Origin of the sequence: Microbacterium mangrovi (genome assembly GCF_000802305.1) — a bacterium.
Classification (GTDB): Bacteria; Actinomycetota; Actinomycetes; order Actinomycetales; family Microbacteriaceae; genus Microbacterium; species Microbacterium mangrovi.
Genome location: NZ_JTDK01000017.1, coordinates 1 through 113,863, shown reverse-complemented (window position 1 = coordinate 113,863; position 113,863 = coordinate 1). Strand labels below are relative to the sequence as shown.

General features: G+C 69.2%; 107 protein-coding genes and 1 tRNA gene (1 of these 108 cut by a window edge). 58 read left to right on the top strand and 50 right to left on the bottom strand.

Annotation, left to right across the window (positions count from 1 at the left end; genetic code table 11):
• The 4 genes in view from LK09_RS17130 to LK09_RS17115 are tightly spaced (at most 38 nt apart) and all read left to right on the top strand, a layout consistent with a single transcriptional unit that may run on beyond the window.
• Positions 1-221, top strand: the 3' portion of a protein-coding gene (locus LK09_RS17130; RefSeq protein ID WP_039402275.1) for an SRPBCC family protein. It extends 199 nt beyond the left edge of the window; only the last 221 of its 420 coding nucleotides appear in the window; the start codon falls outside the window, past its left edge; the stop codon is at positions 219-221.
• Positions 218-670 carry a MarR family winged helix-turn-helix transcriptional regulator gene (locus LK09_RS17125; protein ID WP_039402273.1) on the top strand — a complete coding sequence of 151 codons (453 nt, stop codon included), beginning with the start codon at positions 218-220 and terminating at the stop codon, positions 668-670. Before LK09_RS17130 ends, LK09_RS17125 begins: the two co-directional genes overlap by 4 nt.
• 38 nt (positions 671-708) lie before the next feature.
• On the top strand, positions 709-1,194 hold the full coding sequence (locus tag LK09_RS17120; protein ID WP_039402272.1) for a carboxymuconolactone decarboxylase family protein: 486 nt from the start codon (positions 709-711) through the stop codon (positions 1,192-1,194).
• Positions 1,195-1,231: 37 nt separating this feature from the next.
• On the top strand, positions 1,232-1,660 hold the full coding sequence (locus tag LK09_RS17115; protein ID WP_052226937.1) for a TIGR03618 family F420-dependent PPOX class oxidoreductase: 429 nt from the start codon (positions 1,232-1,234) through the stop codon (positions 1,658-1,660).
• A 59-nt stretch (positions 1,661-1,719) separates the two neighbouring features.
• Here LK09_RS17115 and LK09_RS17110 read toward each other — a convergent pair whose 3' ends face one another.
• A complete protein-coding gene (locus tag LK09_RS17110; RefSeq protein WP_197061094.1) occupies positions 1,720-2,577 on the bottom strand; it encodes an aldo/keto reductase in 858 nt (285 codons plus the stop codon).
• Between the two features lie 126 nt (positions 2,578-2,703).
• Between LK09_RS17110 and LK09_RS17105 the strand changes: the two genes are divergently transcribed.
• The gene (locus LK09_RS17105; RefSeq protein ID WP_082008359.1) at positions 2,704-3,507 is read left to right on the top strand and encodes an SGNH/GDSL hydrolase family protein; all 804 of its coding nucleotides are present in this window, start codon (positions 2,704-2,706) and stop codon (positions 3,505-3,507) included.
• Between the two features lie 142 nt (positions 3,508-3,649).
• Here LK09_RS17105 and LK09_RS17100 read toward each other — a convergent pair whose 3' ends face one another.
• Together LK09_RS17100 and LK09_RS17095 are read right to left on the bottom strand one after the other, a co-directional pair.
• Entirely contained in the window at positions 3,650-4,447 is a 798-nt protein-coding gene (locus LK09_RS17100) for a nucleotidyltransferase domain-containing protein (protein WP_052226936.1), read from the bottom strand.
• A 6-nt stretch (positions 4,448-4,453) separates the two neighbouring features.
• Positions 4,454-4,993 carry a YaeQ family protein gene (locus LK09_RS17095; protein ID WP_039402270.1) on the bottom strand — a complete coding sequence of 180 codons (540 nt, stop codon included), beginning with the start codon at positions 4,991-4,993 and terminating at the stop codon, positions 4,454-4,456.
• 209 nt (positions 4,994-5,202) lie between these two features.
• Here LK09_RS17095 and LK09_RS17090 point away from each other — a divergent pair, with 209 nt between their 5' ends.
• From LK09_RS17090 to LK09_RS17080, 3 genes are all read left to right on the top strand, one after another.
• Positions 5,203-5,724, top strand: a complete 522-nt coding sequence (locus LK09_RS17090; protein WP_039402268.1) for a hypothetical protein — start codon at positions 5,203-5,205, stop codon at positions 5,722-5,724.
• A 13-nt stretch (positions 5,725-5,737) separates the two neighbouring features.
• On the top strand, positions 5,738-6,196 hold the full coding sequence (locus LK09_RS17085) for an HTH domain-containing protein (RefSeq protein WP_039402266.1): 459 nt from the start codon (positions 5,738-5,740) through the stop codon (positions 6,194-6,196).
• Positions 6,197-6,330: 134 nt separating this feature from the next.
• Complete coding sequence (locus LK09_RS17080; RefSeq protein ID WP_039402264.1) at positions 6,331-6,837, top strand: hypothetical protein; 507 nt, start codon at positions 6,331-6,333, stop codon at positions 6,835-6,837.
• Positions 6,838-6,949: 112 nt separating this feature from the next.
• On the opposite strand, the gene LK09_RS17075 is transcribed toward LK09_RS17080, so the two are convergent.
• Entirely contained in the window at positions 6,950-11,725 is a 4,776-nt protein-coding gene (locus tag LK09_RS17075) for an NAD-glutamate dehydrogenase (protein WP_039402376.1), read from the bottom strand.
• 136 nt (positions 11,726-11,861) lie between these two features.
• On the bottom strand, positions 11,862-12,218 hold the full coding sequence (locus LK09_RS17070; RefSeq protein WP_039402373.1) for a TraR/DksA family transcriptional regulator: 357 nt from the start codon (positions 12,216-12,218) through the stop codon (positions 11,862-11,864).
• A gap of 164 nt (positions 12,219-12,382) precedes the next feature.
• Between LK09_RS17070 and LK09_RS17065 the strand changes: the two genes are divergently transcribed.
• The 3 genes from LK09_RS17065 (at position 12,383) to LK09_RS17060 (ending at position 15,326) form a co-directional block, all read left to right on the top strand.
• Positions 12,383-14,716 (top strand): hypothetical protein, encoded by a 2,334-nt coding sequence (locus LK09_RS17065; protein ID WP_039402262.1) that lies wholly within the window; start codon positions 12,383-12,385, stop codon positions 14,714-14,716.
• 186 nt (positions 14,717-14,902) lie between these two features.
• Complete coding sequence (locus LK09_RS21845) at positions 14,903-15,040, top strand: cupin domain-containing protein (RefSeq protein ID WP_197061093.1); 138 nt, start codon at positions 14,903-14,905, stop codon at positions 15,038-15,040.
• A 94-nt stretch (positions 15,041-15,134) separates the two neighbouring features.
• Positions 15,135-15,326, top strand: a complete 192-nt coding sequence (locus LK09_RS17060; protein ID WP_039402260.1) for a hypothetical protein — start codon at positions 15,135-15,137, stop codon at positions 15,324-15,326.
• A 54-nt stretch (positions 15,327-15,380) separates the two neighbouring features.
• Here the strand turns inward: LK09_RS17060 and LK09_RS20940 are convergent, their stop codons facing one another.
• From LK09_RS20940 to LK09_RS17000, 14 genes are all read right to left on the bottom strand, one after another.
• Positions 15,381-15,782 carry a PIN-like domain-containing protein gene (locus tag LK09_RS20940; protein ID WP_156138873.1) on the bottom strand — a complete coding sequence of 134 codons (402 nt, stop codon included), beginning with the start codon at positions 15,780-15,782 and terminating at the stop codon, positions 15,381-15,383.
• Positions 15,783-15,802: 20 nt separating this feature from the next.
• On the bottom strand, positions 15,803-16,483 hold the full coding sequence (locus LK09_RS17050) for a DUF433 domain-containing protein (RefSeq protein ID WP_197061092.1): 681 nt from the start codon (positions 16,481-16,483) through the stop codon (positions 15,803-15,805).
• A gap of 95 nt (positions 16,484-16,578) precedes the next feature.
• Complete coding sequence (locus LK09_RS17045) at positions 16,579-17,637, bottom strand: glycoside hydrolase family 130 protein (RefSeq protein ID WP_039402259.1); 1,059 nt, start codon at positions 17,635-17,637, stop codon at positions 16,579-16,581.
• A complete protein-coding gene (locus tag LK09_RS17040) occupies positions 17,634-18,719 on the bottom strand; it encodes a glycoside hydrolase family 130 protein (RefSeq protein WP_052226933.1) in 1,086 nt (361 codons plus the stop codon). Before LK09_RS17040 ends, LK09_RS17045 begins: the two co-directional genes overlap by 4 nt.
• Entirely contained in the window at positions 18,716-19,615 is a 900-nt protein-coding gene (locus tag LK09_RS17035; protein WP_082008348.1) for a carbohydrate ABC transporter permease, read from the bottom strand. Before LK09_RS17035 ends, LK09_RS17040 begins: the two co-directional genes overlap by 4 nt.
• Positions 19,612-20,526, bottom strand: a complete 915-nt coding sequence (locus LK09_RS17030) for a carbohydrate ABC transporter permease (protein ID WP_039402257.1) — start codon at positions 20,524-20,526, stop codon at positions 19,612-19,614. The genes LK09_RS17035 and LK09_RS17030 overlap by 4 nt, the downstream gene beginning before the upstream one ends.
• 107 nt (positions 20,527-20,633) lie before the next feature.
• Positions 20,634-21,959: an ABC transporter substrate-binding protein gene (locus LK09_RS17025; protein ID WP_039402256.1), complete on the bottom strand. Its 1,326-nt coding sequence runs from the start codon at positions 21,957-21,959 to the stop codon at positions 20,634-20,636.
• 108 nt (positions 21,960-22,067) lie between these two features.
• A complete protein-coding gene (locus tag LK09_RS17020; RefSeq protein ID WP_039402254.1) occupies positions 22,068-23,084 on the bottom strand; it encodes a LacI family DNA-binding transcriptional regulator in 1,017 nt (338 codons plus the stop codon).
• Between the two features lie 344 nt (positions 23,085-23,428).
• Complete coding sequence (locus LK09_RS17015; protein ID WP_039402252.1) at positions 23,429-23,950, bottom strand: hypothetical protein; 522 nt, start codon at positions 23,948-23,950, stop codon at positions 23,429-23,431.
• Between the two features lie 94 nt (positions 23,951-24,044).
• On the bottom strand, positions 24,045-26,426 hold the full coding sequence (locus tag LK09_RS20935; protein WP_052226932.1) for a glycoside hydrolase domain-containing protein: 2,382 nt from the start codon (positions 26,424-26,426) through the stop codon (positions 24,045-24,047).
• 1 nt (position 26,427) lies between these two features.
• The gene (locus LK09_RS21625) at positions 26,428-27,366 is read right to left on the bottom strand and encodes a hypothetical protein (protein ID WP_156138872.1); all 939 of its coding nucleotides are present in this window, start codon (positions 27,364-27,366) and stop codon (positions 26,428-26,430) included.
• A gap of 53 nt (positions 27,367-27,419) precedes the next feature.
• On the bottom strand, positions 27,420-27,707 hold the full coding sequence (locus LK09_RS17005) for a hypothetical protein (RefSeq protein WP_039402251.1): 288 nt from the start codon (positions 27,705-27,707) through the stop codon (positions 27,420-27,422).
• Between the two features lie 139 nt (positions 27,708-27,846).
• Positions 27,847-28,335: a hypothetical protein gene (locus LK09_RS21620; protein ID WP_156138871.1), complete on the bottom strand. Its 489-nt coding sequence runs from the start codon at positions 28,333-28,335 to the stop codon at positions 27,847-27,849.
• A 324-nt stretch (positions 28,336-28,659) separates the two neighbouring features.
• Entirely contained in the window at positions 28,660-28,932 is a 273-nt protein-coding gene (locus LK09_RS17000) for a hypothetical protein (RefSeq protein ID WP_156138870.1), read from the bottom strand.
• A gap of 415 nt (positions 28,933-29,347) precedes the next feature.
• Here LK09_RS17000 and LK09_RS16995 point away from each other — a divergent pair, with 415 nt between their 5' ends.
• Positions 29,348-30,949 (top strand): APC family permease, encoded by a 1,602-nt coding sequence (locus LK09_RS16995; RefSeq protein ID WP_052226931.1) that lies wholly within the window; start codon positions 29,348-29,350, stop codon positions 30,947-30,949.
• A 525-nt stretch (positions 30,950-31,474) separates the two neighbouring features.
• Here LK09_RS16995 and LK09_RS16990 read toward each other — a convergent pair.
• From LK09_RS16990 to LK09_RS16980, 3 genes are read right to left on the bottom strand one after another with little or no spacing between them, the layout of a single operon-like run.
• Positions 31,475-32,230, bottom strand: a complete 756-nt coding sequence (locus tag LK09_RS16990; protein ID WP_039402248.1) for an anti-sigma factor — start codon at positions 32,228-32,230, stop codon at positions 31,475-31,477.
• A complete protein-coding gene (gene sigK / locus LK09_RS16985; protein WP_197061091.1) occupies positions 32,227-32,829 on the bottom strand; it encodes an ECF RNA polymerase sigma factor SigK in 603 nt (200 codons plus the stop codon). Before sigK ends, LK09_RS16990 begins: the two co-directional genes overlap by 4 nt.
• Before the next feature lies 1 nt (position 32,830).
• Positions 32,831-34,552, bottom strand: a complete 1,722-nt coding sequence (locus tag LK09_RS16980; protein ID WP_039402244.1) for a cytochrome c biogenesis protein CcdA — start codon at positions 34,550-34,552, stop codon at positions 32,831-32,833.
• A 186-nt stretch (positions 34,553-34,738) separates the two neighbouring features.
• Between LK09_RS16980 and LK09_RS16975 the strand changes: the two genes are divergently transcribed.
• The gene (locus tag LK09_RS16975; RefSeq protein WP_039402242.1) at positions 34,739-35,389 is read left to right on the top strand and encodes a fasciclin domain-containing protein; all 651 of its coding nucleotides are present in this window, start codon (positions 34,739-34,741) and stop codon (positions 35,387-35,389) included.
• 104 nt (positions 35,390-35,493) lie between these two features.
• On the opposite strand, the gene LK09_RS16970 is transcribed toward LK09_RS16975, so the two are convergent.
• Positions 35,494-35,718: a hypothetical protein gene (locus LK09_RS16970; protein ID WP_039402240.1), complete on the bottom strand. Its 225-nt coding sequence runs from the start codon at positions 35,716-35,718 to the stop codon at positions 35,494-35,496.
• Positions 35,719-35,816: 98 nt separating this feature from the next.
• Complete coding sequence (locus tag LK09_RS16965) at positions 35,817-36,038, bottom strand: hypothetical protein (RefSeq protein WP_156138869.1); 222 nt, start codon at positions 36,036-36,038, stop codon at positions 35,817-35,819.
• 797 nt (positions 36,039-36,835) lie between these two features.
• On the opposite strand from LK09_RS16965, the gene LK09_RS16955 reads away from it, so the two are divergent.
• From LK09_RS16955 to LK09_RS21615, 7 genes are all read left to right on the top strand, one after another.
• The gene (locus LK09_RS16955; protein ID WP_039402233.1) at positions 36,836-37,033 is read left to right on the top strand and encodes a hypothetical protein; all 198 of its coding nucleotides are present in this window, start codon (positions 36,836-36,838) and stop codon (positions 37,031-37,033) included.
• A gap of 89 nt (positions 37,034-37,122) precedes the next feature.
• Entirely contained in the window at positions 37,123-38,025 is a 903-nt protein-coding gene (locus tag LK09_RS16950; protein WP_197061095.1) for a glutaminase, read from the top strand.
• 214 nt (positions 38,026-38,239) lie between these two features.
• Positions 38,240-38,569, top strand: coding sequence for an SdpI family protein (locus LK09_RS16945; RefSeq protein WP_156138868.1), 330 nt, complete (start codon positions 38,240-38,242; stop codon positions 38,567-38,569).
• An 82-nt stretch (positions 38,570-38,651) separates the two neighbouring features.
• The gene (locus LK09_RS21205) at positions 38,652-39,077 is read left to right on the top strand and encodes a DUF1648 domain-containing protein (protein ID WP_197061090.1); all 426 of its coding nucleotides are present in this window, start codon (positions 38,652-38,654) and stop codon (positions 39,075-39,077) included.
• Between the two features lie 58 nt (positions 39,078-39,135).
• On the top strand, positions 39,136-39,789 hold the full coding sequence (locus LK09_RS21840; RefSeq protein ID WP_039402226.1) for a hypothetical protein: 654 nt from the start codon (positions 39,136-39,138) through the stop codon (positions 39,787-39,789).
• Positions 39,789-40,358: an SdpA family antimicrobial peptide system protein gene (locus tag LK09_RS21200; RefSeq protein ID WP_197061089.1), complete on the top strand. Its 570-nt coding sequence runs from the start codon at positions 39,789-39,791 to the stop codon at positions 40,356-40,358. Before LK09_RS21840 ends, LK09_RS21200 begins: the two co-directional genes overlap by 1 nt.
• 5 nt (positions 40,359-40,363) lie before the next feature.
• Positions 40,364-41,302, top strand: coding sequence for a sporulation-delaying protein SdpB family protein (locus LK09_RS21615; RefSeq protein ID WP_156138867.1), 939 nt, complete (start codon positions 40,364-40,366; stop codon positions 41,300-41,302).
• A gap of 61 nt (positions 41,303-41,363) precedes the next feature.
• Here LK09_RS21615 and LK09_RS16925 read toward each other — a convergent pair whose 3' ends face one another.
• Entirely contained in the window at positions 41,364-42,446 is a 1,083-nt protein-coding gene (locus LK09_RS16925) for a DNA glycosylase AlkZ-like family protein (RefSeq protein WP_039402219.1), read from the bottom strand.
• Positions 42,447-42,675: 229 nt separating this feature from the next.
• Between LK09_RS16925 and purL the strand changes: the two genes are divergently transcribed.
• The 6 genes from purL to LK09_RS16900 all read left to right on the top strand — a co-directional run bounded on the left by purL (position 42,676) and on the right by LK09_RS16900 (position 47,887).
• Positions 42,676-44,991: a phosphoribosylformylglycinamidine synthase subunit PurL gene (gene purL / locus LK09_RS16920; RefSeq protein WP_039402216.1), complete on the top strand. Its 2,316-nt coding sequence runs from the start codon at positions 42,676-42,678 to the stop codon at positions 44,989-44,991.
• Between the two features lie 2 nt (positions 44,992-44,993).
• A complete protein-coding gene (locus LK09_RS22155; protein WP_269430944.1) occupies positions 44,994-45,128 on the top strand; it encodes a hypothetical protein in 135 nt (44 codons plus the stop codon).
• 42 nt (positions 45,129-45,170) lie between these two features.
• Positions 45,171-46,094 carry a hypothetical protein gene (locus LK09_RS16915; protein WP_231563121.1) on the top strand — a complete coding sequence of 308 codons (924 nt, stop codon included), beginning with the start codon at positions 45,171-45,173 and terminating at the stop codon, positions 46,092-46,094.
• Positions 46,095-46,260: 166 nt separating this feature from the next.
• Positions 46,261-46,851, top strand: coding sequence for a sulfite oxidase-like oxidoreductase (locus tag LK09_RS16910; protein WP_039402213.1), 591 nt, complete (start codon positions 46,261-46,263; stop codon positions 46,849-46,851).
• Entirely contained in the window at positions 46,848-47,615 is a 768-nt protein-coding gene (locus LK09_RS16905) for a ferredoxin reductase (RefSeq protein ID WP_039402210.1), read from the top strand. Before LK09_RS16910 ends, LK09_RS16905 begins: the two co-directional genes overlap by 4 nt.
• Positions 47,615-47,887 carry a DUF6510 family protein gene (locus LK09_RS16900; RefSeq protein WP_039402207.1) on the top strand — a complete coding sequence of 91 codons (273 nt, stop codon included), beginning with the start codon at positions 47,615-47,617 and terminating at the stop codon, positions 47,885-47,887. Before LK09_RS16905 ends, LK09_RS16900 begins: the two co-directional genes overlap by 1 nt.
• A gap of 224 nt (positions 47,888-48,111) precedes the next feature.
• Here the strand turns inward: LK09_RS16900 and LK09_RS16895 are convergent, their stop codons facing one another.
• Together LK09_RS16895 and LK09_RS16890 are read right to left on the bottom strand one after the other, a co-directional pair.
• Complete coding sequence (locus LK09_RS16895; RefSeq protein WP_039402204.1) at positions 48,112-48,825, bottom strand: flavodoxin family protein; 714 nt, start codon at positions 48,823-48,825, stop codon at positions 48,112-48,114.
• Between the two features lie 111 nt (positions 48,826-48,936).
• Positions 48,937-49,233, bottom strand: coding sequence for a chorismate mutase (locus LK09_RS16890; RefSeq protein ID WP_039402201.1), 297 nt, complete (start codon positions 49,231-49,233; stop codon positions 48,937-48,939).
• Positions 49,234-49,369: 136 nt separating this feature from the next.
• On the opposite strand from LK09_RS16890, the gene LK09_RS16885 reads away from it, so the two are divergent.
• Positions 49,370-50,932, top strand: coding sequence for an HNH endonuclease signature motif containing protein (locus LK09_RS16885; protein ID WP_052226930.1), 1,563 nt, complete (start codon positions 49,370-49,372; stop codon positions 50,930-50,932).
• 241 nt (positions 50,933-51,173) lie between these two features.
• Complete coding sequence (locus LK09_RS16880; protein WP_039402357.1) at positions 51,174-52,367, top strand: AI-2E family transporter; 1,194 nt, start codon at positions 51,174-51,176, stop codon at positions 52,365-52,367.
• A gap of 138 nt (positions 52,368-52,505) precedes the next feature.
• On the opposite strand, the gene LK09_RS16875 is transcribed toward LK09_RS16880, so the two are convergent.
• The 5 genes from LK09_RS16875 to moaC all read right to left on the bottom strand — a co-directional run bounded on the left by LK09_RS16875 (position 52,506) and on the right by moaC (position 65,478).
• On the bottom strand, positions 52,506-53,663 hold the full coding sequence (locus LK09_RS16875; protein ID WP_039402198.1) for a low temperature requirement protein A: 1,158 nt from the start codon (positions 53,661-53,663) through the stop codon (positions 52,506-52,508).
• Positions 53,664-53,964: 301 nt separating this feature from the next.
• A complete protein-coding gene (locus LK09_RS16870) occupies positions 53,965-55,062 on the bottom strand; it encodes a lactonase family protein (RefSeq protein ID WP_039402196.1) in 1,098 nt (365 codons plus the stop codon).
• A 166-nt stretch (positions 55,063-55,228) separates the two neighbouring features.
• Positions 55,229-56,515, bottom strand: a complete 1,287-nt coding sequence (locus tag LK09_RS16865) for an adenylosuccinate synthase (RefSeq protein ID WP_039402194.1) — start codon at positions 56,513-56,515, stop codon at positions 55,229-55,231.
• 125 nt (positions 56,516-56,640) lie between these two features.
• Positions 56,641-64,794, bottom strand: coding sequence for a DUF5979 domain-containing protein (locus tag LK09_RS16860; RefSeq protein WP_197061088.1), 8,154 nt, complete (start codon positions 64,792-64,794; stop codon positions 56,641-56,643).
• A 198-nt stretch (positions 64,795-64,992) separates the two neighbouring features.
• Positions 64,993-65,478, bottom strand: a complete 486-nt coding sequence (moaC, locus tag LK09_RS16855) for a cyclic pyranopterin monophosphate synthase MoaC (RefSeq protein ID WP_039402188.1) — start codon at positions 65,476-65,478, stop codon at positions 64,993-64,995.
• A 35-nt stretch (positions 65,479-65,513) separates the two neighbouring features.
• Between moaC and LK09_RS16850 the strand changes: the two genes are divergently transcribed.
• The 7 genes from LK09_RS16850 to LK09_RS21835 all read left to right on the top strand — a co-directional run bounded on the left by LK09_RS16850 (position 65,514) and on the right by LK09_RS21835 (position 75,291).
• Positions 65,514-65,984 (top strand): MogA/MoaB family molybdenum cofactor biosynthesis protein, encoded by a 471-nt coding sequence (locus LK09_RS16850; protein WP_039402186.1) that lies wholly within the window; start codon positions 65,514-65,516, stop codon positions 65,982-65,984.
• Positions 65,985-66,213: 229 nt separating this feature from the next.
• Positions 66,214-67,638 (top strand): argininosuccinate synthase, encoded by a 1,425-nt coding sequence (argG, locus tag LK09_RS16845; protein WP_039402355.1) that lies wholly within the window; start codon positions 66,214-66,216, stop codon positions 67,636-67,638.
• A 240-nt stretch (positions 67,639-67,878) separates the two neighbouring features.
• On the top strand, positions 67,879-68,532 hold the full coding sequence (locus LK09_RS16840; protein ID WP_039402182.1) for a TetR/AcrR family transcriptional regulator: 654 nt from the start codon (positions 67,879-67,881) through the stop codon (positions 68,530-68,532).
• A complete protein-coding gene (locus LK09_RS20930) occupies positions 68,532-69,482 on the top strand; it encodes a hypothetical protein (RefSeq protein WP_052226929.1) in 951 nt (316 codons plus the stop codon). Before LK09_RS16840 ends, LK09_RS20930 begins: the two co-directional genes overlap by 1 nt.
• The gene (locus tag LK09_RS16830) at positions 69,479-71,446 is read left to right on the top strand and encodes a YhgE/Pip domain-containing protein (RefSeq protein ID WP_039402180.1); all 1,968 of its coding nucleotides are present in this window, start codon (positions 69,479-69,481) and stop codon (positions 71,444-71,446) included. Before LK09_RS20930 ends, LK09_RS16830 begins: the two co-directional genes overlap by 4 nt.
• 81 nt (positions 71,447-71,527) lie before the next feature.
• Positions 71,528-74,152 (top strand): penicillin acylase family protein, encoded by a 2,625-nt coding sequence (locus LK09_RS16825; protein WP_331454274.1) that lies wholly within the window; start codon positions 71,528-71,530, stop codon positions 74,150-74,152.
• 305 nt (positions 74,153-74,457) lie between these two features.
• On the top strand, positions 74,458-75,291 hold the full coding sequence (locus LK09_RS21835; RefSeq protein WP_052226927.1) for an aggregation-promoting factor C-terminal-like domain-containing protein: 834 nt from the start codon (positions 74,458-74,460) through the stop codon (positions 75,289-75,291).
• Positions 75,292-75,462: 171 nt separating this feature from the next.
• Here the strand turns inward: LK09_RS21835 and mnhG are convergent, their stop codons facing one another.
• From mnhG to LK09_RS16790, 6 genes are read right to left on the bottom strand one after another with little or no spacing between them, the layout of a single operon-like run.
• Positions 75,463-75,807 (bottom strand): monovalent cation/H(+) antiporter subunit G, encoded by a 345-nt coding sequence (gene mnhG, locus LK09_RS16815; RefSeq protein WP_039402177.1) that lies wholly within the window; start codon positions 75,805-75,807, stop codon positions 75,463-75,465.
• Positions 75,804-76,130 carry a monovalent cation/H+ antiporter complex subunit F gene (locus LK09_RS16810; protein WP_052226926.1) on the bottom strand — a complete coding sequence of 109 codons (327 nt, stop codon included), beginning with the start codon at positions 76,128-76,130 and terminating at the stop codon, positions 75,804-75,806. The genes mnhG and LK09_RS16810 overlap by 4 nt, the downstream gene beginning before the upstream one ends.
• Positions 76,127-76,702, bottom strand: coding sequence for a Na+/H+ antiporter subunit E (locus LK09_RS16805; protein ID WP_039402175.1), 576 nt, complete (start codon positions 76,700-76,702; stop codon positions 76,127-76,129). Before LK09_RS16805 ends, LK09_RS16810 begins: the two co-directional genes overlap by 4 nt.
• Positions 76,699-78,258: a Na+/H+ antiporter subunit D gene (locus LK09_RS16800; protein ID WP_039402172.1), complete on the bottom strand. Its 1,560-nt coding sequence runs from the start codon at positions 78,256-78,258 to the stop codon at positions 76,699-76,701. Before LK09_RS16800 ends, LK09_RS16805 begins: the two co-directional genes overlap by 4 nt.
• Positions 78,255-78,788 (bottom strand): Na(+)/H(+) antiporter subunit C, encoded by a 534-nt coding sequence (locus LK09_RS16795; RefSeq protein WP_039402169.1) that lies wholly within the window; start codon positions 78,786-78,788, stop codon positions 78,255-78,257. The genes LK09_RS16800 and LK09_RS16795 overlap by 4 nt, the downstream gene beginning before the upstream one ends.
• Entirely contained in the window at positions 78,785-81,811 is a 3,027-nt protein-coding gene (locus LK09_RS16790) for a Na+/H+ antiporter subunit A (RefSeq protein ID WP_082008343.1), read from the bottom strand. Before LK09_RS16790 ends, LK09_RS16795 begins: the two co-directional genes overlap by 4 nt.
• Before the next feature lie 240 nt (positions 81,812-82,051).
• Between LK09_RS16790 and LK09_RS16785 the strand changes: the two genes are divergently transcribed.
• On the top strand, positions 82,052-82,240 hold the full coding sequence (locus LK09_RS16785) for a DUF1918 domain-containing protein (RefSeq protein ID WP_039402166.1): 189 nt from the start codon (positions 82,052-82,054) through the stop codon (positions 82,238-82,240).
• A 23-nt stretch (positions 82,241-82,263) separates the two neighbouring features.
• On the opposite strand, the gene LK09_RS16780 is transcribed toward LK09_RS16785, so the two are convergent.
• The gene (locus LK09_RS16780) at positions 82,264-82,650 is read right to left on the bottom strand and encodes a nitroreductase family deazaflavin-dependent oxidoreductase (protein WP_039402163.1); all 387 of its coding nucleotides are present in this window, start codon (positions 82,648-82,650) and stop codon (positions 82,264-82,266) included.
• A gap of 54 nt (positions 82,651-82,704) precedes the next feature.
• On the opposite strand from LK09_RS16780, the gene LK09_RS16775 reads away from it, so the two are divergent.
• On the top strand, positions 82,705-83,934 hold the full coding sequence (locus tag LK09_RS16775; RefSeq protein WP_039402160.1) for an MFS transporter: 1,230 nt from the start codon (positions 82,705-82,707) through the stop codon (positions 83,932-83,934).
• The gene (gene nucS / locus LK09_RS16770) at positions 83,934-84,629 is read left to right on the top strand and encodes an endonuclease NucS (protein WP_039402157.1); all 696 of its coding nucleotides are present in this window, start codon (positions 83,934-83,936) and stop codon (positions 84,627-84,629) included. Before LK09_RS16775 ends, nucS begins: the two co-directional genes overlap by 1 nt.
• Positions 84,630-84,649: 20 nt before the next feature.
• Here nucS and LK09_RS16765 read toward each other — a convergent pair whose 3' ends face one another.
• Complete coding sequence (locus LK09_RS16765; RefSeq protein ID WP_039402155.1) at positions 84,650-85,078, bottom strand: PPC domain-containing DNA-binding protein; 429 nt, start codon at positions 85,076-85,078, stop codon at positions 84,650-84,652.
• A gap of 68 nt (positions 85,079-85,146) precedes the next feature.
• On the opposite strand from LK09_RS16765, the gene LK09_RS16760 reads away from it, so the two are divergent.
• The 4 genes from LK09_RS16760 to LK09_RS16745 all read left to right on the top strand — a co-directional run bounded on the left by LK09_RS16760 (position 85,147) and on the right by LK09_RS16745 (position 90,060).
• Positions 85,147-85,869, top strand: a complete 723-nt coding sequence (locus LK09_RS16760) for an HAD hydrolase-like protein (RefSeq protein WP_052226925.1) — start codon at positions 85,147-85,149, stop codon at positions 85,867-85,869.
• A gap of 9 nt (positions 85,870-85,878) precedes the next feature.
• The gene (locus LK09_RS16755) at positions 85,879-87,126 is read left to right on the top strand and encodes a coiled-coil domain-containing protein (RefSeq protein WP_039402153.1); all 1,248 of its coding nucleotides are present in this window, start codon (positions 85,879-85,881) and stop codon (positions 87,124-87,126) included.
• A gap of 292 nt (positions 87,127-87,418) precedes the next feature.
• Positions 87,419-89,521, top strand: a complete 2,103-nt coding sequence (locus tag LK09_RS16750) for a bifunctional lysylphosphatidylglycerol flippase/synthetase MprF (RefSeq protein ID WP_231563119.1) — start codon at positions 87,419-87,421, stop codon at positions 89,519-89,521.
• A 53-nt stretch (positions 89,522-89,574) separates the two neighbouring features.
• Complete coding sequence (locus LK09_RS16745; RefSeq protein ID WP_039402149.1) at positions 89,575-90,060, top strand: GNAT family N-acetyltransferase; 486 nt, start codon at positions 89,575-89,577, stop codon at positions 90,058-90,060.
• Here LK09_RS16745 and LK09_RS16740 read toward each other — a convergent pair.
• The 4 genes from LK09_RS16740 to LK09_RS16725 form a co-directional block, all read right to left on the bottom strand.
• Entirely contained in the window at positions 90,035-90,595 is a 561-nt protein-coding gene (locus tag LK09_RS16740; protein ID WP_052226924.1) for a DUF2127 domain-containing protein, read from the bottom strand. The genes LK09_RS16745 and LK09_RS16740 overlap by 26 nt on opposite strands.
• Positions 90,596-90,707: 112 nt before the next feature.
• Positions 90,708-91,541, bottom strand: a complete 834-nt coding sequence (locus LK09_RS16735) for a COG4705 family protein (protein WP_197061087.1) — start codon at positions 91,539-91,541, stop codon at positions 90,708-90,710.
• A gap of 106 nt (positions 91,542-91,647) precedes the next feature.
• Complete coding sequence (locus tag LK09_RS16730; RefSeq protein ID WP_039402146.1) at positions 91,648-92,772, bottom strand: DUF1648 domain-containing protein; 1,125 nt, start codon at positions 92,770-92,772, stop codon at positions 91,648-91,650.
• Positions 92,762-93,238, bottom strand: a complete 477-nt coding sequence (locus LK09_RS16725; protein ID WP_082008339.1) for a GntR family transcriptional regulator — start codon at positions 93,236-93,238, stop codon at positions 92,762-92,764. The genes LK09_RS16730 and LK09_RS16725 overlap by 11 nt, the downstream gene beginning before the upstream one ends.
• A gap of 106 nt (positions 93,239-93,344) precedes the next feature.
• Here LK09_RS16725 and LK09_RS16720 point away from each other — a divergent pair, with 106 nt between their 5' ends.
• A complete protein-coding gene (locus LK09_RS16720) occupies positions 93,345-94,166 on the top strand; it encodes a phosphatase PAP2 family protein (RefSeq protein WP_039402144.1) in 822 nt (273 codons plus the stop codon).
• A 166-nt stretch (positions 94,167-94,332) separates the two neighbouring features.
• On the opposite strand, the gene LK09_RS16715 is transcribed toward LK09_RS16720, so the two are convergent.
• Positions 94,333-94,416: transfer RNA gene (locus LK09_RS16715), tRNA-Leu, on the bottom strand.
• 197 nt (positions 94,417-94,613) lie between these two features.
• Here LK09_RS16715 and LK09_RS21830 point away from each other — a divergent pair.
• From LK09_RS21830 to pknB, 7 genes are all read left to right on the top strand, one after another.
• Complete coding sequence (locus tag LK09_RS21830) at positions 94,614-95,429, top strand: FhaA domain-containing protein (protein WP_197061086.1); 816 nt, start codon at positions 94,614-94,616, stop codon at positions 95,427-95,429.
• The gene (locus LK09_RS16705) at positions 95,426-95,980 is read left to right on the top strand and encodes an FHA domain-containing protein FhaB/FipA (protein ID WP_039402141.1); all 555 of its coding nucleotides are present in this window, start codon (positions 95,426-95,428) and stop codon (positions 95,978-95,980) included. Before LK09_RS21830 ends, LK09_RS16705 begins: the two co-directional genes overlap by 4 nt.
• 13 nt (positions 95,981-95,993) lie before the next feature.
• Complete coding sequence (locus LK09_RS16700) at positions 95,994-97,289, top strand: PP2C family protein-serine/threonine phosphatase (RefSeq protein WP_039402137.1); 1,296 nt, start codon at positions 95,994-95,996, stop codon at positions 97,287-97,289.
• Positions 97,290-97,357: 68 nt separating this feature from the next.
• Complete coding sequence (locus LK09_RS16695; RefSeq protein WP_082008357.1) at positions 97,358-98,680, top strand: FtsW/RodA/SpoVE family cell cycle protein; 1,323 nt, start codon at positions 97,358-97,360, stop codon at positions 98,678-98,680.
• Positions 98,677-100,131: a peptidoglycan D,D-transpeptidase FtsI family protein gene (locus LK09_RS16690; protein ID WP_039402131.1), complete on the top strand. Its 1,455-nt coding sequence runs from the start codon at positions 98,677-98,679 to the stop codon at positions 100,129-100,131. The genes LK09_RS16695 and LK09_RS16690 overlap by 4 nt, the downstream gene beginning before the upstream one ends.
• The gene (locus LK09_RS16685; protein ID WP_039402129.1) at positions 100,128-101,837 is read left to right on the top strand and encodes a serine/threonine-protein kinase; all 1,710 of its coding nucleotides are present in this window, start codon (positions 100,128-100,130) and stop codon (positions 101,835-101,837) included. Before LK09_RS16690 ends, LK09_RS16685 begins: the two co-directional genes overlap by 4 nt.
• 51 nt (positions 101,838-101,888) lie before the next feature.
• Positions 101,889-103,580 (top strand): Stk1 family PASTA domain-containing Ser/Thr kinase, encoded by a 1,692-nt coding sequence (gene pknB, locus LK09_RS16680; protein WP_039402127.1) that lies wholly within the window; start codon positions 101,889-101,891, stop codon positions 103,578-103,580.
• 5 nt (positions 103,581-103,585) lie between these two features.
• Here the strand turns inward: pknB and LK09_RS21825 are convergent, their stop codons facing one another.
• On the bottom strand, positions 103,586-103,741 hold the full coding sequence (locus LK09_RS21825) for a hypothetical protein (protein ID WP_039402124.1): 156 nt from the start codon (positions 103,739-103,741) through the stop codon (positions 103,586-103,588).
• A gap of 2 nt (positions 103,742-103,743) precedes the next feature.
• Complete coding sequence (locus LK09_RS16670; protein ID WP_052226922.1) at positions 103,744-104,448, bottom strand: class E sortase; 705 nt, start codon at positions 104,446-104,448, stop codon at positions 103,744-103,746.
• A gap of 147 nt (positions 104,449-104,595) precedes the next feature.
• On the opposite strand from LK09_RS16670, the gene LK09_RS16665 reads away from it, so the two are divergent.
• Positions 104,596-104,832, top strand: coding sequence for a cell division protein CrgA (locus LK09_RS16665; RefSeq protein ID WP_039402121.1), 237 nt, complete (start codon positions 104,596-104,598; stop codon positions 104,830-104,832).
• Between the two features lie 125 nt (positions 104,833-104,957).
• On the opposite strand, the gene LK09_RS16660 is transcribed toward LK09_RS16665, so the two are convergent.
• Together LK09_RS16660 and LK09_RS16655 are read right to left on the bottom strand one after the other, a co-directional pair.
• Complete coding sequence (locus tag LK09_RS16660) at positions 104,958-105,860, bottom strand: rhomboid family intramembrane serine protease (RefSeq protein WP_039402119.1); 903 nt, start codon at positions 105,858-105,860, stop codon at positions 104,958-104,960.
• A 58-nt stretch (positions 105,861-105,918) separates the two neighbouring features.
• Positions 105,919-106,476, bottom strand: coding sequence for a peptidylprolyl isomerase (locus tag LK09_RS16655; protein ID WP_039402116.1), 558 nt, complete (start codon positions 106,474-106,476; stop codon positions 105,919-105,921).
• Positions 106,477-106,584: 108 nt separating this feature from the next.
• On the opposite strand from LK09_RS16655, the gene LK09_RS16650 reads away from it, so the two are divergent.
• From LK09_RS16650 to LK09_RS16620, 7 genes are all read left to right on the top strand, one after another.
• Entirely contained in the window at positions 106,585-107,091 is a 507-nt protein-coding gene (locus LK09_RS16650; RefSeq protein WP_039402114.1) for a hypothetical protein, read from the top strand.
• Positions 107,084-107,566 carry an aminoacyl-tRNA deacylase gene (locus LK09_RS16645; RefSeq protein WP_052226921.1) on the top strand — a complete coding sequence of 161 codons (483 nt, stop codon included), beginning with the start codon at positions 107,084-107,086 and terminating at the stop codon, positions 107,564-107,566. Before LK09_RS16650 ends, LK09_RS16645 begins: the two co-directional genes overlap by 8 nt.
• Before the next feature lie 96 nt (positions 107,567-107,662).
• Positions 107,663-108,256 (top strand): hypothetical protein, encoded by a 594-nt coding sequence (locus LK09_RS16640; RefSeq protein WP_039402112.1) that lies wholly within the window; start codon positions 107,663-107,665, stop codon positions 108,254-108,256.
• Positions 108,253-108,447: a DUF6186 family protein gene (locus LK09_RS16635; protein WP_039402109.1), complete on the top strand. Its 195-nt coding sequence runs from the start codon at positions 108,253-108,255 to the stop codon at positions 108,445-108,447. Before LK09_RS16640 ends, LK09_RS16635 begins: the two co-directional genes overlap by 4 nt.
• A gap of 61 nt (positions 108,448-108,508) precedes the next feature.
• Positions 108,509-109,717 carry a glycosyltransferase family 4 protein gene (locus tag LK09_RS16630; protein ID WP_052226920.1) on the top strand — a complete coding sequence of 403 codons (1,209 nt, stop codon included), beginning with the start codon at positions 108,509-108,511 and terminating at the stop codon, positions 109,715-109,717.
• Positions 109,718-109,911: 194 nt separating this feature from the next.
• Positions 109,912-112,230, top strand: a complete 2,319-nt coding sequence (gene metE / locus LK09_RS16625) for a 5-methyltetrahydropteroyltriglutamate--homocysteine S-methyltransferase (protein WP_231563117.1) — start codon at positions 109,912-109,914, stop codon at positions 112,228-112,230.
• Positions 112,231-112,343: 113 nt separating this feature from the next.
• Positions 112,344-113,318: an adenosine deaminase gene (locus tag LK09_RS16620; RefSeq protein ID WP_039402104.1), complete on the top strand. Its 975-nt coding sequence runs from the start codon at positions 112,344-112,346 to the stop codon at positions 113,316-113,318.
• On the opposite strand, the gene LK09_RS16615 is transcribed toward LK09_RS16620, so the two are convergent.
• Positions 113,299-113,667 carry a GntR family transcriptional regulator gene (locus tag LK09_RS16615; protein ID WP_039402101.1) on the bottom strand — a complete coding sequence of 123 codons (369 nt, stop codon included), beginning with the start codon at positions 113,665-113,667 and terminating at the stop codon, positions 113,299-113,301. The two genes, LK09_RS16620 and LK09_RS16615, sit on opposite strands and share 20 nt — an antisense overlap.
• Between the last annotated feature and the right edge of the window lie 196 nt (positions 113,668-113,863).

The following is a 113,863-nucleotide window of genomic DNA, read 5'->3' as shown; positions in this document are numbered from 1 at the left end:
ACCCGGTCCGCGTGTACGCCGACCAGACCGTGTTCGGCGACCTGACGCTCACCTTCCGTCACACGCTGGCCGCGCACGACGGGGGCACCCGGGTCACGCACACGCTCGAGATCACCGGCGACGGGTCCGACGAGGTCGGCCCGGAGCTCGGGCCGCAGATCAGCGGCGACTTCCCCGTCGCCATGGCGGAGCTCCTCGCGGCGGCCGAGTCGCGCCCGTGACCCCGGCGCTCGACTCGCAGTTCGGGGAGGCATCCGACAGTCCGGGCCTGGCCCTGTGGCGCGTGACGAACGCGTGGCAGCGCGCCGTGCGCGCCGCGCTCGTGCCGCACGATCTCACCCACGTGCAGTTCGTGCTGCTGGCATCCCTCACCTGGATGGATGCCGCCGACCCGGTCACCCAGCGCGACCTCGCCGCGCACGCCGGCACCGACGTGATGATGACGTCGCAGGTGATCCGGACCCTCGAAGCGAAGGGATTCGTGACGCGGATGCCGCATCCCACCGACGGGCGGGCGGTGGCGCTCGCCCCCACGCCGACCGGGGCGGCGCTCGCGAACCGGGCGAATGCCGATGTCGAAGCCGCCGATCGCGCCTACTTCGCCGCGCTCGACGGTCCGGACCTGGCGACCTTCACCCGGTGCCTGGGAGTTCTCGACCACCGCGCGTGAGCGGCGCGTCGAACGACCGGGCTTGAGAGGATCGCAGAATGATCACACCTCCCACGCCCGGTCCGAACAGCACGCCCCGCCTCGACTTCGACGCGCTGGTGCCCCGGTTCAGTTCGGCGATGAGCCGGTTGGATGCCGTCGCGGGCCTCGGCCTCGAGCCGTCGCTGCGCGAGCTGGTGCGCCTGCACGCATCCACCATCAACGGCTGCGCGTACTGCATCGACATGCACGCGAAGGATGCCCGCGCCGGCGGCGAGACCCAGCAGCGGCTCGACGCCCTGCCGGCCTGGCGGGAGACCGACTGGTTCTCCCCCCGCGAGCAGGCTGCGTTCGCGCTGACCGAGGCGGTCACGGTGCTCACCGACGGGCACGTGCCGGCCGATGTCTTCGACGCCGCCGCCCAGCAGTTCGCACCGGACGAACTCGCCCAGCTGATCTCGCTGCTCGTGACGATCAACGCCTGGAACCGCATCGGCGTCACCACCCGCTGCTGGGAGCCCGGCAGCTACGAGCCGGCGTCCTGAGCCGGGCGACGAGGACGACCGACCACCGGAGGCACCCATGGAGCTGACCGACACGCAGCAGGAGTTCCTGCGGAATCACCACGCGGCCGCCATGATCACCGTCGCCGACGACGGGAGACCGAAGGCGGTGCGGGTGGGGGTCGCGCTCGTCGACGGGCGGCTGCGCAGCAGCGGCACGGCGGGGCGCGTCCGCACGGAGCGACTGCGTCGTGATCCGCGCTGCACGCTGTTCGTGTTCGACAAGGCATATGCGTATCTGAGCATCGAGGCGACGGTGACGATCCTCGACGGTCCGGACGCCCCGCAGCTCAACGTGGACCTGTTCCGCGTGATGCAGGGCCGCCCCACCGGGCCCCTCGCCTGGTACGGCGAGGAGCTCGAGGAGGATGCCTTCCGCGCCCGCATGGTCGACGAGCAGCGCCTCGTCTACGAGTTCATGCCGACGAAGGCATATGGCCCGCACTGACCCGGCATCCCGTGCCGTTCCCTGCATCCGGCGCCCGGCATCCTGGCCGTGCGCCGGCGTCACGGCAAAGGGTGCACCGGCATGAGGGGCATCCCGGCGGCCATCGCCCAGCGTGGCACGCGCATCATGGGCCGGTCGGTGCCGAGGGCGTCGATGCCGGCCATCTCGGCGTCGGTCAGCTCGAAGTCGAACAGCTCGAGGTTCGCCAGGATGTGGGCCGGGTCGGTCGACTTCGGAATCGCGACGAACCCGCGCTGCAGATGCCACCGCAGCACCACCTGCGCCGCCGATTTGCCGTGCGCGGCGGCGGCGGTCGCGATCACCGGCTCGGCGAGGAGCTTCTTCGATCCGTGCGCGAGCGGGTACCAGGCTTCGGCGACGATGTCGTGCCGGGCCAGGTAGGGCAGGAGGTCGGGCTGCTGCCAGTACGGATGCAGCTCCACCTGGTTCACGGCGGGCGCGATCCGGGCGTCCGCCAGCAGCGGGTCGAGATCCGCGACGGTGAAGTTGCTCACCCCGATGGAGCGCACCTTGCCGGCATCCACCGCGTCTTCGAGCGCGCGCCACGCGCCCCGGATGTCGCCGACGGGCTGGTGCAGCAGCAGCAGGTCGATGGTCCCGGTGCCGAGGCGCTCGAGGCATCCGTCGATCGCGCGAGCCGCCTTCTCGTACCGGAACTGCGAGGGCCACAGCTTGGTGGTGACGAAGACGTCGTCGCGGGGGACGCCGGATGCCCGGATGCCCCGGCCGACGGCCCGTTCGTTCCGGTAGAGCACGGCGGTGTCGAGCAGGCGGTATCCGGCTTCGAGTGCGGTGAGGACGCTGGCTTCGCAGACGGCGACGTCGGACACGAGGTAGACCCCGAGCCCGAGTTGCGGCATGGCGCGACCGTTCGAGAGCGGGAGGCTCGGGATCATGCGGGTTCCTTCGGGTAGGACGCTCCCAGCAGTATCCACCCATCCGGCCGGGCCGCGCAGGCCCCGAGCACCGGGCGGGGATCTTCAGGGCCCGTGCTCACGGCTTTCTTGACGTACGCTCTGCTCATGCACGCGCACGGCCGTTTCCGGGCACGGCGGCCGTGGCTCCTGGTCGGGGCCGCTCTGGTCGTCGCGGTGCTGTGCGCCCTGCTGGCGACCCGGCCGTGGGATCCCCTGCAGACCCCGGCGGATGCCTCGGGCGGCAAAGCGGCGGCGCAGGCATCCGGATCCGCCCCGCTGGTGCTGCGCCCGGGCGAGCGCGTGCTCGTCTTCGGCGACTCGTGGGTGTACGGCTCGGCGGCGATCCGGCCGACCCTCGGCTTCGCGTACCTGCTCGCCGACAAGCTCGACGTGCACACCATCGTCGCGGGCGTGCGCGGCAGCGGCTACCTGAAGCCCGGGATCGACGGCCCCGCGTACGGCGCGCGCATCGCGGCGCTCGATCCGTCCCTCGACCCTGAGCTGATCATCGTCGAAGGGTCGATCAACGACCGGCACCGCTACCCGACGGGGTACCGCGCGGCGGTGACGAGTGCGTGGAACGCGCTGGCGGCGAAGTATCCGAAGGCGCAGATCGTGATCCTCGGCCCGGCCCCGCAGGTGCTTCCGGTGGAGCCGGCGACGGCGAAGATCGACACCACCCTGCGCGAACTCGCCGCCGCCCGCAGCTGGCCGTACCTGTCGCCGATCGCGGAGAAGTGGATCACCCCGGCCAACTACCTCGACGTCATCGACACCAGCCGCACGGCGAGCAACCACCCGTCCACGGCCGGTCACGCCTACCTCGCCGACCGCGTCGCCGCCGACCTCCGCAAGCTCGAGCGGGCCCCCGTCGTCGCCGCCGAGGGCTCCCCCTCCCCGACGCCCTGACACCCGGGACCCGCGCCCTGAGCCCCGGACCCGCGCCCTGAGCCCCGGACCCGCGCCCTGAGCCTGTCGAAGGGCAAGACCCCGGGCACATGGGCTTCGACAAGGTCAGCCCGCCCCACCCGCGCACAACCCCGGGGACGCGTCAGCCGCGATCGAGTTCGGCCAGGAACCACTCGTCGGCACGTCTGCACACCTGCTGTTGACGGTCCTGGTCCGGCATCCGCACGTCGAAGACGGCACCCCGCTCGAGTTCCGCCGCGACGAAGTCCTCGAGCACTCCAGGCGGAGTCCCGGCACCGAGCTCGCGCGTCACGGCCTTCGCCGCGATCAGTTCGCTTGCGGCATCCCGGATCTGCGATGTCACGCTCGACTCCGCGAGCAGGGTCGGCAGGTCCATCGGCGGGATGACGGCCTCCGGATGATCGTCCATCCACCGCAGGGCCGCGGCCGGACGCAGCGCGTAGAAGAACCGCTTGAGCGAGCCGGACCCGATATGCAGCTGCCGCCGCCCGACGTGCAGATAGTGCCGGCCGACGGCATCCCGCGGCATGATCTCGTCACCGAGTGCGAGAAGCCGATCGCGGAACCCCTCATCGCCGGAGTAGACGATGGGCGACTGCAGCCACTCGATGGCGGCGACGTTGCCCTTCGCGATCAGACGCACGGCCTTGGCGAGATCCCACCCGTTGACGTCGAAGATGTGGTCGAGCGGTGTCTCGATGACGTCGCGCACCCTCCAGAGCGTCAGGTACGCGGACGGATGCCGCACGTAGATGAAACGGCAGTCGTAGTCGCTGTCCGGAGACGGAAAGCCCCACGCCCGGCTTCCGCTCTCGATCGCCCACGGGATGCGCACGTCGTGCGTGCGCGCGACATCCTGTAGCCGCTCGTCGATGTCCGCGACGATCTGCGGGTCCATCCCCGCCGGGATTGCGCGCATGGCTGCTCAGACGATCGGGTGGTCGTGGATGTCGGACTCGACGCTCGTGCCGTTCAGCTCGAGGTAGACGTGCCGCTCCGTGACCGAGACGGTCAGCGTGTTGCGGCGTTCCAGGCCGGTGGTCGCGGCGTCGATGAACCCGGGATCGAAGCTGTGCACCACGATCGCCTCGGAGTTGTGGATGCGCTTGCCCGACCACTGGGCGATGACCTTCGCGGGATCCCGGTGCGTGTACACGGTCGCGCGGCCGGCGAGCTTGCTGCCGTAGTGCAGGCGGGCGGCATCCGGCGCGCCCACTTCGATCCACGCCGTCACCGCGCCGGTGAGGTCGCGCACCAGCACGGCCGGCTCCTCGGTCGCCGAGATGCCCTCACTGAACTCGATACCCTCCTCGTACTCGAGGAGGTAGGCGAGCAGCCGCGTCATCATGAACGCATCCGTCTCGGACGGATGCCGCGCCAGCCGCAGCGCCAGCGACTCGTAGACACCGCGGTCCACATCGGCCAGTTGGACGTCGAAGGTGTGGATCGTTGCGCCTGCGGCCATAGGCCCCGAGCCTACCTGCCGGGCTCACTCTCCACGGTTTCTTCCGTCGACTACTCAATCTGCTCGTTCGAGTACTCAATTTCCGGCGCGACGAGTCTCGTGAGCGCCCATGCCTGTACCCAGGACTTACCTCTCAGACGAGGTGACGGACGAAGGCGTAGTCACATCGGGCTACGAAGTCCGTCTTCAAACGGGAAGGGAAAGGTCACATGAAGATCAAGACCAGCGCATTGCTCGTGGCGGCGATGCTAGCGGCAGGGATGGTGGCGAGCGGAGGTACAAGTACCGCGTATGCGGCGACGAGCGGGAGCAGTTCGTCGCAGTTTCAGCTCGATATCGGCGGACAGACCGTCGACATCAGTGATGGTGAATCTGTGAACGTCGGGATGGCCGCTCTGGAGACGTCCCACGTGCCTAGGATGTTGATTTCGCCGAACGCGACCTACTCGGGGAACTGCGGATATCTCACCGTCTCGGCGTCAGCAGGTGTGTTTCACTGGAGCATCACAATGACCTGCCCGGCGACAACGTTCTCCGGAAGCTTCTCCATCATTGACACCAACAACGGACAGAGTGGCGGCTTGGTGTCGACGACGAGGTTCTCTGGGTCGGCACCGACGAGCAGGCTCCACGGACACAGGTATCTTGGGACGCTCTCCGGACAAGCGCTCCTCTTGGGAGTCCCCGTGGCAGCAACGATGCCCAACAACACCAGTTACAAGTACCCCTAAGCGAGGAACAACCATGGGTTCGGTCGATGTGATCGGCGAGCTGGCACGTCTCGTCGCGGAGGATGCCGTCTCTGAAGGGGCGCTCGCGGCGATGACGCAGATCGACGCAGCGAAACTCCACTCGACGCTTGCCGAGCGCCGGCCCCCGCCCGGCACGATGGTCGCCGCGGGGCGGGAGGCGTTCGCGCCCGGCGACAGCATGCGGGTGTCGATACTCGCCGGGCTGTTGACGGAGGGGACGACCGTGGGCGACGACGAGCGGCTGACGTCGATCCTCGAGTCGCTGACCGGCGAGATGTGCCTCACCCCCGAGAACATCGCCCGGCTCACCGGCCTCGACCCCGCTGACGTGGAACGCGGCCTCGCCGACCCACGATCGCTGGCGTTGGAGGCCAAGTATGCGCTTGCGCTTCGAACCTCGTTCCTCGTCAATGCGATCAACCTGGTCCGCGCTGTTCCTCGTTCGAGCTGAAAGCGCAGCGCGGACCGCATGAGGCGGAGCATGGGGTCTTCTCGTTCGAGGCCGCCTCACGGGTCGTCCCGCATGGCGGCCCGCGCCATTGAGCCACAGCTGTCGATCTGCGGCAGCACCGTCGCGGATCGAGCATGAGCACCGGCGGCGTCGCGCGCAGCGAACCTCACATCACGATCCTCGGCATCCTCGCCGGGGCAGGAGTAGGTCTCCTCGCCGGCGCTGCCGTGCTCGGGATCGCCACATCAGGCGGGTCGACCGTGCTCGGTGCTGTGAACGCCCTCGGGTACCTCCTCGCCGGGTACCTCGTCCTGTTGCCGACAACTCTCGCCGTCGGCGTCCCCGTCCTGCGACGAACGCGCCGCCACTCGGCGAGTCCCCGGGCGACGCTCCTCGTCGTGGGACTCGCAGGACTGGGACTCGCGGTCGTGGCGAGCGTTGTCGCTGGACTCCTCACGTACGAGATGTGGCCCTGGTTCCTCGCCCTCATCCCGGCGACGATCTGGTGTCTGGCGCCCGCGCTCCTCTTCTCGCAGGTACTCTCGCGGCACCCTCGCGTCGCCGTCTGCCTCGTCGCACTCGTCGGCGTGCTCGCCGGACTCGGCGCGCTGTACTTCGGCATACAGCTGGTCATCCACTGATCCACGGCTGGCCCTCGTTCGAGGAGCGTGCACGAAACGAGGACGGATGCCGCGGCATCCGTCCTCGTTTCGTCAGATCCCCTCGTTCGAACCCGCGAAACGACCGGCCGCCTCAGTGCACCAGCGAGCGCAGCCGGCGCACCGCGACCGACAGGGTCGCGAGCCCGGAGCCGTCCTCCGCGTGGGCGGCGGCGAGCGCCTCCGCCAGCACGCGCCGAGCGGTGGGACCGGCATCCTCGAGCCACGCCTCGATCCGGGTCTCGGGGTCGGCGGGCTCGGTGACCTGGTGGATCGTCGCGGTGAGCTCGATCATCACGGCATACAGGTCGTCGCGCATCGTGGCTCGCGCCATCGACCCCCAGCGGTCGGTCTGCGGCAGCGCGGTCGCCTTGGTCAGCATCTCCTCGAACCGCAGCCGCGCCGACATCGCGTAGTACAGCTCGGCCACCTCGCGCAGCTCCCACCCGCGCACGCGCGAGCACTCGGCGATGTCCAGCAGCGAGAACGCGTCGAGGATGCCGGCGCCGTGGCGGGCGAGCTCGGGCGGGATGCCGGCATCCTGCAGCTCGACCATCCGGCCGGCGAACCGCTGCAGGTCGCTGCCGAGCAGCAGCTCGCCGAGGTCGGCCCAGAGCGAGACGACCGGATGCCGGAAGTCGTCGATCTGCCGCCCGATGTCGAATCCGTCGGGGCGGTGCTGCACGAACCAGCGGGTGGCCCGGTCGAGCAGCCGGCGGAACGTGAGGTACAGGTCGGTCTGCACGGCGGTGGGCACGAGGTTGTCGGTGGCTTCGACGGCCGCGACGAAGCCGCGCAGGTCGAAGATCTCGCGCACGGCCACGTACGAGCGGGCGATCTGCTCGCTGGATGCCCCGGTCTCGTCGGCCGCACGCGAGGCGAACGTGATGCCGCCGCGGTTGACCATCGAGTTCACGATCGCGTTGACGATGATCTCGGTGCGCAGCGGGTGCGCGTTGAGGTCGCCGACGTACGCCTGGCGGATCGGCTCCGGGAAGTACTCGGCGAGGGTGCCGGTGAACCACGGGTCGTCGGCGAGACCGGACGCGTTCAGGTCGGTCTTCAGCGCCAGCTTCGCGTAGGCGAGGAGCACCGCGAACTCGGGCCGGGTCAGGCCGCGGGATTCGCCCTCGCGCACCTGCACCTCGGCGGGTCCGGGCAGGAACTCCAGTTCCCGGTCGAGTTCGTCGCGCTCCTCGAGCCACTCCATGAGCCGCTCGTGCACCGGCAGCATCACGGCGGCGTTCGAACGCGAGTTGCCCAGAAGCACGTTCTGCTCGTAGTTGTCGCGCAGCACCTGCTCGGCCACCTCGTCGGTCATCGACCGGAGCAGTTCGTTGCGGGCTTCCCGGTCGAGGCGCCCGTCGCGTTCGAGGGCTCCGAGCAGGATCTTGATGTTCACCTCGCGGTCGGAGGTGCCGACGCCGGCGGAGTTGTCGATCGCGTCGGTGTTGATGCTGACCCCGGCGAGTGCGGCTTCGATGCGGCCGCGCTGGCTGACGCCGAGGTTGCCGCCTTCGCCGACCACCCGCAGGCGCAGCTGGTTGCCGTTGACGCGGATCGCGTCGTTGCCGCGATCGCCGATCTCGGCATCCGTCTCGTCGCTCGCCTTGATGTAGGTGCCGATGCCGCCGTTCCAGAACAGGTCGACGGGGGCCAGCAGCACCGCGCGCTTCAGTTCGAGCGGGGTGAGCCGGGTCACGGCGGGGTCGAGGCGCAGCGCCTCGGCCATCTCCGGGGTCACCGGGATGGACTTCAGCGACAGCGGGAACACTCCGCCGCCCGCCGAGATGAGCGACCGGTCATAGTCGTCCCACGAGGAGCCGGGCAGCTCGAACAGGCGTTTGCGTTCCGCGAAGGATGCCGCGGCATCCGGATGCGGGTCGACGAACACGTGCCGGTGGTCGAACGCCGCGACGAGGCGGATGTGCTCGCTGCGCAGCATCCCGTTGCCGAACACGTCGCCGGACATGTCTCCGACGCCGACGACGGTGAAGTCCTCGGTCTGGGTGTCCAGGCCGAGCTCGCGGAAGTGCCGCTTGACCGACTCCCACGCGCCGCGCGCGGTGATGCCCATGGCCTTGTGGTCGTAGCCGGCCGAGCCGCCGGACGCGAACGCGTCGGCGAGCCAGAATCCGTACTCCTCGGAGATCGCGTTGGCGATGTCGGAGAACGTGGCCGTGCCCTTGTCGGCGGCGACCACGAGGTACGAGTCGTCGCCGTCGTGGCGGACGACGTTCGGGGGCGGCACGATCTCGGAGCCGTCACGGTTGTCGGTGACATCCAGCAGGCCCCGGATGAAGGTGCGGTACGCGGCCTTGCCGCCCTCGAGCCAGGCGGCGCGGTCGGTGGGGGCGGGCAGTCGCTTGGCGAAGAATCCGCCCTTGGACCCGGTCGGCACGATGACGGCGTTCTTGACCATCTGCGCCTTGACGAGGCCGAGGATCTCGGTGCGGAAGTCCTCCCGGCGGTCGCTCCAGCGCAGCCCGCCGCGGGCGACCTTGCCGAAGCGCAGGTGCACGCCCTCGACCTCCGGCGAGTACACCCAGATCTCGGCCATCGGGTGCGGTTTGGGCAGGCCGGGCACCCGGGAGCAGTCGAGCTTCATCGACACCCACGGCTTCGCTCGGCCGTCGGCATCCGGCTGGTAGAAGTTGGTGCGCCAGGTCGCGTCGATGACGCCGATGAACGAGCGCAGGATGCGGTCGTCGTCGAGGCTGGAGACGGCATCCAGCTTGCGCAGCAGCTCGGCTTCGACGGCCTCCACCTGCGTGGCGCGGTCGCCGCTGACGCCGGGGTCGAAGCGCAGCGCGAACAGGCGCACGAGCTCGCGCGCGAGGTCGGGGTGCGCGACGAGGGCCTGCTCGATGTACTCCACCGAGAACGCCGAGCCGATCTGGCGGAGGTACATCGCGATCGAACGGAGGATGACGATCCGCCTCCAGTCGAGGCCGCCGAGCAGCACCAGCGAGTTGAGGCGGTCGCTTTCGGCGGCGCCGGTCCAGGATGCCGCGAAGGCGTCTTCGAAGTCGGTGCCCCAGGCCGGGTCGTTCCAGCGCTCGACCACCGGCGCGATGAGGCCGAAGTCGGAGATGTACCGGATCTCGCCGCCGGGCAGGGTGATCGTGTACGGGCGCTCCTCGACGACGTCGGTGCCGAGGTCGGTGAGGATCGGCAGCACCTGCGTCAGCGGGTACTCGCGGTGCGAGACGACGGTCAGCACGCGCTTGTCGGGATCGTCGCGCTCGGGCACGTTGAGGTGCACCGCGAACTCGCGCGAATCCAGGCTCTCCAGCAGGGCGATGTCGTCGAGGGCCTCGTCCGGGCGTACCGACTCCTTGTACGCGAGCGGGAACGCCTCGCCGTACTGGGCGAGCAGGCGCGCGGTCTCGTCCTCGCCGTACTCCTGGTGCAGCACGTCGACGAACGCCTCGTCCCAGCCGCGCACCGCCTCCATCAGCTGCGCCTGCAGGGCGGTCTCGTCGACCTCGGGCAGCGCGGTGCCGCGCGGCACGCGCACCACGAAGTGCAGCTGCGCGAGCGGGGCATCCCCGACCCACGTGGCATGGTCGACGTTGTCGGTTGCGAAGACCTTGCGCAGCAGGTTCTCGATCCGCAGGCGAAGCGCCGTGTTGTAGCGGTCCTTGGGCAGGTAGACGAGGGCCGAGACGAAGCGCCCGAACTCGTCGCGCCGCAGGAACGCGCGGGCCCGGCGGCGCTCCCGCAGCCGGCTCACCTCGGTGGCGACCTGGAGCAGGTGGTCGGTGGTGTCCTGGAACAGCTCGTCGCGCGGGTACTGCTCGAGGATCTGCAGCAGGTCCTTGCCGGAGTGCGACATCGGCGTGAATCCGGATGCCTCCAGCACCGCGTGCACCTTCGTCGACGCGATCGGGAGGGTCGTCACCGAGGCGGCGTACGCCCCCGAGGCGAACATGCCGAGGAAGCGCCGTTCGCCGGTGACGTTGCCGTGCTCGTCGAACGTGCGCGCGCCGATGTAGTCGAGGTAGACGTCGCGGTGGACCGTGGCGCGGGAGTTGGCCTTGGTGATGGTGAGCAGGCGCGGCTCGCGGGCGGTGCGCTGCGCCTCGGGGCGCAGGTGCGCGGGCGCGGTGGTGGGCTTGCGCAGGATGCCGAGACCGGTGTGCGGGACGGGCGTCAGGATGTCTTCACCGTCGGCATCCGTCTCCAGCGCGTACTCGCGGTAGCCGAGGAAGGTGAAGTTGTCGTCGGCGAGCCAGCTGAGGAAGTCGATCGTCGGCTGGATCGTCGCCGGGTCGGCCGACGCGGGCGGGGCGGTGCGCAGGTCGGTGACGATGTCGAGGCAGGCGCGGCGCATGGACTGCCAGTCGTCGATCGCGGCGTGCACGTCGCCCAGCACCGACAGCAGGCGCTCCTCGAGTTCGGTGCGGCCCTCCTCCGTGGGGATGCGGTCGACCTCCAGGTGGATCCACGACTCGAGGTCGCCGCCGTGGGCATCCATCTCGAGCAGCTCGCCCTGCTCGTCGCGGCGCACCGCGACGATCGGGTGCACGAGCAGATGCACGCTGAGCCCCTGCCGGGCGATCGCGGCGATCACCGAGTCGACGAGGAACGGGGCGTCGTCGGTGCAGATGTTGACGATGGTGCGGCGGGAACTCCACCCGTGCTCGCTGAGCGTGGGCGTGAACACCGCCACGCGGGTCTGCCCCTTCGTCCGGCGCGCGGCGAGGTCGCGCATCGACCGGGCGGCGCCGACGATGTCGCGGGGCTCGCGTTCGGCGACATCCTCGGGGTCGAGACCCCCGATGATCCGTTCGAGGCCGTCGCGCAGCTCGGGGTCGAGCTCGGCGATCGCTTCGCGAAGTGCAGTGGAACCGGTTGTGTTGCCCATGAACCCCATCGTCCAATCCAGCGGCTGCTCGTGGCGCCGTCAGCGTGTGATTTGAGCATATTCGCCCCGAGATTGAGTAGTGCTCGGAGTTTTCCGGTGAGCGGCAGAACGCACCGATCGGTGATCCCGGATCGGGTCAGCCGCCGGTGGCCTCGGTGCACTCCACGCACATCGCCGCCATGGGCCGCACCTCGAGGCGTCCGGCGGGGATCCGCTTGCCGCACCGGATGCACACGCCGTACGTGCCGTCCGCGACGCGGCCCAGCGCACTCTGGATCTGCACCTGTTCGGCGAGCGCCGACCGCCGGAGCGCGTCGATCCGCTGCCATTCGGCGGAGAGGGTCACACCCTCGGGATCGTGTTCGTCGTCGGCGACACCGTCTGCGCGCTCGGCCCGCATCTCTTCGACGTCGAGGTCGAGATGCGCGAGCGTCTCTTCGAGCGCGGCCGCGCGTTCCTGCAGTCGCCGCACGGGATCCGTTGTCCGGGGCATGACCTGACGATACGCCCGCACACCGAATCCCCGGGTCAAGCTCGGCATCCGATTCATTCCGCGCCGGGCATCCGGTTCGCGGTGGATGCTCTTCCGCGGGTCCGGATGCGGGGGGACAATAGCGACGGACCGACCTTGATTCTGGGGCATCAAAGGGGGTTGGCATGACGATCTCGGCTTTGAGCGGGGAGCAGCTGGCGGGCCTCGATTTCGGGTGGCTTCCGGAACCGTACGAGGAGCCCTGGCAGTCGTTCGAGAGTCCCGCGCAGACCCTGGAGGCGCTCGTCGACGCGGAGATGCGCGGCTCGGATCTCGGCGGGACGGCGGGCGGTGTGCGGGCGGCCGTCCTGCGCGACGCGAATGCCCTCCTGGAGGGCGCCTTCGAACAGCAGCAGCGGTTCCTTCGCCGCCTGGAGCGGCTCAACCAGCAGAACGAGCGCGTCGGCCGGCATCCCGGATTGCGCTGGGTGGGACTCGGGATGCTGCTGTTCGGCATCCTCGGGGGTCTGATCGGGCTCCTCCTCGCGCCGTACCTGCTGGCGCGCAGTCTGAACCTGGCGACCGTGTGGGTCATCGTCATCCCGATCGCCCTGCTCGTCACGCTCGGCGCGCTGGTGCTGGTCGTGTACGGATCCGCGCCGCTGTGGGTGTCGATCCGGATCGTCGTCGGGGTGGCCGAGGTGGTGGCGACCGTCGGGTTCGTCTGGGCGGCGATCCAGCTCACGCCGGGCACGGTGCTCGGCGTCGTCCTCGGCCTCGCGGTGTCCGCGGTCTTCTTCGCGGTCGGGATGGTCGGGAACACGCTGTGGACCCGCTACGGGGTCGACCACGGCTACGAGCTGCAGACCTTCTACGACCAGTGGCGCGCGACTCTTCTGAAGGTGTCCGTCGTGCCGGCGCTGAATGCGGCGATGAATGCCGCCACCGTCACGAATTACTCGCTGAAGCTGCATCTGTCCGGCCCGATCAGTCCGGCCGGATCCCCGGCGGTCATCGACACGAGTGCGGCGAACGACCTGCGCGAGGCGATGGCCTGGCGAACGAGCGGCAGTTTCGCGCTCGCGGGTCCCCGCGGATCCGGAAAGACCACTCTGCTGCACCGCTGGGCGTCCGGCGCATACGCCGGGGGCGATTCGAGCACGAGGGCGGTGCGGCGCGACCTGATCGTCGAGGTCAGCGCGCCGGTCGGGTACGACCAGAAGGAGTTCCTCGTCTACCTGTTCGGGCGCCTGTGCGAGGCCGTCGAGGGATATGCCCGGCGGTATGCGACGGCAGCCATGGTCGATGCGAGCGGTCGGGTCGTGCCGGCGCGACCTTCGCTGCCCGGCATCCGCGATGCGCACCCGCAGGCCCGGGCGGATGTCGACGGCCTGCCGAGTCTCGTGCGGCTCGCCCAGCACGAGCGCGACACGATCCGCTACATCCAGCGCACGACGTCGTCACGGGAGCTCAGCGCCGGCGTCGGATACTCGGGGCTCAGTCTGGGCGGCAAGGCGGGCGAGTCGATCGAGCGCAGCAAGGTCCCGCTGAACTACCCGGAGCTCGTCGACGAGTTCCGGTGGTTCCTCGAACAGGCGGCGAAGGTGGTGACCACCGAGCCGGCCGATCGGCAGCCGTCGCGGCTGCTCGGGCCGTACGCCATCGGTCCGTACACGCCGCCGCGGCCGCCCGAGCCGTCGGCTCCGCGCGGGAGCGTGCTGATCGCGATCGACGAGCTCGACCGCATCAGCGACGGGGAGCTGGCGCAGAAGTTCATCAACGAGCTCAAGGCGGTGTTCGGGGTTCCGAACTGCTACGTGCTGGTGTCGGTCTCGGAGGACGCCCTCGCCGAGTTCGAGCTCGCCGCGATGGGCCTGCGCACCGTCTTCGACAGCGCGTTCGACGAGATCATCCGGGTCGACTACCTCGGCCTCAGCGAGGCGGAGGAGCTGCTCGACCGGCTCGTGGTCGGACTGCCGCGCCCGTTCGTCGCCCTTGCGTACGTGATGTCGGGCGGTCTCGCCCGCCAGCTGGTGCGCATCGCGTACCAGATCGCCGAGATGGGACGCGCCGACACCGGAGCGACGCTCGACGAGACATCCGCCCGGCTCGTGCAGCGTCAGCTGCACCGCACGGTGCGCGCCGCCAGCGATCGCCTGTTCGGCTCGGTGGAGAGCCGGCTCGGCGCGGACCTGTTCCGGCAGCTCGACGAGCTGTCGCCGAAGGATGCCGTCTCGAGCAGCGACCTGCGCATCGCGGAGGGGACGCTGCGCACGCTCGCCACCACGCCGGATGACCCGGCCTTCATCTCGGGCCTGCGCGACGAGCTGGCGGCCATGTGCAACTACCTCGCGACGGTGCTCGAGATCTTCGACAGCACGCTCGGCGAGCGCCGGTTCGAGCGGCGCCTCGGGTCGGGTCCGGGCAGCTACGACACGCTCGCCCGCGCCCGGCGGTACCTCGGCGCGAACCCGCACGCCGCCGACGAGCTGCTGGCGACCTTCCGGCAGGTGCACTGACTCCCCGCCCCTGCCTCCCCGGCGTCCCGCGGCGACGATCCGTCACGATCGCACGGCGCAACCCGCCATTCGTGACGGATCCGTGCGGGCCCGCAGCAGCGATCCGTCACGATCGCACAGCTCAACCCGCAATTCGTGACCGATCCCCGCGGGCCCGCACCGACCACAGCATCTAGGCTCGCGGACATGACCGACGACGTGCGCAATATCGAGACGGCACTCTCCGCGATCACCGAGCACTGGCATCCGCGTCGGCTGACGGGCACGGTGAACACGGGGGATGCCGGCGGCGACATGACCGCGGAACTGCAGGAGCTCGGCTGACCGCTCATCGTCCTTGCACATTTCGCGCATTCGGTCACCCCCCTTCACCGGCATCCGCCCATGAGCGACCCTGGGCTGATCGAAAGGAGCCGAGATGTCCGATTCACGCGAACACGACGCCGACGGCGCACCCGCCGACGAGGAGCTGCAGGAGCCGAGCACCGAGAAGGAGCCGGAGGAGGAGCCCCGCAAGCCGCACCCGGACGAGCCGGAGCCCAGCCACCGGGCGGTCGGGCTCGGCGTCGACTACCACGAACCCGAAGAACCCGAGGCCGACGGCTCCTGACCCGGGTCACACGTGGTCGAGCCGGGCGAGTTCGTTGTGGGCCGACCGAATCGATCAGTCCAGCGACCGGAGTGAGAGCTCGCGTACGCCCGTCGCGGTCATGATGAGCGCCCACGGTCCGCCGCCGAGCTTGACGGCTTGGCGCTGCAGGCGCTCTTCATGCTTGATGAACAGCGCCAGCTGATCCCGCGGCCCGAGGTCACGCTTGCCTCCGAGCCAGACGGCGCGAATGCCTTGTGCGAGGTAGATTTCGAGCTCGGCTGGTCGTGTCCTGATGCGCCTGTCGCGGGTGAGGACGATCAGCCCCTGCAGGGCGACGACGGGCATCCAGTCCAGATCGGGACACCCGAGCGGCACCTCCGGCAGACTTGGGTGCCCAGGGTAGACAACGTCTGTTCGACCGGTTCGCTCGAGAAGCTTGCCGAGTCCCAGGGCATTCTCGTCGGCGAAGTACACTGCCGACTGCCCTGACGGCATCACGCTGCGCGGTCGCTGCCCGCGATGAGTTCGAAGCGGATCGCGGCATCCACCTGGGCGGTCGTGAGGTCGTACAGGTCAGCCAACTCCTCACGGGTGGTTCCTGCTCGGTAGTCCTCGGCCAGGGCATCCGTCCGTACATTGCGGATCGCCGGTTGCCCGAAACTGCGCACGGGGTCCATCACGACTTCCGGCGTCCGCGGGTCGGGCCGCAGGAGCCGGACGACGTCACCCTCGTACTGGACGGCGGCGTTGAATCGCTCGGTGGCTTCTGTGAGCATCAGCTGACCGCTGCGCACGACGACCAACCGCAGATGTCGGTCCAGCCCGACTTCGTCCTGCACGACCCGGACGAGTTCTCGGCCCTCGACCTCGATGAACGGGCGCGCATGGGCGAGCGGGTACCGCCCGAACTCTCCGCGCAATCTGACGATCGCGGGACGAAGACGCTGCAACGGCACTCGCTTGCTGCGGAACTCCGCAAGAAGGCGCGCCTCCACCATCTCACCCCACGTGACGCGGTCGCCGCCGGTCGGCTGCTCACGCAGCACGGGCTCGTAGGTCCTCCCCGCCTTGGTGTACCCCTCGAGCCAGCGACGCGCGGTTCCGGCATACAGCCCGACCAAGCGGTCCACGTCCGAGTAGGAGTAGATCGCGCGGTCGAGCAGGGATTCCACCATGTGTTCCATCATGGCACCGGTCTCCGACACGCCTCGGAGTTATCCACACCCTGTCATTGCCCCCCGGCGACATGCGCGACGGCTCCTGACCGGGGTCACACGTGGTCGAGCCGGGCGACTCCGATCTTCGAGTCCGCCATGCCGTAGAACACGAACCGGGTGCCGTCGATCTCCTCGATCGCGGTCGGGAACACCACGTTGGGCACGATGCCGTCGCGCTCGTCGGTGGTGTCGGCGGTGAGCAGCGGCTCGGCGGTGCGCGCGCAGACCTTCCACGGCTCGCGGCCGTCGAGGATCATCGCACCGGCCGCGTAGTTGACGTTCTGCTGCTGCGCGACGCCGGGCACGAGCTCGCCGACGACGCCGTGGTAGAGCAGCAGCCATCCCTCCTCCACGCGGACCGGCGCGGGTCCGCTGCCGATCTTCGCGGTCTCGAAGGATGCCTCGGGCACCGCGACCACACGGTGCTTGCGCCAGCGGGTCAGAGCCGTGAGGTCTTCGCGCACGGCGGCGACGGGGACGAAGCTCATCCAGATGCTCGGCCGGTCGTCATCCAGCCCCGACGGCTTCGAGGTCTCGCCGGGGCGGATGTCGCGCAGATCCCACATCGGCCGGTGCAGGATCGCGAAGCTCGGCACGCCGTCGGGGTCGTCGACGATCTCGGGAAAGAAGACGCAGTCCTTGTTGGGATACAGCCCCAGGTCGATGCCGCACTCGTCGTCGTACGCGAAGCTCACCGGCCCGAGCCGCCGCCACGTCCGCTCGTCGGGCGACACGGCGAGCGCCGTCCGCGGCCCGAGCGGCCCGTAGGCGACATACGTCATGACGTTCAGGCCGAGTTCGGGCACGGAAGTGACGCGCGGGTCTTCGACGCCCGCGTTCTGCGAGCCGCGTTCCCAGTCGCGGTCGGGCGCCATCACGACGCCGCGCCGGGTGACGCCTACGGGGATGCCGCCGTCGACGGTGATCTCGGCGAGTCCGATGCGCGACACGTTGCCGGAGGCGACGAGCCTCGGCAGCAGGTACAGCCGGCCGTCGGCCGACCGGGCGGTCGCCGGGTTGAGCACCCCCTCGGCTTCGAGTTCGTCACCGGGTGCGGGCGTCATGATCGTGCCGACGCGGGTGAGGCGGTAGGGGAAGGATGTCGTGGTCATCGGGTCTCCGGGGAGGTCGAGGGGGCGGACGGCGCGTCCGAGCGGTAGAGGGAGAGCTCGCGTTCGCCGGGTGGGGCATCCCACCCCTGCGCGAACGTCCAGCGCCCGTCGCGGCGAATCAGTCCGCCCCAGGCGAGGGAGCCTCCGCGGTGGATGTCGAGCTGGGTGAACGGGTCGGTGAGGGCATACCGGGCCTGCGCGGCCGCGAAGGCCCCGGCCTCGTCGCCGTAGAAGAAGTCGAGCACGAGGTTGTCGCCGTCGACGACCGCACAGGCCACTTCGTGCAGCGAGCCGAGGGCGGTCAGGTCGAGGTAGGGCTGCTCGCCGAACTCCCAGTGCTCGAGGTCGTCCGAGCGGCCGACGACGGCCTTGCCGTCGCATCCCTCGGACAAGAACATGACGTACTTGCCGCCGATCCTCACGGCCTCGCCGGTGCCGTCGGTGGGGATCACCGCTCCCTTGGCCCACAGGTGCGACACCTCGTGGGGCACCACGCGACCGCGCTTCTCCCAGTGCACGAGGTCGTCAGAGACGGCGAGGTTGATGTCGCAGCCGACGTCGCCGAGCGGCCATCCGTGTGACGGAAACGCCGCCTGCTCGGCGGTGCCCGGCAGGGGCCAGATGCCGTTGTAGAAGAGGAAGTACCGGCCGTTCGCCGAGTAGACCTTGGGGTCTTCGACGCCGAGCAGCTCGTTGTCGAGCGTCGGATACACGACCGGGTTGTCGCCGTCGCGCCATCCGTCCTCGGGCGTCCACACGGCCGAGCCGATGCGGCTCTCCAGGCTCTCCTTCTTCGGCGAGGCCCGATAGAAGAGGTGCAGGGAGCCGTCCCGCTCGATCATGCTCGGGTTGAAGATGGACGAGCTCGTCCAGCCGATCCCGGTGGGATCCGGCCACTGGCCATCGAGCCGGAACGTCATGTGCGGGTCTTTGCGGAACGGTCCGATCGCCCACGCGGGGCGGTCGGGCCAGTCGGCCGAGAAGTCGTCGACGGACAGGGCATCCGTCGTCGCGTTGGTGAGCTGCAGCGCGCGCTGGTAGCCGTCGCGCAGGGCCTGCGTGGTGAGGGGGTGCATCGTCATCCCTTGACCGCCCCGCCCACGACGCCGGCGACGAGGAAGCGCTGCAGGAAGACGTAGACGACCAGCATCGGCAGGGCGACGATGATCGTCGCGGCCGCGAGCAGGCTCCACTCGCTCGAGTAGGTGCCCTTGAAGGCGAACAGCCCCAGCGTCAGCGGGAACTTCGACTGGTCGGGCAACAGGATCGTGGCGAGGATGATGTCGTTCCAGCATCCGATCGCCTGCAGGATGAACACGGTCGCGAGCACCGGTTTGATGAGCGCGGGCAGGAAGCCGAACAGGTACCGCAGGTAGCCGACTCCGTCGAGCGCGGCGGCCTCGTCGAGTTCGCGTGGCACCGACTTGAGGTACCCGGTGATGAGCAGCGGACCGATGCCGACGCCCGATGCGAGGATCAGGATGTACCCGATCTGCGTGTCGTAGAGGTTCAGGCGCAGCGCCAGCTGGAACACGGTGACCAGCGTGTTCGGCAGGAACAGCATGGCCGCGAACAGTCCGCTCCAGACGCGCGGGTGCTTGACGTAACCGCGGGCGACCGGGAAGGCCATCATGAGCGAGATCACCGTTCCGATGGCGGCGGCGCTGAACGTGTACAGCACGCTGTTCCAGACGGCGGTGCCGAAGCCGCCCTTCTGCCAGGCGGTCGCGAAGTTGCCGAGGTCGGGAGCGTGCACGATGCCGGTCGGGTTCGAGAAGAACTCCGCGTTCGACTTCAGGGCGGTGTTCACGAGATAGACGAGCGGCGCGAGATAGATCAGCACCACGATGACCAGCAGCGCGTACTGGACGACCTTGCCGACGGTGAGGCGCTTGCGCCGCCCCGCGGTGACCGGTTCGGGCTGCGGTTCATCCGGACGCGTGAAGTCGGGGGCGGGAGTGCCCGTGATGACGCTCACAGCTCCGTCTCCTTCCGTCGCAGGTAGGCCATCGTCAGCAGGGACGCGATCATGACGATCACGAACTGCACCATCGAGATGGCGGCCGCGTAGCCCTGCGATTGGGATGCCCCGCCCTGGGCGCCGCCGAAGCCCTGCGTGAAGATCGCGAGCGACAGCACCTGCGTGGCGGGGTTGATGGGCCCCGTGAGCACGTAGATCAGCTGGTAGCTCTGCAGCGATCCGATCACCGACAGCAGGGTGTTGGCGGTGATCGCGGGGGCGAGCAGCGGGAGGGTGACGTTGAACATCCGCTGTCGGCTGTTGGCCCCGTCGATGGATGCCACCTCGTACAGGTCCTGCGGGATGGCCTGCAGGCCGGCGAGGTAGATCACCACGGCGACGCCGAGTCCCGACCACACCTGCACCGCGATCACGAGGGTCATCGCCAGCTTCGGGTCGCCGAAGAACGCCGACGAGCTGCCGAACCAGCTCCACACCGCCGCCGCCGGGCCGCCGGACGGGTTGAAGATCAGGGTGAAGATGAGCCCGATGACGGTGACACCGAGGATCGTCGGCAGGAACACCACGGCCCGGGCGAAGTTGCGTCCGCGCATCCGCTGGTTCAGCAGCACCGCCACGAGCAGGGCGATGCCGTTCTGCAGCACCGTGACCGCGATCGCGAACACGAAGGTGTTGGCCAGCGCGTGCAGGTTGTAGCCGAGCTGCGCCGACGAGAAGAAGGTGAAGTAGTTGTCCAGGCCGATCCAGTGCACCGGCAGGAAGGGCAGGGCCCGGATGTCGGTGAACGAGATCACGAGGATGCCGACGGCCGGCACGAGGGAGAACACCACGACCAGCGCGATTCCGGCCGCGAAGGTCAGCTGTGGTGTGGTTCTCCGGCCGAAGACGATGGTGTTGGAGCGTTGCATGCGCGTCTCTCAAACTGATCTGGCGGGCTGAGCTCGTCGAAGCCCAGACGGTGCGGGTGTGTCGGAGGCGGGGAGGATGCCGCGATGCATCCTCCCCGCGGCGGTGCCTACTTGCCCAGGCCCGCCTGCCAGTCCTTCTGCGCGGCATCCGCGGCGCCCTTCGCGTCGGAGCTGCCCATCGGCGAGATGCCCGCCCAGTTCCACGGGACGGATGCGGCCGGCCCGGCCTTGGCATTGGTGATCCAGATGGTGTCCCACGCCGGCAGGAACGTCTTGGTGTACGGCTGGATCGAGGCGTAGAACGGGTCGCTCGAGGCGCCCTGGACGGCGGGCGCGAAGCCGGCCTTGTCGTTGAACAGGTGGTAGTTCTTCGTGAAGAAGTCGAGCCACTGGATGGCGGCCTTCGGGTTCTTCGCGTTGGCCGGAACCGCCAGCGACAGCTCGACCTTGCCGCCGAGGTTGGCGTTGTCGGATGCCGTGTCGCTCGAGGGCAGCGGCACGTAGCCGAAGTCGAGCTTGCCGGCGCCGGACTGCTGCAGCGTCGTCGTGTTCCACGTGCCGTCGGGCATCATCGCGAACTTGCCGTTGACGAAGTCACTGGTCATGGTCGCGTAGCTGACGCCGGCGAAGTTCGGCTCGGCGTACCCGTAGAGGGTCTGCACCTTCTGCAGCACTTCGAGCTGCTTGCCCGTGTTGAGCTGCGCCTTGCCCGCGTAGAGGTCCTTGGCGAGGGTGTTCATCGCGTCGGCGGTCGGGTAGAGGCCGGTGGTGACGCCGAGGGTCATCACGCCCGCGGAGTCCTTGCCGGCGATGCCGAGCGGCACGACGCCCTTGGCCTTCAGCGCGGCGCAGACCTTCAACAGGTCGCTCCAGGTGGTGGGCACCTGCAGGTTGTTGTCCTTGAAGATCTTCTTGTTGTAGAACATGCCGGTGTAGTAGCTGAGGCCGGTCGGAACCGTGTAGTTCTTGCCCTTGTACTTCGTGGCGGCGAGGACGGTCGGGTTGATCGTCTTGAGGAACGGCTGGCCGGTCAGGTCGAGGTAGCCGCCCTGGTCGGCGAGGCGGGCGTCGTCGCCCTCGTTGGATGCCGGCACGTAGCTGGGCACCTCGCGGGGGAACGCGACCACGATGTCGGCGCTGCCCGCGGTGAGGCGGGAGGATCGCGCCTGGTTGTAGTTCTCGTTCGGCACGGCCGTCAGGTTGACGTTCACCTTCGGGTACTTCTTCTCGAAGGCCTTCGTGACGGCCTGGAACCCGGCGTCGGAGCCGGTCGCGCTCGAGACGAGGATGTTCAGCGTGCCGCTGGCGTCGCCGCCGGCAGTCGGAGCGGCGCCTCCGGAACTGCCGCTGCAGGCCGTCAGCGCGATCGCGCCGACGGCGACGACCGAGGCGAGGGCCAGGCCTCGTGCTCGGTGGAACTTCGTTGTTGCCATGATGCCTCCGTGGTCTTACCGAAACGTTTCGGTTTGGTGACCATAGCACGAGAAGGCGCGCAAACAAGGGGGTTGACACCGAAACGTTTTGGTGCCGTGATGGATGCCTCAGCGCATGGGCGCGAGGAGCGAGTCCCGTTCCAGCAGGTGCGTGGGGGCGATGTCGAGGTCGGCGACGGCCTGCCCGTCGACGAGTTTCAGCAGGGTTTTCGCGGCCTCCGCACCGAGTTCGCGGGGCGACGTCACGACGGTCGTGAGGGCCGGGCGGATGTACCGGCCGAGGTGGATGCCGTCGAAGCCGGTGACCGACACGTCACGCGGGACGTCGTAGCCGAGGGAGCTGGCGCGGGCGATGAATCCGATGGCCATGAGGTCGTTCGCGCACACCACGGCGGTGGGCGCGGGGCCCGGTCCGCTCAGCAGCCGGTCGGCTGCGCGGCTCCCGCTCTCGGTGGAGAAGTCGCCGTAGACGAGGCTGCCGGGACGGATGCCGGCCGCGTGCAGGGTCGAGCGCCAGACGTCGATGCGCTGCCGGGTGTGGATCATGCCCCGGCGGCCGGCGACGTGCGCGATGTCGCGGTGGCCGAGTTCCACGACCCGGCGGACGAGTTCGCCGAACCCGGCGTTCTGGTCCTGCCGGACCGAGGTGATGGCGCATCCGGGTCCGGAATTGATCGCGACGGCGGGCAGCCCGAGCTCGGTGACGAGTGCGACACGGGGATCGTCGACGGACATGTCGGTGATGAACACGCCGTCGACCCGGTGGTCCAGGTGCAGCTGACGATAGCGGTCGGGGCCTTCGTTGCGGCCGGCCAGCTGCAGCACGAGCGCGTAGCCTCGGCTCTGCAGTTCCCCCTCGACCCCGGCGATGAAGCCCGCGAAGAACGGGTCGGACTCGATCACCTCGGGCTGCCGCGCCAGCACCAGGCCGAGCGCGTACGAGCGCTTGCCGGAGAGCCCACGGCCGCGCACGGACGGAACCCACCCGAGGCGCTCGGCACTCTGGATGATGCGTGCCCGGGTGTCTTTGGACACCCCGGGCCGCCCGTTGAGGGCGGCGCTGACGGACGCGATCGAGACGTCCGCGTCTGCGGCGACATCCAGAATCGTGACCCGCTGGCTCACCGCGCCTCCCCTGTTGCGTGCGCGCCCGCCCCGGGAACGCCTGGAGACACGGTACATCGCGGAAGGGCGACGCCAGGCGGGAACCCGGCGATCTCGGTCGGCGAAGCGATCGCTGTCAGACGCGACGGCTGCGTTTCACGAGCACGAAGGTCACGGCGGCCCCCACGATCCCACTCACGATCGCGAGCGCCGCGCGGGCGACGATCGGCCAGTCGGTCAGCGTTCCGAGACGACGAGCGCGACATTGGCGGCGATATCCGCGCGTTTGTCCTTCTTAGCGTCTTTAGACACGAGGACCTCTCATTCGTTCAGGGCTCTTAACGTCTTTGCGGACCACGAGCGTCTCAAAGTCGGATGAGTGCCGCCGCCACGGGCATGACCAAGGCACCGAGCAACATTGAGCCAACACCAAAAACAAGTACAGCTACGGGACGCAGCTTCTTCCTGCCTGCGAGCAGCACGATGGTGTGCGAGATCAGGACAAGAAGGACGGGGATGCATATCGCAAGCGGTGAGAGCAGCCACCCCGCGTCTCTCCACGGATTCGTTGCCCGCGCGCTGGCGAACGCGAGGCTTGTGAGCAGGACGAGCGGCGGCGCGAAAACAACACCAGACAGGACCAGGGCGATACGAACGACCGTGGAACTCAAACGACGGCGCAGGCGTGGTTCGACGAACACTAACTGGACCGTCGCCAAGCCAACTGAAGCGCCAACAAATATGGCCTGCGCGAGATACTCGCGATGAACCTCATCCGGGTCAGACACGCCCATACCCAGGGCCTGACCCGCGAGGGTGCCCCCGAAGGACAAGAAGGCGGCGAGCAGCAGACTCGTGATCGCTAAGACAAAGTAGATCGTACTCACCAGCAAGCGACTCCGCTCCGATGGGCGCGACTCACTAGGGGCTACACTCGCCATGTCATTCCATTCTCATCGAGCGACGAGTGGCACTGAAATTCTAAAGACCAGCGAATCGCGCGATCGCGTCAGCGAAGCCATCCCCGACATCCTTTGCTTGGACCGACGTTGGCGTGGGCGCGTCCCAGAGAACCGCCTGCCTCGGAAAGGCGGTCCAGAGCGCCTCGCCGGCGAGCGCATCCTTTCCAGCAGCAGCCATCATGCTAACTGAACCGTTAAATCGCCGACTGATGAACTGCCTGAAGCGCCAAGCCTCGTCCCGCTCGCAGCCGACCTCGATTTCGCGAATGCAGTCCGACAAGGGTCGGAATGGATCTGTGCGGAGCATGTCGTCCACCAAGAATGCATCGATGTCCCCGATGAGATCTATCCAACCGAAACCTATGTCGACCGTCTTATGGCCGATATACGTCGCCATCCACTCCCTCAAGCTCGCGGGGGACGGGCTCGCCTTTCCGCAAAATGCCTTCCACGCCTGCGCGAGATCCAGCGCCCATGCCCCGAGATCTCCCGTAGTCGTCGTCGACCCAACTGGCGCCGCAACGCGGGAGTACGTCATGTATCCACGGCTGGACGCCGCCCAGTGCTGAATTCTGTCCTCCAACGCGCCCACTGGCCGCTCGGCATCCTTCTCGAATGCGCCACGAGCGCGCGAGATCTCGTTTGCGAGGTCCGCCGCGATACCTGCTTGATGTTCGGGCAGCGGTGCGTATACCGGCCAGATCTCGGCTAGTTCGCCACCGCCACCATGCCAGTACTTCGGGCGCTGCAGGTAGTGCAAGACAAGATCGGCGGCGATCCGCCCGGTCACCTCGCTCTCGACGGCCTCCGCGGCTACGGTCATTCGAGTCAGGTACCAGAAGTAGTCTTCATCGAAATCTGTAAACGTTGAGGATGGCGGCTTGACCACCAATGGCGTCGGGAGCACATCAGCTCGACGCGCTGGGTTGGCGCGTGCGGATTGAACGTCCTTATCGATGGCAACATTGGGGCCGGTTAGGGCACCCAGGGCCTGGCCTGAGATCTGGTCGTAGGACCAGGAGGGCGGTAGGGCAAATCCGAGGTTGCCACTGTAGCCCCAGGACATGTCTGAGACGAACGCTTCGCTGGCGAGGCCAGCATTGATGATCGTGGTGCAGACGTTACGGGTGCCGTAGACACCCGTCTTGTAGGTGACGCGGGTCGAGTTGAGTACGTCACGAACGCCTTGGAAGTAGGGAATGACGTACATGGTGATCTGGTCATCGAGCGCATCGAAGTCCACAGCGAAGAACACGGTGGTTCCGTCTTTGAAGCCGAGTTGCCGAAGCCGAACCAACGCTTGGAGCCCGTGATCCCGGCCTTTCTCGTAATTGAAGTCCGCGGTCGAAGTATTGGCTTCCTGCATGATCGGAAACGTGGCGAGGCCTGCCGCGAAGATCCGCTCGAGTTCGCCGGGCAGGTAGCGCTTGCTCGCCACGGTGAGATAGCGACCAACTGTGCGGTAGCCATTCGCGTACAGCAGCGCGCATTGATCTGTGCTGAGCTGCGTTGCCATGTCGCTGGCGATGCCAGGTCGTGTCTCGTCTCCGGTGCTGATAAGCAACGACGCCCAAGTCCGATAGTCCCCAGCGCCGCTGGCGGTGAGCGCAGCGAAGGATTGGAACGCGAGGGTGGCGTCGCGCGTCCCCGACCGGAACGCGCCATCGAACGCGGAATCGTATCCATTGAAACGGAGCGCCCCCTGATAGAGGCGCACCCAGTTCTTGGATCCGTCGCTGCTCCCAACGCTGACGCCGGCTTGGGCCTTCAGGCCTGCCTTTGTTCCAGGCCCGAAGTTGCCGTTGGCCACCCCGTCGGCCATGCCCAGTTCGTACTGGATGGCGAACATCATCCCCTGTTGCGTGTTCCGGGAGAAGATGCCGTCGCACGGAAGCAGGCTGAAGTCGCGGCGTCCTCCGTACCGACCGTTCAACCATTGCTGAACCTCCCGACGAGATGCAGTTCCCCCGGCGATGGGCGTATAGGCATCCATCGACATGAGGCTCTTGAGCACCTTCCCATCAATCGAGGACGAGGCGCCGATTCCCATGTCAGCGGTGACATTGAGGACTGCCTGCTTCATGGTGCCGTCGAATACACCGCCTTGATACCCGCCGGCGTATCCCTTGCACCAGAGAGCCCCCTGCGCGAGGTGGATGACATTCTTGGTGGTTGTGGCCTCGCTGATGCTGCCGTACTTGCTCGCGAACGCCGCGAGCGTCCCCGCACCGAAGTTGTCAGCCAGCGTTTGGATGCCGAGCTCGATCTGCAGCCCACGGATCAGGCCGAAGATCGTGCCCCATCCCGTGTACCCGTCCTCCGTGACAGCGCGCCACTGAGGATTGGCCTGATAAGTCTGGTTGAGCCACATCTGCGTCTGCAGAACCATCGGATCCGTCATGTCATGCTCCTTCAATCCTGCTGCCCGCCGCGACGAGCACGCCGGACGCTGTGAGCGGCACGACCGTCAGCCGCCCTGTATCCCTCATCGATGCCAGTTGCCGTTTCGGGGGACGGATGAACACCTCAGCGACATCTCGCGGCATATCCTGCGCGAGAAGTCGAGCCCCAGGTCTCGCATCGATCCGTAACTCCCTGTCCGCTTCCACCGCCTCACTGAGCGTGAAGATCACGTCCCTCAGCCGCCCCTTGATGGAGTGCCGTCCACCACCACCGGCCGTCTTGGGCGCAGCATTCGCTTTCGGAGCTGGCGTCGACGCCTGCGCGCGCATCACCACGTCTGTGCCGGATGGAATCGGGTTCGGACCGACGCTGCGGATGAGGACATCAGTCGGGTACGACGCGCCCTCCCCTGTTGCCCAGGCGGCATAGATCTCCGCTCCCCAGGGTTTGGTTTTGCTCTGCCGGGCAGACAGGTCTGGGCGCGTCGTGACCCACGAGTAGTCGAGGCGGGACGGGATCGGTCGCCCGAGCGCTTCGAGCGGATAGAGGTCGCGCACCGCAGCTTGAAGGAGCAGGTCGGTGGCTTCCCCGCCGACGCGAACGCGCATATGGCCGGGGCGGTAATCGCTCGATGCCACGGATTCGAACCCGTCGTGGGATGCGAGCGCCGCGACTGGCCTTACGTCGAACAGTCGACGGTCCCACGTGATCGTGACGTTTGAGTCCTCGCGTCGAGCGCCGGCGTCCGGCAGAGGTGTCGCCACAGGAAACTGCACGACGTATCGGCTCTCCCAAGTCTCCGAGAAGCATTGCGCTTCAACAGTTCCCTGGGCCGTCGCCGCGTCCTTCGTGCGAGCGAAAGCGACATCCGGCCGGAATCCTACGGGCGCGGCGATGACTGCACTGCTCGCGCCCAGTAGGAAGCCGCGGCGGCTCACCGTCCAACGTGAGCTTGTCCTCGACAATGACATCGAATCGTCCGCCGACCGGCTCACGTCAGGTTCGCGATCGCGTTGTCCCAGCGGAGTTCTGCTTTCCAGTTGACGGTCTGGTAGCCACCCGTCATCGTGACGACGTGAGCCCATACCCGCAGATGCGTCTCCTTGGTGGGGTTTCCAGGAATGTATCCGAGTGATGTGAAGTCCGGCATGACGCCCCACTTCTTGGACAAGTCGGCATCAGCCCACACTTTGTCGTGAACGTCAACAAGCTCGACGATGAAGCGGCACGTGTACCAGGGCGAATGATCGTTGCGCAGGCTCACGTCGGTGAGTCGCATCTGGACGTTCCCTCTGATGGGTCGATACGTCGCGTAGTCAATGCCGTAGACACCCCCGCTGCCCTGAGTCGCGGACGGATGTGCGTAAATCCAAGTCATGAGGATCTCCATTCGGTGGTGGTGAGGTGAATCGGACGAGTCAATACACGACGTTGTGACAGACACGGCCGCCGCGACTTCCGACCGTGTCGACTGAGGCCAGGTCGAGATTGAATACATCGCCAGGCATGAGTTCCGCGCCAAGGCAGTGCCGCCGGGCATTGAAGATGGTGTCCAAGGCTTCCTGGCTTAGACAGAATCGGTCCGCGATCGCGATTTCCGCATCGCCCGGGGCGACCGTGTACGCGACGAGACGTCCGTTTTCGGTGAGGAGGGGCGTCCCCGTCGCGAATTCTCGAGGACCGCGGTCACGAGGCTCGCGAAGCGATGGGTCGCACTGCACCGACGGCGACGGCGACTCACTCAATGCCTTCGGTGTGTGTTCGGCGCCCGTCGTGGTCGCTGTCGCCTCGGCTGTGCATCCAGCAAGCGCGCCGATGATGAGAGCCAAGCCGGCGAGGCCAGTCCCGACCCTGATTGCATGAACGATGGAGGCTGTTGCCTGCGCATCATCGACCAGGACGTTCATGTGTGCCTCCAGACCACTCGGCCGGCGCGCCGAGCAGTCGACGCGTTCTCCGAGGGCCAGCGGATCCAAGCGTGGAGGGGAGTATCCGACCGCGTTGTCAAGGACCGCTGGCGCTCGGGCGACGCGTTCGGATCGTTCGAACACCAGCGAGGCGAACGTACGGCGGCGGGTGCCCCGACGATCGCGAGATCGACGGATTTGAGTGGTGAAATCGCCGAATTGAGTAGTGCCGGGCAATTTCCGTGCAGCGCCCCGATCCCCGGCCGGAGCTGGTCACCGCCTATGAGTAATTAGCCACGGCGCCTTCGAACCACCCCGTCGCGCTCACGGCCGAGCTGGGTGGCCGCGGCGCCGAGCGATCCGGATCGCCAAGGCGATCACAACACCGGCGAGCCCAGCGACGAGCGTCGGCGCAAAAAGTCCGCCCCCCGAGGAGGCCGTGATCGCGTCACCGCTGACGTCAACCCTGATCAGGAGCGGAAATGACACCGCCACCTGACGATCGACGGCGAGGGCGAACGTCGAAGCGACGGCAACGGCCGTCGCAAGAGTTCCGACGATGATCCCTGCCACGAGTCCGATGAGCGCCGTGAGCATCCAGCTCCAGACGGCCGCCGATCGCCCGGCATCCCCCGCAGACGCTACCGGCGACATGCGGCCCTCACTCCGTGCCCGCTCGCCTTCACCCGGTCAAGAGCGACTCCCATGTCAGACTCCAATCTCGACGACGCTGGTCTGCGCGCCCAGCGTTCCACGGGCCGGCATCCCTGACCCTCTGATCGCGCGGATTGAGTGCTGATCTCTGCGAATTGAGTACTCGACGCCGCGGACCGTGCAGAGCACCTCGCGCCGCCGCATCCTGGACTCTGAGAGCACACTCAGAGGGCATCCGCCGCGGGCGCATAGGGTCTTTTGAGGGTGTTGCGCAGTCGTCCCGGATTCCCGCCCGGAACTCGACAGCGCCGCCCGAAGCCGCACGACGGCGCTGCGAGTTGAGGAAGTAGAGAGTCTCATGAGTGTGAAGTACGACCAGGGTGCGTCGGATCCGGCGACCCGAACGCTGGACTCGGTCACCGGGATCAGTAAGAAGGGACTCCCCACCGGAACGGTCGGTGTGCTCGGCGCACTCGTGATCGGCATCTCGACGTGCGCGCCCGCGTACACGCTGACGGCGGCGATCGGTCCCGCCGCGAGCGAGGTCGGCTATCAGACCCCGGCGATCTTCCTCATGGGATTCATCCCCATGCTTCTCGTGGCCCTCGGCTACCGCGCGCTCAACTCGGCCATGCCCGACTCGGGCACGTCGTTCACGTGGGCGACGCGCGCATTCGGACCCTGGATCGGCTGGATGGCCGGGTGGGGCCTGATCGCGGCGACCGTGCTCGTGCTCTCGAACCTGGCCGGCATCGCCGTCGAGTTCCTCTTCCAGTCGATCAGCATCGTCGTGGGCGACCCGTCGATCGCCGACATCGCGGACAACAAGTTCGTCAACATCCTGGTCTGCCTCGGATTCATGGCGCTCGCGACGTTCATCTCGTACCGCGGCATGACGTCGACGAAGATCTTCCAGTACATCACGGTCATCTTCCAGATGGCCGTCATGGTCTGGTTCGTCATCGCGATGTTCATCGGCGCGGCCAACCCGGCCAACCCCGAGGGCCAGATGCCCCAGCTCAGCTGGTTCAACCCCTTCGAGGTGTCCAGCTTCAGCGCGTTCGCCGCAGGAATCGCCGTGTCGATCTTCGTCTACTGGGGCTGGGACACCGTGCTCACCATGGGCGAAGAGACCAAGCCCTCCAAGGGCCGCCTCTCGACCGAGAGCAAGGCGGCGATGATCCTGGTCGCGATCCTCGTGGTCCTCTACGTGGCGACCGCCACCGCGACGGTCGCGTACGCCGGACTCGGCGACGGACCCACCGGCCTCGGCAACCCCGCCATCATCGAGAACGTGTTCGCGGCGCTCGCGAACCCCGTGATGGGCCCGGCGGCGATCCTGCTCTCCGTCGCGATCCTCGTCAGCGCGATGGCATCCATCAACTCCACCGCGATCTCGCCCGCGCGCACGCTGCTCGCCATGTCGCACTACGGCGCGCTGCCGCCGGCGATCAAGAAGGTGCACCCGAAGTACAAGTCGCCGCACGTCGCGCTGCTGCTCTCGTCGATCGTCGCCTCGGTGTTCTACGCCGTCATGCGCTTCATCAGCGAAGACGTGCTGTGGGACACGATCACCGCGCTCGGCATGATGGTGTGCTTCTACTACGGCATCACGGCGCTCGCGAGCCCGTGGTACTTCCGCAAGGCGGCGATCCGCGAGGGCGTCGGCTCGGTCATCTCGAAGATCGTCCTCCCCGCCCTCGGCGGCATCCTGCTGCTCGTCGTCTTCGTCAAGACCACGATCGACGCCATGGATCCGTCCGCGGGTTCGGGCAGCAACATCGGCGGAGTGGGCCTCGTGGGCATCATCGGCGTGACCGTGCTCGGGATCGGCGTGATCCTCATGTTCATCCAGGCCAAGGTGTCCCCCGCGTTCTTCCGCGGGGGGCGACTGGCCAAGGCGGATGCCACGAACGACACCTCGGTGCTGCAGGTGTTCGACGACGGCCTGAGCGGCTGACGCGGTCGGGGCGCGCACGGCGCCGCGCGACCCACGTTCGCTGACTCGTCACGATCCGCAGGCGCGCACGCACATCGTGACGAGTCAGCGCGCCGCCCACTTGCTCACTCGTCACGAACCGCACTCCCCCGCGCACATCGTGACGAGTCAGCGCGCCGCGCGACCCAACCCCGCTGACTCGTCACGATCCGCAGGCGCGCACGCCTTTCGTGACGAGTCAGCGCCGCCGACCTCCCTCGCTCGTCACGAACCGCACTCCGCCACGCACATCGTGACGAGTCAGCGCGCCGCCCACTTGCTCACTCGTCACGATCCGCAGGCGCGCACGCATTTCGTGACGAGTCAGCGCGCCGCGCGACCCACGTTCGCTGACTCGTCACGATCCGCAGGCGCGCACGCACTCCGCGACGAGTCAGCGCCGCCCACCTTGCTCACCCGTCACGATGCGCACTCCCCGGCGCACATCGTGACGAGTCAGAGACGGTCGGGGGGTGCTGCCTTGCCGGCGACGCGGCCCGGATCCGCCTACGCGGTCGGGATGGCGACGATCGGCGGCGAGGTGGGTTTGCCCGTCGGGGACCCGCCCGCCTGCTCGACGGTGACCGCGATGGTGTCGCCGGCGTGCATCTTGCCGTCGAGGGAGGACGTGGCATCCCCGTCGGATGCGTGGAAGGTTCCCGCCGAGACGGGGGTCCCGCCGCGCACGAACCACATCTCGTAGACCTTGTCGGTGGCGATGGGCGCGAGGTTGTCGGACACGAGCACGGCCTTGCCGAGCGAGCCCGACCAGTGCGCGGTGGCCGTCCCGCCGCCGGCCACCGGGGCCGTCGCGCTCTGCGCATCGGGCTGCTTCTCGATCTGCTGCAGGGCATAGTTCGATGCGGGGGTGGCGAGCTGCCGGGCGATGAAGAAGCCGCTGACCCCGAGTCCGAGAACGAGCACGATGGATGCCGCGAGCGCGAACCAGCCGCGGGGTCCGAGTCCGCGACGACCCGGGGCATCCTTCCGCTCCACAGCGGGGGATGCGGCATCCGGGCTCGGCGCGGCCGCCCCCGGCTGCTCCCCCGCGATCGCGGCGAGCAGCGCGTCGCGGGCGGATGCCGGCGGCGCGACCTCGGGGGCGGCATCCGCGAGGGCCGCGGCGGTGGCGGCATCCTGATCGGCGATCGCCTGCCGGCCGGGGTCCGCGGCGAGCGCTTCGGTGAAGCGGCGCTCGTCGTCCGGCGAGAGGGCGTGCAGGGCGTGGCCGGCCGCGAGCTCCTCGAACTCCTGCTCGTTCATGCCGTCACCCCCAGTTCTGTGCGCAGGCGGGTCAGGCCGTCGCGCATCCGTGTCTTGATCGTTCCGAGCGGCGTTCCGGTGAGCGCCGCGATCTCGCTCTGACTGTAACCGCCGTAGTAGGCGAGGGTCAGAGCCTCCCGCTGGGCGTCGGGGATGCGCCGCAGCGCGTCGACGACCCGTTGTCCTTCGATTTTCAGTTCCACCTGCTCGGCGACGCCGTCGTGGGCGACGTCGAGGTCGCGGATGCCGACGCGGACGTCACGGTCGGTGCTCGCCTGCGAGGATCGCACGCGGTCGATCGCCCGCCGGTGAGCGATCGTCAGAATCCACGTTCTCCCCTGCCCTCTATTCGGAGCGAAGCGCGCGGCGGACTGCCACACTTCGAGGAACACCTCCTGCAGCACCTCCTCGCTCTGCGATCGATCGACGAGCACGCGCAGGAGGAGGCCGAAGACGCGCGGCGACAGCGTGTCGTAGAGGGCGGCGAACGCGCCCTGGTCGCCGCCGGCGATACGCACCAGCAGCTCGCCGACGTGGTCCACGGGTTCAGGATCGACGTCGGGCACCTCGAAGCCGTCGATCACCATGTCGACAAGCATGTCACCCGTACGTGAAGGAGTAGGCCTGCACGCCGAGGGTTGACGTGACGTCGATGGTGTGCTGGCCGGCGGACACCCCGGATGCGATGACGTGGGCGTCCGGCCTGCCCGCCACGCTGATGACCTTCGGGGCTCCGCCGTCCAGCCGCACGGTCACGGTGCCGTGGCCGCCGAGCACCATCTCGACGCGGGAGGCGTGGAACCGCAGCCGGATGTGCGCATCCGGTGCGGCGGGCGTCGCACTCTGCGCGGCGAGGGTCCACCGGCCGGAGAGCGCGAACGTGTCATCCGCCTGGCGGCTGGGCAGGGCGAACGTGCTGGTGCCCTGACGGTAGGCCGCAGGGCCGGCGAAGTTCACGTCCTTCGCGTAGCCGAGGTACGTCTCGCGCGTGGTCGACCCCGCGGTGGGCGTGTCGTCGGCGACCTCGGTGGATGCCGGCAGCGTCACCCCGGGGTGCGCCTGGGTCAGCAGCCGGCGGATGAGCTTCTCGGTGGCGGCGTAGTCGCCCTCCCCGAACACGATCTGCCGCACGACGCCCTTCGCGTCGATGAGGTAGTGCGCCGGCCAGTACCGGTTGCGGTAGGTGGTCCAGGTGGAGAGGTTGTTGTCGAGGCCGACGGGGTAGGTGATGCCGAAGCCGCGGGCGCCAGCGGCGACGTTCGCGGCATCCTTCTCGAACGCGTACTCGGGCGAGTGGATGCCGATGACGTCGAGGCCCGCGGCGCGGTACGCCCGGTCCCACGCGACCACGTGCGGGATGCTGCGCCGGCAGTTGATGCACGAGTACGCCCAGAAGTCGACGAGCACCACTCTGCCTTTGAGGGCCGCGAGCTGCACGGGCGCTCCGTTCGGGGTGTTCAGCCATCCGGTGATGCCGGTGAAGGCAGGGGCGGTTCCGCAAGACTGCAGCGTGGGCGAGCCGTTGGTGCACTTGGACAGGTCTTTGTTGGCGTTGGTGACGAGGCCGCCGAGGTTCAGTGCCTTCTGGGCGTTCGGATTGTCGGTGAGGTTCTGCTGCAGTTGGGCGGTGTAGTCGGGCACGAGCTGCTGCACGGCCTGCGGCACGTTGAAGGTGAGGCCGACGGCGAGCGCGAGCATCGCGATGCCGGCCGTGATGCGCAGGCCGCGCTCGTGGGTGCGGAAGGCGCGGATGCGTTCGACGAGTCCGCGTCCGGCGAGCGCGAAGATCAGCAGCGGCACGGCGACGCCGATCGCGAACGAGACCGTGAGCAGTACGGTGTCGGCCCCGATGCGGCCGGTGGATCCGGCGACGATGATCGCGGCCAGCACTGGTCCTGCACAGGGGACGAACACGGCGCCGAGCGCGAAGCCGACGCCGAGTCCGCTCCCCCGGTTCGGTACTTCGCTGCGGCGGGCGAGGCGCTGGAACGGGCGCTCGAGCAGCCGTTCGACGCGCGGCACGAGCAGGCCGATGCCGATGAGCACGAGCACGCCGATGCCCACCCAGCGGATGATGTCCTGCGGCAGGTGCAGCAGGCCCAGCAGCAGGGAGCCGACGAGGGTCACGAGGGTGAAGCTCGTGACGAGGCCGAGGATCACCAGGTAGGGGCGCCAGCGGGATGCCGGAGCCGGCCCGTCGGTGCCGTCGAAGCGCGCGGACTGGGCGCCGCCGGTGAGGAAGATCACCGGCAGCACGGGCAGGATGCACGGCGAGATGCCGGTGATGAGACCGCCGAGCAGTCCGATGACGACCAGTTCCATGGAGTCCCCTCGAGTTCGTGGGTTGTTCGGCCCGGAGGCCGGAACGGATTGGTTCGAGGAGGACCCGCGGCCGGTTTCGAATCCGGCCAATCCGATCGACGGGTGGTGCCGAAGACCCCGTGAACGTCGCTTCGGGCGACGCATCCACAGCGGAGTCTCGGACTCCTCGATCCGGAGGTACACAACATGCTCGGCAAGAAGATGTCCGTCACGGCGGGCGCCCTGGTGGTCGCTGCGGCCTTCGCACTCAGCGGCTGTTCGATGAGCGGTGCGGCTTCGTCGCAGCCGACGAAGTCCATGGAGCCGAAGGCGGCATCCCCGATGGCCACGGCGGATCCCGCCGCGAACCTCGTCGGTCCCGGTTGCGCGGGGTACGCGGCGAAGGTCCCGTCGGGGGCTGGTTCGATCCAGGGGATGTCTCAGGACCCTGTGGCGGTCGCGGCATCCAACAATCCGATGCTGACCACCCTGGTGAGTGCGGTCAGCGGCAAGCTCAACCCGAAGGTCAACCTCGTCGACACGCTCGACGGCAGCCAGTTCACCGTGTTCGCGCCGGTGGACGACGCGTTCAAGAAGGTGCCGGCCGCCACGATCGCCAGCCTCAAGAAGGACGGCACCACGCTGACGAAGGTGCTCACGTACCACGTGGTTCCCGGCCAGATCGAGCCGAGCAGCATCGCCGGCACGCACAAGACCGTCGAGGGATCGACGCTCACCGTCACCGGCAGCGGCGACAACCTGATGGTCAACGGCGCCAAGGTCGTCTGCGGCGGCGTGCAAACCGCCAACGCCACCGTCTACCTGATCGACTCGGTGCTGCTGCCGCCGGCGAAGTAGGCGACCCGAGGGGGCGGGTTCTGGGGGCGCACAGCCGCCGGCTTTGACGGAAGCCGGCGGCTGTGTCGTGTTCGGCGGTCGGGCGCGGCCCTGGGATGCCGCGCCTAACGACGACGGTCCGGGTCTATCCGCTGCCAGATCAACGGTGCGCTCAGCGCAAGGGAGACGGCGACGAAGCCCAGGGTGAGCGGCGCGCCGATGTCGGAGAGCTCCTGGCCCGCAGACGTGTCGGGGCCGACGATGAAGCTGGCGACGAGGATGCCGGCAGAGCAGACCGTCCCGATGCAGGTGAGCAGGAGGGCTGCTTTGTGCAGGGAATGGAGTCGCATGACGTCGTCCTTTCGTGCGAAGGGTGCTTGCCGTCGCATCCAGGCCTCGGGTCTGAGATGACGCATCGGGTCAGTCGGGTCTGAGATGACGCATCGGGTCAGTCGGGTCGGTTCTCACGCGCCGCCCGCTTGACGGCTCGACGACGCTGGCCGATCAGGACGATCGCGCCACCCACCGTGGCGAGGACGTTGACCGCGAGGTTGACGCCACCCGCGAAACCTCCCGCGCGCATGACGGAGATCGACGCGATCGAGCCGACCACCGCGAGCGTGATCAAGACCCAGCCGAGGACGATGAGAGGCTCCCGGATCTTCATCATGCGCGGCATCCCCTGATCTACTGGGCCGGTTGGGTGGGTGTCGACGTCCTCGCCGGCGTCGTGAAGTCACGGTAGGCGGCGAGCGCACCGGGCAACGCGCTGCAGGGGGAATTGAGTATCAGCGGGCCTGATTTGAGTGGCGCAGCCACAGAGGTGAGTGGCTGGAACCGGTTCCGTGAGTGGTCCTCGCCGATCGTCGTGCAGCGCGGTCGCGCTCGTTACAGGTGCTCCCGCCTTGGCCCGCACGGAAATCCCGACCAGGCACTCAAGACTGCTCCCATCCCTACTCAATCTGCCCGTTCGGGCGTCGTCGTCGTCCACCGATCCATAACGTGTCGAGGGCCGATGCGCTCGCGCTGACACCGTTCGATGAAGACGGCGTCGAACCATGGCACGGACCGTGAAGGAGTAGGTGACGAACGATGGAGTCAAGGGACAGCCGTCAGAAGTGGCCCCGTGAACGGATCGTGTTCACCGTCGGTGCCGGAGTTCTGCTTGCGGTGGGACTACTCGTCCTCATGCCCATCGCGGTCAGGACCGGTCACCCCGGGGCGTGGTTTCTGCTTCAGATGGCGATCCTCAGTCTGTGGACGGCCTGGCATGTAGAGGCGCGTCGCCGCAGACGACGGACCCGCTGAAACTCCTCGCTACGCGGAGTCGGCGAAGCCTCTCTACACTGGTCCTGTGAAGATCGGGATGGTGCTGGACGCGATGCGCGGCACGAATTGGAAGGTCTGCCCGACCGCCCCGTGATCCTCCTGTCCTCCTTCGCCCGATCCGGGAGAGGAGGTGGATGCATGGACGATCAGACTCCGCAGGCCGGTGATCTCATCACCGCGACCGTCACGAAGCCGGTCCCGTTCGGCGTTCTCGTGGAGTATGCCGGGTGGCCAGGGCTCGCGCGGGGCGTGAAAGCAACGCTCGGAGCCGAGCTGAACTTGCGCGTGCTCGAGTTCGACGCCGCTCAGCAGCGGTTCTCGGCTGAACTCGCGTGACCCTGAGGGTGCGGGCAGGCGGATGATCCGGCTGCCCGCATCCTCGTGTGAAGGAGCAGGCCGACCGACGATAATCGCTCTCTGTGGACATGAATCGTGTGCTCGCTGAGGTCGCCGACGAAGTCGCGGGACACATCGGAGAAGGCAGGGTCGCCAACTACATCCCGGCGCTGGCATCCGTTGATCCTCGGCAGTTCGGCATCGCGGTCGCTCTGCCGGACGGCACCAGTTACGGCGTCGGTGACTGGCTGACGCCGTTCTCGATGCAGAGCATCTCCAAGCTCTTCACCCTGTCTCTGGCGTTGGCGTCGGACAACTCCGTATGGTCTCGCGTCGGCCGCGAGCCATCGGGAAGCGCCTTCAATTCGCTCGTCCAGCTCGAGTACGAGAACGGGCTGCCGCGCAACCCGTTCATCAATGCCGGGGCGCTGGTCGTCACCGACCATCTCGCCGGACACGTCGGGGATGCGGCGGATGCCGTTCTGCAGTTCCTCCGGACGGAATCCGGCAACGCCGTGATCGAGTTCGACCAGGCGGTCGTCGAATCCGAGGCATCCCACTCGCAACGAAATCTTGCCCTCGCGCACTTCCTGGCCTCGTACGGGAATCTGCACGGTGATCCGCACAACATCGTCGACCAGTACATCCGGCACTGCGCCATCGCGATCAGCTGCCGGGATCTCGCGCTCGCAGGGCTCTTCCTCGCCTGCCATGGCGCGCTTCGCGACGGCTCGCAGGGGCCGTCCGCTCGCCAGACGAAGCGCATCAATGCCGTCATGCTGACGTGCGGCACGTACGACGCCGCGGGCGAATTCGCCTACCGCGTCGGCCTTCCGGGCAAGAGCGGCGTCGGGGGCGGCATCCTCGCGATCTGTCCCGGGCGGTGCTCCATCGCGGTGTGGGGACCCGGCCTGGATGAGCGTGGCAACTCGGTGGCGGGCGTTGCGGCGCTGGATGCGTTTACAACGAAGACGGGCTGGTCTGTGTTCTAGGGGTTACGGCCGACAGGTGGGGCGGCCGAGGTGTGATGCTCGGCTCAGCCCGGCGACCGGTTCGAGGCGACCCTATTCAGCCCGGCGCGGCGACGTGCACGCGCATAAACGCCGGCCCACGACTTTGGGCGATGTCTACTCAATATCGCGTTTGCAGTACTCAATTTCGCGCTTTGGGAGATTCGGGCGTGACCGAGCCTCGTAGCGTCGGCGTGTGCTCGGAACGATGATGTTAGCCGCTCTGATCGTGGTCATCACGATCGTCGTAGTGCTCTGCGCGGTGGGGAGGATTCAGCGGAATCCGCTCGTGGGTATCCGCGTCGCAACCTTCTTCGCATCGGAGGAAGCGTGGAAAGTTGGGCATCGTGCCGCGATCATCCCCCTCGTCGTCGCAGCCGTCCTGAGCTTCGGAGTGGTCGCCCTCGTCTCGTCCTTCGCCGAGGTCGGAGATATCGCGGGCACCCTGATCAACTGTGGTCTTCTTCTGGCCAGCGTGATTTGGGGGGCGGTGCGGGGATCCCATGCAATCCGACGACAGCTCTGACGCCCGCATTCCGTCGCGACCCGGGAACCGACGGGTTGCAGGGGGCCTCATTGTCACCGCCGTCTTGTCCTGGGCGCCGGCGGTGTCTGTACTCGTCTCGTTCTTCACATGGCCTCACAAACCGTCACGGATCGCCGTCCACTGGAACAGTTCGGGACTCGCTGACAGTTGGGCGTCGCCTTCCATCGCGGTCTTGATACCGGTCGCGTTCGGCGCGACGCTCGGGCTGCTCTGCACACTCGTCATCGGCTTGAACCATGACGACATTCCGCGATGGAAAGGTGCCCTCGGCTTTGCAGCGGCGGGGTGGTTCCTGGGAACGATCGCGTGGATCTGGTTTCCGATGATGTCGGCTGCCCGCGCGCCCGGGCAGGCTGCGGAAGATATCGCCGTGGTGCTCGGAGCAGGTGTCCTCTACGGCCTGGTTCTCGGGTTCCCCGTGGCCCTGCCGCGATACGTCGCGCCGAGGATCCCCCCGGGATCCAGTCAGGAGGAGCCCGACAACTAGACCTCTTGAGAACTACGCCACCTCGCTCGACCGACCGAAGAAGAACGGAACGACTTCCATGCACACATCTATCGCCGCGCTCATCACCGCTGGTGCGCTCGCCAGCTCCTCGCTCACGGCAGCGCCATCGCAGCCGCAGGATTCCGGAGCGGACTCCGCGTCTCAGGTGGTGGCCGCTGCGGACTCGCCGCAGCCGCAGGATCCCAAATACAGCGATGCCGACATCGTCGAGTTCTTCTTGTTCGGACGCGGTCCGGCAGCGGACGACCGGCCGGACCTGATCGAGTCGCTAGGGATCGTCGTGCAGCCGGAGCCAAATGCATCGACCGTGTCAGGCATCGTTCGAACGTTGACCACTGCCGATCCCAGCTTCCATGAACGTGTCACAGCTCAGCTTCAAGCTCGAGACCCCTACAAGGCGGAGGCCGGCATGAAGGCCTTCGCGTCCGATCTGCGGGGCATCACTGCCACGGCGTCGGCGTCCACTGGGCCGAGGCGCCTGCTCACGAGCAAAGCTGTGAGCTCGGGCTGGGCCGTCGGCCAGAACTACATCGCGCTGTACAACACCGCCGTCGTCAGCGTTGGGTTTGCCGTTTCCGTCGCCCTCGTTGCCAGCATCGCAGGCGTCGTACTCGCGTTCTACGAGCGTCCCGACGACACGAGCGACCTCAGGCAGCAGCAGTACGCTCAGGCACTCGCCGGGGCGCTGTAGTGGGCACGCGAGCGCGATCCAGGACGCCCGGCGAACCAGCATTTTGGATCGCGCTCGCCCTGATCCTCGTGTGGCTGGCTGGAACAGTCGCAGTCTCGTGGCCCACGAATGTCCTGACGGACCAGCGCGCGTCCGCCCGGACGATCCAACGCGATCTTTCGTTGCCCCTTTCACAGGCCTGGGCGTTCTTCACACGAAGTCCGCAAGCTGCAACTCTCGTCGCATACCGGCAGAACAGCGGCAACGTGTGGACACGCGCGGGCACCCTCCCCCAGAGCTCCGTTCGGAATGCCTTTGGCCTGAGCCGCAATCAGCGCGCACAGCCAACGGAACTCGCGATCCTCGCATCCGAAGTGCGCTTCACGACCTGCGACGACTACCTCAATGTGTGCCTCGGCCGTCCAGCCAAGGACCGGAGCAAGATCGCCAACCCGACGAACGGGAAGTACTTCTGTGGACCATTCCGCCTCGTTTCCGAGGTTCCCGCCAAATGGACCTACCGCCGCGAGGTCCCGAACCGAATCCGGGTAGTCGAGTACGCGGACATCAACGTCACCTGCAAAGGATGAACCCATTGTCCTTCACACCGCTCTCCGGCGCGCTACGAGCACTCGCACGGAATATCCCACGGTTCGACCCTCGCGCCGCAAACGTCCAGATCGGCCGCAGCCTGATCGCCCTGGCACAACTGCTGACGCTCGGCCTCACCAACTGGACAAACCTGACAGCAACCATCCTGGGGGTTTCACCCCACGCACATTGCGAGCCACCTAGACAATTCTCCACGTTCTGTCTCGGCCAGCAGGTGCCCACCGCCGCCGGTCAATGGGTAGGGATCGCCATCCTTCTGCTCGTCATGTCAGGGGTCTTTCCGCGATACATTTCGATACTTCACATCTGGGTGTCGATCTCGATGAATATCTCGCTGTCCCTGCCCGACGGGGGCGAAGCCGTCGCAGCCTTCGCCACGATCTTCATCGCCATCATCACGGCAGCCGACGCCCGGATCTGCGCATGGGTCCCACCATCCCGGACCCTTGCCCGCCCAGGACTACAGGCGATCGGGTACGCCGCCGCTCTCGCCCTGAATATCCAACTCGCAGGTCTCTATCTTGAGAGCGGCCTCTCGAAGATCGCCGTCCCGGAGTGGCTCGATGGGTCAGCGATGTACTTCATCCTCCGCGATCCGTACTTCGGTCCGTCCGGGTCCGTCGGCGACATCATGCGAACCGTCAGTGACACCGCTCCCGGCACCGCCATCCTCACCTGGGGAACGATCATCTTGGAGTGCGTAATCGGCGTCCTCCTCCTCAGCAGCTGGCACTGGAAGAAGTACGCACTCGCCCTGATCGTCACACTCCACCTCGGCATCGCAATCTGCCTCGGCCTCTGGTCATTCGCACTCGTCATGATGGGTACCGGGACCGTCGCGGCATACCGCCTGCGCTCCCGCCCGCACGCCACGCTCTCCGCGAACGCGCAGCCCCGTTCAACACCGGCCCCCGTGACGTGACCAGCCTGGATGCGCCGAGGGCAATCCCCCGCTTCCGGGAGTTCCCGTGGCTCGGAGACCGTCACGCCAGCCCGGTGACCGGCATCCCGAGCCACTCGCCCAGGTCGGCGATCTCGGCGCGCACCATCTCGTGCTCCTCCGGTTCCCACGGGAGAAGCTCGTGCACGGCGTTGACGCGCAGCACCTCCTGTTTGCGGTCGACCTCGGCATCCAGCATCCCGATGAACCGGTCGCCGAGCAGGACCGGATGCGCGAAGTATCCGTACACGCGCTGCGCCTTCGGCTTGAACTGCTCGAGCACGTACGTGAACTCGAAGAGGTCCTCGAGCCGTTTGCGGTCGAACAGCATGCTGTCGTAGGGGTTGAGGAACGCGACGCGTCCGCCCGGATCGTCGTCGAGCGCGGCGAGCGCCTCCGGATCGACGCGGAACTTCTGGCTGGTCCCCTCGACGACGGCCGCCTCGCCGGTGGTCTTGCCGACGCCGGTCCAGTACCAGTGGGGGCGGGCGATTCCGGATGCCTGCAGCCGCCGTTCCTGGAGCATCCGCTCAGCATCCTCGGCGGAGTACTCGGGGAGGTCCTGCGGGTAGACGCGCTCGGCGAGGTCCCACACGCGGTGGCGCCCCTCCCGCCGGACGACGGCGACCTCGCCCTGGCGGGACAGGAAGTCGAGCATCGTGAGCGTCTGGTTCGTGCCCGACCAGCCGTCGGGAGCGCGGGACACCTGCGCGGTGTCAGGGATGTCGGATGCCAGCAGCGGCCCGTCCGCTTTGAGCCGGGCGAGGACGTCGCTGCGGAACCTGGCGTTCGCGTCGAGCCACTGCCGGGAGCTCTCGCGCTTGGGCCACTCCCGCATGTCGGGGAGCATCAGCGGCAGCAGGCTGATCGGCCGGAACGCACCGTCGAACTCGAACAGCTGGCGGTCGTCTTCGGCGGCTTTCTTGAGTTGTCCGACCTCGTATGACCAGCCGATCCGCGACCAGAGGATGGTGTGCTCCGCGGGGGCGATCGTCGCGGTGGGGTCGATCTTGATGTACCCGAGCTGCTCGGCGACCTCGACGACGTCGCCAGGACGGGAGGCGTCGAGGAGCTGGGCACGCACCGCGACGCGGCGCGCCTGCTCGCGGGTGAGGGTGACGGGCATGGGTTGAGAATATTCCGGATGCTGCGCAATATTCGCAAGCGAGCACAGGGCAGGCGGGGATGTCTCACCTCGGTTGGATCGCGTCTTCAGCACGCAGTAGCGAGCGAAGATCGGCGAGGCGCCTTCGCCGGGTGCGCTATTCAGTCAGGGCGCCGGGGACCCCGGTAGACTTGCCCCTGTCCGGCATCCCCACCCCACATCCGCCTGGGGTCCTCATCCTGGAGCCCGCGTGACCACCACCGTCTCTGACACCGTCTCCCACGCCGCCGCAACGCCTGAGCGCGAGCAGCCCTACGCAGCCCTCGGCCTCAAGCCCGACGAGTACGAGCAGATCAAGACGATCCTCGGCCGCCGCCCCACCTCGGCCGAGCTCGCGATGTACAGCGTCATGTGGTCGGAGCACTGCTCGTACAAGAGCTCCAAGATCTACCTGCGCCGTTTCGGCGACAAGGTCACGCCCGAGATGCGCAAGAACCTCATGGTCGGCATGGGCCAGAACGCGGGCGTCGTCGACATCGGCGAGGGCTGGGCGGTCACCTTCAAGGTCGAGTCGCACAACCACCCCTCTTATATCGAGCCGTTCCAGGGCGCCGCGACCGGCGTCGGCGGAATCGTGCGCGACATCATCTCGATGGGCGCCCGCCCGGTCGCCGTGATGGACCAGCTGCGCTTCGGCGCGATCGACAACCCCGACACCGCCCGCGTGGTGCACGGCGTCGTCGGCGGAATCTCCTTCTACGGCAACTGCCTCGGCCTGCCGAACATCGGCGGCGAGACCGTGTTCGACGCGGTCTACCAGGGCAACCCGCTCGTCAACGCGCTCGCGGTGGGCGTGCTGCGCCACGAAGACCTCAAGCTCGCCAACGCGTCCGGAGCCGGCAACAAGGTCGTGCTGTTCGGCGCGCGTACCGGCGGCGACGGCATCGGCGGGGCATCCATCCTGGCATCCGACTCCTTCGACGACGGCGGCCCCACCAAGCGTCCGGCCGTGCAGGTCGGCGACCCGTTCGCCGAGAAGGTGCTCATCGAGTGCTGCCTCGAGCTGTACAAGGGCGAGCTGGTCGAAGCCATCCAGGACCTCGGTGCCGCCGGCATCTCGTGCGCCACCAGCGAGCTGGCCGCCAACGGCGGATCGGGCATGCGCGTCGACCTCGAGAACGTGCTGCTGCGCGACCCCACGCTCACGCCGGAGGAGATCCTCATGAGCGAGAGCCAGGAGCGCATGATGGCGATCGTCGCCCCCGAGAAGCTCGATGCCTTCTTCGAGGTCGTCAACAAGTGGGATGTCGAGACCAGCGTGCTCGGCGAGGTCACCGGCGACGGACGCCTGCAGATCTTCTGGCACGGCGAGCAGATCGTGGATGTCGACCCGTCCACCGTCGCGGTCGACGGCCCCGTCTACGAGCGCCCGGTCGCCTACCCGACCTGGATCGACGCCCTCCGCGACGACAGCGCCGACGCCCTCCCCCGCGCCACCGACGGCGACACGCTGCGCGAGCAGTTCACCAAGCTCGTCGCGAGCCCCAACCTCGCCGACACGTCGTGGATCACCAACCAGTACGACTACTACGTGCTCGGCAACACGGCCCTGTCGTTCCCCGACGACGCCGGCATGATCCGCGTCGACGAGCAGTCCGGCCTCGGCTTCGCGATCGCCACCGACGCGAACGGCCGCTACTGCCAGCTCGACCCGTACCAGGGCGCCCAGCTCGCCCTCGCCGAGGCCTACCGCAACGTCGCCGTCACCGGCGCGACGCCTGCGGCCGTCACCGACTGCCTCAACTTCGGCTCCCCGGAGAACCCCGAGGTCATGTGGCAGTTCGGCCAGGCCGTCGACGGCCTCGCCGACGCGTGCCTCGAACTCGGCATCCCCGTCACCGGCGGAAACGTCAGCTTCTACAACCAGACCGGCGACACCCCCATCCACCCCACCCCCGTCGTGGGCGTGATGGGCGTCATCGACGACGTCGCCCGCCGCATCCCCTCGGGCTGGCAGGATGCCGGCGAGAACCTCTACCTGCTCGGCGTCACCGCCACCGAGCTGTCGGGTTCGGCGTGGGCCGCGACGATCCACAACCACCTCGGCGGACGCCCGCCGGCCGTCGACCTCGCCGCCGAGAAGCGCCTCGCCGAGCTGCTGCGCGCGGCATCCGACCAGGGTCTTATCTCGTCGGCGCACGACCTCTCCGAGGGTGGCCTCGCCCAGTCCCTCGCCGACGCCGTGCTGCGCTTCGGCGTCGGCGCCCGCGTGTGGCTGTCCGAGCTCATCGAGCGCGACGGGGTGGATGCCGCCGCCGCGCTGTTCTCGGAGTCCACCGGCCGCGTGCTCGTCACCGTCCCCCGCGAAGAGGACGTCAAGTTCAAGGGCCTGTGCGAAGGCCGCGGCTACCCGGTGCTGCGCATCGGCGTCACCGACTCCGCGACCGACGGCGCCGAGCTCGAGGTGCAGGGATACTTCACCGTGCCGCTGAGCGAACTGCGCGCGGCATCCACCGCGACCCTGCCGGCCGCCTTCGGCCCCACCATCACCGAGCCGGAGGCCTGAGGATGCCCAACGACGACGACATGGACGAATTCGCCGCCGCCCGGCAGCGCCGCACCAAGGTCATCGCCTGGGTCGTGATCGTCGCGCTCATCGTCGCCGGTGGCGGCGCCGCGGTGCTCGCCCTGCTGTTCGGCTGAAAGTCCCGGTCCAGCGGGCCCGATCCGGCATAGGCTGAGCGGGTGGAGCCGTTCTTCGTGTTCGTCGGGAACTACTGGTGGCTCGTGTTCCCGCTCATGGGAGTGTTCGCCGCGGTCGGAAACCGCTACGAACGCTCCGCCCGTCGGCGCCATCAGCGACGCCTGGAGATGCTCCACGCCAAGGCCGAAGTGCGCGCCGCGCGGCGCGGCCAGGTGCTGCCGCCCTACGGCACCGCCGGGGTTCCGACCCAGGCGCCCGCAACGGCATCGGCCGCCACGGAGGTTCCGCAGAAGGTGCAGCTGCAGCGCCTGTTCGACGCCCACGACGAGATCACCCGGCGGTGGCTCGAGTACGAGCTGGATGTCGCCAAGCTCATCGAGTTCCCGGCGATGAGCGACGGACGCCAACCGCTCACGGCGGCGTTCCTGCGGGCACGGCACGCCGCAGACCGCGCCCGCCCGGCATCCGCCGACGCGAAGCTGACCGCCGAGGACTTCGCCGCCTACCGCACGGCCGTCACCGACTACGAGGTCGCGTTCGACGTCGCCGAGCGGGATGCCCGGCGCCTGAAAGACACCGGGTTCACGGATGTCGAACGCCACCGGCTCGACACGGCGAAGCAGCTGCTGAGCGTCGCCGTCGACCAGGCTGCCACGCCGGCGGAGCGGCAGCTCGCATACAAGCGGGTGCGGCGGGAGCTGGACGGGTTGATCGCGCTGTCAGATGACGCGATCGAGGTGCTCGAGACGAAGGTGTCGCTGGAGCTGCCGGCCGCGAGTTCGAGCGGGCGAGACACAGGCGGGCCGAGCCTGTCGAAGGCCGGTACGCCCGAGGCCGACGGTGCGGGTGGGGATGCCCTTCGACAAGCTCAGGGCGCACAACCGGGGGCTGAGGGTGCGCAGCCCGGCGCGCACCCGGAACCGCAGGCGATGCCGGCGCCGTGGCCGGTGCCGAAGAAGTCGTAGCGACCGGGGCGGCCCGGCTTCGAGCGGGCTGAGCCCGTCGAAGCCCGGTACCACCCGATCCCGGGGCGAGCGCTTCGTCTCGCCCGGCGGCTCGCTCAGCGACCGGGGGTGTGTCCGACGCAGGCATGTGACACAGTGGGCGTACGTGCCACGAGAGGAGTGCATCGTGTCGTTCGTCACTCGCGGGTTCACCGGTCGCCGTCGGGACCCCAACGAGAATCTGCCTCCCGGGCAGACCCTGGTCCATGACTTCCCCGTGCTGTCGGCGGGCCCCACTCCCGAGATCGACACCGCCGACTGGGAGCTGTTCATCCGAAGCGAGACCGGCATCCAGCGCTGGACGTGGGACGACCTGCAGGCGATGGATGCCGAAGACGTCACGGCCGACATCCACTGCGTCACGCACTGGTCGAAACTCGGCACGCGGTGGCGCGGCGTCCCCCTCGACGCCCTCTTCGCCGACGTGGAGAGCGTGCACGACTACGTGATGGTGCACAGCTACGGCGGGTACACCACGAACGTTCCGCTCGACGAGCTGCTCGACGGACAGGCGTGGGTCGCGTACGAGTTCGACGGCGAGCCGCTCGAACCCGAGCACGGCGGCCCGGCCCGCCTGATCGTGCCGCACCTGTACTTCTGGAAGAGCGCCAAGTGGGTGCGCGGCTTCGAGCTGATGCCCACGGACGCCCCCGGATTCTGGGAGCAGAACGGCTACCACCTGCACGGCGACCCGTGGCTGGAGGAGCGGTACTGGTGAGCACTCCGACGCGCACCGTGCCGGCATCCCGCGCCAGCTGGCATGCGGCCGAGATCACCGACACGCGCCCCGAGACCGGCTCCGCGGCACGCCTCACGCTGCAGGTCGACGGCTGGCCGGGCAACCTCCCCGGGCAGCACGTCGACGTGCGACTGACCGCGCCCGACGGGTACACCGCCACCCGGTCGTACTCGCTCGCGTCATCCGGCGACGGGGCATCCGTCGTGCTCGCCGTCGACCGGCTGCCTGACGGCGAGGTCTCGCCGTACCTCGTCGACGTCGCGCAGGTCGGCGACCGGGTCGAGGTGCGCGGACCCCTCGGCGGATACTTCGTGTGGCGGCCGCCGGCATCCGGCGCGGCGGTGCGGCCGGTGCAGCTGATCGCCGGCGGGTCCGGCGTCGTGCCGCTGTACTCGATCGTGCAGGCCCATGCGGATGCCGCCGATGCCACTCCGGTGCGGCTGCTGTACTCGGTGCGCACGCCCGACGACGTGTTCTTCGCGGACGAGTTGGATGCCGCCACCCGCGGGTCCGGACCCTTCGCCCTCGACCTCGTGTACACACGCCGGGCGCCGGCCGGTGCGACGCGTGCAGCGGGCCGCGTCACCCGCGAGGTGCTGCGGGCGGCCGTCATCCCGCCGGAGCAGAATCCGGTGATCTACGTGTGCGGATCCACCCGGTTCGTGGAGACCGTGGCATCCTGGCTGCTCGACGACGGGCACGACCGGCGGTCGATCCGCACCGAACGGTACGGAGGAACCTGATGCCCCACCTCGACGGAAACACCCTTGCCGGGCCCCTCGGCGACCTTCTGCGGTTCGACGTGACCACCGCCCGCGTGCGCTGCACGGGATGCGGGACGGTGGCCGAACTCGGGACGGCGCACCTCTACCGGTCGGATGCCGGCAGCGTCGCGCGCTGCCGCGACTGCGGGCACGTGCTCGTGACCCTGGTCGAAACCGACGACCGGACGTTCCTGAACTTCACCGGCACGATCGAGATCGTCCGGGACGCGGCGGGCTACGACGGTCCCTGAGCGAGGCGCGCAGCGCCGAGACGAAGGGTGCGCACCCACCGGGGCGAGCGCTTCGTCTCGCCTGGCGGCTCGCTCAGCGACCGGGGGTGGTGCGGCATCCGGCGCGGGCGTGACTCGTCACATTCCGCAAGCGCAATCCCGCTTCGTGACGAGCCAAAACCCACGGCACGGCTCACTCGTCACATTCCGCGGACGCAACCGCGCTTCGTGACGAGCGAACCGCGCTACCGGTACTCCGGGTTCGGGTGGAAGCGTTCGCCCTTGTCCCACTCCTGGCGGAGGTTGCCGTAGGCGGGGATGCCGCCGGCATCCTTCAGGCGGCGCGCCGTGTGCAGCAGGTTCCACGTCATGAAGGTCGTGTTGCGGTTGGTGAAGTCGTTCTCCGGACCACCCGACCCCGGGTCGAGGTACGACGGACCAGGGCCGATCTCGCCGATCCAGCCGGCATCCGCCCCCGGCGGGATCGTGAAACCGATGTGCTGCAGGCTGTAGAGGATCGACATGGCCGCGTGCTTCACGCCGTCTTCGTTGCCGGTGATGATCGCGCCGCCCGTCTTGCCGTAGTAGACGTACTGGCCCTTGTCGTTGAACAGGCCGCTCATCGCGTAGAGCCGCTCGATCAGCTTGCGGGTGATCGACGCGTTGTCGCCCAGCCAGAGCGGACCCCCGATGACGAGGATGTCGGCGGCGTCGATCTTCGGCCAGATCTCGTCCGGCCAGGCATCCTCCGCCCAGCCGTGCTCGCGCATGTCGGGATACACCCCGGTGGCGACATCGTGGTCGATGAACCGGATGTTCTCGACCTGCACGCCCTGCGACCGCATCAGCTCGATGCTGCGGTCCATCAGCCCCTGCGTATGGCTCTGATCCGGTGAGCGTTTCAGCGTGCAGTTGACGAACACGGCCCGCAGGTCGTCGTATACACCGGGAGCATCCATCGGTCTCTCGCTCTCTTCGTCGGGTGACTGGAGCGGCCGCCGGATCGGAGCGAGGAATCGGCGCTGATCAGCGACTACAACCCACACCGTACTCGGCGCGGGCGGCGCGCGTCACTGGCCGTCGGCTGCGGCGACGTGATGCTGGATGACTTCGGCGACGACGAAGTTGAACCACTTCTCGGCGAACTCGGGATCGAGCTCGGCCTCTTCGGCGAGCCGGCGCAGGCGCGCGATCTGGCGCTCCTCGCGGGCGGGATCGGATGCCGCCATCCCGTGCTCGGCCTTCAGCACGCCCACCTGCTTGGTGCACTTGAAGCGTTCGGCGAGCATGTGGATCAGTGCGGCGTCGATGTTGTCGATGCTGCCCCGCAGGCGCATCAGTGTTGCGGTGGCTTCGGCGTCGGTCATGGCATCCTCCCTCGTCCCTTCGAGGCTACGGGATGCGGGCGGATGCTGACCGCGCGAGCTTCTGGCTTCTGGGGCGCCACCGGCCGTTTCCTCATCTTTTTGTGCGAATGTCGGAGGGTGGTGTCATACTCTGGACATGGACACCTTCGAGGCTATCGTCGAACAGAATCTGCAGGTTCTCGCGGCGGCGCTGGGTGCTGTGTCCGTGCGCGGAGCGGGCGCGGTGATGACGACTCTGCGCGACGACGATGTGATCGCGGTCATCGAGTCCACCTCGAGCGCGATCCGCGAACTCGAGGGTCTTCGAGTGCTTGCGACGGGCATCGCGGCGCAGCGGTCGACGCGGGACGCCGGACACGGCGGGCTCGCGCAGAAGCGCGGGCACCGATCCGCCGTGGCCCTGGTCCAAGATCTCACCGGGGTGTCGCGGACGCAGGCCGGCAAGGTCACGCAGCTGGGGCGTTCGCTGCTCGAGACGATCGAGTCGGGGGCGGATGCACCGGGGCCCGAGGGCGGCGACAAGGTGGAGCCCCGTGACGACGTGCCGCCAGGGCCGCCCCCGGAGCGACCGTGGCATGCGTGCCTGGGTGACGCATTCACGTCCGGGCGGGTGAGCGTGGATCAGCAGGCGGCGATCCGGCGCGGGCTGGGCGAGCCGCCCGAATCGGGTGACCCGGCGATGGATGCCGATGCGCGGGCGGCCTGGGCGACGGCGGCGGAACAGCTCGTCGATGAGGCGTCGCGGCGCACGGTGGAAGACCTCGGGTCTGCGGCCCGGTGCATCCGCGACCAGCTCGATCCCGAAGGCGCCCGGCGTCGGTTCGAGGAGCAGTACGAGGCCCGGTCGTTCCGGATGTGGCGGGATGCCGACGGCGTCACGTGCGCGAAGATCCGGTTCGAGCCCGGCGGGGCCGCGTGGGTGACGTCCGTGCTGGATGCCGCGCTGCGGCCGCGTCGCGGTGGGCCCCGGTTCGTGGACCCCGACGAGAAGGCCGCGGCCGACGCCCTGGTCGCCGACCCGCGTACGAATGACCAGCTCGCGTACGACCTGCTGATCGACGTGCTGCACACCGGGTCGCTCGCCGACGCCGCGTCGGTGTTCGGTGCCCGGCAGGCCGGCGTGCGGGTCGTCGTCACCGACACCAGCCGCGGCAGGACGCCGGGCACCGGCCACGCATCCGGCACCGGCCACGACGGGCGCCGCACACCGGGGGTGGCCGTGATCGAAGACACCAACACCACGGTGCCGGCCGCGTTCGCCGCACAGCACGTCTGCGACACCGGCACCACCGCCATCACCATCGATCCGAACGGCAACCCGCTCACCCTCGGCCGCGACACCCGCCTGTTCACCGCGAAACAACGCCTCGCGCTCGCGCAACGCGACGGCGGGTGCGGCTGGACCGGGTGCGACAGACCACCCTCCCACTGCGAAGCGCACCACATCGACCTGCACTCCGAAGGCGGCAGAACCGATGTGGACCGCGGCATCCTGCTGTGCAGGTTCCACCACATGAACCTGCACCACCACGGCTGGTGGATCACCCGTCACGGAACCGGACCCTTCATCCTCCACTCCCCCGACCCCGACATCGAACCCGTCATCCTTCACCAGCGCCTCGAACGCCGATACGCGTTCGGCGACCTCCAACCACCACCCACCCGATTCCGAACCGCCACACCCGAGGCCGCCGCATGACGCGCACCGGGGCGTCCACCCGCCGACGCCGACCTGAGAACCTGACCGCAGAAGAACCCGACCACAGATGGGAGCCATCCATGACCGCGCGCCCGTACTCGCCGCGCACCCAGCGCCGAGTCACCAGCGCGAGGGATGCTTCGTCGAGCAATTCGGCTGATCCGAGGCCGGATGGGGTGCACACCGGAGCGTCGAGCAACCGTTTCCCTGGGATTTCCCTGTCAACCAATAGAGTGTGACCGTGACCGACGACACCAATCCCCACGGCCCGAAGCGGCGCACCCGTCTGCGTCGCCGCCCGGCCGCCGCGCCCAGCGGCGCAACGCTCGGAGCGCCGACGGGCGTCGCTCAGCCGCCCAGTCCCCGAACCGACACCGACCCGCAGCAGTGGCGCAGCATCAACCATCCGGTGATGGTGGGCTTCCTGCTCACCCTCGGCGGCCTGCTCGCGTTCGCCCTCGGCATCGCGTTCACGAACCTGTCGACGATCATCATCTACATCGTCTTCGCGCTGTTCGCCGCGCTCGGCCTCGACCCCGTGGTGCGCATGTTCGAGCGGCACCACGTGTCCCGCGCATGGGGCATCGTGATCGTCTACGCGATCTTCGCGCTGATCATCGCCGGCGTGCTGCTGATCATCGTGCCGGCCGCCGTCGACCAGATCTCGCAGCTGATCAAGAACATCCCGGCGATGGTCGCCGACTTCCAGAAGTCCGACTTCTACGCGTGGCTGACGGCCACGTTCGGCAACATCACCGACCAGGTCACCAAGCAGGTGCAGAAGTTCCTGTCCAACCCGGCGAACGTCGCCGCCATCGGCGGAGGCATCCTGAAGGTCGGCGTGGGCATCGCCTCCGCCATCTCGGGCCTGCTCATCATTCTGGTGCTGAGCCTCTACTTCCTCGCCGGCCTGCCGACGATCAAGCAGGCGTTCACGACGCTCCTCCCCGCCCGCAACCGCCCGATCGCGGCCTCCCTCACCGACCAGATCACCGACTCGGTCGGCGGATACCTCGGCGGCATGGTGATCCTCGCGTTCTGCAACTCGGTGGTCGCGTTCTTCCTGCACCTGTTCATCGGACTGCCCTACCCGGCACTGATGGCCGTGGTGGCGTTCCTGATCACCCTGATCCCGCTCATCGGTTCGGTGCTGTACCTGATCGTCGCCACCGGCATCGCGCTGTTCAGCAGCCCGACGCAGGCGCTCATCTTCGGCGTGATCTACCTCGTCTACATCCAGATCGAGGCATACGTGCTCACCCCGCGGGTGATGAACAAGACCATCTCGGTGCCGGGTGCCCTCGTCGTGATCGGCGCCATGGTCGGCGGCACGCTGCTGGGTCTGCTCGGTGCGCTCGTCGCGATCCCGGTCACCGCCGCGATCCTGCTGATCATCAAGCAGATCTTCATCCCCAAACAGGACGCCAAGGTCTAGCACCCAGGGCGGATGCATCGAGGGGCACGATCACGCCGATCGTGCCCCTCGGTCGTGTGCGGGCGGGTGCCAACACGACGATCGTGGTCTCGCTGCTCGTGAGGACCGGCGCGGTCAGCGCCGCTCCGGCATCCATCCTCAGGCGACGCGACGAAGCGTGCGACGCTCGGAGAGCAGCACGATGCCGACGATCACGACGGCCATCGCGGCGACCGACCACGCGGCGGGGAGCACCAGGGCCGCCGCGCCGACGCACGCCGGGGCGACGATCGCCGGCACCGCCCATGGCAGCACCCGGCGCCAGGGGGTGCCGTACCGCAGTGAAATCGCGGCGTTCGTCGCATAGAACAGCATCACGCCGAGACCCAGCGAGACCGCCGCGGCGGGCGGCAACGGCGTCGACGGCGACGTGATCGCCAGCGACACCGACCCGGCGAGCATCATCACCCCGGCCACGAGCAGGAACGGCAGGAAGGCGACGGTCTCGACGATGCCGCGGGAATCGTCCTGCGCGAGCAGCTTCTCCAGACCTTCGCGCATCGCGTCGATCCCGAACAGGAACATCCCCCACGCCAGGCCCGCCGTGACCACGAACGCGAGTACGGCGACCAGCGCCGCCATCCCCGACGGATCCTCGGACACCACGACGACGATCGCCAGCACTGACTCCCCCAGCGCGATGATCACGAGCGTGCCGAACCGGTCGGCGAGATACTCGACGTTGATCGACCCGATGCGCCGCAGCAGGCCTGGCGACGAGACGATCAGCAGCGACATCTCGATCGCGATCGCCAGCGCCCACAACACGAACCGCCCCGGTGACGGGACGAACACCGACAGCAGCCAGATCATCGCGGTCACGCCGTTGTACATCAGCACGCGGATGCGCGAACCCGTTCCGGAACCCCAGCTGCGCCGAACCCACAGCCCCAACATGATGACCCGGATCGCCGCGTTGCCGACCGCGAACAGCCAGGCGCGGTCACCGACGGCATCCGGAGCTGCCACCGCGATCACGCCGACCGCCGCCATCGCCGCCAGCATGAACCCGGCCAGGGTGCGCCGCGACATCCCCACCTGAATGCTGATCGTGAAAGTCAGGTTCACCCACGACCACCACACCGACGCGAACAGGGCCAAGAACACCCCGAGCTCGACGAAGGTGGGATGCGTGCGCAACCCCGCCGACAGCTGACCGATCAGCGCCACGAACACCAGGTCGAAGAACAGCTCCATCCAGTCCGCGCGCGACGCATCACGGTCGAGCAGACGCAGGGGCACCGGGCGGCTGGGCATGCGACCATCATCCCGCGGGCCCGGGCGCGCCGTGGGCGTTGCCCTTCGACAAGCTCAGGGCGCTGCACCGCCCACCGGTTCCACCGACAACAATGGTCCCCGGGGCGCGCAAATCTTGTCGGCGGAACAGCAGTGCAGGGGTCAGTCGTCGTCGCGGTGGCGGCCGTAGCGGCGGCGATACTGCACGATGAACACCACGAGCGTGGTCGCGATCATCACCGCGCACACGACGAGCCACACGGTCTGCTGGGCGCCGGTCATGCGTCCATCATCCCGCGCGGCGGCAGCCGAGCCGCCGCGATCACACCACGAGGCAGGTCGGGGACGGCACCGCCGTGCGGTGCAGGGCACGACCCGGGATGCCGGAGCGGGCATCCACCGTGAGCGACGCGACCTCGTCGGACAGCTGCCCCGCCACCAGCAGGGTGTCACGCACCAGCACGTGGTGCCGCGGCCAGTCCACGCCCGCCTCGACGAGGGCGACGGCATCCAGCGCGGAACCCTCGCCGCGCACCCGCAGCACCGCGATCGTGTTCGACCCGCGCACCCCCGCGTAGACGAACTCGCCGTCGCGCGACAGCGCGATCTCGGCCGCGGTGTCGTCCACGAGGATGCCGGCACCGAGGTGCGCGGAACCCACGATGCCCCAGTGCCCATCAGCGCCGAGCGCCAGCACGAACACCTCGTGCGACAGTTCCGTGACGACGTACAGATGCCCGGACGGATGCCACACCATGTGCCGGGGACCGCTGCCGCGCGGCAGCGTGATCGCGTCGCGCAGACGCGGAGCACCGGCATCCGCCCGCCACAGCCGCACGACGTCGAACCCCATGTCGGTCGTCGCCAGCCAGCCGTCCGGCAGGAACCGGGCCTGGTGCGCGCGCGAGGCGCGGTCCGGCGCGGACGCCAGCTCGACCTCCTCCGTCGACACCCCGAACAGCGTCGTCGGCTGCGCGCCGAACACCGGCTCGTCCGCCCAGGGGTCATCGACCCCAGGAAGCTCGCTGCGCTCCCCCAGGAACCCGTCGGCACCGAGTCCGACGCGCACCACCCGGCCGTCACCCCAGCACGAGACCAGCAGCGACCCGACATCCGGCGCGACCGCCACGTGGCAGGCGAGCTCTCCCGCCTCCACCGGGGCGCCGAACGCCACGAACCGGCGCTCGTCCACCTGCCGGTACGCCCGCACCGCACCCTGACCCTCGAGCGCCGCGTAGACCACGTCCAGCGACGGATGCCGCGTGATCCACGACGGCGACTCGGAGTCGACCACGGTGCCGGCGAACCCGAGCGGGCCGAAGGCCGACGCCGAGTCCGGGTCACCGGCCAGCAGCATCCCGATGCCGGAGGCGGATCCGTCCATGTCCGCGGTGTACCCGCCGACGAGCAGCTGAGCCATGTGAGTCTCCGTTCTGGGGGTTGTCGGGTTTGGGGTGGTGGCGTTTCGTCTCGCTTCGCGACCGGGGCGTTCGACCGGGGGTATGCGATCGGGTGGGCGTTTCGTCTCGCTTCGCGGTTCCTGAGCGAGCGTCAGCGAGACGAAGGGCGCTCAACGACCGGGGGACTCAGTCCACCAGGTCGTGGCGGACGACGACGGCGTCGCGGGCCGGGCCGACGCCGATCACCGAGATGCGGGTGCCGCTCATCGCCTCGAGGGCGAGCACGTACTCCTGCGCGGCGACCGGGAGGTCCTCGAACGACCGGGCGCCGGAGATGTCCTCGCTCCAGCCGGGAAGGTACTCGAGGATCGGCTTGGCGTGGTGGAAGTCCGACTGGTTGACCGGCACCTCGTCGAAGCGGACGCCGTCGACGTCGTACGCGACGCACACCGGGATCTGCTCGAGCCCGGTGAGGATGTCGAGCTTCGTGAGCACCAGGTCGGTGATGCCGTTGATGCGGGTGGCGTACCGCGTGATCGGCGCGTCGTACCAGCCGACCCGACGCGGACGCCCCGTCGTGGTGCCGAACTCGAAGCCCCGCGACCGCAGCCAGTCGCCCTGCTCGTCGAACAGCTCGGTGGGGAACGGACCCGACCCGACGCGGGTCGTGTACGCCTTCACGATGCCGACGATGCGGTCGAGGCGTCCGGGTCCGACGCCCGAACCGGTCGCCGCGCCGCCGGCGGTCGCCGACGACGACGTCACGAACGGGTAGGTGCCGTGGTCGACATCCAGCATCGTGGCCTGGCCGCCTTCGAACACGACCACTTCGCCGGCATCCAGCGCCTGGTTCAGCAGCAGCGACGTGTCGGCCACCATCGGCGCGACGCGGTCTGCGTACGAGAGCAGGTCTTCGACGACCTCGTCGACGGTCACCGCGCGGCGGTTGAACACCTTCACGAGCAGGTGGTTCTTCTGGTCGAGGGCACCCTCGACCTTCTGGCGGAGAATGTTCTCGTCGAAGAGGTCCTGCACGCGGATGCCGACGCGGTTGATCTTGTCGGCGTACGCCGGTCCGATGCCGCGCCCGGTGGTGCCGATGTTGCGCTTGCCGAGGAAGCGCTCGGTCACCTTGTCGAGGGTGCGGTGGTACTGCGTGATGATGTGCGCGTTGGCGCTGATACGCAGCTTCGACGTGTCGATGCCGCGGGCGCTCAGCGCTTCGAGCTCGTTGAACAGCACCTCGAGGTCGACGACGACGCCGTTGCCGATGACGGGGTTGACGCCGTCGGAGAGGATGCCGGACGGCAGCAGGTGCAGCGCGTACTTCTCGTTGCCGATGACGACGGTGTGGCCCGCGTTGTTGCCGCCGTTGAACTTGACGACCCAGTCGGTGCGGTCACCGAGAAGGTCGGTGGCTTTGCCTTTGCCCTCATCCCCCCATTGCACTCCGACGATCACGATGCCTGGCATTTCAGCCCCCCGGGGGTTCAAGGACGGGTTACACCCCACCCTATCGTGCGGTCCCGGGCGAACGCCCCAGGGGCGCTCCGCGGTGCGGTGCGCCCCCGGGTCGGCCCGGCCGACCAGGCCTTTCGTCAGGCCCGGCGGCGTCGGCGGGTGGTGATCAGCAGCACGGTGCCGCCGCCGATAAGCACCAGGCCGATGCCGCCCGCGATCAGCCACACGGTGGCATCCCCACCCGTCACCGGCAGCACCGGCGTCGCGTCGAACGTGTTCGTCACGACGACCTGCACCTCGGTGCCGTCGCCGACGACGACGGACGCCGTCTGGGGGTTGTCCGGCGAGGCCGGCGTCATCGAGACCCCGGCGGCTCCGGCGGCATCCGTCTCGGTGACGGTGCAGTCGGCGCCGGTCGGCAGCCCGCTGTACGTGACGGGCTGGGCCACGGTCAGGGTGCGCTCGTCCCCGCCGGGGATGTCGATCTGCACGCCGTTCCAGACGCACATCAGCGAGATCTTGAAGGTGTCGCCGGTGTGGTCGGATGCCCCGTCCCCGGCGACCTTCTTCGTCACGACGATCTGCCCGACCGTGAACGTGTTGGTCGCCGTGACGGTCACCGTGGTGCCGTCGCCGATCGTCACGAGCTTCGGATCGACGGTGGATGCCTGTGCCCCGGCGGCATCCGTCTCCTTCACGTGGCATTCCGCCCGGGTGGGCAGGTTCGGGATCGTCGCGGTCAGCGGGTTCTCGCCGCCGAGCACCACGTCGCCGTCGTAGACGACGTTCGGGTCGGCGCCGAGCAGCACGCAGGCCACGTGCATCGTGAACGGACCTGCGCCCCACAGCTTCGCCCCGTCGCCGTCCACGACCTTCTGCAGCTGCAGCGACCCGACGGTCATGTGGTTGGTGAACCGTGCCGTGGTGATCGAGGCGTCGCCGGTGCCGATCGAGAAGTCGACCGAGCCGTCGCCGGACACCTCCGGCTTGCCCTGCTGGGTGAGCACCACCGTCGTCGACCCGGCCCCGCCCGTTCCGATCTCGGCCACCGTGCAGTCCGCCCCGGTGGGGAGGTCGTCGAACGACTCCGACTGGCCGTCCATGAGCCGGAACGTCTCGTCGAGCATCGACTCGTCGCGGTACGTGCACGTCGCGTGGAACGTGAACTTCTGGTCGTAGAAGATCGGGTCGCCGTCCTGGTTCACCGCGTCGGAGGCGACCTTCTTGGTGACCGTGAAGCCGCCCACCGTGTAGACGTTGTCGACCAGGACGTGCGCGGTCTCGCCGTTCTCCGTCACCGGCACGACCGCCTGGTCGGGGTTGTCCGGGTCGGCCGGCGTGAAGGTCACGTCGTTCGCGCCCGAGTTCCCGGTCTCGGTGATGGTGCACTCGGCCCCGACCGGCAGGTCGTCGTAGACGACGGGCGTGCCGACGTGGAGCTCGCGCACCGCGCCGCCCGGCACGTCGATCGGCTTGCCGTCGTACGTGCAGGCCGCCGTCACCTCGAACGTGTCGTTCTCGTGCAGGTTCGCTGAGCCGCCGGTGACGATCTTGTCGACCCGGATCCGGCCGACGTCGAACGTGTTGGTCACCGTGAGCTGCAGCGGCTGCTCGTCGTCGGTGATCGTGACCGGGTGATCCGCGTCGACCGGGTGGCCGGCGGCATCCGTGATCGCGGTGGTCGTCGCGAAGCCCTGATCGGTCTCGGCGAGCCAGCACTTCGCGCCGACCGGCAGGCCGGAGTACGACGCGGTCCAGTTGCCGACCAGCGCCAGGGTGCGGGTCGCCCCGCCCGGGATGTCTGCCGCCGGGATGGTCTTGCCGTTGAACGTGCACGTCAGGCTCACCGTGTACGGCCCGGTGCCCCAGGCGTCGGCCCCGGCGCCGTCGCGCACCTTGTGCACGTCGAGCCCGCCGAGACGGAACGTGTTCGTCGCGGTGAACGTCTGCGTGTCGCCGTCGCCCACCGTGACCGATTGCGGCGTCACCTCGTGCGCGGTCGCGCCGCCCGCGACCGTCTCGGTCGTGGTGCAGGAGGCCCCGGTCGGCAGGTCGTCGATCGTCTTGGTGAGATCGTCGGGCGGGGTCAGCGTGAACGTGTCGTCGTACACCGTCGTCGTCGGCGTCACTCCGTCGAGGGTACACACCGTGCGGAACGTGAACGGCCCGGCGCCCCACGGGTCGGCGCCGTCGCCGTCGATGACCTTGTGGATCGCGACCGACCCGACGGTGTATCGGTTGGTGAACGCCGCCGTGGTGATCGTGGCATCCCCGTCCCCGACGGTGAACTGCGTCGACGATCCGGTCGTCTTCGACGTGTCGCCGCCCGTGGTCAGGGTGATGTCCGTCGATCCGGCGCCACCGTTGCCGGTCTCCGTCACGGTGCACTCGGCCCCGGTCGGGATGCCGGTGAACGCCTTCGAGTCGCCGTCGTGCAGCGTGAAGGTGCGATCGGCGACGGGGACCGCCTCCTGGCCGAGGTACGTGCAGGATGCCGTGAACGTGTAGGTCCGGTCGTAGACGATGGGCGTGCCGTCCTGGTTCACCGCCCCGCCGTTGTCGACCGCCTTGCTGACGGTGAACCCGCCCGCGGTATACGTGTTGGTGACCGTGAACCGGGACTCGTCGGGCGTGCCCACGTACGGGTGGTTGACCTGGTCGTTCGTGCTCAGGTCGCGGTCGGCGGTGAGGGCCGTGTCCGGATCGATCTTCACGGTGACGCCGGGGACCTTCGGATCCTCGATCATCGTGCACTGCGCGAACAGCGGCAGATTCACCGGCCCGGTCGTGTTGTCGTAGACGAACACCGAGCCGTCGGCCGGCACGGACGGCCGCGAGGCATCCGACCCGTCCGCGAAGACGAGCGTGACCGGCTGGTCGTCGGACGTGCAGGTCACCAGCATCGGGTACGAGGTCGGCAGGTCGATCGGTGACGAGAAGTCGGGGGCGTCCACGATCTTCTTCATCTGCAGCTGACCGGTCGCGGTGGCCACGCCCACGCGCTGCGGTTCGGCCGGCAGCTCGCCGTGCTCGTCCTGCGAGACCGTGGCGACCGTGCGGGATGCCGCCGCGAACGAGTTGTACGCCACCGGCTGCCCGGACGGCACCGCCGACTCCTTCGGCAGCACCGACGGGGTGCGCGTGTCGAAGCGGATCGCGAGCGTGTCGCCCGGCGCCAGGCCGGCCGTGCCCGGGTCATCCGGATACGTCACCACGAACTGCACGCTGCGCGCGCCGGTGAGGGCCGACTCGGGCGTCGACGCGTCGAACGGGGTCCACCCGAAGTCGCACGCCGGGTCGGCGGCGGTCTTGTCGGTGTACACCCGGATCGCGTTCTCGTTGCAGTCCTGGCTGAGCACCTTCGTCGAGAAGAACGACGTGAGCGTCGCTCCCGGGTCGAGGTTCGCGAACACCTTGCCGACGAGCGACACCGCGAACTGCGATCCGCGCCCGCTGTGCACGATCACGCCCTGGTCGCCGACCGCGGGCAGCGTGTCGACCGCGGCGATCACGCGCGCGTTCGCGTTGCCGGAGTTGGTGAACTCGAGCTTCCAGGTCTCCTCGCCGCCCGGACGCGTGATCGGCGCGCACGGGTACGTGTAGTAGCCGTCCTGGAACACCTTCGCCTCGAGCTTGCTGCACGCCGCCGAGCCGGTGTTCGACACGTTCAGCACGCCGAGGTCGTCCGGCACCGGGCTGGCGTTCGGGTCACCGGCCTCGTCGCCCTTGACCCACTTCTTCATCGACACGACCGAGCTCGCGGCCGGCGCGACCGTGGTGTCGGCGGCGCAGTCGGCGACGTTGTGCGTGTCGGGCTTGGGCTGCAGGTCGGTGCTGGTCGACTGGCACGTCTCGAACAGGCGGTCCGAGGTGGTCGTGACCGTGTTGTGGATGACGGTGTTCGGGTCGAGCCCGGGACGGAACAGCAGCGGCGCGTTGACCTTCAGCGTCCAGCCGTGGAGGAACACGAAGTCCGCCGGCGTCGTCACCGTGATGACGCCCGTCGCCTCGTCGAGGTGGGCGGCGAAGCCGGTCGTGTCGCCGGTCTCGCCGTTCGGCCCGGTGAGGGTGAACGTGTACGCGGCCGGCGTCGGTTCGATCACCGGGGACTGCCCGTCCACCAGCGGTGTGATCTGATCGGTGACGGTGAGCCCGGTCATGTCCCACTGACCGGTGTTCTTCACGGTGAACACGTACGGGATGCTGCCGTTGGCATCCAGCAGGCCCGCCGAACCGCGGGTCTTGGTCACCTTGATCGAGTTGACCAGGTGCTTCACGAGGGTGGTGGCCGTGGCGGCCGCGTCGTCGGTGAAGGTCTGGTTCGGACCGAACTGCGCATCGCCGTGCGTGCGGACCGTGTTGCTGATGACGCCGCGGTCGGTCTCGCCCGGGTTCGGCTGCAGGTCAGGACGATCGGTGCCGACGAGCAGCGTCGGGTCGCTGCGGGTGTACTCGCGGCGAGTGGTGCTGAGCGAATACGTGATGCGCGGGTTGTACGGCTTCTCCCACTGCACGGGCGCGCCGTCGACGAGCTCGCGGGCGCCGTAGCGCAGGCCCACGACCTGCGCGGCGGTGACCCCGGCGGGCAGGGCGAAGGTCACCGTGCTGCCCGGCGTGGTGTCGATCCATTCGCCGGTCGTCCAGCACGCGGCGGTCTGGGTGACCGGCGTGCCGTTGCAGGATGCCACCAGCTTTCCGGCCACGACGTTCCACGTGATGGTCTTGCCGCCCGCCGGATCGCTCACCAGCACGTCCATCCGCACCTGGTTGATGGGTGCGGGCACGATCATCCGGGAGCCGGTGTAGTCCATCGTGTTCCAGAACGTGGGCGTGTCGTCCGTGGTCGTCATGAGCACGGTGCGGGCGTTGCCGTTCGGCTGCGAGATCAGCGTCGACGTGTAGTTCGGCGGGGTGACGTCCTCGTACATCGAGGTGGGGTTGATGCCCTTGAACGTGGCGACGGTGTAGTTCGCGTCGACGATGTTGAAGCTCGCCGTGGCGTCGTCGGTGCCTGAGCTGCAGAACTCGGACGGGTTGTCGGTGCAGGGGATGCGGGCCGGGCTGTCGACCTGCACGTGCGCCTCGTTGTCGACTGCGTTGCCGGCCGTCGGCTGCATCGGATCGCCCGACGTGCGATACGTGGCGCGCAGCTGCCAGGTGAGGCCCAGCACGCCCTGCGCCTTGGTGACGATGATCGGCGACCCCGTCGGGGTTCCGAACGCCACCTCGATGCCGGTCACGGTCGCCAGCTGGGTCGGGGTGAGCGCCTCGGCCGCCGCCAGTGTGTACGTGCCGGCGTTCGGGCCGCCCGTCAGCGTGACGATCGTGTCGTTCGCGGTGGCCCCCGGCGGCGGCGTGATGGTGTCGATCGAGTACAGGTTGAGGCTGTCGAACGCCGTCGGGTCGGCCTGGCCCGGCGACGGATCGGTGATCACCATCGACGAGATGTTGCCCGCGGTGTCGTTCGTCGCCGTGATGGTCGACGAGATCAGCGGATAGTCGCTCTGCGCGGTTCCCTCCTGCGGGAGGCCGAGCTGCGTCTGGTCGAACGTCTTCGCGATGTCGACGTTCACCGGCGAGTCGAGGATCGTGATCTCGTCGTGCGCGGTCGACGTGAAGTCGCTGCCGGCCGGCGTGGTGCCGGTCGCGGCGACGGTGTTGTCCACCACGCCCTGCTGGCCCGAGTTGTACGTGTAGGGGTGCAGGGTGCCGAGGACGTACTGGCTCGGGTTGCTGCGCAGCGTGTCGCGCAGCGTCCAGGTGAGGTTCAGCGGCCGGTCGAAGCCGTACGACGAGCCGATGCCCGCGCCCGGCGTCCGCTCGGAGTACACGAACCGCACGCCGGTCGCCGTCGTCTGCTCGGCGCCCGACAGCGTGTACCCGCCGAACTGGCCGGTGCATCCGTTCGCGCAGGCGGCCGCGGTGACGTCCACCCAGGCGCCGTTCTCGTACAGACTCACCTGGCTGATCACGTCCTGCGCGATGAGCGGGTCGTCGGCGGGGGTGATCGGCTCGATGCGCTTCAGGTTCCACGCGTCGAAGACGCTCGTGGCCACGTCGTCGAGCTCGCCCTGGGTCGACGGATCCGTGATGGCCATCGATTTCAGCTTCAGCCCCTGGGTGCTCCAGCCGATCCTGGTCGTGCGATCGTCACCCGTCAGCGACGGGACGGAGGGCTGGGTCCACGCCTTGTTCACGAACTGCGGACCGTTGCCGCCCTCGAGCGGCACGATGTCGATGCTCGCCTCGGCGCAATCCGTCTGCGGCGAGCGCACCGCAGACGGGTTCGCGACCTTGCTGCACACCCCGTTGTCGACGGAGATCGGTGCATCGTTCGTCTGCGTCGTCTCGACGCCGATGCTGGGCGTCACGTTGAACCCGGGCGGCAGCACCTTCGGGCATCCCGCGGCCGTGCTCGGGGTGAAGATGAACTGGATGCCGCCGATGTCGTCCTGGATGTCGGACGGCACCGTCACCTTGAGGTTCTGCTGCGGGCCGGCGATGTTCTGGGCACCGGGCAGCGGCTCGAACGTCCCCTCCGACTTCGAGAAGTAGTTGACGGTCAGCACCGAGCAGTTGGGCACGTCGGTCTGCACGTAGTCGGCGGTGAACTGGTCCCAGAAGCCGCTGCTGTCGGTGCGCGGGTTACTGGGGTCGGAGATGATCAGGTAGTTCGAGCCCACGGTGGAGTCGTCCGAGACCTTGCCGGTCAGCGAGATCGTCGCCGTGGTGCCCGGTTCGCCGTAGATCTGCGTGGGCGTGATCTTCTTGGTGACCTGCGTGTCGACGGTCAGCGGAGAGATCGTGAAGGATGCCTTGGTGTCGGCGGTGCCGGACTGCCCATCGGTGTTGGTGACGGCCGTGTCGACGAAGTTGGTGCTCGACTTCTTGGTGATCACCGTGTTCGCGGTGATCTGGATGGGCAGCAGCGCGTAGCTGCCGGACTGGATGCCGTCCGTGCCCGGCGACTCGTACGTCACGCTGAACCCGTCGACGGTGCAGCCGGACTGCGGGTCGGGCAGTGTGTCCTTCGTCGTCGTGGAGGCGGTCGTGGAGGCGCAGTCGGTGTAGTCGTACGTGATCGTCGCCTTGGTCGCGGCGACCGGCCAGGCGAGGCCGGCGCCGAACCCGGTGAACGTGACGCCCTGCTCGGCGAAGCCGGGTTCGCCGTCGGTGGGCTCGTTGATCGTCAGCGATTCGACATCCTGCGCGCCGACCGTCGCCTTCACGCTCGCGGTGGCGGACTGACCGGACAGCAGGGTGGTGTCGTCGAACGACTTGGTGATCGAGACGTCCGGCGCGTTGGCCGACAGGTGCACGGTGGCGCTGTCGGTGGCCGGGTCGCTCGACGCGCCGTTGTTCTGCACGACGGCGCTGGCGTCGTTGCGGATCGACACCGTCTGGCCGTCCGGGATGCCGGTGACCTGGTCGTTCGTGACCGAGTGGACGACGATGTCGCCGGATGCCCCGGGCGCGTACGTGCCGTGGAAGGTGACGCGCACGCCGTCGGCGGTGTCCGGTGCGACGGGCTTGGTGGTGGTCCACACCCCGTTCACGGAGTACTCGATGTCGGTGCTCGTGGTGGTCGGCGGCGGCGTGACGTCGGCGCCGGTGAAGTCGAGGTACTGCAGGTTGGTCGGCGGGTGGGCGAGGTCGACCGGATCCTGCACGACGATCGTGTCGACGTTCTGGTTGGAGTTGTTGGTGGGCGACACCGTCCAGTCGACGGGCTTGCCCGGCACGGCCGGGATGGTGCTCACCGAGGCGTTCTTGCTGATGCCCGCCGCGAGGGTGGTCGGCACGCTCAGGGTGACGTCGGCGGTCGCGTTCTTGCTCGGGGCGTTGTCGGCGTTCGCGACGGCGGTGTTGGTGATCTTCTGGCCGTTGTAGGTGCCGGGCACGTCATTGGGAACCTTCACCGACACGGTGATGACCAGCTGGTGGCCGGCGATCATGCCGGTCTTGGAGGCGCCGTTGTACGTCCAGGTCTCGTTCGGGGTGACGGTGAACCCGGTGGTGCCGGCGTACGCGACATCCACGGGACCGGCCGGCGACAGACTGGCGGTGACCTGCGGGTTGGCCGCCGGGTTCAGCACCAGCGGGGCGGGGAGCTCGTCGGCGACGGTGGCGTTGATGCATCCCCCGGTGGTCGTGGAGCTGCACGAGACGGTGATGCGGTACTGGAACGTGTCGCCGGGCTGGAACGTGGTCTGGTTGCCCACCACGCTCTTGGTGATGCCGAAAGCGGCATCCTGCGCGAGCGCCGCCGACGCGGACTGCGGTGGGGTCATCACCGCCAGTGTGACCACGGCGACGGTGAGCGCGGCAAAGGCCGCGAACCACTTTTTCATATGAAACCCCCGACAGTTTCAGCGCGAATGCGCAGAAAAGGCATATCGGGGGCCAGCCTAGCGAGTTGACAGCGATCGCACAGGGCCGCTTCCGGTCACAGGAGTCCCATGCGTGACTCCGCGCTCGGGGAAAGGGATTCAGCCGGCGAGCGGCTCTCCCGGCCGGGTCCAATCGCCCGACTTGCCGCCGGATTTGGCCACGATCCGGACGTTCGCGATCGAGGTCCCCTTGTCGAGGCCCTTCACCATGTCGACCACCGCGAGGGCCGCGACGCTGACCGCGGTCATGGCCTCCATCTCGACGCCGGTGCGATCCGCGGTGCGCACGGTGGCCTCGATGGCGATGCCGGCATCCTCGATGCGCAGGTCGACCGTGGCGCCGTGCACGCCGATGATGTGCGCCAGCGGCAGCAGCTCGGGAGTGCGCTTGGCGGCCTGGATGCCGGCGATGCGCGCCACCGCCAGCACGTCGCCCTTCGGCACCGAGCCGTCGCGCAGCGCGGCGACGACGTGCGGCGCGCAGTTCACGAAGCCGCGGGCGGTGGCCTGCCGCACCGTCGGCTGCTTCTCTGTGACATCCACCATGCGGGCGTTGCCTGCGGCATCCAGGTGCGTGAAGCTCATAGAGACAAGTGTGACGGATTACCCGAGGAGACGAGATGCGCGCTGCCGTGGTGACGGTGTCGGACCGTTCGAGCGCCGGAGCCCGGCCGGATTCCTCCGGCCCCGTCGCGGTCGCGGCGCTGCGCGAGGCGGGGTGGGAGTGCGAGGATGCCGTCGTGGTGCCCGACGGCGCCGACAGCGTCGCGGCGGCGCTGCGCGAGGCGGAGGATGCCGGCGCCCGGCTGATCGTGACCTCCGGGGGCACCGGGGTGGCGCCGCGCGACCGCACCCCGGAGGGCACCCGCACGGTGATCGAGCGCGAACTGCCCGGGATCATGGAGGAGCTGCGCCGGAGCGGAGCAGCCGACACCCCCATGGCGCTGCTCACCCGCGGCGTGGCGGGAGTGACCGCGCGGGCGCTCGTGGTGAACCTGCCCGGTTCGCCACGGGGCGTGGCGTCCGGCATCCCGCTCGTGCTGCGCGTTGCCGGGCACGTGATCTCCCAGCTCGACGGCGGCGACCACTGACCCGCATCTGATGCCCGGGTTCACTCGTCACGAAACGCGACGCCTGCCGCACAAGGCGACGAGTCGGGATGCCGGAGCCACTTCGCTCGTCACAAGTCGCACCCGCACCCGCACAACGTGACGAGTGAGCCCCCTCCCCTGCGGTCACACACCCCGGGGCTGGCGGGGAGGGCCGCGGATGACGGATGCCGACTTCGGCGCGATCCTGCGGCTCGGTAGGCTTGGACGCATGTCGAAAGTCCTGCAATCCCTGCCCGTCGGCGAGCGCGTCGGCATCGCCTTCTCCGGAGGCCTCGACACCTCGGTCGCGGTCGCCTGGATGCGCGACAAGGGCGCGATCCCGTGCACCTACACGGGTGACCTGGGCCAGCCCGACGAGACCGACATCGAGGCGATCCCCGGCCGCGCGTCGCAGTACGGCGCCGAGGTGTCGCGCCTGGTCGACTGCAAGCCGATGCTCGTCGAAGAGGGCTTCGGCGCCCTGGCCTGCGGCGCGTTCCACATCCGCTCCGGCGGACGCACCTACTTCAACACGACGCCGATCGGCCGCGCCGTCACCGGCACGCTGCTGGTACGCGCCATGAAGGAGGACGGCGTCGACATCTGGGGCGACGGCTCCACCTACAAGGGCAACGACATCGAGCGGTTCTACCGCTACGGCCTGCTCGCCAACCCCAACCTGCGCATCTACAAGCCGTGGCTCGACGCTGACTTCGTGCACGAGCTCGGCGGCCGCCAGGAGATGAGCGAATGGCTGGTCGCACACGGTTTCCCGTACCGCGACTCGGCCGAGAAGGCGTACTCCACCGACGCCAACATCTGGGGTGCGACGCACGAGGCGAAGACCCTCGAGCACCTCGACGTCTCGCTCGAGACCGTCGAACCCATCATGGGTGTGCGCTTCTGGGACCCGTCGGTCGAGATCGCCACCGAAGACGTCACCGTCGGCTTCGAAGCCGGACGCCCGGTCTCGCTCAACGGCGTCGAGTACACGGATGCGGTCGCGCTCGTCCTGGAGGCCAACCGCATCGGCGGCCGCCACGGCCTCGGCATGAGCGATCAGATCGAGAACCGCATCATCGAGGCGAAGTCCCGCGGCATCTACGAGGCGCCGGGCATGGCGCTGCTGTTCACCGCATACGAGCGCCTCGTCAACGGCATCCTGAACGAGGACACCCTCGCGACCTACCACGAGCAGGGCCGCCGCCTCGGCCGCCTCATGTACGAGGGCCGCTGGCTGGAGCCGCAGTCGTTCATGCTGCGCGAATCGATCCAGAAGTGGGTCGGGTCGGCCATCACCGGCACGGTCACGCTGCGACTGCGCCGCGGCGAGGACTACACGATCCTCGACACGACCGGCCCCGGCCTGTCGTACGCGCCCGAGAAGCTCTCGATGGAGCGCGTCGGGGATGCCGCCTTCGGCCCGGTCGACCGCATCGGACAGCTGACCATGCGCAACCTCGACATCGCCGACTCGCGCACGCGCCTGGAGCAGTACGCCGGCATGGGGCTCATCGGCGGCGCCACCGGCGCCCTGGTGGGCGAGCTCGAGCAGGGCCAGGGCGAGGCCATCGCCGAGAGCGAGTCGGATGCCGAACTCGCCGCCGTCGCGGAGGCATCCGAATCCGCCGCGTTCGACACCGGCACCGACTGACCGACGCTTCGCACGGCGCCCATCGACCTCGGTCGGTGGGCGCCGTGCTTTGTGCCCCGGCCCGCGTTCCACCGACAACAAATGCGCCCGCCGAGCGCCGATCTTGTCGGTGGAGCGGGCGCATCCCCTGCTCCACCGACAAGAAATGCGCGACGGGCGGGCAAATGTTGACGGTGGAGCAAGAGGGGCGTAGGCACGTTAACTTGCACAGTAGCGTGCAAGTTAGGTAGAATCGGGGAAATGACCACCCCTGCTGCCGCGCGCAAGCCCCGCCGGGACGCGCTCGAGAACCGAGCCTGCATCCTCACCGCGGCGATCGAGACGCTGGCATCCGACCCGCACGCACCGCTGGACGCGATCGCGCGGGCTGCGGGGGTCAGCCGACGGACCCTGTACGGCCACTTCGCCGACCGCGATTCCCTGATCAGCGAGCTGATCGCGGCCGGCGCGCAGCGCTTCAACGACATCGCCCTGCGCGTCGACGACGCGGACGCCCGCGTCGCCCTCGCCCGGCTGACCGCGCTGCTCTGGCATGAGGCCGCCGCCGTGCAGGTCGCCGCCGCCATCGCCCTCGACGAGGCGCACGTGGCCGAGACCGCCGCCGCGCTCGCACCGCTGCGGGCCCAGGTGCTCGCGATCGTCGAGGCCGGACGGGCCGCCGGCGCCCTGCGCACCGACATGCCGGCCTCCGTGCTCGCGCGACTGGTCGAAGAGGCCGCGCGCGCCGTCGTCACCCGGCTGGATGCCGCGACGCCGGATGCCGCGGGGATCGCCGTCCGGGCGGTGCTGGGCGTGGCGGGCCTGTCGTGGCGCGAGGCGATCGCGCTCATCGACGGGCATCCTGAACTCGAACTTGATTCCGGACCGCGGTCCGACATGGAGGGGACCGACTGATGCGCGTGGAACTTCGCGGAGTCCGCAAGGGCAAAGACGGGGAGGTGCTGCCGCCCGCCGACGTCGCGTACGCGTCGGGCGAGGCCGTCCTGGCCGTCGCCGAGACCGAGCAGCGCCCCACCGTGCTCGGCCTCATCGCGAGCGGACGCATGGTTCCGGATGCCGGCACCGTCGCGATCGACGGGACGGCCGACGGCCGCGCGCTGCGCCGACGCGTCGCCCTCGTGGACGCCCCGCCGGTGTGCGACCCCGAACCGAACGTCACCGTCACGGGGCTCACCGTCGAGGAGCTGATGTTCGCCGGACGCCCGTCGACGATCTCAGCCGCCAAGCGCTGGCTCGCCGAGCACGGTTTCGCCGAACTCGCACGTCGCCCGATCGGCGAGCTCGTGCCACGCGATCGCATCGAACTGCTGATGCAGCTGACCGCCCTGCGGCCCGAGGTCGAGGGCCTGGTGCTCGTGTCCCCCGACCGCCACCGCGGCGAACCCGCGGAATGGTGGGAGACCGCGAACCGATTCGCCGCCGACGGCTACGCCGTGCTGGTCGTCGCGGGAGCCGCCGCCGTGCGCGTGCTGGCGGAGCTTCCCGAGGAGGATGCCGGGGTGGATGACGGGAACGGCGGCGAGGCTGCGGGCGAAGAGCCCGAACGGGAGACGAGCGGGGGCGAGCGTTTCGTCTCGCCTGCGGCTCGCTCAACGACCGAGAGCGACCAACCCGAACGGGAGACCAGCGGAGGCGAGCGTCTCGTCTCGCCTGCGGCTCGCTCAACGACCGAGAACGACGAACCCGAACAGGAGAGCAGCGGAGGCGAGCGCTTCGACTCGCCTGCGGCTCGCGGGGCGACCGAGAACGACCAGCCCGAACGGGAGACGAGCGGGGACGAGCGTTTCGACTCGCATGCGGCTCGCTCGACGACCGAGAACGACGAGGAGGAGGACGCCCGATGAAGATCCCCGCCATGGTCATGGCCGAACTGCGCCGGCTCACCGCCACCAAGATGTCGCGTCTCGCCGTCGCCGCGCTCATGCTCGTCCCGCTGCTGTACGGCGGGCTGTACCTGTGGGCGAACCAGGACCCCTACGGCAAGCTCGCCGACGTCCCCGTCGCACTCGTCGTCGACGACGAGGGCGCCGACGGAACCAACTACGGCGACACCGTCGCCGACCAGCTGATCAAGGGCGGCGCGTTCGACTGGATGCGGATGTCGGAGGATGGGGCATCCCGCGCGCTCCACGACGGCGCGGTCGACTTCACGGTGACGATCCCCGCGAACTTCTCCGCGGCGCTCACGTCGGCGGCAGGGTCCGACCCGCACCAGGCGACGATCTCGCTGGAGACCAACGACGCCAACAACTACCTCGCCTCCACGATCGGCGCGCAGGCCGTCGAGAAGATCCGCCGGTCGGTCGCCGAGACCGTCGGCGAGACGGCGGCCAACCGCCTGCTCACCGCGATCTCCGACATCCGCTCCAGCCTCGTGAAGGCCGCCGACGGCGCCGGGCAGCTGGCCGACGGCACCGACCAGGCGCAGTCCGGGGCGGCGCAGCTGCAGTCCGGAGCGCACAGCCTCGCCGGCGGCACCAGGACGCTCGCCGGCGCCACGCACCAGGTCGCGGACGGCGCGGCATCCCTCGCCTCGGGCGCCGCCGAACTGCAGGGCGGCAGCGCCACCCTGGCTCAGGGTTCGGCGAAGGTCGCCGCCGGCGCGAAGCAGGTCGCCGCGGGCAACGCGACGATCGCGGGCTACGCCGATCAGGCCGGCTCCGCGATGCAGACCGCGACCGACAAGCTCCCCCAGCTCCGCCAGGACATCATCACCGAACTGCGCGCGCAGGGCCTCGACGACGCCCAGATCGACCGGGTGCTCGGCAAGCTCGACCCGATCGCCTCGCGGATCAGCCAGGGCAACACGAAGGTGCAGTCCGCCGTCGGCAAGATCGACGCGCTGTCGGCCGGCGCGAACCAGGTGTCGTCCGGGGCCGCGCAGGTCTCGTCGGGGGCATCCGCCCTGCACGCCGGTGCGACGAAGCTGGCCTCCGGGGCGAGCACCCTCTCGGCCGGTGCGGCCAAGACCGCGGCGGGTGCCGATTCGGCCGCGGCGGGGGCTGCGAAGCTCAGCTCCGGCACCGACTCGCTGGCGACGGGCCTCGCCACCCTCGACAAGGGCGCGCACACGCTCGCCACGAGCCTCGCCGACGGCGCGCAGAAGCTGCCGAAGTCGGATGCCGCCCTGCGCGAGGCGCAGGCGAAGACCATCGCCGACCCGATCGCGATCGACTCGGGCAAGGTCGCCACCGCGAAGAACTACGGCGCCGGGCTGGCTCCGTTCTTCGTCGCCCTGGCCGCCTGGATCGGCATCTACGCCCTGTTCAACATCATCAAGCCGGTCTCGCGCCGCGCGATGACGGCGCTGCGCAAGCCGGTGCGCATCACGTTCGCCGGCTGGCTCACCCCGGCACTGCTGGGCGTGCTGCAGATGGTGGCGCTGTTCGGAGTGCTCGCGGTCTGGCTCGGGTTCTCGTTCGGGCATCCGTGGGGAACCCTCGGCATCATGTTCGCGGCATCCCTCACGTTCGCGGCGATCATCCTGGCGCTGAACGTGTGGCTCGGGTCGACCGGACAGTTCCTCGGTCTCGTGTTCATGGTCATGCAGCTGGTCACCGCCGGCGGCACGTTCCCGTGGCAGACGCTTCCCACTCCGCTGGCCGGCCTGCACCACGTCCTGCCGATGGGATACGTCACCGACGCCCTGCGACAGGTGATGTACGGCGGCAACCTCGACCGGGTCGGCACCGACCTGCTCGTGCTCGGGGCCTGGCTGGTCGGCGCCCTCGCGATCACCGCGCTCGGCGTGGCCCGCAAGACCCACCACCGGACCCTCCGCGACCTGCAGCCGAGCCTCATGGCCTGACCCGCCCGCACAAGACGCGTCTCCTCGAGGCGGCCCGCCGGGTCCTGTCAGCATCCGCCCAGGATCGGTAGGATGCCGCGGGTGACGACGACCGCGCCGACGCCGACGCCCTCCCCGACCCGCTCCTCGGCGCGCAAGCCCGCGCCCCCGCGCAAGCGCTCGGTGGGACGCCGGATCGCCCTGTGGGCGTACGGCATCTTCGCGGGCGTCGTCGCGCTGGCGATGATCGCGGTCGGCGCCGGCGTGTGGGCGGTGCAGGCCTCGTTCCCGCAGCTGGACGGAACCGTCACGGCGGCCGGCCTGCACCACCGCGTGTCCGTGCTGCGCGACGCGAACGGCATCCCGACGATCCAGGCCGACGACGCCCACGACCTGTTCTACGCCCAGGGCTTCGTGCACGCGCAGGACCGCTTCTTCGAGATGGACTTCCGCCGGCACGTCACCGCCGGGCGGCTCAGCGAGCTGTTCGGCTCGTCCCAGCTGGTCACCGACAAATTCCTGCGCACCCTCGGCTGGCGGCACGTCGCCGAGCAGGAGGTCGCCCTCCTCGACCCGACCGCGAAGGCGTATTACCAGGCGTACGCCGACGGCGTGAACGCCTACCTGAAGGACCACAGCGGGGTCGCCCTGTCGCTCGAGTACGGCATTCTCGGCATCCAGAATCCGGGCTACACGGTCGAGAAGTGGACGATCGCCGACTCACTCGCCTGGCTGAAGGCCATGGCCTGGGACCTCCGCTCCAACCTCGACCAGGAGGTCGACCGCGCGCTCGTCGCCCCCGACTACTCGGCGGCCCAGCTCGCCGAGCTGTGGCCCAAGTACCCGGCCGGCCAGAACCCGCTGATCGTCCCCGAACTGACGACGGATGCCCCGGCGCCGAGCCCGGCCGCCGGCACGGACGCCGCCCGCGCCTCGGTCAGCTGGAAGAAGGTCGGCGGGGTCGTCGAAGCCGCGTCGCTGCTGCTCGGCCGCACCGGCGAGGGCGTCGGCTCGAACTCGTGGGTGGTCTCCGGCGACCTCACGGCATCCGGAATGCCGCTGCTGTCGAACGATCCGCACCTGGGCGAGTCGATGCCGGGAATCTGGCACCAGGTCGACCTGAAGTGCCGGGTCGTGTCGGATGCCTGCCCGTTCGATGTGGCCGGCTACGGCTTCTCCGGGATGCCGGGCGTGATCATCGGGCACAACGCCCGCATCGCGTGGGGCTTCACCAACCTCACCACCGACGTCACCGATCTGTACCTCGAGAAGGTGCGCGGGGACACGTACCTGCGCGACGGGAAGTACGTGCCGCTGCAGACCCGCACCGAGACGTTCAAGGTCGCCGGCGGCCCGGACCAGCACATCACGGTGCGATCGACCGGCAACGGGCCGATCATCTCGGACGTGTCCGCGGAGGATGCTGCGATCGCCGCGAACGGGTACACCGGCACACGGGGCACGACGACCAAGCAGACCGTGACGCCGCCCGACACCACCGCGCTCGCGCTGAAGTGGACCGCACTCTCGCCGGGAACCACCGCCACCGCGATCTTCGCCCTCGACGTCGCGAAGGACTTCGCCGGGTTCCGGCATGCGGCGAGCCTGTTCGACGTGCCCGCGCAGAACCTCATCTACGCCGACACCGCGGGGAACATCGGCTACCAGACCCCCGGGAAGCTGCCGATCCGCGGGCTCGGCGACGGCTCGATGCCGCAGCCCGGATGGGACTCCGCCTACGACTGGAAGGGCTTCATCCCGTTCGCGAAGCTCCCCGTCGTGTACAACCCCTCCGACGGCTACATCGTCACGGCCAACAACGCGATCGTCTCCGAGAAGTACCCGTACTTCCTCACGAACGACTGGGACTACGGCTGGCGCGCGGCCCGCATCGCCGAGCTGATCGGGCAGCGGTCGTCCACCCACAAGCTGACCGTCGCCGACATGTCCGCGATCCAGGCCGACAGCCGGCTGTGGCTGGGCAAGAAGCTCATCGTCGCGTACCGGGACGTGCATCCCGCCGACGCCCCCACGGCGGCGGCGCTGAAGGTCCTCCAGCAGTGGGACGGCTTCGACGCGGTCGACTCCGCGGGCGCCGCCTACGCGAACGTGCTGTGGGACGAACTCGGACAGGACGTCTTCGCCCGGCGGGAGCATCCGATCCCGACGTACGACCAGGACCGCCTGTTCCTGGTGATCGCGACCATGCTCGACGATCCGCAGTCCGAGTGGTGGAACAACCCGAAGATCGGCGTCGCGGGCAAGGATCAGATGCTGCAGAAGGCCGCGACGGATGCCGCGCACCGGATCGTGAAGCTGCAGGGCCCCGACCCGCGCGGATGGCGCTGGGGCGACCTGCACCGGCTGACGCTCACCAACGCGACCTTCGGGTCGTCCGGCATCCCGGCCCTCGAGTGGATCTTCAACCGCGGGCCCTTCCCGGTGGCCGGCGGCACGTCCGTGGTGGATGCCACCGCCTGGGACATCGGCTCGGATTTCTCGGTGCAGACCCTGCCGTCGATGCGCATGATCGTGGACCTGAAGGACTTCGACCGGTCGCGCTGGATCCAGCTCACCGGCGAGAGCGCGCACGTGTTCCACGACAACTATGACGATCAGTTCCCGCTTTGGCAGACCGGCCGCACCAACCCCTGGCCGTTCTCGAAAGCCGCCGTCACGAAGGCGGCGACCGACACCCTAACCCTGGAGCCGGCCCCTGGATCCTGATCAGAGGGCCATTCAGGGGACGTGCCCCGGTTGTTGACGGAACGTCCAGAAACGGCACCTACGGTGGTCGGAAGTCGTCCGCAGCTTCCCCGCGGCGGACGGATGACCCGAGCCGGGCAGAATCACGACCCGAGTGACTGCACGGAATCCGAACCCGAAGGCGTCTGCGCGCCTGCGGAATCCGCGGCCCGGGTGACCCGCCTGCCCGGGTGACGTGCGCCGAAACGTCCCCCGTTACCCGTCGTGCCCACCCCCCTGCGGTGCGACGGCCGGACCACGCAGGGCACTGCGAACATTGGAGACCCGTGCGCCTTCGCGACGTGCGCCTGAGCGCCCTCATCCCCCGTAAGTCGTTCACCCCCGCCCTCGCCGCCGTGGCGATCGTGGCGAGCGTGGCCACCCCCTTCCTCGCGACGTCGGCTGCAGCCGCCGCGACCACAGACTCCGCCGCGGACGGCACGGCTCACGTGCTGACCACGATCCAGCCGGCTTCGATCCAGCTCGCCGCCCAGCGTCCCGTCGACCGGGATGCCGCCTTCTACGCCAACCTGGCGCGCGGCACCATGCAGCAGGCCGACGCCGCCAAGGTCGACACCCGCCAGCTCGGCATCCAGATCGCCCAGCTCAGCCAGTCGGCGAACCTCCCCGAGCTCACCGTCACCGCCTTCATCGGCCAGCTGCGCACCACCACCAGCGACGTCGCCGCGCAGGTCGCCGACGCCGAGGCCAAGGCCGCCCATGCCCGGGCCGTCGCCGCCGCGAAGGCCAAGGCCGCCGCTGCCAAGGCGAAGGCCGCGGCCGCAGCCGCCGCCCGCCTCGCCGTCACCAACACGCCCGACGGCGCCCGCGCCGCCGCGCAGTCGATCATGGCGTCGACCTACGGCTGGGGCGCCGGACAGTTCTCGTGCCTGAACTCTCTGTGGAACAAGGAGTCCGGCTGGAACTACAAGGCGTACAACGCCAACGGCGGAGCGACCGGCATCCCGCAGGCCCTCCCCGGGTCGAAGATGGCCGCCGCCGGCTCGGACTGGGCCACCAACGCCACCACCCAGGTCAAGTGGGGCCTGTCGTACATCGCCGCGAGCTACGGCAGCCCCTGCGCCGCGTGGGGTCACTCGCAGGCCATGAACTGGTACTGAGCCCCGCTCAGGCCGCGTTCTCGCACCGCCCGATTTCGGAGAATCCCTCCGGAATCGGGCGGTTCCGCGTTCAGCATCCGAATTCGCCGCGATTCTCCGAATTCGGTGGCCCAGCACGGCACCCCCGGTCCCTGAGCGAGCGCCGGCGAGACGAAGGGACACCACCCCGACTCAGCCCTCCGACTCGCGGTCCCGGGCCAGTTCGTCGGTGTACAGCTCGTCGCTGCGCAGCGTGCCGTTGCGGTACGCCTGCCGTCCGACCATATGCGCGGCCAGCGGCGCGGTGGCGAGCTGGATCAGCACCACCGGCACCAGGAACGCCACGACCGCCCAGGTGTGCAGCGCGAGCGCGATCGCCAGGCAGATCAGCAGGAACCCGAGCACCTGCGGCTTGGTGGCCGCGTGCAGACGCGTCGGGACGTCCTTGAACCGCATGATGCCCAGCGCCGCGGTCAGGCACAGGATCGCCCCGCACAGCACGAGCACGATCGCGATGAGGTCGAGCCAGTCGGTCATGACGCCTCCCCGTCGCGGGTGGATCTCGCGGGTCCGGATGCCCCGCCCGGATCGTCCGGCGCCTCGACGTCGCGCCGCGCCACGAACCGGGCGATCGCGACCGAGCCGAACACGCCCACGGCGGCGATGATCAGCAGCACGGGAAGCGTGTCGGTGTGGTGGTTGATCACCATGTCGGCCCCGAGCACGCACATCACCTCGGTGAGCAGCACGTCCGACGCCACCGCCCGGTCGAGGATCGACGGCCCCAGGACGATGCGCACCACGGTGAGCACCGCCGCGATCCCGAACAGGGTGTAGACGATCCACAGCAGCACGGTCATCGGGCCCCCCCGGCATCCTTCGCGGCGATTCCGGAGTGCACCTGCACCACCTGGCCGGGCGAGCCCACGGCCCGCACGATGCGCTCCTCCCAGTGCAGCACGTCGGCGCGCTGCTTCTCGACGTCGCGATCCGAGCGCACCCCGATCACGTGCAGGTACAGCACGCGCCTGGCCCGGTCGGCCTCGATCACGAGGGATCCGGGAATGAGGGATGCCACCACCGCGGTGTGCGTCATGATGAGGTCGTCGTCGGTGCGCAGCGGCACCGCCACGATCGCGGCGCCCGGCTGGCGGCGGACGTCGAGCACCTGCCAGGCGACGGTGAGCGAGCCGCGCACGAGTCCCCAGAGGAAGTCGAGCACGAACACGACGCCCCACCACACGTTGATGCGCCCGGACAGCTCCACCGGCGGCAGCCGGAACACCGTCGTGACGAGCACCACCACGATGAGGCCGGTGACGAACGCGAGCACCGTGAACTGGCCCCACAGCAGCATCCACAGCGCGACCAGCCACACGAAGAACGGCAGCTGTCGCCAGATCCGGCTCGCCCGGGCCCGCAGGTCGGTCATCGCCCCAGCTCCCCGCTGATCTGCGACAGGTGGACGGGCTCCATGAGGGATGCCCCGGCCCGCGCGCACACCTCGTAGATCGGCCCGGCGAACACCGTCAGGGCGACCGTGACGCACACCATGCCGGTGGTGGCCGCGGTCATGATGCGCGGGATCACCCGGCGCTCGGTCATGACGCCGGCCTCGGGTGCCGCACCGAGATACTCGATCCGCTCCAGCGTCTCGGTCTCGGGCGCTTCGTCCTTCTCGCGCCAGAACGCCAGGTTCCACGCGCGCATGAGGGCGTAGAGCGTCAGCAGCGAGGTCACGATGCCGCCGACGATGAGCAGCATGTTGAGCCCGCCGCCCTGGTTCGCCGCGGCGTCGAACAGCGCGAACTTGCCGATGAACCCGGAGAAGGGCGGCAGGCCGCCGAGGTTGACGGCGGGGATGAAGTACAGCACGGCCAGCACGGGTGCCGCCCGCATGAGCCCCTTGACCCGCAGGATCGAGGTGGATCCGGCCCGCCGCTCGATGAGTCCGACGGAGAGGAACAGGGTCGTCTGCACCACGATGTGGTGGATCATGTAGTAGATCGTGGCGCCGATGGATGCCGGGGTCGCGATCGCGAGGCCGAACACCATGTAGCCGATGTGGCTGACCAGCGTGAACGACAGGATGCGCTTGAGCTCCGCCTGCGCGAGGGCGCCGAGCACCCCGACGATCATCGTCGCCAGCGACACCCACATGAGGAGCACGTTCACGCTGTCCTCGCGGAAGAGCATCGTCTCGGTGCGGATCAGGGCGTACACGCCGACCTTCGTGAGCAGGCCCGCGAACACCGCGGTGACCGGTGCGGGCGCGGTCGGGTACGAGTCGGGCAGCCAGAACGACAGCGGGAAGACCGCCGCCTTGATCGAGAACGCCAGCAGCAGCATGAGGTGCAGGGTCAGCTGCGTGGACTGCGGCAGCTCGGCCATGCGCTCGGAGATCTGCACCATGTTCACCGTGCCGACGGCGGCGTAGATCATCGCGATGGCGGCGAGGAACAGCACCGACGACACCAGCGACACGACGATGTAGACGACGCCGGTGCGGATGCGGGACTCGGTGCTGCCGAGCGTGATGAGCACGTACGAGGCGACCAGCAGGATCTCGAACCCGACGTACAGGTTGAAGAGGTCCCCCGCGACGAACGCGTCGAAGATCCCGGTGGCGAGGATCAGGTAGCTCGGGTGGAAGATCGACACCGGCGTCTCGTCGTCGCCGTCCGCGGCGCCCTGCCCGACCGAGAAGAGCAGAACCGCCAGGAGCACGACCGACGAGACGACCAGCAGCAGGGCCGACAGCCGGTCGACGTAGAGCACGATGCCGAACGGCACCGGCCAGCCGCCCACCGAGACGGCGAGGGGGGTTCCGGCATCCACCGTGACGAGCATCACCAGCGAGATGGCGAGCACCACGGTGAGCGTGGCGATCGAGACGACCACCTGCACGCGACGTCGACGGCTCGCGATGAGGGTGATGGCCGCGCCGAGCAGCGGCAAGGTGACGACGAGGGGCACGAGGGCGTTCACGCGTCACCTCCGTGGTCCGGGTGATCCCGGTCGTCGGTGGGCGCGTCGTCGTGGATGCCGGGCAGGTCGCGGTGGTGCAGCACGGTGATGGGAGAGGTGGGCGTGCCGACGAAGTCGGTGCGGTCCTTGTCGTCGGCATCCTCCATCTCGACCTCGTCGTCCAGGGCGTCCTCCACGGCTTCGCCGCGGGCGCGCACGGCGACGTCCTCGGTGTCGTCCTCCACGGTGTCCTGCTGGCCGAGCTGCCACGAGCGGTAGATGAGGGCCAGGAGGAACGCCGAGACGGCGAACGTGATGACGATCGCGGTGAGGGTGAGCGCCTGCGGAAGCGGGTCGGAGATGACCCCCCGAGCTCCGTAGAACGCGGCCTGACCGGGGGCTCCCATGACGATCAGCAGCAGCAGGTTGGCCGCGTTGCCGAGCAGCAGGAACCCGATCAGCACGCGGGTGAGGCTGCGCTCGAGCATCGCGTAGACGCCGGCCGCGAAGAGCACGGCCATGACGATGATGAGGATGCCGCTGAGGGTCATGCCGCACCTCCGTCCGGGCTCGAATCGCGCCGGATGTCCTCGCGGCTCATGGTGCCCCGCTTCTTGACGGACTTCACGGCGTCGAAGCGCTCCGACCGCTCGGACGGCACGCGCGGCTCGGGCACGGCATCCCACCGCTGCCGGTCGACCTCGGCGCCGAGCGAGCGCAGCACGTCGAGCACGAGTCCGATGACGACGAGGTACACGCCGACGTCGAAGATCGTCGAGGTGACGAACTCGAGGTGCCCGAGCACGGGGATCTCCGCCTCGAGGACGCCGGACTTCAGCGGCGGGAAGCCGAACAGCAGCGGCACGAGGGCGCAGCCCACCGCGAGCGTCATGCCGATGCCGAGGAGCCGGCCGGCATCCGTCGGCGCAGCCGCTCCGAGCTCGTAGCGTCCTCCGGCGATGTATCGCATGACCAGGGCCATTCCTGCGACGAGGCCGCCCGCGAACCCGCCGCCGGGCAGGTTGTGGCCGGCGAACAGCAGGTACAGCGAGATCACGATCATGGTGTGGAAGAGGATCCGCACGATCACCTCGAGGATGAGCGAGCGGTTCTCGGGGCGCACCTTGTTGCCGCCCACCAGCCATGCGCGCCGCGTGTTGTCGGCGGCGGTGTCGGCCGGACGGATGCCGTCGGCGGTCTCGACCAGTACCCGCCGCGAGGTCACGCGCGGGTTGACGAACCGCGACAGCGTGTCGGTGCGGTCGGTGACGAAGACGAGGGATGCCACGCCGGTGGCGGCGAGGATCAGCACGGACAGCTCCCCCATGGTGTCCCAGCCGCGCAGGTCCACGAGGGTGACGTTGACCACGTTGCGGCCGTGGCCGAGCTCGTAGGCGAGGTCGGGGAAGCTCGCCGAGTCGGGGATCGCGGTGCGCGCGCCCGACACGACGACCGCGACGGCGGCCATGACGAGGCCGACCGCGCCGCCGATGATGCCGCGCAGCACCGGCCGCACCGACGCGTTGTGCTCGCCCATCCGCGACGGGATGCGGCGCAGCACCAGCGCGAAGGTGATCATCGTCACGGTCTCGACGAGCGCCTGCGTGAGGGCGAGGTCGGGGGCGCCGGACACCGCGAACAGCACCACCATGCCGAGGCCGGTGACCGACACGAGCACGACGCCGGTGTACCGCTTGCGCGCCCTCACCGCGACCAGGGCGGCGACGATCATCAACGGGGCGATGGCGACCTGCATCGGCGACTGCCAGGCATCCAGCTGGGCGCCGAGGCTGCCGCCCATGATCAGTGCGGTGCCCTGCGCGACGACGAACACGACGAAGATGATGCCGACGTACACCGGCAGCGATCCGCTCTGGGTGACGCTCGTGACGGCGACGGCGAGACGCGCGACGAGTCGCAGGCCGAGGTTGTAGACCTCGGTCGCGGCGAACGGCAGCAGCCGGCCGCGCTGGTCCAGCCGGATGCGCCGGGCGAGCACGAAGACGCCGATGCCGAGCACGATCGTGGCCAGCGAGATCCACAGCGCGGGCACCGGCCCGTGCCAGAGCGCGAGGTGCGCGTCAGGCGGCGGCGGGACGCCGGGGCTGGATGCCGGTGCGGTGTCGGCGTAGCCGGAGAACGCGTGGTCGAGGAGCGGGGCGCACAGGCCGGCGACGATCGTGAGGCCCGAGAGGACGATCGGCGGCGCCAGGAATCCGAGCGGCGGATCCGGCCATTCCGTTTCGGGAATATAGTCGCCGTGCTTGTCGCGCTTGCGCCAGAACGCGCCCCACACGAACCGGATGCCGTACGCCGCGGTCAGCACGGAGCCGAGCGCGATGCCCGCGACGGCGACGATCGCCCAGAACTCGCCGTGCACCGCCTCCTCGAGAAGGGCCGTCAGCGCGCCTTCCTTCGCCACGAAACCGATGGTCGGGATGATGCCCACCATCGAGCACACCGCGATGATCGAGAACACGGCAAGCGTCGGCGCCTGCCGGCCGACGCCGCTCAGCTCCCGGATGTCGCGGCTGGACAGCTGCCGGTCGATGATGCCGACGACGAGGAACAGCGCCGACTTGAACAGCGCGTGCCCGAGCAGCAGGGCGAGTCCGGCCAGGGCGGCGTTGCGCGTGCCGTAGCCGAGGACCACGGTGAGCAGGCCCAGCTGACTGACGGTGCCGAAGGCCAGGATGCGCTTGAGGTCGGTCTCGCGCAGCGCCTGGAATCCGCCCAGCAGCATGGTGAAGACACCCAGGGCGATCACGATCGGGCGCCACGGAGCGGCGAGCGCGAACACCGGCGCGAGTCGGGCGATCAGATAGATGCCCGCCTTGACCATGGCCGCCGCGTGCAGGTACGCCGACACCGGCGTCGGCGCGGCCATGGCGCCCGGCAGCCAGAAGTGGAACGGGAAGATCGCCGACTTGCTGAGCGCGCCGACGAGCACCAGCACGAGGGCGGCATCCACCACGGGCCCGGTGGGATGCGCGACGAGCAGCCCGGACAGGCTCGTGGACCCGGTCACGACCACGAGCAGCACGACGCCGACGAACATGACGAGGCCGCCGACGGTCGTCACCAGCAGGGCCTGCAGGGCGGCACGCCGGCTGGCGCCGCGCGTGTGCGCGTACCCGATCAGCAGGTACGACAGGATGCTGGTGACCTCCCACAGCATGACCAGCACCACCATGTCGTCGGTCAGGACGAGCCCGTACATGGCGCCCGCGAAGGCGAGCAGCACGGCGCAGAACTGGCCGAGGCCCTGGTGTTTGCCGGCGAAGTACCACCGGCAGTACAGGATCACGAGGGTGCCGACGCCGGTCACGATGAGCGCCATCACCCACGACAGCTCGTCCATGCGCATCGAGATCCGCACCCCGAGCGCGGGGATCCAGTCGTATGACTCGAACGGAATACGACCGGACAGCACGGCCGGCGCCTGCATCGCGGTATGCACGAACGCGACCGCGGGCACGAGGGATGCCGCGAAGAAAGCCCGCTCGCCGATGAGGTGCACGAGCCACGGCATGAGCAGCGGCGTCAGCGCGAACACGGCGAGGAGGATCAGCACGGAACCTCCTCGGGACTGGCGAGTGGGCGGGCCTCCAGTCTAACTGAGAGCCGCCTGTGAGCCTCCGGGGCGACGTTTCGTCTCGGTCGGGCTGCGCGCGTCCTCGCTCAACGACCGGATCGCCTCCCCCCCCCCGGTCGTTGAGCGAGCGAAGCGAGACGAAACGCGCCCACCCCGGTCGCGGGCCCCTGTCGCCCGTCCCCGGATCGGTCTACCGTGAGAAGAGGGAGGGAGGCCGAGATGCGAGCGACAGTGGGAGACCGCATCCGCGTGCACGGCCGCGCCGTCGGGATGGCGGATCACCTGGGCGAGGTCATCGAGATCCGCACGATGGGCACGGACGAATACCTCGTCATCCGCTACGACGACGGGCACGAGGGGTTGCTGTCACCGGGATCCGACTGCGAGATCCTGCACAGCAACGGCTGAGGCGGCACCGGCCGAGGCGAGGCTCACTCCTCGCGGAGCAGCAGTGCGCCCGGCATCCGGCGCACGATGGCGGAGAACGGCGTCTTCGCCAGCGGGGCGGCCTCGGCGGCATCCACGATGCGCGGGTCGTTCACCCAGACCTCGCGCCCCTTCCAGGTGAGCGAGGCACCGCCGGCGGCCACGACGTTGCGCGCCCAGTTGGTGTCGCGTCCCCAGGGCAGCCCGATCATGACCAGGCCCAGCTCGCGCGTCGGGATGACGGCGATCGGCGTGTGGAACGGACGTCCGGATCTGCGGCCGGTGTGATGGATCGTCGCCCACAGCGGCATGACCTTGCGTCCGCTGAGCGCGTGCGCGGCGGGTTCGGCGAGCCGGAGGGCGAAGGCCGGGGGCGTCTTCCTGTCGGTCATGCATCCAGCATCCCTCCACTCGTGCACGAGAGGGCCCGATAGCCTGGAACCCGTATGAACGTCACGGTCACCCATTCGCAACTCGTCCGCTGGCGCACCGCGATCTTCGCGATCTTCCTCCTCTCCGGCTTGGGCGTGGCGTCGTGGGCGGCGCGCGTGCCCGCCATCAAGGACGCCCTGGACATCAATCGCGAGGGCCTCGGCCTGCTGCTCCTGCTGGGCGGCATCGCGTCGATCCTGGGCATCTCGACCAGCTCGGTGATCATGGCGCGGTTCGGCACCCGCCGCGGGATGCTCGGCACGCTGACCGTGTTCTGCGCCGGCCTTGCGCTCATCGGCATCGGCACCGACATCGTGCACCAGCCGTGGCTGGTCGGGCTCGGCCTGGCGTTCTGGGGCTTCGGCGGCGGATCGACCGACGTGATGATGAACGTCGAGGCGACCGCGATCGAGCAGCAGATGGGCCGGACGATCCTGCCGCTGTTCCATGCGTTCTTCAGCTTCGGCACCGTGATCGGCGCGGGTCTCGGCATCGTCGCGATCACCCTCGGACTCACCCCGTTCGATCACCTGCTGATCGTCGCGATCGGGGTGCTCGTGCTGTGCTTCGTCGCGATCGCGAACATCCCCGTGACCGAGGGCGAGGAGGTCGAGCCGGATGCCCCGAAGGCGCCGTTCCGCGAGCGCCTGCACGTCGCGCTGTCCGCCTGGCGCGAGCCGCGCACCTACGCGATCGGCGTGATCATGCTCGGCATGGCGTTCGCGGAGGGGTCGGCCAACGACTGGCTGGCGCTCGGCATCGTCGAGGGGCACGGCGTCGACAACGCCGCCCTGGGTGCCGCGGGGCTCACCGTGTTCTCGGTGTCGATGACCGTCGTGCGCGTGTTCGGCGGGCCGCTCGTGGACCGCTTCGGCCGCGTGTTCGTGCTCCGCGTGCTGTCGGCGACGGCCGTCGCGGGTCTGCTGCTGTTCATCCTCGGCCCGACGGTCCCGCTGCTGTTCGTCGGTGCGGCGCTCTGGGGCATCGGCGCCTCGCTCGGCTTCCCGCTGGGCATGTCGGCCGCCGCCGACGACCCGGCGAAGGCCGCCGGGCGCGTGGCCGCCGCCGCGACGATGGGCTACGTCGCGTTCCTCGCCGGTCCGCCGCTGCTCGGCTACGTCAGCGAGCACATCGGCCTGCTCAACACGCTCTACATCATCGTGGCGCTGATCGTGGCATCCGGATTCGCCTCCGGCGCCGCGAAACCCCTCGCCCCCACCTACGACACCGCGAAGGACGCCTGATGCGACTCGTCATCGCCCGCTGCTCGGTCGACTACGCCGGACGACTCAACGCCCATCTGCCCGAGGCCACCCGCCTGCTGGTGCACAAGGGCGACGGCAGCCTGCTGGTGCACTCCGACGGCGGCTCGTACAAGCCGCTCAACTGGATGAGCCCGCCGTGCACGCTCGAGGTCGAAGAGCCGGATGCCGACCAGGCCGCGGCCGGCGTGCAGGAGCTGTGGCGGGTCACCCACCAGAAGTCGGGCGACACGCTGCTGGTGCGGCTGTACGACGTGCTGCACGACTCCGCGCACGAGCTCGGCATCGACCCGGGTCTGCAGAAGGACGGGGTGGAGGCCGACCTGCAGCGCCTCCTGGCCGAGCAGACCGGCCTCATCGGCGACACGCTCACCCTGGTGCGCCGCGAGTTCCCGACGGCGATCGGCCCGGTCGACCTGCTGCTGCGGGACCCCGCCGGCGGCACTGTCGCGGTCGAGGTGAAGCGCCGCGGCGACATCGACGGCGTCGAGCAGCTCACCCGCTATCTCGAGCTGCTCGGCCGCGACCCGCACCTGGCGCCCGTGACCGGCGTCTTCGCCGCACAGGAGATCAAGCCGCAGGCCAAGGTGCTCGCCGCCGACCGCGGCATCCGCTGCGTCACCCTCGACTACGACGAGATGAAGGGCATCGAGTCCGGCGCCCCCCGCCTCTTCTGACCCGCGCGGGATGCCGCGGGTCAGGGCTGTGCGAGCAGCTTCAGGCCGGTCTCCTCGTCGTAGACGCGGGTGAGTGGGCGCTGACGCGGCGTCAGCAGCACTTCGCCGGTCAGGCCGATCGTGCACGCCTTCACGTGACCGCCGAGCACCGAGTAGTCGGCGCGTGAGAACGTGCCGTGGATGTGCCACGCGGGCCGCCCGTCGATGATCGCCAGGTCGCCGCGCGCCCCGACGATCTCCAGCGGCTCCGTGAACTCCTGCCACTGATACTCCCGGGCCGACGGGTCGTAGTAGCCGAGCGTCACGGCGGATGCCCCGCCGACGATGTCCACCCACGCGCCCTGCATTCGCTCCGCGGCCGCGAAGCCCGCGAGCTGTTCGATGAGTTCCTCGCCCTTGCGCAGTACGAGCAGGTACGTACCGGATGGGGCGTCCAAGTAGTGCTCCATTTCCGCAGTCTAGGCCGGACCCTCAGCCGACGGGCCGGACCCTCAGCCGCGTGGCCTAGGGTCGAAAGATGGATGTCGCTTCCCCCGCCCCGCACCGGGACCCCGTCGCCGCGCGCTCGATCCGATCGCCGTGGACGTGCATCCTGTGGGACGTCGACGGCACCCTGATCGACGCCTCCGAGGGCATCCTCCGTCGCCTGAAGACCACGCTCGAGCACTTCGGTCATCCGCCGGTGCGGGAGGCCGAGCTGGCGCACTGGATCGGCCCGCCCATGCTGGAGTCGTTCCAGGTGATGGCGGGGATGGATGCCGTCCAGGCCGAAGCGGCGGTCACCTACTACCGGCAGGTGGCGCGCGCGGACGGCTACGAGACCGGCGCCCGGGTGTATCCCGGCATGGCCGACCTGCTGCGCGACATCCATGCGGCCGGCATCCCGCAGGCGACCGCCAGCTCCAAGCCGGAGGACCAGGTGCTGCGGCTCATGCAGCACTTCGGTCTCGACGGATACCTGGATCGCATCGTCGGCGCCACGTCCGAGGCGCGCGATCGCGGCCTCAAGGCCGAGGTGCTCGCCGACTCCCTGCGCCGGCTGCAGGCGCTGGGCGTCGACGTCTCGCGCCCGGTGCTGATCGGCGACCGGCACCACGACGTCGAGGGCGGCGCCGAACTCGACGTGCCCGTCATTTTCAACCGCTGGGGCTTCGGCTGGCCGCACGAGGCCGACGGCGCCGCGGCATCCGTCGACTCCGCCGACCAGCTGCGCGCGCTGCTCCTGGTCGGCGACGACTGACGAGACCGCATGGACACCGTGCTCGGCTGGGTGATCCCCGCGGTCGTGGTCTTCGGCGGCACCGCGGTGCTCGCGATGCTCATCGGCTGGGCGGTCCGGGCGTCGCGCCGGTCGCCGCGGGCACGGGCATCCGCCGACCGGGCCCGCACGGATGCCGGCGCCGCCCTGGTGCGCCTCGACGACGAGCTGGGCGACTTCGACATCGACGTGACCCTGGCCGGGTCGATGTACGGCGGCGACGCCCCGCCCGTGCTGCGGCACGCCAAGATGAGCGCGCAGCACGTGCGCGACCAGGCGTTCGGCTCGTTCGCCGAGCTGGACGATCCCGCCCTCGTGCCTGTCGAACGCGAACGGCGCGCCAAGGACGTCTTGGCCCGCGTGACGAAGGCCCTCGCCGAACTCGACGCCGCCCGCGCGCAGTACGCCCGGTGGACGGCGGAGCACCGCTCCGCGGGCGACGAGGTGGCCGCGGTGCGCGCCCGCCTCACCGCCGTTCAGCGGCAGCTGGGCGACCCGGGCGCGCTCGTCGCGTCGCTGCGGGGGCGTTTCGATCCGTCCGAATGCGCGGATGCCGAAGCCGCCGCAGCACGCACGCAGGCGGCTCTCGCCGAGGCATCCGCGCGTCTCGACACGGCCGAGCGGGGTGCCGCCGATCCGACGCGCAATGCCCTGCCCGACCTGGCCGCGGCCGAACGTGCACTGCGTGACGCGCAGGATGCCGCCCGGCGGCTCGACCAGAGCGCGGAGCGCCTCACCGCGGCATCCGATTCCGTCGCCGCCCAGTTCGCCGATGCCCGCTCCGCCGTGCGCCAGGCGGCTGCGCTGCGCGAGCAGCTCGAGCCGGATGCTGCGGTGCGCCTCGGGACCGCCATCGCCCGCGCCTCGGCCGAGCTCGACGCCGTCGAGCCGGATTCCGCGCGCCGGCCGATGCACGCCGTCGACCGCATCGCGCGCATTCGCGACGGCCTCGACCTTGCGACGGGCGATGCCCGCAGTGCGCAGCAGCGCCTCCGCGGGGCGCAGACCGCCCTGCCCGGCACCCTCGCCACGGCGGCCGCGGCCGTCTCCCGCGCCGAGGGGGTCGCCGCGACGGCGGGAGCGGATGCCCGGGCCCGACTCGCCCTCGCCCAGCGCGCCCTCGGCGACGCCCAGCGCGGCACGGACGCGATGACGGCGCTGGATGCCGCCCGCCGCGCGATCCGCCACGCCGAGGATGCCGAGGCCCTCGCGAACTACGACCGCCTCGGCCGCCGCTGACCTGCGCCCGCCCCACGCGCGCTTCGACAGGCTCAGCGCCCACCCGCCTGCGCCCTGAACCTGTCGAAGGGCAATCCCCGCGCGCGCCCTGAACCTGTCGAAGGGCAATACCCGGCTGCGCCCTGAGCCTGTCGAAGGGCAATACCCACCCTTCGCCTCAGATGCCAACTTCCCTGGCTTCACACCCCAGAACTTGGCACCCGAGCCGGCCACCCGCTGACCCCGCACACTCTCCACACCTGTGGGGCGGTCTCACACCGGGCCTTCGGCGGGACGCGGCTAACGTTGGTGCGTGACGGATGCCGTGTCGGTCGACTCCCGCCCGCGCACCTCGGCTCAGGGCCGAGTGCTGAGGGTGATTTCGCGTACTCGCGTCACCCTGATCTCGATCGGGGTGCTCCTCCTGATCGGGGCGATCACCGGGGCGCTGTGGCGTCCGTTCCTCTACAACCCGCTGTGGGATTCGGTCGCCTACGGCCTTCCGGCGTTCCAGGCGGGCCGCTGGTGGACGCCTGTCACCGGCACGTTCTTCGTCTCGCACCCGGCACTGTACTCGGTGACGATCCTGTCGTTCGCGGGCATGGCGTACCTGGAGCTGCGACGCGGCTGGCGGGTCGCGATGCTCTACTTCTGGATCGGCCAGCTGTTCGCGGTCTTCGGCGCCGCGCTGCTGCTGTGGCTGCTCACGTACACGCCGTCGCTGTGGGCGGTGGTCGTCGCCGAGAACACCGGTGTCGGCCCGACGGCCGGCACGTTCGCCTGCATCGCCGCCGCGACCGGACTCCTGCCCGCGCCGTGGCGCGTGCGCGGCTGGCTCGTGCTGCTCGCCACGCTGCTGGTGACCCTGCTGTTCTGGGGCCGCCTGCTCGATGTTCAGAACACCCTCGCGGTCTTCCTCGTGCTCTTCGCCGACCGGACGCTGCGCATCCAGCACACCACCGTGCGCGAGCAGCGCCTGATCACCTGGGTGGCGGTGGTGACCCTGGGTGTCGTCGAGCTCATCGTGCTGCTTGCCCCGACCAACGGGCCGTTCGGCGACAGCGACCCGGCCAGCGGGTCATGGTGGGACATCGCCACCGACATCCTGCTCATCGTCATCGTCGCCACGGCGCTTCGCCGCGGTCGCCGGTGGGCGTGGTGGACCACGCTGATCCTCGCCGGGGTGAACGTGGTCACGGGCATCCTGCTCGTGGTCGTGATCGTCGCCGTCGGGCCGGCCGAGGCGGACGACATCATCAACGGCAACCCGTCGCTGACCTTCGCGACCGCGGTGATGTGGCTCGCCATGGGCATCTACCTGATCTGGGTGCGACGTGCGTTCCGGTCCAAGATCGGGCGCCGGGCCCGGCTCGGGTCGCAGCCCGCGCCGGATGCCGTCGAGGCCAAGCGTCTCGTGCGCCAAGCGGGCGGCGGCGATCTGTCGTGGGTGGCCACCTGGGAAGACAAGACGTTCATGCGCACGACGACCGGGATCGTCGCCTACCAGCAGCGCGCTGGCGTCGCCCTCGCACTGGGCGATCCGCTGGGCCCGCCGGCCGGGCGCGCGCAGTCGGTGCGGGAGTTCATCGACGACGCCGAGCACGCCGGGCTCATCCCGTGCTTCTTCTCCGCGTCGGACGACACGAAGGCGGCGGTGCCGGCCACGTGGCGATCGCTCGTGGTCGCCGACGACACGATCGTGGATCTTCCCGATCTCAGCTTCACCGGCAAGCGCTGGAACTCGGTGCGAACCTCCCTCAACAAGGCCGCCCGCGAGGGCGTGAGCTTCCGGCTCACCCATCTCAAGGACGAACCATGGGGCGTGCAGGCGCAGCTGCAGGCGATCAGCGAGATGTGGGTCTCGGACCGCGGCCTCCCCGAGATGGGGTTCACCCTGGGCACCCTGTCCGAGGCGGAGGACCCGGATGTCCGGATCGCCCTCGCCGTGTCGCCCGAGGGCGATGTCGACGGCTTCCTCTCGTGGATGCCCGTGTACGGTCCGGGCGGCCGGATCGACGGCTGGACCCTCGACCTCATGCGTCGGCGCGAGGGCGGGTTCGGCCCGGTGATGGAGTACCTGATCGCGCAGTCGGCCATGACGTTCCGCGAGGAGGGGGCCCGGTTCATGTCGCTCTCCGGCGCACCGCTCGCCCACGACTACCCGCCGCGGGCGGGCATGATCGCCGAACTGTCGGAGTGGCTCGCCGAGGCCCTCGAGCCCGTCTACGGCTTCCGGTCGCTGCACCGGTTCAAGGGCAAGTTCCACCCGCGGTTCCAGGCGATGCACCTGCTGTACCGCGACGAGGGCGACCTGACCCGGGTGGCCGGCGCGCTCACGCGGGCGTTCCTTCCGGATGCCACGCTGCGCCAGTTCGCCGGCGCAGGAATCGACATGCTCCGCCCGCCGGCGCGCTGATCCGCCGCACATCGGGGACGACAGGCGCCCCGGCATCCCGATAGCGTGGGCCCATGAGGCACATCGACCTGCGCCCCCTGGAGGACGACGACCTGGACGCCGTCTACGACATGATGCGCGACCCCGACGCCGTGCGCATGGCCGCGTTCACCGCCGACGACCCCGACGACCGCGAGGCGTTCGACGCGTGGATCGCCCGGAACCGCAACGCCCCGAGCGTGTCGCAGTGGGTCGTGACCGAAGACGGCGCGTTCGCCGGCACGATCGCCGCCTTCGACATCGAGGGCGATCGCGAGGTCACCTACTGGATCGCCCGGCACGCGTGGGGCCGCGGGGTGGCCACCGCCGCGCTGCGCCTGCTGGTGAGCCGGGAGGCGACCCGTCCGCTGTTCGCGCGGGCCGCGGCATCCAACACGGGGTCGATCCGCGTGCTCACGCATGCCGGATTCACCGAGGTGTCCCGGATGACCAGCTACGCGCGCGGGCAGGATGCCGAGATCGAGGAGATCCTGTTCACTCTGGTTCCGGCGGTGGAGTAGCCGCCCGTCCGCGGCGCGTCAGCCACGGCGCCCGGAGGCGGAGGACGTCGTGCAGGCTTCGTCCCTCGCGCCACTCGCGGATCGTGAGGACGATGATCAGCACGTCGAGGACGCACAGCAGCAGCACGCCGACGGAGAACTTGAGGAACAGGTCGACGATCTGCACGATCGTCAGCAGCGCCAGCGCCGCGACCGCCCACGGATAGATGCGCCGGGTCCCCAGCAGCAGCGCGACGACGATCGCGAGTTTCACCGCGCCGTGCACGATCAGATAGATCCCGCCGATCGCGAGGCTCGCGTGGCCGAAGCGCGCGACCTCGCGCAGCAGCAGATTGGCCCAGGCCGAGTCGGGGTCCTCGCTGAGCTCGCTCGCGGTGAGCCAGCGGGCGACGCCGCTGATCTGGCCGGGCGTCAGGAACAGCAGCGGGATGCCGACGAGCAGTTCGATCAGACCGTCGACGCCCTTCAGCAGCACCCCGATGAGGAACGTCCAGTCCAGCAGCGCCTCCCGGCGCGCCGAGCGCGATGCGGCCATGCGTCCAGCATCCTCCCTCCGGACGGAATCCGGCTGAGCCGCCCGTTTTCCGGGCTTCCTCGCAAAGACCGGCATCCCGGCGCCTGACGCGTCGGGATGCCGGCCGGGGAGGTCAGACCGCGTCGACGAGGTCGGGCAGGTCGTCCTCGATGGTCTCCGCCGCACGGCGCTCGGCGCGCACCTTGACGGTGAGGTAGATCACCAGCGCGACGATCGCGACGAGGAAGGTCACGCTCGTGACGGTGGTGCCGAGGCCCAGGCCGCCGTCGGACTTCGGCGACGACAGCAGGTCGCCGAGGGATGCCCCGAGCGGACGGGTCAGCACGTACGCGGCCCAGAAGCAGAACACCGAGTTGAGACCGAGTCGCCACGCGACGGCGATCGCCGCGATGAGCCCGACGAACAGGGCCAGGGACAGCCAGTAGCCGAGCCCGAGCGCCTCGCCGATGAAGTCGCCGGCGGCCGTGCCGAGGGCGAACGTGAACAGCACGACCACCCAGTAGAAACCCTCGCGGCGGCGGGTGTAGATGGAGTGGATCGACAGCGTGCGCTCACGGGCGTACCAGATCGCGAACGTGCCGCCCATGAGGACCGCGAAGACCACGGTGGAGATCCACAGCGGAACCCCGAGCCCGTCGGTGAGGTTGTCGGTCACCAGCGTGCCGAAGATGCTGATGACGACCACGACCGACCAGAACAGCGGCGGTGTGTAACGGCGCACGCTGAACTCCGCGATGAGCAGGGCGACCAGCAGCAGGCCCATCGCGATCGTGGTGCCGGTCAGCCCGAATCCGAGGGTCGAGTTCAGGAAGTCGGCGAAGGTCTCGCCGGTGGTCGTGGACAGGACCTTGATGATCCAGAAGACGAGCGTCACCTCGGGGACCCTGTTGCGCAGGATGGCCAGAAGGTGCTCGTTGCGGTCGGGGCCGGAGCGGGTCGCGGTCACGATGGTGGTTCCTCTCGATGGGGATCACGGATGTGGAAGAGCCAATCCGATCGCCCGCAAGGAATCTCTAAGACCCCGATCACGCGTCACATTCTTCGACTGCGGGTCATCCTCCGTTCACCGCCTGCACGAGCACGAACCCGACGAGGCCCACGATCAGCAGCCCCACGAGGACGGTGATGACGACCCCGGCCGGGCGCCCGAGGTTCACCGTCCAGCCGACCCCGAACCGGCGCTGCACGAACAGGGCCGGGTCGTCCCGGTTCAGATAGAGGATGCCGGCCTTCCAGAACCGGTCGTCGTCGGGCGCGTCGACGGTGGCGTGCACCGCCCGCTCGGCGGCGACCGTCGCGGCGTCGCCGCGCATGAGGCTGCGCCAGCGCAGCACGAACAGCACGACGACGAGCAGGATCAGCACGACGATCGCCACCGTGCCGCCGGCGCGCAGCCCTGCGACATCCGGCAGCAGCCACAGGGCGAGGGTGGTCCACGAGAACGACAGCGCGATGAGGAACATCACCCGGCCGATGAGCGCGGACATCGCGGCGCGCATCGCGTGGTCCCGGCGCACGTTGGTGGCGGCATCCACCCCCGGCAGCGCCCGGATCGGCACCCGGCGTCCGAGGAACGAGAGCGCGAAGAGCAGGGCGACGACGACCGTTCCGATGAAGAGCGGGCCGAACACCGACCACACGCTCTTGTCCGCCCAGCGGTCGGGCTGTCCGCTGATGCCCCAGTGCGTGGGGACCGTGGCAGGAAGGGTGGGATAGAGCAGGATGCCGGCGATGTACCCGCACGCCAGCAGCACGGCGCTCGCGACCGCCCAGCCGACCGGCACCGGGGCGGGTTCGGCGGGGACGGAGACCGAGCCGGCGATCCGCACCGGCACCCCCGCGTACCAGTCGCCGTCGCGCTTGGCGCGGATGATCATCCGCCGTGCGATGACGTACGCCGCCAGCTGGGCGACGATGAACAGGAACACCGCCAAGAGCACCCAGGCCGGGGATGCCGTCACGGCGAGCACTGCGAGCAGCACCATGCACAGGAGCCAGGCGATCGCGATCATGACCCGGTAGCGGCGGATCGCGCGCCGGATCACCGGCTCGTCGAGCCGTTCCGCCGGCACGCTCACCCCTAGCGGCAGGGTGGGCCGGGTGACCGCCGGAAGCGCCCCGACCAGGATCGCGATGAATGTGAAAACGACGGCGATCGCGATGACGTCAGCGCGCATCGTCCGCTCCCTTCTCGGATGACCGGGTGCGCGCCTCGGCGCGGGACCCGGAGAACGACTCGAGGATGCCGTGCACCACGTCGGCGATCGCGGTATCCTGCTCTCCCTGTGCGACGCCCTCGGCGAGCACGGTGGCCAGGCGGGCCGTCCACGCGTCGCGGGCGGATGCCTCCCACTCCCCCACGCCCGGCAGAGCGTCGGGTCCGGGGGCATCCGGCGTGGGCCGCGGGGCCCGCGCCACGACGGTGCCGGCGGTGCGGTTGGTGCGCACGAGGCCCTCGTTGCGCAGCAGTTCGTAGCCCTTGCCGACGGTGGCGATGTTGATGCCGAACTGGGCGGCGAGGCTCCGGACCGGCAGGAGCTGGTCGCCCACGCGCAGCTCGCCGCGTGCGATGCCCTCGACGACCCGGTCGCGAAGCTGCTGGTACAGCGCGACGTCCGAGAGCGGATCGATCTCGATCTGCATGGCATCCTCCTGTCCTGCTTGTACTGGTTCTTATAGTACAAGCAACACAGCGGATCGTCCACCGGTTCGTCGCGGGCTCACATGTTCGGGATGACACGATTGAGGGGTGACTGCGCGACCCCGGGCAAGACCCTTCCTCCTGGCCGCTCTCGTGCTCGCCGTCGCGTTCGTGGCGACCTATCTGCTGTTCGTGCGCACCTACGTGGGGCAGATCGTCGACGAACGCGCGTTCATCGGCGCGTCCGACCAGCACGCGTTCGTGCACCGGCTCTCCGGCGCGATCCTCGGCAATGCCGCGTTCCTCGCGATCGGCGGCGGCGTGCTGCTCACCGTGCTGATCGGCGGGGTCACCCGGCGACCGAAGCACATCGTCGTCGCCCTCGCCTCGGGGGTGATCGCCGTGATCATCGCCGAGCTGTCCAAGTACGTCTTCCTCAGCCGCGCCGTGACCGGCGCGACGGACATCTTCAACAACTCGTTCCCGTCCGGGCACGCCACGGTCGCCGCGGCCGCGGGCTTCGCCGTTTTCCTCGTGTCAAAGCCTCGCTGGCGACCGCTGGCGGCGGTCCTCGGCGGCGGATTCGCGATGCTCGTCGGCATCCTCGCCGTGATCAGCCAGTGGCACCGGCCGAGCGACGTCGTGGCCGCCTTCATGCTGGTCGGCGTGTGCGGAAGCCTGGGCGGGGCGGTGCTCGTCGCCTGGCGGGTCCCCGCGGCGATGCCCCCGGCGGGTCCGCTGCGGCCGCTGTGGTGGATCGCGGGGATCAGCGCGGCGATCTCGCTCGTCTGCTTCGTGCTCATCTATCTGACCGTGCAGGATCACGGCCGCCACCTGCAGATCGCCTACCTCGGCGGCGGCACCGCCATCCTCGCCCTCGGCAGCGGACTCGCCGCCGCCGGCAACCGGCTCTTCTGCCGCCTGTCCTGACCGCCCCGTCGCCCGGCTCGCCCCACCGAGAGTTGTTCCGCTGTCCTGGATCGCACCGTTCGCCGTCATTCAGGACAGCGGAACACCGGCCGCGGGGGGCGGGGCGAGCGCTCGGCCCGGGAACGACGAAGGCCCCCGGGGTGTCCCGGGGGCCTTCGATCTGCGGTGCGCGAGGGGGGAGTTGAACCCCCACGCCCTTTCGGGCACTGGCACCTGAAGCCAGCGCGTCTGCCTATTCCGCCACTCGCGCGTGAATCCGGCTGCTGCCGAACTCAACCCGCCGAGCGTATCACGGCCACCTTCGTCCCGGCGAATCGACCCGGTCCCGCCCCGGAATCCACCGGTCGCCGACCAGAATCCTCCCGTCGCGCGCACATCCGGGTATCAGCGGTCCTCCAAGGGTTGCCATTAGCATGTAGCGAAATATCAGCCTGCCTGAGGAGCCTCGTGGGACTACTGGACAGCTTCGAGAAGGGTCTCGAGCGCGCCGTCAACGGCGCGTTCGCGCGCACCTTCCGCAGCGGCATTCAGCCCGTCGAGATCGCCTCCGCCCTGCGCAGCGAGCTCGACAAGAAGGCCGCTGTGGTCAGCCGTGACCGCATCCTCGTGCCGAACACCTTCACGGTGTACCTCTCGCCCGCCGACGACGAGAAGATGGCGGCGCTGGGCACCGCCCTCAACAGCGAGCTGCTGCAGGTGATCGACAAGCACGCCAAGGCGCAGCACTACTCGTTCGCCGGCGCCGTCTCGGTGACGCTCACCCGAGACGAGCAGCTCGCCACCGGAACCCTCCGGGTCGAGTCCAACACGATGCAGAACCGCGTCACGTGGCAGGGCTTCGTCGAGATCGGCGGCACGCGGCATCCGCTGCACAAGAGCCGCACGGTCATCGGCCGCGGATCGGATGCCGACATCACCATCGCCGACACCGGCACGAGCCGCAAGCACGTCGAGGTGCTCTGGGACGGCGAGCGCGCCATGGTGCGCGACCTCGGCTCCACCAACGGCACCCAGCTGAACGGCCGGCGCATCGACGAGGCGCAGCTGCTGCCGGATGCCACCTTCCGGATCGGCCGCACCGACATCACGTTCCGTGTGCTTCCGCAGGCCGAGCCGGCTCCGCGCGCGCCGCGGCCGCCCGCCGAGCCCCCGACGACCAAGCTCCCTCCGCAGGCGCCGGGCCGGACGCCGGGCATCCCGCCGCGTCCGACCATGTCGGCGGAGGATGCCGGGCGGCTGTACGACCACGGGGGGACGCTGTGAGCGAGCTCACCCTGCTCCTCCTCCAGATCGGCTTCCTCGTGCTGATGTGGTTCTTCGTGTTCGCCGTCGTGTATTCACTGCGCTCCGACCTGTTCGGGGTGAAGGTGCGAAAGCTCGACCCGACCACCGCCACCCCGCCCGGGGGCAGCCCGGTGGCGGCATTCCAGGCATCCGGAACCACCGCGCCGGCGGCTCCGGTCCGCGCCCCGGCGCCCGCCGCCGCGAAATCCGAGCCGGCCGGCGGCCGGGCCACCACCGCAGCGGTGTCGCGCATCGTGATCACGTCGGGCCCGAAGGCGGGCCTCGAACTCCCGCTCGGCACGGAGCCGCTCACCATCGGCCGCTCCAGCGAGTCGGGGCTCGTCATCCGCGACGACTACACCTCGAGCCATCACGCACGTCTGGTGCTGTGGGGCGAGCAGTGGATGATCCAGGACCTCGACTCGACCAACGGCACCTGGCACGACGGCGTGCGGGTCTCGGCACCGACGCCGATCACGATCGGTGCCCCCATCAAGGTGGGCGCGACGACGTTCGAGCTTCGGAAGTAGCGCTCGAACGCCGATGACGTTCCAAGGATCCGCCGCTGCGCTCTCCCACACCGGGAAAGTGCGCTCGAACAATCAGGACTCCGGCTATGCCGGGTCCAACCTGTTCGTGGTCGCCGACGGCATGGGCGGCCATGCCGGCGGGGACGTGGCATCCAGCCTCGCGATCGCCGAACTCCAGCCGCTCGATCGCACGTACGAGAACACGGCGGATGCCGAACGCACCCTGCGCGGAGCGGTGTCGGATGCCGCCGAGTCGCTGATCGACACGGTGCACCTGCGGCCGGAGCTTGCCGGCATGGGCACCACGGTGAGCGCGATCATCATGGTCGACGACTACGCCGTGATCGCGCACATCGGCGACTCGCGCATCTACCTGTTCCGCGACGACGCGCTCACCCAGATCACCACCGACCACACCTTCGTGCAGCGGCTCGTGGACTCGGGTCGCATCACCCCCGAGGAAGCCCGGTACCACCCGCGGCGCTCGGTGCTGATGCGCGTGCTCGGCGACATGGATCCGAACCCCGAGCTCGACACCTTCATCATGCCGACGCAGCCCGGCGATCGCTGGCTGCTGTGCTCGGACGGCCTCTCGGGCGTGGTCGACGATCCGCACACCGCCAAGGCGATGGCCGCCGGCCTCGCACCGGGTCGCACCGCCGACGTGCTGCTGAAGCAGGCGCTGGATGCCGGCGCCCCCGACAACGTGACGATCGTCATCGTGGACGTCGGCGGTCAGCATCCGCTGCAGTCGGGCACCCCGACGATCGTGGGTGCGGCGTCCACCCCGAAGGGCATCGAGGTGCCCGCCGCGCGCCCCGGGCGCACGTCGTGGCTGCATCCGGCCCGCCAGGCCGCCAACGAGCCGTCGCACTTCGAGCCGGCCGCGGAGTTCCTCGAGGAGCTCATCGAGGAGGACCGCCGCCGCGCGCGCCGACGGCGGATCGGCTGGTTCATCGGCCTGGTGCTCGTGCTCGGGCTCATCGCCGCCGGGCTCTTCGGCGCATACAAGTGGACGCAGACGCGCTACTTCGTCGGAGCCGACGGCGCGACCGTCGCGATCTTCCAGGGCATCCCGCCGAGCCTCGGCAGCATCGCGCTGTCGCAGGTGTACGAAGACACCGGGGTGCGGCTGGACTCGCTCAGCGAGTTCGACCGGCAGACCGTCGAGGGCACGATCCCGGCCGACTCCCTGGCCCAGGCGCAGGAGATCGTCGCACGCCTGAACGACCGCGACGGCCACACGCCGTCGCCGTCGCCGAGCGGATCGCCGAGCCCCACATCGACCACGGCAGGAGGGCACGGGTGACCGCCGCCACCGAACCCGAGCAGCTGCAGACCGACACCGCGGTGCTGCGCGCGCTGCGCAAGATCCGGATGCCGCAGAAGCAGCGCAACCGCGAGCTGTCGCTGCTGCTGTTCGCATTCGTGATCGTCACCGGCGCCGTCATGCTGGTGCAGCTGGGCGCGGTCGGCAGGATCGACGGCAAGTTCCTCTCCTACGTGGGCGCGTTCTTCGCGCTCGTCCTGGTGCTCCACGTCGTGCTGCGCCTGCGGGCGCGGGATGCCGACCCCTTCGTCGTGCCGATCGCGACGCTGCTCACCGGCATCGGGATCGCCGAGATCTACCGGCTCGACGAGCACTGGGCACGCACCGGCTGGGGATCGGTGGCGATCCGGCAGCTGGCCTGGGCGGGCATCGCGCTGGTGCTGACGATCCTGCTCGTCTATCTGCTGCGCAACTACCGGGTGCTGTTCCGCTACACCTACATCTTCGGCCTCGCCGGCATCCTGCTGCTCCTGCTGCCGGCGATCCCCGGTCTGTCGACGCCGGGCGCGAACGCCGCCGTGTGGGTGACCATCCCCGGCATCGGAACATTCCAGCCGGGTGAGATCGCCAAGCTCTGCCTGGCGGTCTTCTTCGCCGGGTACCTGGTGCGCACCCGCGAGAGCCTCACGACCACCGGCCACCGGTTCCTCGGGATCACCTGGCCGCGCCTGCGCGAACTCGGCCCGGTGCTCGTGTTCTGGATCGCCTCGCTCGGCATCATCGTGCTGCAGCACGACCTCGGCACGGGCCTGCTCATCTTCGGCATGTTCATCGCGATGCTGTACGTCGCCACCGGCAAGACCAGCTGGGCGCTCATCGGCGTCATCCTGCTCGCCGTCGGCGGGTACGCGGCATCCCGCGTGCTGCCGTACGTGAACGCGCGCTTCCAGAACTGGCTCGACCCGTTCAACCCCGACACGGTCAACGGCTCCAGCTTCCAGCTGGTGCAGGGCCTGTTCGGGATGAGCCAGGGCGGCCTGATCGGCACCGGCCTCGGGCAGGGACGCCCGTGGCTCACTCCGGTGGCCGAGAGCGACTACATCTTCGCGAGCCTCGGCGAGGAGCTGGGCCTCATCGGCCTGTTCGCGCTGCTCGCGCTGTACATGGTGTTCGCGAGCCGCGGCATCCGCATCGGCCTCGCCGGGCAGGACGACTTCGGAAAACTGCTTGCGACCGGGCTTTCCTTCACTGTCGCCCTGCAGGTGTTCATCATGGTCGGCGGCGTCACCCGGGTGATTCCGCTCACCGGCCTCACGACGCCGTTCCTCGCCGCGGGTGGTTCCTCGCTCATCGCCAACTGGCTGATCGTGGGTCTGCTGCTGCGCATCTCGGATGCCGTGCGCAGCCGGCCCCGGGTGGTGATCGGATGACCCGCGAGCTGAAGCGGCTGAGCATCATCATGCTCGCCATGTTCCTGGCGCTGTTCGGTGCGGTGAGCGTCATCCAGGTGGTGCAGGCGAACGCGCTCAGTCAGAACGCGAACAACCGGCGCGCCCTGTACGACTCGTACGAGGTGCAGCGCGGATCGATCATCGCGTCGGGTTCGGCGATCGCGTCGTCGGTCGCGTCGAAGGATGTCTACAGCTGGCAGCGCGTATACACCGACCCGAAGATGTGGGCTCCGGTGACGGGCTACATCAACCCGGCACTCGGATCGGCGACCGCCATCGAGCAGGCGATGAACCAGGCGCTGTCGGGCACCGGCGGGTCGCAGTTCCTCACCCACGTCGAGCAGATCCTCTCCGGCAAGCCCGCGCGCGGGTCGAACGTCGTGCTGACCCTCGACAGCAAGGTGCAGAAGGCCGCCTATGACGCGCTGGGCAGCCTGCAGGGAGCGGTCATCGCGATCGAGCCGAAGACCGGCCGCGTGCTCGCCATGGTGACGAGCCCGAGCTACGACACGAACGGTCTCGCGACCCACGACACCAAGGCCGCGAACACCTACTACGAGCAGCTCGTGAAGGACCCGACGAACCCGCTCTACAACCGGGCGATCGCGGGCGACCTGAACCCGCCGGGCTCGACGTTCAAGCTCGTCGTCGCCTCGGCGGCGCTGTCGACCGGCCAGTACACGCCGCAGTCGCGGCTCCCGAACCCGTCGTCGTACGTGCTCCCGCAGACGACGACCACCATCCACAACGACACGCACGGAACCTGCGGCCCCGGCGCCACGGTGACCATCGCCGACGCGCTGCGGCTCAGCTGCAACATCCCGATGGCGGAGCTCGCCGTGAAGCTCGGCGACGACACCATCCGCGCCGAGGCCGAGAAGTACGGCTTCAACAACTCGTTCCAGATGCCGCTCAAGTCGACCCCCTCGGTCTACCCGCAGGGACTGGATGCCCCGCAGACGGCCCTCACCGGCTTCGGCCAGGGCCAGGTGCTCGCCACCCCGCTGCAGATGGCGATGGTGTCGGCCGGGATCGCGAACGGCGGCGTGGTGATGAACCCCCGCATGGTCGACCAGGTGATCGGCGCCGACCTCTCCGTGCAGCAGACCTACGGCAACACGGAGTTCGGCCGCGCGCTGGATGCCGCAAACGATGCCGAAATGGTGCAGATGATGGTCGACAACGTCAAAAACGGCATCGCGACAAATGCAAGAATTGACGGAGTGGATGTGGGCGGCAAGACCGGCACCGCGCAGAACGGTGACAAGCCGTACACGCTGTGGTTCACGGGCTTCGCCCCCGCAGAAGATCCGCAGGTAGCAGTGGCCGTCGTCGTAGAGAATGGCGGCGGTCAAGGACAGTCGGGCACAGGCAACACCATCGCCGCCCCGATTGCGAGAAAGGTCATTGAGGCGGTGCTTAACAAATGAGGCCCACACAGGGTGTGACCTTCGGCGGCCGCTATGAGCTCGAGTCGCGGATCGCGATCGGCGGCATGGGTGAGGTCTGGGAAGCCACGGACCACGTCATCGGACGCACCGTCGCCATCAAGATCCTCAAAGACGAGTACATGGGCGATCCCGGATTCCTCGAGCGCTTCCGCGCGGAGGCCCGGCACGCCGCCCTCGTCAACCACGAGGGCATCGCCAGCGTCTTCGACTACGGCGAGGAGAACGGGTCCGCGTTCCTCGTGATGGAGCTCGTCCCCGGCGAGGCCCTGTCGACGATCCTCGAGCGCGAGAACACGCTGTCCAGCGACAAGACGCTCGACGTCGTCGCGCAGACCGCTGCCGCCCTGCAGGCCGCCCACGCCGCCGGCCTCGTTCACCGCGACATCAAGCCCGGAAACCTCCTCATCACGCCCGACGGGCGCGTGAAGATCACCGACTTCGGCATCGCCCGCATCGCCGACCAGGTACCGCTGACGGCGACCGGTCAGGTCATGGGCACCGTTCAGTACCTCTCGCCCGAGCAGGCCTCCGGTCATCCGGCATCCCCGGCGACCGACATCTACTCGCTCGGCATCGTCGCGTACGAGTGCCTGGCCGGCAAGCGTCCGTTCGGCGGCGAGTCGCAGGTCGCGATCGCGATGGCGCAGATCAACGACACCCCGCCGCCGCTGCCGCCCACGGTGGCCGAGCCGGTGCAGAACCTCGTCATGGCGATGATCGCCAAGAAGCCCGAGGAGCGTCCGGCATCCGCCGCCGCCGTCAGCCGTGCGGCCACCGCACTGCGCCGCGGCGACATCGCCGGTGCGGGCGCCGCGGTTCCGGCGATCGTCGCCGGCATCGGTGCGGCCGAGGCGGCGACCATGCTGCTGAACACCGACACCGCGGGCGCCACGGCGATGCTGCCGACCACCGAGCCGCTCGTGCCGGCGGCCGAAGAGAAGCAGAAGAAGAAGCGCAGCCCGTGGACGTGGCCGCTGATCGCCCTCATCATCCTGCTGATCCTCGTGCTCGGCGGAACCCTGTGGGCGCTGCTCAGCGGAAACCACGACGCTCCGGCGGCATCCCCGTCGACGCACTCCGCGACGCCGACGCCCACGAAGACCCCGGTCGACGTGTCGGCGCTGGGCCTGGTCGGAATGCCGTGCGACCAGGCGATGACCACCGCCTCCACCGCGGGCCTGAACCCGACCAAGGTCGCCGGCGACCCGGCATCATCGTCGTCGAAGGTGGGCACCGTGCAGAGCACCGACCCGTCGGGCGGAAACGTCGCGCAGGGCAAGGGCATCACGATCCGCTGCTACGGCGACCAGACGGCGCTCGGCGCCCCCGACGCGCCGACGATCATCGGCGACGGCGAGGGCGGCGGCGTGGTGGCCGGCGGCAACGCGCAGATCAAGGACCTCCAGTACACGTGCCCGGCCGGCACCGGCAACGTCACCGGCTACACCGTCAAGGTGACGATGGGCGGCCAGACGCAGTCCCTCTCGGTCTCGCCCGGCTCCACGGCGCAGGTGCAGGTTCCCGAGGGCACCACCGGTCAGATCAAGGCGTCGTACACCGCGACCTGCACCGGCGACAGCGGTGGCCGGACGACCCCGTCGTCGGCGGCGTCGCAGGCCGTGATCTCGCCGGCACCGGTCATCCCGACCCAGACGCCCGAGCCCTCGCTCTCGCCCACTCCCTGAGTCCGTCAAGGCCGGTCGGATAGGCTGGCCCCCGCACCAGAGGGAGTATCTGTGACCGATCAACCGCGCGTTCTTGCCGGACGCTACCGCGTCGACGCGCTCATCGGGCACGGGGGAATGGCCGAGGTCTACCGCGGCCGCGACCTGACGCTGGGGCGCGACGTGGCGATCAAGATCCTCAATCGCGAACTCGCTCAGGACGGAACCTTCCGCACGCGCTTCCGCATGGAGGCGCAGGCCGCGTCCCGGATGTCGCACCCGACGATCGTGCGCGTGTACGACGCCGGCGAAGACACCGACTCGTCCGGCGATCGGCCCCGCCAGATCCCGTACATCGTCATGGAGCTGGTGCACGGCACCCTGCTGAAGGACATCATCGCCCGCGGACCCGTGCCCGTCGACGAGGCGATCCGCTACACCGACGGCATCCTGGAGGCCCTCGAGTACTCGCACCGGGCCGGAGTCGTGCACCGCGACATCAAGCCCGGCAACGTCATGGTGACCGGCGACGGCCAGATCAAGGTGATGGACTTCGGCATCGCGCGCGCGGTGTCCGACTCCTCGTCGACCGTGGCCGAGACGACGCAGATCATCGGAACGGCCGCCTATTTCTCGCCCGAGCAGGCCAAGGGCGAGTCCGTCGACGGGCGCACCGACCTCTATTCGACCGGTGTCGTGCTCTACGAGCTGCTCACCGGCCGCCAGCCGTTCCGCGGCGAGAGCCCGGTGGCCGTCGCGTATCAGCATGTCAGCGAAGCACCCGAGCCGCCGTCGGAGGTCATCGACACGATTCCGGCCGGCGTCGACGCGGTCGTGCTGCGCGCGCTCGCGAAAGACCCGTTTCAGCGGTTCTCCGATGCGGCCGCTTTCCGCGAGGCGCTGGATGCCGCGGCATCCGGAGCCGCCACGGCGAAGAAGCACGCGGCCGTCGGAGCCGCCGCGCTCTACGGGCCCGACCCGCAGGCCGCGGCCGACACCGCGCGGACGCTGCGCCAGCTGAGCGACGACACCACGATGAGCCGCACCCAGTCGGGTCCGCCGGCGGCGTGGATCTGGGCGGGTGTGGCGCTCCTGGCGGTGCTGCTGATCTCGGTCTTCATCTGGGTGCTGTCGATGCGCGCCGGCGACGGCGTCCCGGGCGGCGCCCGGCTGGTGCCGGACGTCTCCGGTCTGGCGTACGACAATGCGGCGAACAAGCTCACCGGCGAAGACCTCGTGCCGACGCGCGTCGACGAGCCGAGCGACACGGTCGCCAAGGGCACCGTCGTCGAGACGGATCCGGGTGCCGGAGTGTCGGTCGCCAAGGGCCAGGAGATCAAGGTGTTCGTCTCGAGCGGGCCGGATGCCACCACCGTTCCCAAGCTCGAAGGTCTCAGTCAGCAGGACGCGACCACGGCGCTCGAGGATGCCGGGCTGACGCTCGGCGCCGTGCGTCAGCAGGACGACCCGAACACCGCGCAGGGAATCGTGCTGTCTGCCGACCAGCAGCAGGGAACCGCGGTGCCCAAGGGCACGTCCGTCGACCTCGTGATCGCGACCGGCACCGTCACGGTCGTTGACCTGACCGCGGGCTACACGCTCGACGACGCCGTCGCGGCACTCAAGTCGCTCGGACTCACCGCGACCGTACAAGACGACCCGAGCTGCGCCAAGACCGACCCGCGCTCGGTGAACTCGCAGTCGGCGGGTCCGGGCGAGGTGCCGATCCACTCGACGGTAACGCTCGTCAGCTGCTCGGGCTGACGCCCTCAGCCCACGGTCGCATCCTGCGGGTCGACGATCGGGCTGAGCCAGGGGAACACCCAGAAGAACAGGCCGTACAGCACGACCGCGACGGCGACGACGAGAATGAGCACGCGCACCCACCACGGCCCGGGAAGGATGCGCCACAGCGCTGCGTACACGGTCAGCTCCTCACCGGGTCGAGGGATGCCGGCGCTCCGGCGGAACGCGGCGTGAACGATTCGAACACGCTGTACGCGACGATCCGCTCGGTCTTGAAGTACATCGGGGAGCAGCTGGTCATCGTCAGGTACCGTCCGTTCGCGGCGACGCCGGTCTGCTGCGGCACGGGGTCGGTGACGTCGTAGGCATCCGGCTTGACGTACTCCAACGTGCGGAAGCGGTACGTGTACCAGCCCGCCTTCGTCTCGATGACGATCGCGTCGCCGACGTGCAGGGTGGCGATCTTGTTGAACGGCTTGCCGAACGTCGTGCGGTGCGCGGCCACGGCCATGTTGCCGAGCTGACCGGGCATCGGGGTGCCGTCGTAGTGTCCGATCCCGATCGGATCGAGCGTCGCGGCGCGCGTGGTGCCCCCGGCCAGCGGCACGTCGTAGTCGGCTCCGAAGCGCGGGACGTGCATCGTCGCGAAGATCTGCGCGTTCGCCGGCTGCGGCAGGGCGGGCGGGGATGCCGTTGCCCCCGGGTGCCCGGCGGTGCCCGGCGACGCGGTCGGCGTCGGGCCGCCGGCCTCGGCCGCCCACCGCTGCGAGAGCCGGGCGCCGGCGGCATCCTTCTGGGCGGCCCCGATCCAATCGCCGATCCACAGCTGCCACGCCACGAACAGAAGCACGAGCACGCCGAGGGTGAGGAGGATCTCGCCGAGCACGGTCGCGACCGACGTCCGGCGGCGCGGTTTCGGGCCGCCACCGGCGCGCGCCGCCGGGCGGCTTCTCGGTCACAGCGCGAGTCTACCCAGCGTGCTCCACGCTCCTCCGGGGTGAACGAGCGAGCCCGGCCGCTTACACTGGTCTGCATGGCACGATCTGGAAAGGCTGACGACAGCCTCGTCGAGCGCGAAGGCGACGCCGCGCCCAACCCGGTGTGGTTCAAGCCGATCATGGTCGGTCTCATGCTGGTCGGACTCGCATGGGTGCTCGTCTTCTACCTGAGCGGTTCGGCGTTCCCCATCCCGGGGATCGGCGCATGGAACCTGGTGATCGGATTCGGGATCGCCTTCGTCGGCTTCCTGATGACCACCCGCTGGCGCTGAGGCATCCACACCCCGGAATTACACCTGTGTAATTCTTTCCCCAGCTGGGGATAGAGATGTGGATAACTCTCCACCGGCCTGTGGAAACCGCCCGGCGAACTGTGGAACGGGGTGGGGACAACCCCTCACCGTACGAGCACCAGGTTCGTCACGACCACCACGGCGCACAGCGCCGCGAACAGCGCGACGAGCAACCACACCTGCAGCGCACGGCGGCGCGGCGAGCGCGTGCGGGCGAAGATGAGCCCCGCGACGGCGCCGGTGATGAGGCCGCCGACGTGCGCCTGCCACGCGATGTTCGTTCCGGGCAGGAACGTGAAGACCAGGTTGATGCCGATCACCACGGCGATGCCGCCGATCGGGGCGCCGATGTGCCGGCCGATGATGAGCAGCGCGCCGAACAGCCCGAAGATGGCCCCGGACGCACCCACGACGGGCTGCAGCGGCGAAGAGAACGCGACGACGGCGGCCGAGGCGCCGAAGCCGCTCAGCAGGTACAGCGTCACGAAGCGCCAGCGACCGAGCAGGGGCTCGAGGCTCTGACCGATCATCCACAGCGCGAGCATGTTGAAGCCGACGTGGAGGATGCTCTCGTGCACGAACAGCACGGTCAGCATCCGCCAGGGCTGGAACGGCGCGCCCGAGACGGGCATCACGTAGACGCCGGCGAGTTGGAGCCACGCTGCCACGGGAGAGCCCGGGATCAACTGGGTCAGGTACACGACGACCGTGATCGCGATGATCGTGTAGGTCGCCAGCGGACGGGTGTCGTACGCCGTCGCGGTGCGGCGGCGGGGCACCCAGGTGCGGGCGGAGCGCGCGGAACCCGCACGCGCCGCCCGCTGGGAGGCTGCGGCATCCTTGCCGTGCTGCGCCATGCACTCCGGGCAGATCACTCCCACCGGGGCGGGGGTCTGGCACTCGGCGCAGATGGTGCGCAGGCACCGCTGACAGAGCACGAAGCTCTGCCGGTCGGGATGCCGGTAGCAGTAGTTTTCGCGGTTGCGGGTGAACTCGGCCGACGTCATGAAACGACTGACGTCAGGAACGGACGGCGGTCACGATGCTCACCCACGCGGCAGTGCCTCAGGCCGCGACGATGTCGATCGACTCGATGACCACCGGCTCGACGGGACGGTCGGCGGCACCGGTCGGGACGGCGCTGATCGCGTCGACGACCTGGCGCGACGCGTCGTCGGCGACCTCGCCGAAGATCGTGTGCTTGCCCTGCAGCCACGGGGTCGGGTCGGTGGTGATGAAGAACTGAGAGCCGTTCGTGCCCTCGGCCTGGCCGGTGATCGCGTTGCGACGAAGGCCCGCGTTGGCCATGGCCAGCAGGTAGGGCTTCGCGAACGTCAGCTCGGGGTGGATCTCGTCGTTGAACGTGTAGCCCGGGCCGCCGGTGCCGACGCCGAGCGGGTCGCCGCCCTGGATCATGAAGCCCGGGATGATGCGGTGGAAGACCACGTTGCGGTAGAGGGGGCCTTCGCCGGGCTTGCCGGTGGCCGGGTCGGTCCACTCTCCGGTGCCGTCGGCGAGACCGGTGAAGTTCTGCACGGTGCGGGGTGCGTGGTCGCCGAAGAGGTTGACGACGATGTCGCCGTGATTCGTGTGGAGAGTCGCCACAGCGGTAGGAGTTGCCATGCGTACATTCTTTCAGAGTTCCTGGCAAGGGCCTCGGAAAGGCCGTGCCCGTGCCGGTATGGTCTGGCAAGATGAGAGGAATCCATCCGAGGAGAAGGAGGGGTCCACGTGAGCCTCACCCGTAAGCGCAAGAAGGAGCTCAAGCAGCTCCAGGACCAGGCGAACAAGCTCTGGTCGGCTCAGCAGGGCCTGATGAGCGAGGCCACGGTCGTGGCCAAGGAGGCCGGGCGTCAGCTCGGAAACTACAACCGCGAACACGTTCAGCCGCGTATTCAGGCGAACTACTCGAAGTATGCGGCCCCCTACGTCGACAAGGGCGTGGAGGCGTCGCAGCGCGTCATCAACGGCCGCGTGATCCCGGCAGCGGGCGCGGTCGTGGGCTCTGCTCTCTCGGTGTGGGATGCCGCCAATGAGCGTCGCGGCAGCATCAACTCCGGCCGCGGCGTCGTGGCAGCCCCGGTCGAGCCCAAGAAGGGCATCGGCGCCGGCGGCGTCATCGCCCTGCTCCTGGGCATCGGCGCAGCGATCGGAGTGATCTACGCCGCGTGGCAGACGCTGCGCGCCGACGACGAGCTCTGGGTCGCCGACGACCCGCTGCGCGCGCCGGATGCCTGATCAGGCCGATCCCACCGCGCGTGTCCGGCAGGCGGCATCCGTCCGCGACCTGCCGATCGAGATCCGTGAGCGCCCCGCCGCCTCCAGCCTGGCTGAGGCGGCGGGGCTGCTCGGTCTCGAGCCGCGCGACATCGTCAAGACGCTCGTCGTCAAGCGCAGCGACGACACCTATCTGTTCGCGCTGATCCCCGGCGATCGTGCGATCGCCTGGCCGAAGCTGCGCGCCCTCGTCGGCGTCAACAAGCTCCAGCTGCCCTCACCCGAGCACGCCCTGGCGGCGACCGGATACGAACGCGGCACGATCGTGCCGATCGGCAGCACCACGGACTGGCCGGTGTACGCCGACTCCGACATCGCCGGCCGCCGCATCGCCATGGGCGCCGGCGCGCACGGCTACAGCCTCTTCGTCGATGCCGACGACCTCATCGCGGCGTACGGCGCCACGGTGGCCGACATCTCGCAGCCGGTGAACTGAGGCGAGTTGTCCACAGGTCTGTGGATAACTTCTGAGAACGGTGCCGGGACCGCCCCGCGCCCGCGACGCCCCGCGTAGAGTGCGGTCTGAGGCACCATGAGCACAGACGAGCGGAGCGAAGGGCGCAGGGTCCTGCGCGCTCAGCTCACCGTGGGTCAGCTGAGCTGGATCACGATCCTCGTGCTCATCGGGCTCGTCCAGGTGATCCGTGCGCAGCCGTTCGACGCCCTGTTCTTCGCCACGGCGGTCCTCGTGACGACGATGGATGCCACCGGCATCCTGACCGCGGCGACGCAGCCGCGGCGGGTCTCGGCGCGCGTGCTCGTGGTCGTGGGGGCGGTGGCGGCCACCGCACTGGCGGCGCTCCCGCGGCATGGACCCGCGATGGTGACCCTGATGCTGCTGCTCGGCGCGGCCGTGCTGCTGCTCGCCTGGCCCGGTTCCGCGGAGCGGATGCCATGGTCTCGCGGCATCCGGTCCTTGGCGTGGTGCTGGGGGATCATCCTGGTGATCGGATGCCTCTGGGAGCTGTTCGCGTTCATCCTGAGCCTCGTCGATCCCCGGGCACCGGCTCCCGCCCTGAGCGATCTGCTCGATCCGATGCTCGGCAACCGGCTCGGTCAGGCCGTGTTCGCCGGCCTGTGGGTGCTGCTGGGCATCTGGCTCGTGCGACGGGTGGGGCGCCGATGATCAGCATCCTGTACTTCGGCGGCTGCGCCCTCGCCCTGATCGGCGCCTCTGCGATCGTGCGCCACGATCACCCCGAGGCGACCGTGACCGCGCTCTTCGACATCCTGATGGCCGACCGCGTCATTCGTCTCGCGATCCTTGCGTGCTGGTGGTGGCTGGGATGGCATTTCCTGGCCGGGCAGACCATCTGAAATCGGCGGGATCCGGCGCCGTGGTTGTGAGGATCGGCCGTTCGTCGGGTTGACTTGGGTCATGGCATCCCCTCGCCGCATCGTGCTCGTGCTGGACTACTCCCCGGATTACCTCGGGGGCGCCCAGACCGCGTTCGCATCGCAGGTCGAGCTGCTCGCGCAGAGCGGTCACGTCGTGCTGGCCGTGACGCCGCCGAGCCGCGCGTTCGCCGAGCACTGCGCTACGGTCGGCGCGGAGCATCTCGAGGTGGCGGCGCCGTTCATGCTTCCGGCGCTGCAGCTGCCGTACATCCGCAACACGCGGCGTCTGCGCCGGCGCCTCGGCGACCTCTTCGCGCGGTGGCGTCCGGATGCCGTGCACGTGCACTCCGAGTTCGGCCTGTGCGTCGCCGGCGTCGAGGCCGCGCAGCGCGCCGGGGTGCCGGTCGTGCACACCGTGCACACCGTGTTCTGGCAGGCTCCCGGCGCGGCCGGGCGGCTGATGGCCACCGGCATCCGCACCGGGTACCGCCTCGTCACCGGTCGGCGCAATCCGCCGCGATCCCACGGCGGACGCCCCGCCGACGATGCCCTGCGCGGCATGACCACGACGGTGGCGCGCCTCGCGGACGTCGTCGTCTCCCCGTCCGCACACCAGGGAGACGTCCTGCGGTCGCACGGCGTGGCCGACGTGCAGGTGATTCCCAACAGCGTCGCCGACATCCGGGCCACGCCGCTGCCCGATCAGCCGCCCCTGCGTCTGCTGTGGGCGGCGCGGTGCGAGCCTGAGAAGCGCCTGCTGGAGTTCCTCGATGCCGTGGCGATCGCGCAGCACCAGCTCGGCCCGGGCCGGCTCGAGGTCGAGGTCGCCGGGGAGGGGAGTCTCCTCCCGGCGGCGCAGAAGAAGGGCGTGCCGGGGACGACCTTCCTGGGGCGCATCCCGCACGAACAGGTCGGCGAGCTGCTGAGCCGCAGCCATCTGCTGGCGGTCACCTCGCACGGGTTCGACAACCAGCCCATGACCATCGTGGAGGCCATCGGCGCAGGGCGCGGGGTGCTCGTGTGCGACCCGCGTCTGCGCGAAGGGCTGAGCCGGGCGGGATTCCTCTGCGGACCCGAGCCCGAGCCGATGGCGGCCGCGATCGTGCAGCTCGCCGAGAAGCCCGAGACGGTGCGCGAACTGTGCGCCGCAGCCGGATTCGAGACCGAGTTCTCGCCGGCGGCGTTCGTGCGCCGGCTGGATGAGGCGTATGACGCCGCGGCATCCCACGCCCGAGAAACGACCCCGTGAGCCGCACTTTCTGAGCGTGTGCGCACCGGGGTGTCCCGTCGCCGTTCCACGTGAAACATGACGATGTGTGTCATCGCTGCTCGACCATCGTCCCGGGGTTTCCCTATCGTGCTGTGAAACCCCAAGCGACAGCCGAGCCCGGCATCCGCTCGACCCAACCGGCCTGGTCCAGGCCGCTGATCGAAGGAGCCGTGGTGACTGTTTCCGTGCACCCCTCTGTCCCGTTCCCGTCCGCGACGATCCTCGGGTTCCCGCGCATCGGGCCCGACCGCGAGCTCAAGAAGGCCGTCGAGGCGTTCTGGGGCGGAACCCTCACAGAGTCCGAGCTGGAGTCGCGCAGCCGGGAACTGCGCGCCCAGACGCGCGCGCGCCTCGTCGAGCTCGGTCTCGGCCGTGACGACGCGTCGATCCCGGAGTCGTTCTCGTTCTACGACCAGGTGCTGGACGCGGCCGCCACGTTCGGTGCCGTGCCGAGCCGTTTCGCCGACGTGGATGCCGCCACCCTCGGCGGCTACTTCACGCTGGCACGGGGTCGCGCAGCGGATGCCCCGCTCGAGATGACCAAGTGGTTCAACACGAACTACCACAACCTGGTGCCGGAGCTCGGGCCCGAGACCTCCTTCACCCTCGCCTCGCGCCGGATCGTCGAGCAGTTCGCCGAGGCCGTGCGCGACGGCTACCTGACCCGTCCTGTGATCGTGGGACCGGTGACGTTCCTGCTCCTGAGCAAGGCGGCGGCCGACGCGCCCGACGGCTTCGCGCCGCTCGATCTGCTGGATATTCTGCTTCCGGCATACGTCGAACTCCTCGCCGAGCTGAAGGCCGCCGGGGCGTCGTGGGTTCAGCTCGACGAGCCCGGACTCGTCTCCGAGAACCTTGGTGTCGAGGAGCAGACCGTCCTCGACGCGACCCGACGTGCGTACGCGGTGCTGGGCGGCGCCGACGAGCGGCCGAGCATCCTCGTGACCTCACCGTATGGCAGCCTCGGCGAGGCCCTGCCGGTGCTGCTGGACGCCCCGGTCGAGGCCGTGCACGTCGACCTCCTGTCCGAGGCGCCCGACAGCATCCCCGCCACCGAGAAGACGCTCGTCGCCGGCGTCGTGGGCGGGCGCAACATCTGGCGCACCGATCTGGCCGCCGCACTCGACACGCTGCAGGCGCTGACCGCTGTCGCCGCGCGGGTGAGCGTCGCGACCTCGACCTCGCTGCAGCACCTGCCGTACAGCCTCGCCCGCGAAGAGAAGCTTGACCCGCAGCTGCGCTCCTGGCTCGCCTTCGCCGACGAGAAGGTCGGGGAGGTCGGGGTGCTCGCCGACGGCCTGGCGAACGGACGCGCTGCGGTGCAGGACGAACTGGATGCCGCCTCCGCCGCACGGCGCGACCGCGCCACCGCGCCGGGCGTCGCCGACGGGGAGGTCCGTGCCCGGGCCGCAGCCCTGGTCGCCGCGGATGCGGCCCGCACGCCCTACGCGACGCGCCTGGCCGCACAGCAGGAGGCGCTCGACCTGCCCGCGCTGCCGACGACGACCATCGGTTCGTTCCCGCAGACCGGCGGCATCCGCTCCGCTCGCGCCGGCTTCGCGCGCGGACGTATCACCGAAGCGGAATATGTTCGTGCGATGCAGGACGAGATCCGTGACGTGATCGCGCTGCAGGAGGAGATCGGGCTCGACGTGCTGGTGCACGGCGAGCCAGAACGCAACGACATGGTGCAGTACTTCGCCGAAAACCTCGACGGCTTCGCGGTCACCGAGCACGGCTGGGTGCAGTCGTACGGGTCCCGCTGCACGCGCCCGTCGATCCTCTGGGGCGACGTCGCCCGGCCCGCGGCGATCACCGTGCCGTGGTCGCAGTTCGCCCAGTCCCTCACGGACAAGCCCGTCAAGGGCATGCTCACCGGCCCCGTGACCATCCTGGCGTGGTCGTTCGTGCGCGACGACCAGCCGCTCGGCGACACCGCGGTGCAGGTCGCCCTGGCGATCCGCGACGAGATCGCCGACCTCGAGGCGGCCGGCATCGGGATCGTGCAGGTCGACGAGCCCGCACTGCGCGAGCTCCTGCCGCTCAAGCGCACCGAGCACGACGCATACCTGGAGTGGTCGGTCGGATCGTTCCGTCTCGCCACCGCCGGTGCGGCGGATGCCACGCAGGTGCACACCCACCTCTGCTACTCGGAGTTCGGCGAGGTCATCGGGGCGATCGACGCGCTGGATGCCGACGTCACCTCGATCGAGGCGGCGCGGTCGGCGATGGATGTCGTCACAGACATCAGGTCCGTGCGGTTCGGCCGCGGCATCGGCCCCGGCGTCTACGACATCCACTCGCCGCGCGTGCCGTCCACGGACGAGGTCGTCGGCCTCATCGAGTCCGCTCTCGACGGCATCCCGGCGCGGCAGCTGTGGATCAACCCCGACTGCGGTCTCAAGACCCGCGGCGTCACCGAGGTGACCGAGTCGCTCACGGCGATGCTGGCCGCGACCCGGCAGGCCCGCGAGGCACTCGCGACCGTCTGATCCGGTACCGTTCGGCGGAGGGCTTCTGCGCACGCCGGTCCCGACTCGGTCGGGATCGGCGTGTCGCGGTCGCCGTCCGGACCGGCGCGATGAGAGTGTTCGCAGGAGGCACGATGACCCGCCCGTTCTGCGAGCTGCACCTGCACATCGAGGGGACGCTCGAACCGGCGACGATTTTCGAGCTCGCCGCGCGTCAGGGGATGTCCCTGCCCTATGCCGACCCGGGCGAGCTCGCCGCGCGATATCGCTTCTCCGATCTGCAGTCGTTCCTCGACCTGTACTACGAGAACATGGCGGTGCTGCGCGACGAGGATGCCTTCACCCTGATGACCTGGGCCTACCTCCAACGGGCGCACCGCGCCGGCGTGGCACACGTCGAGCTGTTCGTCGATCCACAGGCACATTCCGTTCGCGGCATATCCGAGCAGACCGTGCTCCGCGGCATCCAGCGCGCTCTCGACCGGGGTGCGTCCGAACTGGGGATCACAAGCGGCATCATCGTGTGCGTGCTCCGCGATCAGCCGGTGGCCTCCGCGCACGCGATGCTGGATGCCGTGCTGGGGGCGGACATCCCGGTGCTCGGCATGGGCATGGATTCGGCGGAGGTCGGATACCCGCCGTCGCTATTCGCCGGGGTGTTCGACGAAGCCCGCGCGGCCGGACTCCACGTGGTCGCCCACGCCGGCGAGGAGGGCCCGCCCTCGTACGTCTGGGAGGCTCTGGACGTTCTCGGCGCTGAGCGCATCGACCATGGCATCCGCTCGCTGGACGACGCTGCGCTCGTGGCGCGACTGGTGCGCGATCGCATCCCGCTGACGGTGTGCCCGCTGTCGAACGTCGCGCTCAAGGTGAGCCCGAGTGTCGCTGCGGTGCCGATCCGCCGGATGCTGGATGCCGGCCTGTGCATCACGATCAACTCCGACGACCCCGCGTACTTCGGCGGCTACCTCGACGACAATCTCGCCGCCATCGAGTCCGCGCACGGCCTCACGGCGGCCGAACTCGACACGCTCTGCCGCAACTCGATCGAGGCGTCCTTCGTCACCGAGGAGCGCCGGATCGGACTGTTCACGCGCCTCGGGCGCTGATGCGCTGCAGGTACCCGACGGCGGCGTCCGCGTCGTAGCCGCGCGCCGCCATCCCGGCGAGGAACTGGCTGGCGAGACGCGCAGCGTCCTCGTCGACGACCTGCACCTGTCCCGGTGCCACCGTCGTGCCGTTGCGGCCGCTGGTGACGACGAGTCCGGCCGCCTCAAGCTCGCGATACGTGCGGGCCACGGTGTTGGCAGCGAGTCCCAGGTCTTCGGCGAGCCGCCGGACGGGCGGCAGCTTCGCGCCCTCCGCGAGCTGCCCCGACTCGATCTGCCCGGTCAGCTGCGCGCGCAGCTGTTCGAACGGCGGGGCGGAGGACTCGGGATCGATGGTGAGCGGCCTCATCCCGCCAGCATAGGAGGGGCAACGAAAAAGCGACGATCCGGTGGACCGCCGCTGTGTGACTGTGGAGCCTAGGATGTCTGGTTTCAGGACATAGGTCTCTCGTGATCGGTCCCTGGTGAGTCGGGTCATAGGTCACAGTCGGTGACGTGTCGAAGAACCGGGTCATCGTATTGAAGGTCGTCGCGGGCGAGTTGAC

Bases quoted from the DNA above. Each gene is read 5' to 3' on its own strand.
- LK09_RS17120 (WP_039402272.1), top strand. From the start codon at position 709: ATGATCACACCTCCCACGCCCGGTCCGAACAGCACGCCCCGCCTCGAC.
- LK09_RS17115 (WP_052226937.1), top strand. From the start codon at position 1,232: ATGGAGCTGACCGACACGCAGCAGGAGTTCCTGCGGAATCACCACGCG.
- LK09_RS17110 (WP_197061094.1), bottom strand. From the start codon at position 2,577: ATGATCCCGAGCCTCCCGCTCTCGAACGGTCGCGCCATGCCGCAACTC.
- LK09_RS17105 (WP_082008359.1), top strand. From the start codon at position 2,704: ATGCACGCGCACGGCCGTTTCCGGGCACGGCGGCCGTGGCTCCTGGTC.
- LK09_RS17100 (WP_052226936.1), bottom strand. From the start codon at position 4,447: ATGCGCGCAATCCCGGCGGGGATGGACCCGCAGATCGTCGCGGACATC.
- LK09_RS17095 (WP_039402270.1), bottom strand. From the start codon at position 4,993: ATGGCCGCAGGCGCAACGATCCACACCTTCGACGTCCAACTGGCCGAT.
- LK09_RS17090 (WP_039402268.1), top strand. From the start codon at position 5,203: ATGAAGATCAAGACCAGCGCATTGCTCGTGGCGGCGATGCTAGCGGCA.
- LK09_RS17085 (WP_039402266.1), top strand. From the start codon at position 5,738: ATGGGTTCGGTCGATGTGATCGGCGAGCTGGCACGTCTCGTCGCGGAG.
- LK09_RS17080 (WP_039402264.1), top strand. From the start codon at position 6,331: ATGAGCACCGGCGGCGTCGCGCGCAGCGAACCTCACATCACGATCCTC.
- LK09_RS17075 (WP_039402376.1), bottom strand. From the start codon at position 11,725: ATGGGCAACACAACCGGTTCCACTGCACTTCGCGAAGCGATCGCCGAG.
- LK09_RS17070 (WP_039402373.1), bottom strand. From the start codon at position 12,218: ATGCCCCGGACAACGGATCCCGTGCGGCGACTGCAGGAACGCGCGGCC.
- LK09_RS17065 (WP_039402262.1), top strand. From the start codon at position 12,383: ATGACGATCTCGGCTTTGAGCGGGGAGCAGCTGGCGGGCCTCGATTTC.
- LK09_RS21845 (WP_197061093.1), top strand. From the start codon at position 14,903: ATGACCGACGACGTGCGCAATATCGAGACGGCACTCTCCGCGATCACC.
- LK09_RS17060 (WP_039402260.1), top strand. From the start codon at position 15,135: ATGTCCGATTCACGCGAACACGACGCCGACGGCGCACCCGCCGACGAG.
- LK09_RS17050 (WP_197061092.1), bottom strand. From the start codon at position 16,483: ATGGTGGAATCCCTGCTCGACCGCGCGATCTACTCCTACTCGGACGTG.
- LK09_RS17045 (WP_039402259.1), bottom strand. From the start codon at position 17,637: ATGACCACGACATCCTTCCCCTACCGCCTCACCCGCGTCGGCACGATC.
- LK09_RS17040 (WP_052226933.1), bottom strand. From the start codon at position 18,719: ATGACGATGCACCCCCTCACCACGCAGGCCCTGCGCGACGGCTACCAG.
- LK09_RS17030 (WP_039402257.1), bottom strand. From the start codon at position 20,526: ATGCAACGCTCCAACACCATCGTCTTCGGCCGGAGAACCACACCACAG.
- LK09_RS17025 (WP_039402256.1), bottom strand. From the start codon at position 21,959: ATGGCAACAACGAAGTTCCACCGAGCACGAGGCCTGGCCCTCGCCTCG.
- LK09_RS20935 (WP_052226932.1), bottom strand. From the start codon at position 26,426: ATGACGGATCCGATGGTTCTGCAGACGCAGATGTGGCTCAACCAGACT.
- LK09_RS17005 (WP_039402251.1), bottom strand. From the start codon at position 27,707: ATGCGACTCACCGACGTGAGCCTGCGCAACGATCATTCGCCCTGGTAC.
- LK09_RS21620 (WP_156138871.1), bottom strand. From the start codon at position 28,335: ATGAACGTCCTGGTCGATGATGCGCAGGCAACAGCCTCCATCGTTCAT.
- LK09_RS17000 (WP_156138870.1), bottom strand. From the start codon at position 28,932: ATGCTCACGGCGCTCATCGGACTCGTGGCAGGGATCATCGTCGGAACT.
- LK09_RS16995 (WP_052226931.1), top strand. From the start codon at position 29,348: ATGAGTGTGAAGTACGACCAGGGTGCGTCGGATCCGGCGACCCGAACG.
- LK09_RS16990 (WP_039402248.1), bottom strand. From the start codon at position 32,230: ATGAACGAGCAGGAGTTCGAGGAGCTCGCGGCCGGCCACGCCCTGCAC.
- sigK (WP_197061091.1), bottom strand. From the start codon at position 32,829: ATGCTTGTCGACATGGTGATCGACGGCTTCGAGGTGCCCGACGTCGAT.
- LK09_RS16980 (WP_039402244.1), bottom strand. From the start codon at position 34,552: ATGGAACTGGTCGTCATCGGACTGCTCGGCGGTCTCATCACCGGCATC.
- LK09_RS16975 (WP_039402242.1), top strand. From the start codon at position 34,739: ATGCTCGGCAAGAAGATGTCCGTCACGGCGGGCGCCCTGGTGGTCGCT.
- LK09_RS16970 (WP_039402240.1), bottom strand. From the start codon at position 35,718: ATGCGACTCCATTCCCTGCACAAAGCAGCCCTCCTGCTCACCTGCATC.
- LK09_RS16965 (WP_156138869.1), bottom strand. From the start codon at position 36,038: ATGATGAAGATCCGGGAGCCTCTCATCGTCCTCGGCTGGGTCTTGATC.
- LK09_RS16955 (WP_039402233.1), top strand. From the start codon at position 36,836: ATGGACGATCAGACTCCGCAGGCCGGTGATCTCATCACCGCGACCGTC.
- LK09_RS16950 (WP_197061095.1), top strand. From the start codon at position 37,123: ATGAATCGTGTGCTCGCTGAGGTCGCCGACGAAGTCGCGGGACACATC.
- LK09_RS21840 (WP_039402226.1), top strand. From the start codon at position 39,136: ATGCACACATCTATCGCCGCGCTCATCACCGCTGGTGCGCTCGCCAGC.
- LK09_RS16925 (WP_039402219.1), bottom strand. From the start codon at position 42,446: ATGCCCGTCACCCTCACCCGCGAGCAGGCGCGCCGCGTCGCGGTGCGT.
- LK09_RS22155 (WP_269430944.1), top strand. From the start codon at position 44,994: ATGCCCAACGACGACGACATGGACGAATTCGCCGCCGCCCGGCAGCGC.
- LK09_RS16900 (WP_039402207.1), top strand. From the start codon at position 47,615: ATGCCCCACCTCGACGGAAACACCCTTGCCGGGCCCCTCGGCGACCTT.
- LK09_RS16895 (WP_039402204.1), bottom strand. From the start codon at position 48,825: ATGGATGCTCCCGGTGTATACGACGACCTGCGGGCCGTGTTCGTCAAC.
- LK09_RS16890 (WP_039402201.1), bottom strand. From the start codon at position 49,233: ATGACCGACGCCGAAGCCACCGCAACACTGATGCGCCTGCGGGGCAGC.
- LK09_RS16885 (WP_052226930.1), top strand. From the start codon at position 49,370: ATGGACACCTTCGAGGCTATCGTCGAACAGAATCTGCAGGTTCTCGCG.
- LK09_RS16875 (WP_039402198.1), bottom strand. From the start codon at position 53,663: ATGCCCAGCCGCCCGGTGCCCCTGCGTCTGCTCGACCGTGATGCGTCG.
- LK09_RS16870 (WP_039402196.1), bottom strand. From the start codon at position 55,062: ATGGCTCAGCTGCTCGTCGGCGGGTACACCGCGGACATGGACGGATCC.
- LK09_RS16865 (WP_039402194.1), bottom strand. From the start codon at position 56,515: ATGCCAGGCATCGTGATCGTCGGAGTGCAATGGGGGGATGAGGGCAAA.
- LK09_RS16860 (WP_197061088.1), bottom strand. From the start codon at position 64,794: ATGACCCCACCGCAGTCCGCGTCGGCGGCGCTCGCGCAGGATGCCGCT.
- moaC (WP_039402188.1), bottom strand. From the start codon at position 65,478: ATGAGCTTCACGCACCTGGATGCCGCAGGCAACGCCCGCATGGTGGAT.
- LK09_RS16850 (WP_039402186.1), top strand. From the start codon at position 65,514: ATGCGCGCTGCCGTGGTGACGGTGTCGGACCGTTCGAGCGCCGGAGCC.
- argG (WP_039402355.1), top strand. From the start codon at position 66,214: ATGTCGAAAGTCCTGCAATCCCTGCCCGTCGGCGAGCGCGTCGGCATC.
- LK09_RS16840 (WP_039402182.1), top strand. From the start codon at position 67,879: ATGACCACCCCTGCTGCCGCGCGCAAGCCCCGCCGGGACGCGCTCGAG.
- LK09_RS20930 (WP_052226929.1), top strand. From the start codon at position 68,532: ATGCGCGTGGAACTTCGCGGAGTCCGCAAGGGCAAAGACGGGGAGGTG.
- LK09_RS16830 (WP_039402180.1), top strand. From the start codon at position 69,479: ATGAAGATCCCCGCCATGGTCATGGCCGAACTGCGCCGGCTCACCGCC.
- mnhG (WP_039402177.1), bottom strand. From the start codon at position 75,807: ATGACCGACTGGCTCGACCTCATCGCGATCGTGCTCGTGCTGTGCGGG.
- LK09_RS16810 (WP_052226926.1), bottom strand. From the start codon at position 76,130: ATGACCGTGCTGCTGTGGATCGTCTACACCCTGTTCGGGATCGCGGCG.
- LK09_RS16805 (WP_039402175.1), bottom strand. From the start codon at position 76,702: ATGACCGACCTGCGGGCCCGGGCGAGCCGGATCTGGCGACAGCTGCCG.
- LK09_RS16795 (WP_039402169.1), bottom strand. From the start codon at position 78,788: ATGACCCTCAGCGGCATCCTCATCATCGTCATGGCCGTGCTCTTCGCG.
- LK09_RS16785 (WP_039402166.1), top strand. From the start codon at position 82,052: ATGCGAGCGACAGTGGGAGACCGCATCCGCGTGCACGGCCGCGCCGTC.
- LK09_RS16780 (WP_039402163.1), bottom strand. From the start codon at position 82,650: ATGACCGACAGGAAGACGCCCCCGGCCTTCGCCCTCCGGCTCGCCGAA.
- LK09_RS16775 (WP_039402160.1), top strand. From the start codon at position 82,705: ATGAACGTCACGGTCACCCATTCGCAACTCGTCCGCTGGCGCACCGCG.
- nucS (WP_039402157.1), top strand. From the start codon at position 83,934: ATGCGACTCGTCATCGCCCGCTGCTCGGTCGACTACGCCGGACGACTC.
- LK09_RS16765 (WP_039402155.1), bottom strand. From the start codon at position 85,078: ATGGAGCACTACTTGGACGCCCCATCCGGTACGTACCTGCTCGTACTG.
- LK09_RS16760 (WP_052226925.1), top strand. From the start codon at position 85,147: ATGGATGTCGCTTCCCCCGCCCCGCACCGGGACCCCGTCGCCGCGCGC.
- LK09_RS16755 (WP_039402153.1), top strand. From the start codon at position 85,879: ATGGACACCGTGCTCGGCTGGGTGATCCCCGCGGTCGTGGTCTTCGGC.
- LK09_RS16745 (WP_039402149.1), top strand. From the start codon at position 89,575: ATGAGGCACATCGACCTGCGCCCCCTGGAGGACGACGACCTGGACGCC.
- LK09_RS16740 (WP_052226924.1), bottom strand. From the start codon at position 90,595: ATGGCCGCATCGCGCTCGGCGCGCCGGGAGGCGCTGCTGGACTGGACG.
- LK09_RS16730 (WP_039402146.1), bottom strand. From the start codon at position 92,772: ATGCGCGCTGACGTCATCGCGATCGCCGTCGTTTTCACATTCATCGCG.
- LK09_RS16725 (WP_082008339.1), bottom strand. From the start codon at position 93,238: ATGCAGATCGAGATCGATCCGCTCTCGGACGTCGCGCTGTACCAGCAG.
- LK09_RS16700 (WP_039402137.1), top strand. From the start codon at position 95,994: ATGACGTTCCAAGGATCCGCCGCTGCGCTCTCCCACACCGGGAAAGTG.
- LK09_RS16695 (WP_082008357.1), top strand. From the start codon at position 97,358: ATGCCGCAGAAGCAGCGCAACCGCGAGCTGTCGCTGCTGCTGTTCGCA.
- LK09_RS16690 (WP_039402131.1), top strand. From the start codon at position 98,677: ATGACCCGCGAGCTGAAGCGGCTGAGCATCATCATGCTCGCCATGTTC.
- LK09_RS16685 (WP_039402129.1), top strand. From the start codon at position 100,128: ATGAGGCCCACACAGGGTGTGACCTTCGGCGGCCGCTATGAGCTCGAG.
- LK09_RS16665 (WP_039402121.1), top strand. From the start codon at position 104,596: ATGGCACGATCTGGAAAGGCTGACGACAGCCTCGTCGAGCGCGAAGGC.
- LK09_RS16660 (WP_039402119.1), bottom strand. From the start codon at position 105,860: ATGACGTCGGCCGAGTTCACCCGCAACCGCGAAAACTACTGCTACCGG.
- LK09_RS16655 (WP_039402116.1), bottom strand. From the start codon at position 106,476: ATGGCAACTCCTACCGCTGTGGCGACTCTCCACACGAATCACGGCGAC.
- LK09_RS16645 (WP_052226921.1), top strand. From the start codon at position 107,084: ATGCCTGATCAGGCCGATCCCACCGCGCGTGTCCGGCAGGCGGCATCC.
- LK09_RS16640 (WP_039402112.1), top strand. From the start codon at position 107,663: ATGAGCACAGACGAGCGGAGCGAAGGGCGCAGGGTCCTGCGCGCTCAG.
- LK09_RS16635 (WP_039402109.1), top strand. From the start codon at position 108,253: ATGATCAGCATCCTGTACTTCGGCGGCTGCGCCCTCGCCCTGATCGGC.
- LK09_RS16630 (WP_052226920.1), top strand. From the start codon at position 108,509: ATGGCATCCCCTCGCCGCATCGTGCTCGTGCTGGACTACTCCCCGGAT.
- LK09_RS16620 (WP_039402104.1), top strand. From the start codon at position 112,344: ATGACCCGCCCGTTCTGCGAGCTGCACCTGCACATCGAGGGGACGCTC.
- LK09_RS16615 (WP_039402101.1), bottom strand. From the start codon at position 113,667: ATGAGGCCGCTCACCATCGATCCCGAGTCCTCCGCCCCGCCGTTCGAA.